The sequence below is a fragment of the Streptoalloteichus hindustanus genome, assembly GCF_900129375.1.
Taxonomy (GTDB): domain Bacteria; phylum Actinomycetota; class Actinomycetes; order Mycobacteriales; family Pseudonocardiaceae; genus Streptoalloteichus; species Streptoalloteichus hindustanus.
Genome location: NZ_FQVN01000004.1, coordinates 172,238 through 286,838, shown reverse-complemented (window position 1 = coordinate 286,838; position 114,601 = coordinate 172,238). Strand labels below are relative to the sequence as shown.

Here is a 114,601-nt window from a genome sequence, read left to right as displayed (position 1 = left end):
GGCTGGGGTGTCAACATGCGTGTTCGAGGCAGAGCGACCGCGCTCGGCGGCGTCCTGCTCGCGGTCGTGCTGGCCGCGTCGGGTTGCGCCACCGGCCAACCCGGGCCCGACAAGCGCCACGAGGCGGGGGGAACCCGGCCGGACGTGAACGCCAGGCCGCGGTCGGCGTTGCGCGACGGAGGCGATCTCCGCATCCCGATCGACGCGTTACCCAGCAACTACAACCCGAAACAGGTCAACGGCGCGCGCACCACCACCTACCAGCTCGCCGAGGCGATCCTGCCCAGCGCCTTCCTCGACGGCGCCGACGGGGTCCCGGTGCTCAACCGGGACTTCTTCGACAGGGCCGAACTCGTCTCCACCGCGCCGCAGGTCATCCGCTACCAGATCGCGGCCAATGCCGTGTGGAGCAACGGAAGGCCGGTCAGCTGGGAGGACCTGCACAGCCACTGGCGCGCGTTGCGCGGCGAGGACGGCCGGTACGAGGTCAACAACCACGTCGGCTACCAGGACGTCGCCAGCGTCGAGCGCGGCGGATCGGACAGGGAGGTCGTGCTGACCCTCGCCCGGCCGTTCGCCGAGTGGCAGGGCCTGTTCCGCCCGCTGGTGCCCAAGGAGCTCACCGAGACCCCCGAGGCGTTCAACCGGTCCTGGCTCGCCGGGCCGACGGTCACCGCCGGCCCCTTCGAGGTCGCCTCGGTCGACGCCACGGCGAAGATCATCACGTTGCGGCGCAACCCGAAGTGGTGGCGGGACCGGCCGCCGCTGGACCGGATCATCTTCCGCGTGCTCGACCCGTCGGCCCGCGCGGACGAACTGGCCAACCGCGGCATCGACATCTACCCGGTCGGCGCGGACCTCGACCTGTTCACCCGGGCCAACACCATCCCCGGCGTGGAGATCCGGCAGGCCACCGAACGGCTGGCGGGGCAGGTGACGTTCAACGGCGGCGAGGGCGCCCTGCTGCGCGACGAGGACCTGCGCAGGGCGGTCGCCCAGGGCATCGACCCGCAGGCGATCACCACCGTGCTGCTGGGCCCCATCGCCCGCGGCGCCAAGGCCGTGGGCAGCCACATCCTGCCGCCGGGACACGCCGGCTACAAGGACAACTCGCGTGTGCTGCCGTTCGACGCGAACGCCGCGCGCACCAAGCTCGACGAGCTCGGCTGGAAGCTCCAGGGCAAGTTCCGCGCCAAGGACGGCCAGCGGCTCGCGCTCCGGTTCGTGGCGCAGGCCAACCCGACCGGGCGCACCGTCTCCGGCCTGATCGTCGACCAGCTCGCGGCGATCGGGGTCGAGGCGAAGGTCGAGTCCGTGCCGGTCGAGAAGTTCTACGACAGCTACCTGTTGCCGGGCAACTTCGACATCATCGCGTTCGAGTGGACCAAGTCGGCGTACCCGATCTCCCACGACCGCCCGGTCTTCCAGGAGCCGGTGGGCGCGAGGTACGGCAACAACTTCGGCCGCATCCACATCCGCGAGCTCGACGGGCTGTACGACCGCGCGGTCGGCGAGCTGGACTCGGCGAAGCGGGACGAGCTCGCCAACGAGATCGACGTACTGGCCTGGCGGCACGCCCACCACCTCCCGCTCTACCCGGGGTCCGGCGCGTACGCGGCGCGCAGGGACCTCGCCAACTACGGCGCCCACGGGCTCGGGCTCTACGGGTTCGCCACCGCGGGATTCCTCAAGTGACCGTCGTCGGTCACGACGAGCGCGCGGTTCCCTTGCCCGACAACGGGTCTCGGGCATGGGCGGGCTGGCGGGCCGGCCGGACCGGGGTCCGGCTCGCCGCCCGCCTGTCGGGGTGGCTCGCGCTGTGCCTGGCCGCGACGTTCCTCACCTACACCCTCGCCTCGCTCAGCTTCGACCCCCTCGCCGAGCTGCGGACGACGCAACCGCCCACCCCCCAGGCCGTTCTCGACGCGCGGGCCGCGGCGCTGGGCCTGGACCGGCCGATCCCGCTGCGGTTCCTGCGCTGGCTGTCCGGGGCGCTCGTCGGCGACTTCGGGATCACCGTGACCGGCAACGACATCTCCGACGAGGTGTGGCGCAGGGCGGGCACCAGCCTGCGCCTGTTCGCCCCCGGCAGCGTGCTGGCCGTGGTCCTGGGCGTCGCCTTCGGCATCTGGGGCGCGTTCCGGGCGCGGCGCGTGTCGGAGCGGCTGTCGATGTTCGGGGCGCTGGTGTTGTTGGCCATCCCCGTCTTCGTCCTCGGCACCGTGCTCAAACTGTTGTGGTTACCGGTCAACAACGCCGCGGGCGCCGAACTCCTCCCCTTCTCCGGGGAGACCACGCCCGGCGCCGACCTCACGGGATGGGCCGCCCTCGGCGACCAGGCCCGACACCTGGTGCTGCCGACCATCACCGTCGCGTTGCCGCAGATCGCCTTCTACAGCCGGTACCAGCGGGCGGCGATGTTGGAGGTCCTGCACAGCGACTTCCTGCGCGCCGCGAGGGCCAGAGGGCTGCGGCGCGGCCAGGCGGTGCTGCGGCACGGCCTGCGGATGGCGTTGATCCCGATGACCGCGTTGGTGGCGTTCAGCTTCGGGCTGCACCTGGCGGGCGGGGTGTTCACGGAGCGGATCTTCGGGTGGCACGGGTTGGGCGACTGGCTGCTGCAGAGCATCCGGGAGCAGGACGCCATGGTGGTGGCCACGACGACCCTGCTGATGGCCGTGCTGGTGGTCGTCGTCGGGTGGATCGCCGACCTGGTCCTGGTGGTGCTCGACCCGAGGGTGCGGAGGGTCCGGCCGTGACGCGAAACCTCCTGCGCGCTCTGTCGGTCCGGGGCCGGCGCACGGCGGCGATCGGCGCGGGGGTGCTCCTCCTGCTCGCCGTCGCGGCGGTCGTCGGCCCCGGCCTGTCCCCCTACGACTACGCGCAACAGGACCTCGGCGCGTACTTCTCGCCGCCGTCGGCAGAACACCCGCTCGGCACCGCGCGACTCGGCGAGGACGTCCTCGCGCAGTGCCTGCGCGGCATGCAGAAGTCCCTGGTGATCGGTCTGCTGGCGGCGGTCGCGTCGACGACGCTCGCGGCGGTGGTCGGCACGCTGGCCGGCTACCTCGGCGGCGCGGTGGACCGGGTGTTGATGGCGCTGGTCGACGTCCTGCTCGTGCTGCCCTCGATCCTGGTCGTGGCGGTGCTCTCCCCCGCGCTGCGCGGCGAGTCCTGGCTGGTGCTCGTGGTGCTCATCGCGGCGTTCGAGTGGATGTTGACCGCGCGGGTCGTGCGCGCCCGCGCGCGCAGTCTGCGCACGGCCGACTTCGTCGCCGCCGCCGAGTACATGGGGGCGTCGGTCCCCCGCGTCGTCTTCCGCCACCTGCTGCCGCAGATGGCCCCGTTGCTGCTGATCGACTGCACGATGAACGTCGCGAAGGCGATCCTGGCCGAGGCCGGGTTGAGCTACTTCGGTTTCGGGGTGCAGCCGCCGGACATCTCGCTGGGCACACTGGTCTCCGTGGGCAGCGCGTCCGCGCTCACCTTCCCCTGGATGTTCCTCGCCCCGGTCGGCTTCCTCGTGGCGACCGTCCTCGGCGTCGGCATGCTCGGCGAGGGCCTGCGCGCCGAACTGGACGAGGAGAGGAAAGCATGAGCGTCGGCCCGCCCCTGCTGGAGATCAGCGGGCTCACCGTCGCCTTCCCGCACCGCGCCGGCCGCGCGGTCGCGGTGGACGACGTCGACCTGACCGTCCACAGTGGAGAGAGTGTGGCGGTCGTCGGCGAGTCCGGGTCCGGCAAGTCGACCATCGCCTACGCGGTGATGGGGCTGCTCCCGGACAGCGCCGAGGTGAGCGGCTCGGTCCGGCTGGCCGGGCGGGAGCTGCTCGGCCTCGACGACCGCGCGCTGTCGGGGATTCGCGGCAACCGGATCGCCATGGTGTACCAGGACCCGCTCGCCGCGCTCACCCCGGTGATCAGCGTGGGCGCGCAGATCGCCGAGGCGGTCACCATCCACCGGCCCGAGGTCGGGCGGCGCGCCGCGTTCGCCAGGGCGGTCGAGTTGTTGGACGTGGTCGGCATCGCCGACGCCGCCCGGCAGGCCACCGCGCTGCCGCACGAGTTCTCCGGCGGGATGCGGCAACGCGCCGCGATCGCCATGGCGATGGCCAACGACCCCGAGCTGATCATCGCCGACGAGCCGACCAGCGCGCTCGACGTGACGATCCAGGCCCAGATCCTCGACCTGCTCGCCGACGTGCGGGCCAGGACCGGCGCCGCGCTGCTGCTGATCACGCACGACCTGGGCGTGGTGGCGCGCGGCTGCGACCGGGTGGGCGTGCTGCACCGGGGCGCACTGGTCGAGCAGGGCGAGGTGGCGACCGTGTTCGACAGACCCGACAGCGACCAGTTGCGCCGTCTGCTCACGGCGGCCCCCTCCGCCCCAGTCAGTCCACAGAGGACGGACGACTCCGCGCGGCGCGAGGTGGTCCTGCGCGTCGACGGGTTGCGGCGGCACTTCCCCGTGGGCTCCGGTTTTCCCCGGCGCTCCCGGCAGGTGCTGCGCGCGGTCGACGGGGTGGACCTGGAGTTGGCCGCCGGCGAGGCCCTGGCCCTGCTCGGGGAGTCCGGCTGCGGCAAGACGACGGTCCTGCGGGAGGTCATCGCTCTGCGCAGGCCGATGGCGGGCGCCGTCGAGCTGCTCGGCCACGATCTGGCCGCCCTGGGCTCGCGCGCCCGCGCCGCGCTGCGCCGGGAGGTCCAGGTGGTGCTCCAGGACCCGTCGGCGTCCCTGAACCCGCGGATGTCGGTCGGTGAGCTGGTCGCCGAGCCGCTGCGCATCCACGGGGTCGGCCGGCGGGACCGCCACGCCCGGGTCGCCGAGCTCCTCGGTCTGGTGGAACTGCCGGCCGACTGCGCGGCGCGACGACCCGAGGAGTTGTCCGGCGGCCAGCGGCAGCGCGTCGCGATCGCCAGGGCGTTGGCGCCCCAACCCCGGGTGGTGCTGCTGGACGAGCCGGTGTCGGCGTTGGACACCGCGCTGCGGGCCGGGATCATGGATCTGTTGAACCGGCTGCGCGACCAGTTCGACCTGGCGTTTCTCATGGTGTCGCACGACATCGCGCTGACCCGCCGGTCCGTGGAGCGGGTGGCCGTGATGTACCTGGGCCGGATCGTGGACACCGGGCCCACGTCCGCGGTGCTCGACGCGCCGCTGCACCCCTACACCCGCGCGCTGGTCGCCGCCACCCCGCTGCTCGACGTCCGCGCCGAGCGCCTCCGTCCACACAGGACACTCACCGGCGAGCTGCCCAGCCCCACCGAACGCCTCGACGGCTGCGCGTTCCGGAGCCGCTGCCCGCTGTTCGCCGAGTTGTCCGGGGGCGACCGGGAGCGGTGCGTCCGCGTGGCACCCGACCTGCTGCCCGTTGGCGGGCAGCAGGTCGCGTGCCACCACGTCGACCAGCTATGACGCCAGGTCCTCGGCCAGGGACGCTCCGCTGATGCGGAACTCCCGAGCGACCGTCGTGATCGCCTGACTCACCTCGTCGCTGCTGCCGCCGCGGAACCGGAACCGGCCACCGACGTGCTCGTAGTAGGCGTCGGCCGCCGGCAGGACCTCGCCCTCGCGGAGCACGACCTCGGCGTAGAGCCCGGGAACCGCGTCCAGCATGGGCGTGGCCCCGTGGACGCGACAGGGCCGCTGGGCCGGGGCGGGCACGATCAGCCAGCCGCCGATCTCCGCGCCGGGCGCTGGTGGCCGCCCGGGCGCGGGGAGGTCGCCGAGCGCGACGCGGAACGCGGCGTCGTTCAGGTCGTAGCCGTGCAGTTCCCGCCACAGGAACGGGATCTCGGCCCCACCGGCCCGCGCGCCGACCTCCAGGAAGCGGAACCCCTCCTCGGTGACGAAGAGCTCCAGGTGGAACACCGTCGGTTTCGTGGTGAGCGCCCGCATCACGCGGGCGGCGAACTCCCCGATGCGGGACCGCTCGCGGTCGTCGTCGACCTCCACGGACCCGAGCGGGGTCCCGGTGCGGAACTCCAGGCACGTGCGCAGGTAGCGGGACACCCGCCAGGTCGTGATCCGCCGCCCGTCGAACACACCGTCCACGTGGTGCACGTCGCCCTGGCTGAACGCCTGCACCAACATCGCACCAGCGGCACCACCGGTGCCCTCAGTGCCACCGACTCCGACGTTAGTGCCGTCGCCGACGTTAGTGCCGTCGCCGTCGCCGTCGGGAAGGTCCCACGGCCCGTGCAGCACCACCACGCCCTCGCTGGCGCTGCTCGACCGCGGTTTGAGCACCACCGGCCAACCGTGTGCGGCGGCGAAGTCCCGGATGTCGTCGATCCCCGTGACCGCGGCGAAAGCGGGAACGTCGACCCCCACCGCGGCCACCACCCGCGACATGGTGAGCTTGTCGCGGAACAGGACCACCTCCTCCGGTGTCGGGCCCGGACATCCCCACTCGGCGCGGAGGTGTGCCGCGACCAGCAGGTCGTCCTCCTTCAACGCCACCACGCCGGCGGGCGCGCCGTGCCGCTCGGCGAGCCCGCGGACCTCGCCCCGCACCGCGGGGAGGTCGTCGGTCGCGGGCACGACGACGACCTCCCCGGCGGTGGACGGCACGGCGTCGAGCCCCACCTCGGTGGTGACGTAGGTGACGACGTGCCGGTCGTGGTCGATGTACCGGGCGTACTCGGCGTACCGGTCCCGCCAACGGTGCAGCACCACGACGTGCGGCCGTGGCCTGCTCACGGCTGGGCGACCTGGTAGAAGCCGCGCCCGTCCAGGTAGTTGACCGCGCGGAAGTCGTCGGCCACGACCTGGGCGACCGGGTGCGCCAGGCCGATCATCATCGGCTCCGTGCAGTCGTCGACGGTCTTCGGCAGCCGCTGCCCCGGCCGCACGCCGATGTGCGCCTGGTGGAAGCTGGGCAGCGCGCGCACCTCGTCCAGCAGCGGGTAGGACTCCAGCACGCCCTCGACGGGCGAGGTCAGGTACGCCATCACCACGTGCTTGTCGACCCGGTGCGGCCGCTGGTACTCGGCGAGGAACCGCTCCGGCTCCAGGTAGGCGGCCACCGTCCACTCCAGTTGCGACTCGCCGCCGGCGAGCTGGGCGTACTGGGCCGCTCCCCCGCCGCACAACCGGATTCCGGCCTCGACCAGGCAGGGTCCGTCCACAGTGGACATGATCTCCAGGTGTGCGGGGCCGTGGCCGACGCCGAGCGCGTCGAGCACCGCGAAGGCGTAGGCCACGAGCTCCGGCACGTCGTCGACCGGCGTCGAGAAGACCCCGCTGTGCCGGTTCACCACGCCGTTGACCGTCATCTTGGCGTACTGCCAGATGTCGGTGACGCGGTGGTGGCCCGCGCAGCTCACGGTGTTGACCGCGAACTCGGTGCCCGTCAGGTACTCCTGCGCGACCACGCCCTCGTTGCGCACGGCGAAGATGTTCGTGCTGCCGGCGACGGCCCGGTAGGCCGCGACCGACTCCTCGGGGGTGTCGCAGAAGGTCACCCCGTCGTTGCCCGCGCTGCGGATCGGCTTGACGACCACCCTCCCGCCGATCTCTGCGTGCCAGGCCCGCAACGCGTCCTCGTCGGTGACGAGCAGTTGGCGCGTGCTGCGCAGACCGGCCGCCCGCAACGTCTCGTTCTGCCGGAACTTGTCGCGCCGGGCCGCGCTGTGCCGGGTTCCGTTGGTGACCAGGCCGAGCGCCTCGCTGAGCTGGTCGGCCAGCTCCACCCCGGTCTCCCCGCCGGTGATGACCACCTCCGGCCGGTGCTTGGCCACCGCGTCGCGGGTCGCGTCGAAATCGCCCTCGTGGACGATGTTGTCGGCGAACAGCGCCAGGTCGGGGTGCCGACCGTAGACCGGGGGCGCCTCGCGCGTGCTCTGCACCCGGACCACGGACACGCCCGCGTCCCGGAACGCCTCGGCCAGCGCCAGCGTCGGCGCGTAGACGTCCACCATGGCAATGGTCCTGCTCATTCAGTTCCCTTCACAGCGACGCACGACCGCCAGCAGCCGGTCGATCTCGTCGGGGGTGTTGTAGGCGTGCAGGCTCACCCGCACCGCCCGGTCCTCGGTGTCCCTGCCCGCCTGGCAGTGGCTGTCGGCGCGGACCATGATCCCCTCGCTGGCCAGCACGAACCCGAGGTCGTCGGACCGCACCTTCCGGTGCCGGAACGTCACGATCCCCTCGCGGCGCTGGACGTCGGAGTCCGCGGTGAGGCTGCGCTGGCAGCCGAGCACGTCGACGTCCTCCAGCCGGTTCAGCCCGTCGGTGAGCCGCACGCCCAACGCCGTCGTCCAGTCGCGGATGTTGTCCAGCCCCGCCGCGTCGAGCCAGTCGAACGCGGCCTCCAGGCTGACGATGGCCGCCGTGTTCGGCGTGCCCGCCCAGCCGCCGAGCGCGAAGCGCGGGCCGCGGGTGTTGCGGGCCCAGACCGCGCCGATGCCCGGCAGCGCCAACATCTTGTGCCCGGAGAACACGACGAAGTCGACGTCGAGCTCGGCCACCGACACCGGCCCGTGCCCCATGCTCTGCGCGGCGTCCAGGCAGATCGGCACATCGGGTCCGACGACGTCCCGGATGCGGTGCACGTTCATGTTGCCGCCGTACACGTGGTGGACGTGGGTCGCGGCCACGAACCGGGTGCGGTCGTTGACGATCCCGGGCAGGGCGCGGTGGTCGTAGTCGCCGGAGGCCGGGTCCACCGGCAACCTCCGCACCGTGATCCGCACGCCCTGCCGGGCCAGCACGTCCCGCACCTCCAGCCAGGGCAGCAGGTTCGCCTGGTGGTCCCCGAAGGGGACGATGATCTCGTCCCCCTCGGTGAGCAGCCCGGCGAGCCAGTCGGTGGCGATCGCGCGCAGCCCGTGGCTGGTGCCGCTCACGAACTCCACTGTGGAGTCCGAGTTGTCGTCGCCGAGCGCCTGTCTGATCCGCTCCCTGGCGGAGGCGACCCTGGCCGTGGTGTTGTTCGCCCACGGGTAGGAGCCCCGCCCGACGTTGGCGTTCGTCGTCGACAGGAACTCGGCGACCGCGTCGAGCACCGCCCCGGGCTTCTGGGCGGTCGCCGCACTGTCCAAATAGGCCAGATCGGGATTCGCCGTCAGGATCGGGAAGTCCGCGCGCACGCCCCGCTGCCACTCGCGCAGCCGCTCCAGCGGCTCCGTGTCAACCATCGTGGTCATGGGTCGCCGACCTCAGTCCCGCACCAGGGGCGCGCCGGCGTCCCGCCACGCGACCACGCCACCGCTGAGGCTGCGCACGTCCTGGTGGCCCATGCGGGTCAGCAGGGCGGCGAACCGCGCGGACTTCTCGCCGACCGGGCAGACCAGCAGCACCGGTTTGCTGGCGCCGAACGGCAGACCGCCGTGCACGAGCTCGGCGAACAGCTCGTCGACGATGTTCACCGAGTCCTCGATGTGCAGGGCCGCGTAGGCGAACGAGCCGCGCAGGTCCACCACCAGCGGTCGGGCCTCGGCGATCCAGCGCCGCGCCTCGGCGACGTCGACGGTGGCGGCCGCCGCGATCTCGGCGTCGGTCAGGGTGTCCACGGAGTTGCCCCGCGCGGGCTGGTTCAGCAGTTCGGGCCGGCGCTGCCGGACGTAGCTCATGTAGCTCTCGACCCGGTCGCACACGATGAACACCGCGTTGCGCCGCTCGGTGAGCGTCTCGTCAATGGTCTTCAGGTAGCGGACGGCGCCGAAGTAGGCCGCGCCGCCAGTGGGCCCGCCGAGCATGCCGCACCGCCGGTTGAGGGTGAGCATCCCGTCGATGGCCTCCTGCGCGGTGACCGACTCGATGGTGTCGTAGGTGCCCGGGTCGAACAGGCCGACCTCGTTGACCTCGTCGATGTTGCGGATGCCGGGGATGAAGTCGGACTTGTGCGCGACGAGGCCGACGATGTCCACCGCCGGGTTGTGCTCGCGCAGCACCCCGGCCACACCCGAGGACGAGCCCGCCGTGCCGACGCAGGCGATGAAGTGGTCCGGGCCGCGGCCGTCCAGGTCCTTGACGATCTCCGGGCCGGTGGAGCCGCGGTGCGCGTCCAGGTTCAGCGGGTTGAAGTACTGGTCGGTGTGCAGGTAGCCGTTGCCCTCCTCGGACAGCATCCGGTACATCCGGGTGAGCGGGTCCTCGGTGTCGGTCGGGTCCAGGCACTCCGTCTGGCCGGGCAGCTCCTCGATCTGCGCGCCGAGCAGCAGCAGGAGGTCCTTGATCTCGGGGACCTTCATCCGGTTCGTCACGCTCTTGAACGGCAGCCCGTGCATGGCGGCGATGACGGCCAGCGCCTTGGCGGTGTTGCCGCTGGAGAGCTCCACGATCATGTCGCCCCGCTCGACGGCGTCGGGCAGCCCGGCCCTGGCCATGTTCCACGCGGGCCGGTCCTTCACCGAGCCGAACGGGTTGAGCATCTCCAGCTTGGCGTACAGGTCGATGTTGCGCAGTCCGTGCACCTCGGGCGCCACCCGGACCAGCGGGGTGTCCCCGATGACGTCGGTGATGCTGTCGTACCTCATGCCCGGCTCCCCTTCGTCGGCCAGTACTCCTCGTCCAGACACCAGCGCCACGTCCCCCCGTCGCGGAACATCGCGACCTTGCGGGCGACCGGCTGCATCAACGCGTGGTCCGCCGCGAAATCCATGAAGTACCCGGCGGTGTTGGCGAACACGAGCAGGTCGCCCGGCGCCGGGCGGTGCGGCAGGAACACCTTCCTGCGGGTGATCAGGTCGTCCTCAAGGCAGAGGTTCCCCGACAGGTAGACCCCGGTGGGCCGCCCGGTCCCCTCGCCGGCCGGGTTCGCCCTGACCAGGATCGGGTCCACCAGGACCGCGTGCTCCTCCAGGCTGATGTCCCGCGAGTTCGCGCCGACCCGGACCAGCGGGTCGCCGGAACTGGTCGTGCGCACCTCCTCGACCAGGGTCAGCGTCAGTCCACACTGGTCGACCAGGGCACGGCCCGGTTCGATGTGCAGGTCGTAGAGGTTCTCCAGCAACAGGGTCGCCAACGACCGTCGCAGGGACGGCGCCTCCCCCGACAACAGCTCGTCCAGGTAGCGTTCGCCCGCCACCGGTCGGTAGCTGGGGTACAGACCCAGCGCGCCGCGCAGCGTGCCCGCCTCCACGCGCAGGCCGTAGCCGTGGTTCTGCCAGGTCAGCGGGGGACGGTTGCCGAGCACCGCGTTGCCCAGCTCGGTGGTGTACCGCTCCCACTCCTCCTGGTCGGCGAGGTAGTTGGCCCCGTAGCCGCCACCGATGTCCACCGCGAACGGGTTGTAGCCGCGTTGTCGGCACTCGCGCATCGCCCGCAGACAGCCCTCAAGCGCGAGTGCCTTCTCCACCAGCCCGATGGTGTCGAGGTGGTAGGACACCCCGAGGAGGTTGAACACGTCGCGGTACTTGTCGACGACGTCGAGCAGATCGGTGATTTCCCGCTCGTGGCAACCGAACCGACTCGGCCGGCTGAGCACGGGGACGCCCCTGGACTCGAAGGCCGACAGGCGCAGCATGACCCGCACCCGGGGAAGCGCGTGCGCGGTCAGCAGTTCGCCGAGCTGGACCAGCTCCTCGCGGGAGTCCGCGTTGACCACCGCGCCGCACCGGGCGGCCAGCCACAGGAACTCGGCGCTCTTCGGTCCGGTGGCCATGATCCGGTCGCCGGAGAACCCGGCGGACAGGGCGTGCCGCAGCTCGGCGAGGGAGGCCACGTCCACCCCGGCCTCGCTCGCCGCCAGCTCGCGCACCAGCGCGCTGGACCGGTTCGCCTTGTGCGCGAAGTAGATGGTCCCGCCGAGGTGGTGTTTTCCGTAGACCTCCCGGTACTTCGCGTAGTTGTCGACGATCTGTCGGGGAACGAGAACGTTGAGCGGCGAGCCGAGCCCACTGACCATGGCCAGGAGAGCGTCCGTTTCCTGGACGATTTCCCCCATGTATTGACTCAGACGCGGCCGCAGATACAGGTCCGCAGACAACCAAGCCCCCATTTCACAAGACATGGTTCGACGCCGCCGCGACAGCCCCAGACCGCGGCGTAGGCCCTGGTCGAAACCCCCAGCAAATGTCAAAGACGCGGCGAATCTAGCACGGCCCGCACTGCCGAGAAGAAAGTTACTCCGATCGCCGCAGCCACTGCGGCAATGGCCTTATTCCACACCACCCTGCCATGCAGACAGCGCCACATATCTATTCGTTGATATTTGGTTCGCTTATGCCGCCGCGCCAACGGCCCGAAGACCGACCCGTGATCGGCTCCGCCTCGCAGCAGTCCCGTCCCAGCGCACGGGGCCACCGCTCCCGCCACGCGTGGGCGTGCCTCACGCGGAAAGAGATCACCGGGGACACACGAACCCGGGCCAGGTCCGACGTGGACCGTCATCGACGGAAAGCGTTCTCCCGCGCGCCGCCCCGAGTCCACTCCCCAGCTCGGCCCGGCCGAGTGATGGCACATCGGTCACCGCGTCAGCTTCGCCGGCGACTGGTTCCCCGGAGATTCTGGACAGATTTTCAGCCTTGCGCAATCGGTACCAAACGGACAACGCGAAGCGGGCGCGGCATCCCTTCTTCGGATGCCGCGCCCGCTGTTGTCGTGGCTCCGGGCTACGGGTGTCTGTTCGCCGGAGCGGTCACGCGTGCCGCGGAGAGGGCCGTTCCCGCTCGCGCTCCACGGTGGGCGGCGAGGCGAGCGGGGCGAAAGCCACGAGGTAGCAGAGGGCGGCCAGCGGAGCGAGATCGAGCGTGATGAGGGGAAGGGCCGAGCCGAGCGCGAAGAGGGCGACGCTCCACCACCGGAGCCGGCCGGCACGCGCCAGCATCACCGTCAGCGCCAGGAGAGCGACCACCCACAGCTGCGGCCCGACGAGGTAGAAGGTGGCTCGCACGCCGGGGAACGACTGGAAGGGCTGAAGAGCAGCGCTCATCTCCGCCCGGTCGGTGGCGACCAGCCCCGCGACGATGTCGGCCGTGAACTGCACCAGCAGCGTCGCCAGGCTGACGAGCGCGGTCACCGAGGCGACCTCGCGCCAGGGGCCGGCCGGCAGCAGACGGCGGATTCCCAGCACCAGCGCGCCGAACATGACGAAGCCGAGGAGGCCGACCACGTGGGCCGTGAACCAGTCCATCCCCGGTCCGTAGTGTCCGTCCATCCGGCCCACGAACCGGATCACGCCGTAGCCGAGGAAGCACAGCGGCCCGGCGGTCAGGGCAAGTCTGCTGATTCGCACGGGACGAGCGTTCCCCGCACAACCGCCCGTCGGCTCCGGGATCTCCCCGAGGGCACCCTGGAGATCGGTCCCCGAGACTTCGCCGCCGGGGGGCGGCAACACCTCGGCACTCTGGCCCACACCGGGCAGGTCGTGGTCAGTCCACTGAGGACTGTTCGAGGTAGGTGTCCTCAGTGGAGTAGTCGAAGTAGTCCACGCCGCTGTACGCGGATGTCATGCGGGGCAGCACTTCACGCCAGTCCCGGTCGGCGGTGGCCCGCACGACCCAGTCGATCTCCTCGGCCAACGCCTGGTCGTACCGGCACGCCGGGCGGTAGCCGAGGTCCCGTGTCGCGCGGTCCGTGCTGAGCACCACCGGGTTCGGGACCGTCCACGGGGTCAGGCCGAGCGGGGCGGGCGCGTGGGCGGGGAGCGGGATCTCGCGGCGGTCGTGGTCCAGGAGGCGGGCCACCGCCCGGCTGATCTCCAGCACGCTCGGCGCCTCCGGGTCGGCGGCGTTGAGGACCCGGTGCTCGGGGTCGGTCGCGGTCAGCCGGACGAGCTCGCCGAGGTTGGCGGTCGCGGTGGTCTGGAACCGGTTCCGGCCGCCGTCGGCGAGCAGGACGTGCGGGCGGCGGTCGAGTGCGCGCTTGACGAAGTGCCACTCCCGGAGATGGGTCGAGTGGGGTCCGTGGATGGCAGCGGGGCGCAACACGGTGACCGGGACGGAGCAGCCGTCGAGCAGGATCTTCTCCACCAACCGTTTGCGGGTGGCATAGGTGTCGGAGCCGGCGGGGACGGTGGGCTGGTCCTCGGTGATGCGGTCGGGGTAGCACGGGAACAGCTCGGGCTCGGTGGCGAACATCGTGCGGCCGGCGTGGTCGACGTAGACGGCGGCGGTGGAGATCACCGTCAGGTGCCCGACGCCCTCCGCGGCCGCGAGGAGCTGACGCGCTTCCGGCTCCGTGTAACAGATGCAGTCCACGAGCAGGTCCCTGCCCGTGGCCAGCCGGCGGAGATCGGCGGTCGGATCCGAGCGGTCGAACGGCACCTGGCGCACTCCGAGTTCCGCCAGCGACCCGGGAAGCCGGCGGCGCCCTCGGGTGGCGAGGACGACGGCCCATCCGTCCCGGACCAGCCGCCGCGCGATCGCGACTCCGGTCTGGCCGGCGCCGCCCAACACCACCGCCTCGCGTCCCACGCCACGACCGTGGCCCGGACGCCGGGCGTCGGACAACCGCCAGGTCGGCACCGCCGCCGCGACGGACATTGCCGAACGGGTGACGTGCGCGGCGCGGGACACCGTGGTTCGGGTGGATGTGCCGCCCGAACAGCACAGGGATCACTGACCGTTCGGGTGCGGCCGGCTCCGCACGCCGCCGTTACTCTCGCGGAAAGGCCCTTCGGCTGCCCACTCTCCGTCGTCGCCCCGGCCGATGTCGCCCGGTTGACGTCGCCCGCCCGATGCCGTGCCGGGACGCCGGACGCCCCGCCCTCTCCGCCGCCCACCGTTGACGAACGACGGGAGGTCCCCATGGTCGCCGACACCGACACCCGGGTCCGGGGCGTGACCGCGGCGAGAACCGTCACGATCACGATCGCGGTCCTGACCCTGGCCTGGCTGGTGGACTACGTGGACCGCGCGATCCTGCCGGTGGCACTGCCCCTCATCGGCGCGGACCTGGGGCTGAGCGCGTCGGCGCAGGGGCTCGTGCTGACGGTGTCCTACGCGGTCTACGCGGCGAGCCAGATCCCGGCCGGGATCATCGCCGACCGCATGGGCAGCGCGCGGACCATGGTCGCCGGGTTGGTGGCGTGGTCGGTCTGCACCGCGGCCACCGGGCTGGTCGCCGGGTTCTGGGGTTTCCTGGGCGCCCGGGTGCTGTTCGCGGTCAGCGTCGCCGCGTTGCCGGCCGCCTCGATGAAGGCGATGGCCGAGCGGGCCGACCCGGACCGGCGGATGACCGCGTACGGCGTCATGTTCTGCACCACCGAGTTCGCCGGCGCGTTGTCGCCGCTGGTGGTGGGGCCGCTGCTGGCGACGCTGGGCTGGCGGCCGAGCTTCCTGCTGGTGGCGGCGGCCGGTGTGGTCACCGCGCCGGTGGTCTGGTGGCTGTTGCCGCCGCCGCGGCCGACCGCGGGCGGGGAACCGGAGAGCGGCAGGGAACCGGAGAGCGGCGGCGAGCGGCTCGGCCTCGCCGGGGCGTGGCGGGTCCTGCGGGTGGGTGTGCTGTGGCGGTTCGCCCTGCTGTTCGGCGGCATCAACATCATCGGGTTCGGCGTCGGCTCCTGGCTGCCCAGCTACCTGGTCGAGGTCCAGCACGTCGGGGTGGGCTGGGCGGGCGTGGCGAGCACCGCCCCCCAGTTCCTGGAGGCGGTGGCGATCATGGTCGGCGGCGTGCTGTTCGACCGGTACTTCCACCACCGGCCGCAGTGGCTGGTGGTGCCCGCGCTGGCGGTGACCGGCCTGCTGATCACGGCCGTCCTGTTCGTCGACGGGGTGGCGCCGTTCCTGGTCCTGGTGACGCTCGCGGTGGGCGTGCGGGGCCTGGCGGTGATGTCCGTCTACGGACTGCCGTTGCGCTCGCTGCCCGCGGAGATCTCCGGGACGGTCAACGGCCTGATCAATTTCGGTGGGCAGGTGTCGGGCGCGGTCGCGCCGCTGGCGATGGGCGTCCTGATCGACGTCCACTCCTACACCGCCGCGTTCGCCTTCCTGTTGTTCGGGGTCGCGGTGTCCGTGGCGGCCGCGTTCTGGATACCCCGGACGCCCGAGGACTTCAGCCGGCGAATCACCGCGCTGACCGCGACCGGTGATTGTGGGAACAACGGGACCGGTGATTGTGCGGGCAAGGGAACGGGACCGGCCGGACGGGGCAACTGACTGGTCCGGGTACGCGCGGGCGCGATGGACCAACATTCGTCCGCTTTTCGGCCTTGCCCTTGCGCACCGCTTTTCACTCTCAGTAATGTCGTTGTCACGCAGTGAATCAAGATCAGGCACGAGCCGTGACCCCGTCGCCGACGGGTCCTCCACCTCCCACCCCCAGGCCCCGTGGAGGCGCGCATGCCGTTCGAGTCCGCGCCGGCGCCGTTCCCGTTCCGCTCCTCCCCCACCCCGCTCGACCTGCCGCCGGACTACGCCCGGCTCCGCCGCCGCGCCCCGGCGAGCCGGGTCCGACTCCCGACCGGGGACACCGCGTGGCTGGTCACCAGCCACGCCGGCGTCCGCGGGGTCCTCACCGACCCCCTCCTCAGCCGCGCCGCCGCCGTCCGCCCCCGGGGCCCGCGCTGCAACGCCGTCGTGCACGAGCCCACCACGCTGGGCGCCATGGACCCGCCCGAGCACACCCGGCTGCGCCGGCTGGTCGCGCCGGCCTTCACGGCCCGGCGGATCGAGCGGCTGCGCCCCGGGGTGGAGCGGCTGGTCCGGCGGCGGGTGGACGCGATCGTCCACAGTGGACCGCCGGCCGACCTGGTCGCGGAGCTCGCCCAGCCGCTGCCCATCACGGTGATCTGCGAGTTGCTCGGCGTCCCCGAGGGCGACCGCGCCGCCTTCCACGCCTGGGCGGAGGTCTTCCTCAGCGCCGGCGGGCACCCGCCGCACGAGGTCCACGCCGCGCGGGCGCGGTTCCAGCGGTACTTCGCCGAGCTGATCGCGGCCCGGCGCGCGCGGGACGGCGACGACCTGCTCCGCGCGCTGGCGGCCGCCCACAGCGACGAGGACCGGCTCAGCCAGGCCGAGTTGGTCAACCTGTGCGTGTCGTTGCTGGTCAACGGGTTCGCGACGACGACGACCCAGATCGTCAACTCGCTGGTCGCGTTGTTCCGGCACCCGGACGAGCTGGCGCGGCTGCGGGCCGATCCCGGCCTGGTCCCCCTCGCGGTGGAGGAGCTGCTCCGGTTCGTGCCGCACCGCAGCGACGGCGGGGCGGTCCGGGTCGCCACCGGGACGGTGGAGCTGTGCGGGGTGGAGATCCCGGCGGGCGACGGCGTGATCCCGGCCGTGAGCGCCGCCAACCACGACCCGGACGTCTTCCCCGCGCCGGACCGCCTCGACGTCGGCCGCGCCCGCAACCCGCACCTGACCTTCGGCCACGGCATCCACCACTGCCTGGGAGTCCACCTCGCCCGACTGGAGCTCACCACCGTGCTCGACGCCCTGGTGCGGCGGCTCCCCCGGCTGCGCCTGGCCGTCGCGGAGCACGAACTGCGTTGGCACACCGACACGTTGCTGCCCTCGCCCGTCCACCTCCCGGTGACGTGGTGAGACATTGTCGACCACGCCCCCGCTCCACGGGAAAAGCTCTTCTGGCGCACGGCGCCGGACCGTTCCCGACCCCAGCGCGACAACAGCGCTTCCGCCGTCGGCAGAAAAGGTGTCGACGGTCGCGTTCACGCGACCAATAAGAGCGCGACGCCAACAAACAGCGATTCGACCCGACGGCCGTGGTTTTCCCTCGAACAGCGGATGTGCCGCCATGCCGGCCCAGGTTCCATGAATTCACCGACCCCGCGCACCGAAATCACGGCGCCCGGTCGGAACACCACCGTTCCGCGGAAGGAGGAAGGGCCCATGGACCACATCGAGACGGTGACCGAGGACGAGCTCCCCGAGTTCGCGCTGCTCGTCGACGTCCCGCCGGCGGACTGACCAACCCGGGCCGGGCCGGACGTCCTGGCCGGCCCGGCCCTCCCCCGCCGGCCCCATGCCGATGACCCCATGCCGATGACCCCGTTCCGATGACCCCGTGCCGATGACCCCGAGGACCACAGGAGCGTGGCGCATGCGGTTGTTCCCCGACGCCGAGGCGGCCCAGCGGGACCGCGCGGCGGTGGCCGGCCTGGTTCGCGGTGTGCTCGACCGGTCCCGGCAACGGCTCGGGATCGTCCACGAGGCCGACGCCCGTTCGGTGACCGACGCGCCGCCGCCGGCTCTGGTGGCGCTGGCGCATGCCGCGCGACGCGCGAAGCCGGAGCAGGCCGAAGCCCTGGGCGCCCGGTGGGCCGAGGCATGGGACCACACCGCCGCCAGCGCCAGCCGCGTGATCGACGCCAACCCGGCGTGGCCGGTCGACCTGCCACCACCCGAGCGGCACCTGGGCGAGAGCGTGGCCAGGGCCAGGGGCCAGCTCCCGGCGGCGCTTCGGTCGTCCGGGCGGGAGATCGACGTCGACGTCGTCGCGTGGGAGCGGAGCGACCGGGACGCGTTCGACGCCGCGGTGGACCTGCTCGCGACGCGGTGGCCGGACATGCTGGCCGAGATCGGCGTGTCGGTCGGCCAGGTCGCGTTGCTCGACGGCTACGGGATCGTCGGGTACACCGACTTCACCTGCCACGGCGCGATCTTCGTGCACCGGGAGCGCCTCCGGGACAGCGCGCGCGACGATCTGCCCGGTCCCGTGCGGTTCGCGGAGAGTCTCGTGCACGAGGCGACACACACCCGCTGCAACGCGGCGGCGACCGGAGAGCTGTTCGTCCGCTCCACTTCGGACGGTGGTCACCGCGTGATGACGCCGCTGCGGCCCGATCCGCGCCCCCTCAACGGGTTGTTCCAACAGCTCGTGGTCGTGGTGCGCTGCGCCTTGCTGCACACGCGTCTGGTTGGTGACCCGAGGGTCCCGGAGGAACCGGTGCGCAACCGGCGCGGCGTGTTGCTGCGCCAGGCGGAGCAGGCGGTCGACACCCTGCGCGCGCACGGCGACGAGCTGACCGACCGCGGCCGGGACCTGGTCGAGGAGTGCGCGTGGACCGCCCAGCAGGAAGTCCAGCGGCCACCGGCGAACGTGGCGCGGTGACGTCGTGCCCCACCCCTCCCACGTCGCCGTGCAGGTGTTCCGCCCGTTCGAGACCGCGTCGCACGTCCTGTTCGCCAGGGCGGCGCTCCGGTCGTCGACCTTCGCGCCGACCTGTGCCGGCGGTGGCGCTCCGGTGGTGATCGGCGCCGCGGCGGGCGCCGACGAGACCAACGTGACGACGCGCGCCAGGGGCGAGCTGGTCGAGCGGGTGAGCAACATCCTCGCCGGCCGCGCGGCCGAGCAGGCGCGCGCCCTCGTCACCACGTTCCGGGCGTTGCGCCGGGCCGGGGCCACGGCGCTGGACCCGGCGGCGTGGCCGACCCACGACCCGTCCGACCACCGCCCGCTGCTGTGGGTGTGGGGTCGGTCGCTGGTCACCGGGCACGAGACCGCCGTGCCGGCGGGCCGTGTCTTCCTGCACCACCGCCCGCCCGCCGGCGCCACGACCACGCCCCGGTGCGGCTCCACCGGCACCGCCGCGAACTCCACAGTGGACAGCGCGGTCCGGCACGCCCTGCTGGAGGTGGTGGAGCGCGATCTGCTGTGGCGCGCCTGGTACTCCGACGAGCTCTCCCCGCTCGTCCTGACCCCGACACCGCTGCCGCCGAGCCTGGCCGGGACCGTGGCCCGCCTGGCGTTGCGCCTCACCGTCCTCGCCTTTCCCGGCCCCGGGGGCACCGCGTGCCTGCTGGCCTGCCTGAGCGACCGCGCCGGCGGGCGGCAGACCTACGGGGCGCGGTGCGTCGCGGTCGACGACGAGGACGCGGTGACGGCGGGCGCCGAAGCCGCCAGCTACGAGGCGCTGATGATCCGGTGGAGCATGACCAGCCCCGTGGCGGCCAGGACCTGGGCGGAGGTTCGCGACCGCCCCCGCCAGGCGCACCGCACGCTGCTGGAACAGGCGCTGTGGACCCATCACCGGCAGGACAGTCTCTCCCACTGGCTGCGGAACGCCTCGGCCGTCCACACCGCGACGGAGCTGGTGGATCGGCTGGCGCCGCACCGGTGGGACCCGCTCCCCCACGCCGTCGCGAAGTTCACCGGAGGCGACGTCGTCGCCGTGGAGACGACATCACGGGAGTTCTGCCCCCGCACCATTCGGGTCGTGCGGGTCGTGGTGCCCGGCGCGCACCAGCTGCCCTCGCCGGGCGGCCACTCGCCCACCAGAAGCCACGAGGTCGTCCCCGCGTCGACTCCTCCGCATCCGTTCGCCTGAACCCGAACCGGGACTACGGGTCCGCTCGGCGGTAGACGGAGACGTGGTAGGAGCTCGCCGCCGTGAACGGGGCACGCGCCCAGCTCCCCCACCGGTGTTCCAACCGCAGGCCCGCGATCCTGGCCATCAGGTCCATCTCGGGCGCGGGGGCGTAGCGGAAGGGCACCCGCACGTGCCGCATCCCCTCGTCAGTGGTGATGAGGTAGTGCGAGACGTACCGCTGCGCGAACCGGTCCACCTCGCGGAGCCACACCACCGGCCGACCGTCCACTGTGGAGGTGATCTGGACCGGCGAGCCGCCGACCTGGGCGCTGTCCGGCACCAGCGCGTCGAGCGCGAACCGCCCATCGGACGTCAGCCGGCGGGCGACGTTCTCGAAGCACCGCACCTGCGCGTCCTGCGACGGCAGCTCGGCGAAGGTGCCGCTTGCCAGGTACACCAGGGAGAACCGGCCGTCCACCGGCACGTCGACCAGATCACCGATGGTCACGGGAACCGCGGCGCCGCCCGGTTTCTCCCGGAGTTTGGCCACCATCGCCCGGGAGCCGTCGACGCCGCGCACGTCGACTCCCCGTTCCCGCAGGGGCAGGGCCACCCGGCCGGTGCCGATGCCCAGCTCCAGCACCGGACCCTCCCCGGCCAGCCCGGCCAGACACTCCACAGTGGACCCTGAATCGACCAGGTGCCGGAACCAGATGTCGTAGAAGTCGGCCACGCCGGACTCGTAGATCCCCACGTTCCCGTTCTCGGACATGCCGTTCAGCCTAGGTTCGCGGCCCGCTTCGACATTCGGCCCAACAGCCGATCAACCTCCGGACCACTCCAACAGACCAGTGCCCACGCCCCGAGTTCGGCGTCTCGTTCCCGCGGGCCTGATTCCGAGTGGGCCGGAGCGACGGGGCGACCGGCGAGGTAGGTGTCCCGGTCGCCCCGCACCCGAATCAACAGCCCAGCTCAACGGCCCAACTCAACGGCCGAGTTGGGCGGTCAGCCACAGCCGGAGGACGGGCAACACGGCCCCGGGCTGCATGGCCGTGGTGTGGTCGAGGCCGTCGAGGACCCGAACGTCCCAGCCCGCGGCCTCCAACTCGGCGCGGTGCCCGGCGACCGCGCCCGCGATGTCCACCGTCACACCTCCCCAGCGCTCGCCGTACGGGATCGTGTCGGCCGAACCCACGAAGCACAGGCGGGGGCAGGAGATCAGCGGCTGCGCGGCGCGGTCGTCGAACTCCTGCAGCGCCTCGTAGAGGGTGACGAACTGGCGGGTCTGCGACTTGGTCATCGTCACCTCCACTGTGGACCAGTCGTACTCGTCGCCGGACTGCGGGGCTTGCTGCGGTTCGCTCGACGCCGACCCGGACATCTCGTGGGTGGCGATGGTGACGCGGAGCATCTCCGCGTACGGGCCGCCGAGCGCCGGGAAGCCGCCCATGGCCAGCGCGGAGAGCCGGTTGGTGCGAACCGCGAGCTGGAGTCCGCTCAGCGCCAGCCACGAGTAGCCGTAGTAGGCGAACCGGTCGGCGCCCGCGGCGTCCGCGACGGCGACCAGGTCGGCGGCGATGTTGTCCGGGGTCAGGGTGTCGGGCTTGGGGTGCGCCAGCACGTGGCCCTCGTAGTCGAAGGCCACGACGCGGAAGTCGTCGCCGAGGCCCCGGACCAGGGAGCGCCCCAGCTCGGGGTCCATGCCCCACTTCCGCATCTCGTCGGCGCGCGAACCCGTCGCGGGGTGCGGGTTGACCGGGAGCAACACGGTGGGGCCGGACCCGTGCACCTCCAGTTCGAGCGGGCTTCCGTCGTGCAACGTCGCCTGGACCATGAGTCTCCTCGCTAACTCTTTAGGCCGTAAAGTGGTGACGACAAAACGGTAGCTTACACCCTAAAGAGTTGTCACCCCTCCCCCGTCCCCGCAGGTCAGAAGGCACGCCGACCGGACGATCGCCAGACCACAGGAGTGCGCGGGCCCGGCACAGACACCGCACAAGGGAGAGCAGTCAGCTCCGACTGGCCAGGACGCGAAGCACCGTGTCGGGGCTGTCCAACCACAACCACTGACCGTCGTCGCGGATCTCCAGGCCGAACCGGTCCGCCTCACTGGTTCCAGTAGGTGTGGGCGCAGACGCGCTCCAACCGCGCGCCAATGACGAGCAGCCCCAACCCGGGGTTGCGCATGCGGTCGAAGTCGACCCCGTTGCACACCGTGGACGAGGTGTCGGCCTGGCGGATCATGTCATCGCAGTCAGAACGGTGACTCCGAGAGGGGCCGGGCTCGTGGATGGGACAGATGCGGGGCCTGCCGTCATCACCGCTGGCGTTGGTGTACGCCGAGGTGCGCACAGTCCCGATCCGCGAGCGGGGAGGGAGAATGGCCGCATGACTGAACGCAAACCACCAGGGGTCACGTTCGAGTCGTGGGTTGACAAGCAGATCAGGGAGGCGGCGGAACGCGGCGAGTTCGACAACCTCCCCGGCGCCGGCAAACCGCTGCCGAACGCGCACCAGCAGTACGACGAGTTGTGGTGGGTCAGGGACAAGGCGCGTCGGGAAGGCCTGCCGACAGACGTCCTCCTCCCCACGTCGCTGCGGCTCCGCAAGGAGATCGAGCAGCTTCGCGAGACGCTGCGGGACCTGCGCTCCGAACAGGTCGCGCGTGCGGTCGTGCGGGACCTGAACGAGCGGATCGTCGCCTGGCTGCGCTCGCCATCCGGCCCCCGGGTGCCAGTCGCCCCGGTGAACGTCGAGACGGCGGTGCGGCAGTGGCGGGAGGACCAGTCCGCGCCGACCGGGCCCCCGGCCGGGGACGCGGTGGTGGACCAGCAACCGCGAGGTCAGGCGCCGCCGGAACCGCGCCGGTGGTGGCGGCGGTTCACGCGCCGGGCCTGACCGGAGTCGTACTCGCGGGGGCGGTGTCGAGGAGGATGGTCGTCATGCCGAAGGCCATGTGGAACAACATCGTTGTCGCCGAGAGCGATGACACCGTCGTCGTCGAGGGCAATCACTACTTCCCGCGCGGCGCGCTTCGTGAGGACCTGCTCCGCGCCTCCAGCACGCACACCTTCTGCCCCTGGAAGGGTGTGGCCTCCTACTACACCTTGGAGGACGGCGCCGAGCGCTCCGAGGACGCGGTCTGGTACTACCCGGAGCCCAAGCCCGAGGCGGAGATGGTGCGCGACCGGGTCGCGTTCTGGAAGGACGTCCAGGTCATCGACTGACCGGATGTGGTGGTGCCGGCCGGCACCACGGTGACCCGGCTGCCCCTCGCCGCGGTGGGGCCGCCCCGGCCGACGTCGACACGAGCCTGGTCGGCCGCGCAAGAGAGTGGACGGATCCGAGACGGATCCGACGCGGTCGACCAGGCCACGCGACAGGCTCGGGAAGCGCGTCCACACAGCCTGGTCGACGAGCCACGGGACGGGCCTTCCGCGGACCGCGCGTCCACTGGGAACAACACGAGGACGAGGAGAGACCGGTGCTGGGACAGCAGAGGACACGGTCGTGGTCAGCCGCCGGACGGGCTTTCGCCGGGCTCTCGGCGGCGGCGGCGCTCGCCGCCGCGCTCCCCGCGCCGGTGGCGAGCGCCCAGGAGCCCGCCGCCGGTCCCACCAACTCCATCACCGACGTGGCCGGGATCGAGGTGGGCCAGCACACCGACCACGCCAACGTCACCGGCACGAGCGTGCTCCTCATGAAGGAGGGCGCGCAGGTCGGCGTCGACGTCCGCGGCGGCATCCCGGGCACGGTCAACACCGACGCGCTCGACCCGGTCACCGCGCAGCCGGCGTTCCACGGCCTGGTCCTGTCCGGTGGGAGCTGAGCCGGGCTGTCGGCCTACGACGGGGTCGTGCAGCACCTGCGGGAGCAGAAGGTCGGGCACGTCTACGCGGAGGGCAAGACGCTGCCCGGCGTCGCCGGGGCGATCATCTACGACCTGGAGCAGGGCGCGGACTTCGCCAAGCGGCTGGAGGTCACGCCGGACCGGAAGTTCGGCTACGAGGCGGCGAAGGCCGCGCGGTCGGGGCCGGTCAGGCAGGGCAGCGTCGGCGCCGGCACCGGAGCGGGGACCGACGGCCCCGGCCTCCGCCTCAAGGGCGGCGTCGGGACCGCGAGCCTGAACCTGGGCAACGGCGTCACGGTGGCCGCGTTCGTCGTGGTCAACTCGTTCGGCAAGGCCTACGACGAGACCCGGGGCTGCGAGCTCTACTCGTTGCACCTGGAGGTCGGGAACGAGTTCGGGAACACGCGCCGACCGCCCGCGGGGTGCCAGGCCACGACGCCGTCGTCGAAGCCGGCCGACAGGCCGAGCGCCGACGTGGACAAGAACACCACGATCGGCGTGGTGGCCACCAACGCGAAGCTGACGGCCCCGCAGGTCCAGAAGCTGGCCCAGGTCGCGCACGGCGGTCTCGCGCGGGCGATCCGGCCGGCGCACACGATGTCCGACGGCGACACGATCTTCGGCGTGAGCACGAAGAAGGGCGCCGAGGTCGGGCCGGCGGACTTCAACAGGCTGTTGGAGGGCGGAGCCAACGCGTTCGGCCGCGCGGTGGCGCACGCCGTGCTGAGCGCGCAGCCGGTGGCCGGCCGTCCCACCTACTGCCAGACCTTCCCGGGGGCCTGCGACGGCTACGCCCCGGCGAGCGCGCCCGCCGACGACGGGGCGCAGCAGCCCGCCCTGGCGGCGCCGGCGGCGCACTCGGGCAGTCCGGGCGGGGGCGGTCCGGGCGGTGCGGGCGGGGACCTGCTGTCCCTGGCGGCGCCGGCGCTGGTGGTCGCCCTCGGGTTCGGCGCCCTGATGTTCCGGCGCCCGCTCCGACGCCTGATGTTCCTCCGGGGCAACCCGGTTCCCCGGATCGACAGGTGGTAGTGAACCCCGAGATGGCAGTGGCTGGTCCGGCACCGTGAAGGCGGGCCGGACCAGCCTGTTCCCATGACGTGAATCTCCCACTGTTCTGCTCGAACACGCTGTGGGAGACAGGCAGTTCACGGAGAGATCAGACAGCGACCGTTCACAGTGGACAACGCGACTCTCCACCCCACCACACTCTTGCGCGACCAGTCCATGTCGGACCAACCAGTGTCCTGTGTGGAGAAACCGCCAGCGGCGACCCGGTCCGCTCGGCTTGACCCTCCCGTAACGTGAGGCCCTACGGTCCTGGGCCATGAAGATCGTTGTTCACGACACGGCGTCGGCCACCCTCGACCTCCTGCGGCGACCGGTGGCGGAGCGGGCCGACGCCCTGCGGGAGATGCTCAGCCCGCTGGAAAGCGCGATGGCCGTGATGGGTGATGTGGACCTGGTCCAGATGCACACCACCATGGGCAGCGGCTTCCGGATCGACCAGGACGACCCCCGGTACGCGTCCGCCCTGCACCAGATGCGGGATGCCGGGGTGTGGCGCCGGATCGAGGAGACCCTGTCCGCCGCCGCGGCGCGGCTCACCGCGGTGCCCGACGCCAGGCACGCCGAGACCGTGCACGTCGTCCTCGTGCTCGGCAACCCCGACGACGACCACCTGACGGTCCGGAGCGAGGGCTACTTCGGGATGGGTGGGTTCCCCGGCGCGATCCAGCTCGTCATGTGGCCCACCGAGACCAGCCTGGAGAAGATCGGTTACTGCGCCGCGCACGAGCTCCACCACAACGTGCGCTACGCGAACGTGGTCTGGAACCCGGCGACCGTCACGGTCGGGGAGCACGTCGTCGCCGAGGGGCTGGCCGAGGCGTTCGTGCGGGAGCTGGCCGGCGAGCAGGCCGTGGGCCCGTGGTCGCAGCGGCTGACCGGCGCGGAGTTGGACCGCGCCTACGACAGGATCACCGCCGACATCGACCTGGCCGGGATGCACAACCTGCTCCCGTACGTGATGGGCGACGCCACCGCCCGGCACATGGGGCAGGAGCCGGTGGGGCTGCCGGACTTCGCCGGGTACGCGGTGGGTCTGCGGATCGTGGACGCCCACCTGGCCGCGACCGGTCTGACCGCGGCGCAGAGCGTGGCCCTGCCGGCGCGCGAGATCCTCCGCAACGCGGGCGTGCCGACCAACGCGTGACCGCGTCCGGCACGACGGCGCCGCGCGAGACGGGGGCGGGGTGGGCGGTGATGACGCCGCCCACCCCACCGCCGTTCTTGCCGAAGATCCGGCGACGACGACTTCCTGGTCCACGTCGCCGTGCAGGACCTGGAACATCAGGGGCAGCGACGACCACCGCTCCCCTGCCGAACCCTGCCGAACCCGGTCGGACCTGGTCGGCGGCGCCGCGCGCGGGTTCACCGGCAGGCGAGGTCAGCGCTGTCGCCGCATTCCGGGCCGCGGCCGCTGGCCGCGTGGTACGTGGTCACCAGGCCCTGGCGGAGGTCCTCGTCCAGGCGCTGGAACGTGGCGCCGTCGATCACCAGGTCGATCACCACGGTCAGCGCGGCCTCGTGCCACCGCCAGACCTCCTCCGGAGCCTGGTGCACCGTCAGGTACGTCCGGGCGGCGTGCAGGAACGCGATCAACGCCAGACCGTCGCCCGTCAGGACAGCGCGGCCCGAGGTGCAGAGCCGGTCGGTGTCGTTGGTCTCGCCGCGCTGCGTGACGAACCGGTGAACCGTCGCGAGGTAGCCGCCCAACACGACCCCAGCACGCGTCATGGCGGAACGGTAGTCCTGCCCGACCCCCGCGTGACACACACCTGAACCTGTGTGGGTGACACGTTCTTCGCCTCTTGGGCGAGACACCGGCCGCCCTCGGGTGACGCCCGAGCCCAGCCCGTGACAGCGGGTCACGGCCGGAGGGCGGCGCAGAGCTGATCGACGTGCTCCCGCGTGACGTGGGGCATGACGACCAGGTGCGCCCGCCCGTTCTCGTTGAGCAGTGTCCACTCGCGCATGACCTCCAGGGAGGGGAGGTCGAACAGGACCACGTTGCCGCCGGGCGCCCGGTTGGGATGCTGGTTGATCTCGGCCAGGCGGCGGACGGCGTAGTCGGTCACCTCCAGGCAGTACCGCACCCGACGCGCCAGGCCCTCCCGCCCGAGCCGGCGCAGGGCGTACCACAGCATGAGCGGCGACAGCGCGTTCCTGCCTCCGCTGAGCGTGTCGTCGGCACTGCCGACCGCCGCCCCGGGTTGCCTGATCATCTCCACGTCGGAGCCGCGCGCGAGCACGACGCCGGCCGGGAACGGCAGGCCGACCATCTTGTGGCCGGTGACCATCACGCTGTCGGCCCCGGCCGGAAAGCCCCAGGGGAAGGGGGGTTGGGCGAAGGCGGCCAGCAGGCCGCCGAACGCCGCGTCGGAGTGGACGAACGCGGTGACGCCCTCCTCGTCCGCGAGTTGGCGGATGGCGGCGACGTCGTCGAGCGCACCGCGCCCGGTCGTGCCCACGGTGGCGATCACGAGCGCGGGTAGGTGCGGGCGGCTGCGCAGCTCACGGCGGAGCGCGTCGGGGTCCATGGCTCCTTCGGCGTTGTTCTCCACTGTCACGTAGGGCATTCGGAGCACACGGGAGATTCTCGGGATCGCGTAGTGCGCCTCCGCCGACGCGTACAACACGGCCTCGGGGTGGCGTTCGCGGCCGACGTAGGCGGCGAAGAGGTTGGCTTCCGTGCCTCCGTGGGTGACATAGCCGAAGGTGGCGTCCGGGTCGCCGCCGGCGAGTTCGGCGAAGAACCGCACGACGGCCTGCTCGAACGGCTTGCTGTCGAGGGTGTAGTCGCTGGCCTCGCCCGGGCTGCCGGCGTTGTTGAGGTGCAGGGCCAGGAAGTCGGCGAGGTGGCGGTAGTCGAAGCCGAGGTTGACCGGGAACCCCACCATGCTCAGCTCCTGGCGTCGGACCCGCTCCGCCAGGTCGCGCAACAGGTCCAGGTCATCGCTCTCGGGAACCTGGTCGGCTCGCTCGGGAATGCGGAGATCCTCCGGGTTCGTGGGCACCGTTCCTCCAGCGGGTTGTGGCCGGCGACCGGGCCGACGCCGTCGTGGCCCGCGCCGACACAGCCGACGCCGACGCCCGCGGGCGCCTGGTCAGCGGGTGTTCTCCGCCAACAGCAACATGCCGTTGGGCAGTGGCGGGTAGGTCACCGACCGCGTCCGGAAACCGCCCTCTCGGAGGGCTTCGGTCCACTGCCGCGCGGTGAACAGGCGTTGGCCCATCAGGGCGTGCACCAGGGTGAACTCCGGAGCCCAGCCGTCGTGGACCGCGTCCGGGTCGGCCGGCGCGACCTCCAGGGTCAGCAGCCGGGCCCCGGTGGGCAGGGCGTCGGCCAGTCGCGTCAGGAACCCGACGAGGACGTCGAGGCCCTGGTGCAGGATCTCGTGCAGGAGCGCGAAGGTGACCACGAGGTCGGTGGTGGCCAGCCCGGGGATCGAGTCCAGGTCGACGGCGTCCTGGCAGCGGATCGTGACCCGTCCGTCCACATCGGACTCCTCGACCTCGCGCCGGGCCCGCTCGCAGGCCTCGAGGCTGATGTCCACGCCGGTGCCGACCGCGCCGAACCTCTGGCACACCCGCAGGAGGAACCGGGCGTTGCCGCAGCCCAGGTCCAGCACGCGGGTGAAGTCGACGTCGGCGAGGATCTCCATGGCCTGCGGGACGAAGTCGATCCGGCCGATCAGCGCGGAGGCGTCGGCGACCCATCGCCCGTCCCGGGTGATGTCGACGCCGAAGAAGGCCCGCCCGGTCAGCAGTTCCGGTAGCTGGGCCAGAACCCGGCCGTAGCCGCCGTGCAACCAGACGAGGTAGCTGGCGTCCCGGTAGACCGAGGAGCCGGCCTCGGTGAGCCGGTAGCGCTGGCCCTCCCCGTCGACCAGGCCGTGGCGGCGCAGGTACTCCAGGCAGGCGAGGACAACGGGACGGCCGCGGGTGTCGGGCACGTCGACGTGCTGTTCGGACGTCGTGCGGTCGGGCGGCCCGATCAGGCCCGCCATGTGCAGGGAGGACAACACGGCGGACGCGGCGTAACCGCGGAACAGCTGGAAGGCGGGACGGTCGCTCATCACTCACCATCTCCGTGCGCTCCAGAAGAAGTCGGGCGGCGTGGTCAGGTCCAGGTGACCACCGTGTTCCGGTCGACGCGCCCGAGCAGGCTGGCCGCGGTCGTGCGGCGCTGGCCGGGCTCGGTCGAGGGCTCGACGGCGTGGATGTGCGAGCCGTTGAAGACGTAGAGGTCCCCCTGCCCCACCTCGATCCACTGGCGCTCGACGCCGTCGAGTTGGTCCACCGGGTAGGGCGCTCCGGTGTGGCGCACGCCCAGCCGAGTCCTGGTTTCCCTGTCCGGCTGGATGTTCCAGTAGACGAGCCGGCCGCCGTCGCCGTTCTCCAGGCAGATGTTCACCGCGCAGACCCGGTGCCGCGCCACCCGCTGGATCTCGAAGTCGTGCTGGCGCGGGTCCGTGCACTGGGACAGGTCCTCGTGGGGTTCCAACGCGTACTCGCCGTGGGCGTGCCAGGAGCGCAGCAACACACGCCCCGCCTGCTGGGGCCCGTGCCGGGCACGGCGCAGCGTCGTGCCCTGTTCACCGAGGACCTGTGCCAGCGCCTGGGTGAAGTGCCGGACCGGGTCGTCGGGGCCGGCGAGGACATCGTCGACGGCGGAGGCTGTCTCGTCCGCCTCGCTGAGGTACTGCTGCGTGGGTTTGCCGTAGTGGTAGGCGCCGATGTAGTAACTGGGCGCCTCGCTGCTGCGGCGGCGACGCCGGGGACTGGCCCAGAACCGCTCGGCCAGCTCCCGGCACACGGGTGGGGCGATCACGCCGCGGAAGATGACGCCGGCGACGGCGCCGTCGAGCACGTCCTTCACCGTCTGCGGATCGAACTCGTCGCGTTCGGCGAAACGGAAGTACCGGGTGTCGCCGGACCAGCCGGTGACGCGGAGTCTGCCGTCCCGCGCCCTGGGCGTCTTCGCCATGTCCTTCTGTCCTTCGGTGCTCTCAGCTCTCAGCTCTCAGCTCTTGAGTTCTCGGCAGGCGCCGCGCGGTGTCGTCGTGACTCGTCGCGCCTGTCCGCTGGGGGGATGCCTCGGGAACGTCCACGGGTGGCACGCGTGTCGGGACGCGCGAGGTTCGGCCGCGAGGAGAACAAGCCGCGACCGCCGATGGGCGACTCGCGCTTCGCTGAACCGCCACGTACCGTCGCTCAGCTCCTCCGTGCGGCATCCGACTGCTGGCGTGCCCCGGTACCCGTCCACCGAAACGAGAACAACCGGAACGGGTGCTTCTGGCCGCGTGGCGCTCCGCCCGCCGCCCACTCCTGCCCGCGCCCGCGCGATCGGCATGGACGGACGCCCACTGTGGACGGATACTCGGTGCGGCACCACACGACGCAAGACCACCCGGGTGCGGCGCGGTGCCCGCGTCTCGCTCCCGGCACCCGGACCGGACGTGAGGAGCCCGGGATGGGACAGGACGTGTGCTGGCGGGACTTCACCGAGTCCGAGTACATCCGGTTCCGACAACGGCTTGAGCAGTCCCTGGTCGTTCTCGCGGCACTGCTGGACCGCGACGGGTTCGGGCAGCCCCACACCACCGTGGGCGCCGAGCTCGAACTGTTCCTCGCCGACGGCGACGCGGCCCCCGCCCCGCACAACGACACCGTGCGGGCGGCGGCAGCGGACGACCGCGTCGGCATGGAGGTCGGCCGCTACAACATGGAACTCAACCTCACCCCCCGCCCCGTCGCCGGCCGTTCGCTGGGGATGATGCGCGCGGAGATGGAGGACCTGCTCCGGCTGGTGTCCGCAGCGGCCTCCGAAGTGGACGCCCGACCCGTGCTGATCAGCATCCTGCCCACGCTCCGGCGTCGGCACCTGCGGCACGAGAACATGACCGAACTGAACCGGTACCAGACGCTGGAGCGCGCCCTGGGCCACCGGCGGACCGACCCGTTCCGCGTCGGCATCACCGGGCAGGACCACTGCGAGTTCTGGTCGCACTCCGTCGCGGTGCAGGCCGCGTGCTGTTCCTGCCAGATCCACCTCAGCGTCGAACCCGCCGAGTTCGTCGCGGTGCACAACGCGCTGCAGCTCGCGATCGCGCCCGTCCTGGCGGCGGCGGGGAACTCCCCCCTGCTGTTCGGACAGCGGCTGTGGCGGGAAACCCGGATCACCCTGCACGAGCAGGCCATCGGCGACCGGGACGGGGCCGCCGTCAAACCGGGGCTGCGTCCCCGGATCGGCTTCGGCCAGGACTGGTTGCGGCACGGCCCCGTGGAGAGCTTCGAGCAGATCGTCCGCTGCCACGACGTCATGCTGCCGAACCTGTCCGAAGAGGACCCTTCCGCGGCTCTGGACGCCGGCCGCACGCCGCGGCTGGCGGAGTTGTGCCTGCACCGCGGCACGGTGTGGCCGTGGCACCGCCCGGTGTACGACCCCGTCGGCTCGGGCCACCTCAGGATCGAGATCAGGCCGCTGCCGGCCGGACCGACCACTGTGGACATGATGGCCAACACCGCGTTCCTGCTCGGTCTGGCCACCCATCTCGCCCACCACGTCGCCGACCTGACCCCGCGGTTTCCCTTCCACTACGCCCAACAGAACTTCTACGCGGCCGCCGCGCACGGGCTGGCCGCGAGACTGCACTGGCCGACGGAGGCGTCGAGCGGAGATCCCACGGTCACCAGCGCCGCGGACCTGGTCCCGCGTCTGCTCCCGCTGGCCGTCAAGGGTCTGCGCACGCTGGGAATCGACTCGGGCGAGTCCGACGAACTGCTGTCCGTCATGGCCGACCGGACCCGGCGGGGGCAGACCGGCGCGCAGTGGCAGGAACGCACCTTCGCCGACCTCGCCGAGCGGATGTCCGTCGAGGCCGCGCTGCGCGAACTGGTGGTCCGCTACATCGATCTGAGCACCAGCGGCCAGCCCGTGCACACCTGGCCCTGAGAGCGACGAACGCGGGGGCGACGAACGTGACCGGCCCGCCGGAGGGAGAAGCACATGCCCCAACACCCCGACATCCCCGGCATGTCGTCTCCCGAGTTGCGAGTTCACGGGCGGACACAACCCTCCGCGATCACCGGGCAGCCGCTCGACTGCGTCATCACCGCCGACAGGCTGTGGGACGGCGACAGCGCGCACCCCACCTCGGACTCCTGGGTCCTCGTCCGCGAGGGACGCGTCGAGTCCGCCGGCACCGGAACCGACATGCCCGACGCGCCGGCGGTCGTCGACCTGCCGGGGCACACGCTCCTGCCCGGTCTGGTCGACTGCCACGTCCACGTGATGGCCGAAACCTTCAACACCTCACCCGTCACCGCCCAGGTGTTGCGGGCGCTTCCCCCGATGCGGATGTTGCTCGCCAACGGGTTCACCACCGTCCGGGACCTGGGCACCGCCGAGCTGGCCGCCACCGTCGACCTCCGCGACGCACAGGAGCAGGACGTGATCCGCGGCCCGCGGATGGTCGTGGCGCCCAACATCATCTCCGCCAGGGGCGGGCACGGCGACAAGATGCCGGTGCTGCGTCGCCGCTACGGCGCGGAGATCGGGACGCTGGCCGACGGCGTCGACGAGATACGGCACCGGGTGCGGGAGCAGGCCAGGGCCGGCGCCGACTGGGTCAAGTTCGCCGCCAGCGGCGGGTTCAGCACCAGCGGCGACGACCCGACCTGGACGGCCTACTCCCAGGAGGAGGTGGACGCGCTGGTCGGCACCGCCCGCGACCTCAACCTGCCCACCACCACGCACGCCTTCGTCGACGAGGCCGTCCGACGCGCCGTCCGGGCCGGAGTGCGCTCCGTCGAGCACGCCAGCCTGTGCGCCCCCTCGATCCTGCCCTTCCTGGAGGAGCACGGGATCTTCCTGGTGCCGACGCTGCACCGCCCGCTGTCCCACCTGACCCGGCTCGACGACGACGACTTCTGGGCCGACAAACCCGACTTCGCCCGCACGCAGTTCCGACAGCACGCCGAACAGATGCGCACCTTCATGAACGCGTTGTCCGACAGCGAGGTCCGGGTGGTCCTCGGCTCGGACGCCAGCGGCGACATGGCGAGCGAGAACTGGCGCGAGTTCACCGCGATGACGAGCATCGGGCTGAGTCCCCTCCGCGTGCTGCGCGCCGCGACGAGCACGGCGTCAGACCTCCTGCGGCGCCCGGAACTGGGCCGGGTACGCCCAGGGTGTGTCGCCGACCTCGTCGCGGTACCAGGTGATCCCTTCCAGGACCTGGAGATCATGGGGCGGGTCGACTTCGTGATGCAGTCAGGCGTGATCCGACGGTTCCCGCAGTGAGGACAGAACGGCGGCGTAGTCCTGATCCCACCCCGACAACGCACACGTTTGCATCTGTTCAGTGACAGCTCTTTGTTCCGCAGCGGAGAGGTCTCCACTCCCACGTCACCCACATCGCTGAAGCTGGAGGTTGAGCGGGTGATGGCCGCGAGGAGGGTTACCCGGGCACCCGTCACGACAGCCACGGCGGGAACAGTGGTGGGTGGATCGGATGACAGAGTTGCTGGCGAAGCACGACCGTTGTCGCATCACGGCGAAGCACGGCGTCTACTACTGGGGGAACAGCCTCGACCTGATGCGGACGATCCCGGACGCGAGCGTGGATCTGCTGCTCTTCTCGCCGCCCTTCGGCGGCCCGGCGGAGATCCCGGAGCGACATCACACCGGGGATTCCTTCGTGCGGTGGTTCCGCCCCTTCTGCGCGGAGTTCGCCCGCATCCTCCGCCCCACGGGTTCCCTCGTCTTCGAGCTGGGCGCCACCTGGCTGACCGACGCGCCGGGGAAGGCCGTGCAGCACGCGGCAGCGATCCACACCCTCGCTGGTTCCGGATGGCGTCTCATCCAGGACTTCTACTGCTATACGCCGCAACCGGTACGCCTCACGCCCGCCTGCCCCGCGCGCGCCGCGGACCTGGTCCTGCCCATCTGGGTCATGTCACGCACGTACGACGTGTACTACGACGCGGCGGCGTTGCGACGGCCGCCCTACGTCGACCACCTGCGTGGCAACCTCCTGGAGTTCGGCGCCGCCGACGAGGCCGACCGGGCCTACGAGCGCGCTCTGGCCGCGACCGGACTCGAGCCGAACCGGCAACGCTGGCCCGTCTCGCTCCCGATGATGTTCGTGGAACTGCTGTCCCGAGCGGGTGACCTCGTCCTCGATCCGTTCGCGGGCACCGGAGCGGCCAGCCTCGCCGCCGAACGGCTGGGCCGGCGGTGGATCGGCATCGAGAGGGACCGCGCCCTGGAGCCCCACGTGCGCGCGATGTTCGCCAGCGTGGGCAACGGAGTCCGGTGACGCGCCGAGGGCAACCCTCGCTGGTGTGCTGGGGCGGTCGGCTGGTTCTGTCGGCGCGGGGCGAACGCCCAGGTCACGCGCGTTTGCTGCTCACTCGTTCGAGGGAAACACGTTTCGAAGGAACGGACCCGGTGCAGCCTCGTGTCAGGAAGCCACCGATTCCAGACGGCGGCGCGGCCCACGCGTGTTTCCAGTCGGAACGCGCGCGATAACGAGGTCCGACGATGCGACCTGTCGACTCTGCCCAGCCGCGTGCCGCGACCGCGCGCACCCGGGACGCGATCGGCTTCCCGGACGCACGGGAGGAGTGGGTCGAGGCGACGGCGGAGTACGGCGAGCACGGGCTGCGCATCCTGGGGCACCCCGTGATGGAGCGCTGGGAGGACCCGTACATGCGCGACCTCGCCGTCGTGGCGACGTCCCGGCGCGGGCGGGTGCTGGAGGTGGGCTTCGGTCTGGGGATCTCCGCGGGCCACATCCAGCGCCAACCGATCGACACCCACGTGGTCATCGAGGCGAACCGCGACGTGTTCGCCGAGCTGTTGGCGTTCGGCGCCACCGCCGAGCACCCCGTTCTCCCGATGCTCGGCTTCTGGCAGGCGATCTGCCCCTGCCTCCGCGACCAGTCCTTCGACGGGATCCTGTTCGACACGTACCCGCTGGCGCGGGAAGAGGTGCACGGCAACCACTTCGCCTTCTTCGCCGAGGCCCACCGCCTCCTGCGACCGGGCGGCGTGCTGACCTACTACTCCGACGAGGCCACCTCCCTGGAGCCACACCGCGGACGGCTCCGGAAGGCGGGCTTCCGGGAGATCGCGTGGCGGCTGTGCCGGGTGAGCCCGCCGCCCGGATGCCTGTACTGGCGAAGCCCCACGATCGTGTCCCCGATCGTCGTCAAGACCTGACGCCCGCCTGGTCGACGGCGCACCCAACCGGTGACCGTCCGAGACCGCTCGTGAGGAACACCCACGTGTTCGGCGACGCGAGTTCCCTGTCCCCCACTCCTGGAGCCGGTGTCCCGCAACTTCGCGTTCCCCCGGACTTGACGCTCAGGAGGGGCGAGATCCTGAGACCGAGCCGGAGCGCCCTCCCGCTCAACTCGGAATGTCCTGTCAGCGAAGCGCCTTCGCCATCACCCGTTCCCTGGTGACGCCGTCGGGCAACAGGTCTCCGAGCTCGTCCGTGTCAACGAAACCACTGCGGCGGTAGAGCGCGACGGCGGGTTCGTTGTCCGGGAACACCGCGAGTTTCAGCGAGGTGGCACCCGACTGCCGCGCCCAGGTCTCGACCGCCACGATCAGCCGGCCCCCGACACCACGACCTCGCGCCTCCGGGCCGACCCACACCGATCTCAGCTCGCACACACCGCCGTCCCCGAGCAGCCCACAGGCCATGCCCACCGCCCGACCGTCCAGCAACGCGACGATGTTGTGGGTCTCGGGCAACTCGAATCGCGCACGCCACCGCGCCTCCCCACCGCTGTGCCAGTCCGCGAGCCGCGACTTGAACGCGTGCGGAGCCTCGCCCAACGCGGCGAGACGGACATCCCGCCACAATGGCCAGTCAGCAGTCGTGAGCACTCGCAGCCGCACCATGCCGGGATTCTGCCGCACTGCTCCAACAGAACGTGGTGAGCCGTCTCGCGGCATCACCAGGACCACTGACGCGCTGCGAGGTCGCCGTTGGTCTGATCGGCTCGTCAGCGAGGGTGGTTGGCCTCTGATATCGAACATCGCCTGCCGTCGGGCGCCGTGTGCTTGGGAAACTTGCCGTTCTTGTTCAGCGTGAGCGCCTTGCGCCCGCAGCACGGGCAGACGTTCTTGCTCCGTGGCCGTCGGCACCTCCGGAGCAGTTGACCGTCGGCGGTGAACTGAGTGGTACCCGACCCGGGACACTCCTTCTGTTCCCTATGGACGAGGACACCATGCGTCGTTTCCGAATAGTGCTTCGGCAGTGTCCTGTCCTTGTTCAGGCTCACTCGTAAGCAGCACTCGTCGCAGTGCACCACGTGTCCCCGTCCCCGTTCAGTTGGCTCCCGCGTGGGCCAGCACTTGGTCCCAGAGGGGCGTCGTCGACGCGTCCCTCACCTACCGATCAAGCAAGAGATCTTGGCTCTTCATAGCCACGACGACCTGCTGGCCGCAATCCCCCACATGTTCTTCTCCAGGGTGGTTACCGGGCGGGTTCTGTCCAATGTCGTGGAAGACTTTCGGGGTGACTCGACCTACCGCTCGGGTGCTTGCCCTGTTGGAGATCCTGCAGTCCGGGGGCACCCGCACCGTCGCCGAGTTGGCTGGGCGGCTCGGCGTGGACGAGCGCACCGTTCGGCGCTATGTCGACCACCTGGTCGACCTGGACGTCCCGGTCCGGTCGGTGCGGGGCCGGTACGGCGGCTACCGGCTCGCGCCGGGCTACCGGATGCCTCCGCTGATGCTCACCGGTGACGAGGCGGTCGCCGTGCTCCTCGGCCTGGTCACCGGCCGACGGGCCGGCCTGGTGACCGCGTCCGTGAGCGCGATGGAGAGCGCCGCCGCCAAGGTGCGCCGCGTGCTGCCCGAGGCGCTCGGCCGCCGGCTGGACGCCCTGCTGGCGACCGCCGACTTCACCGCGCCGGCGCGTTCCGTGTCGACCCCGGAGACGGAGGTGCTGCTGACGCTCGCGGAGGCCGCACGGCACCGCCAGCCCGTCGCCATCAGCTACACCGCCTGGGGCGGGCGGCGCAGCCAACGCGACGTGCACCCGTACGGAATCGTCGCCCACTCCGGGCGCTGGTACGTGACCGGGGCGGACTCGGACAGCGGTGAGGTGCGCACGTTCCGGCTGGACCGGATCGAGGCCGCCACGGCGTTGCCGGGCTCGTTCGAGGTGCCCGCCGGGTTCGACCCCGCCGCCCGCGTGTTGTCCGGGCTCGCCCAGGTGCCCTACGCGCACGAGGTGTCGGTGCGGGTTCGCGGCGCGGTCGAGGAGGTCCGGGGCCTGTTCCCGGCCGGGATCGCCACGGTGGAGGAGATCCCGACTGGGGACGAGGGGTGGGTGCGGGTCCGGTTGCGCGCCGAGCGGCTGGAGCGGGTCCCGTCCGTGCTCGCCTGGCTGGACCGCCCGTTCGTGATCGAGTATCCGGACGCCCTGCGCGACCACGTGCGCGCGCTGGCCCGCCAGCTCGCCACCTGCGCCGACGCCGTGCCGGACCCCACCGGACGCGTGCCGGAGCCGGACTGATCCAACTCCCCGTGGGCGCGCTGCTCGGGCACTGCTCCCGACCGTCCCCGGTGTCGGTCCACAGTGTCAGTCCCCGGTGTCAGTCCACAGTGGAGTCGCACCCGCTCCGCGCCAGGTCACCTCCGACCTCAACGCGGTCAGGGCCGGCCAGGGGCGAGGAGAGCCGAGAGGCCGTGCTCGAAGCGCTCGTCGAAGGACGCGGCGTCGAGGTGCGGGAGCACCCGGAGCAGCGCGGGGTGGCTCGCCGCGGAGACCGCCCGGGTGAGGCGGTCGTCCGGGGACTGGGGCGCGGCCTGCTCCTCCTGGGTCAGTCCGAGGGTGAAGTACGTGACGGCCCAGGCTGTCCACGCCGCCTCGCGCTCGGGCATGTCGCCGTCGAGCAGGGCGCCGACCAGGGCGTTGGCGAAGCGCAGAGTGTGCGGCTCGGGGGTGTAGGTGCCGGTGACCAGCGCGGCCCCGTCGCGGTGCGCGAGCAGCGCTCGGCGGTGGCGACGGGCGAGCTCTCGGGCCCGTTCGTCCCACGCCTCCGGCAGGTCGTCGAGGCGGATCTCGCCGACGACGGCGTCGGCCATCAGCTCCAGCAGCCGGGTTTTGGTCTTGACGTGCCACAGGACCGTGTTCATCCGCACCCCGAGCCGGTCGGCGACCGCGCGGGTGGACACGGCGTCCAGCCCCTTGTCGTTGAGGAGCTCGACGGCGGCGCGCACGACGGTGTCCTGGTCGAGCCGTGCGGCGCGACCCTCGCCCGTCCGCTTCTCGACCCCGGCCTGCTTCTCGGTCTCCGCTTGCTTCTTGGTCACTGACCTAGTTTACTGCCCCGCAGTTGATTTGGTCAGTGACCAAGGAGGAATCGTGGAACAGCAGGTCATCGTGGTCGGCGGCGGTCCGGTCGGGCTCTGGCTGGCGGCCGAGCTCCGACTCGGCGGCGTGCCCGTCACCGTGATCGAGGAGCGACCGGAGCGCGACGAGCGGTCCAAGGCCCTCACCGTCCACCCGCGCACCCTGGAGATCCTGGCCTCGCGCGGGGCGCACCAGCCCTTCCTCGCCGAGGGCACGCCCTTCCCCGGCGGCCACTTCGGCGCGCTCGACGACCGGCTGGACTTCACCCCGCTGGACACCCCGTTCCCGTACACGCTGGCCCTCCCCCAGGCCCGGACGGAGGAGCTGCTCGAAGGCCACGCGCTCGCGCTCGGCGTCGAGGTCCGACGCGGCCACCGCGTCACCGGCCTCGCCGAGGACCCGACGGCGGTGACCGTGCGGGTGGCGGGCCCCGAGGGGCCGTACGAGCTCCGGGCCGCCTACGTCGTCGGCTGCGACGGCACCCGCAGCACGGTGCGCGCGGCGGCGGGGATCGACTTCCCCGGCACCCCGTCCACGGTCCTGGGCTGGCTCGGCGACGTCACCCTCGACACCCCGCCGCCGCCCGGCTTCACCGCCTTCACGCCGGCGGGGCTGCTGATGGTCGTGGCGCTGCCCGGCGGCCTGTTCCGACTGGTCGGCGTCACACCCCAGGACCTGCGCACGGACTGGCCCGGCGACCTGACCCTGGACGAGCTCCGCGCCAGGACCACGGCCATCGCCGGGCGGGACTTCGGCATGCGCGACCCGGTGTGGCTCTCCCGCTTCGGCAACGCCACCCGCCTGGCCGAGCACTACCGCCTCGGGCGGGTCCTGCTCGCCGGGGACGCCGCCCACCAGCACTTCCCGGCCGGCGGCGTGGGGATGAACGTCGGTCTGCAGGACGCGCACAACCTCGGCTGGAAGCTCGCCGCCACCCTGCGCGGCTGGGCGCCCGACGACCTGCTGGACACCTACCAGGCCGAACGCCGTCCCGTCGGCGCGGACCTGGCGGAGGGCAGCCGCGCCCAGGTCGCCCTGATGACCGGCTTCTCCCCGGAGGGGATCGACCTGCGGACGGTGCTCAGCCGCGCGATCGCCACCCAGCCGTCCTTCAACCGGACGCTGGCCGAGCGCCTCACCGGACTCGCCGTCCACTACCCGCCGCGGGACCCGTCGGCCCACCCGCTGACCGGCACCCGGGCGCCGGACCTCGCGTTCGCCGACGCCGGCGACGAGCCCGGCGGCTCCTCCCTGTTCGCCCTGCTGCGCGCGGACGGGTACGTCCTGCTGGACCTGACCGGGAGAGCCGTCAGCCCGCTCAGGGACCTGGCGCGGACGGGGCTCACCGTGCACTCCCGGTCGCTGGCGGAGTCCCGGTCCGACTGGACCGCGGTTCGCGCGGCGTTGGTCCGTCCCGACGGCCACGTCGCATGGGCCGGGACCACACCGGACGACGCCGCGCTGGCCTCGGCCGCGAACAGGGCGCTCACCGCCACCCACCGCGAGCCCTGAGTCCTGAGCCCACGACCGTCCACAGCGGACCAATTCGCCGCTGTCCGGCCGGTGACGCGTAACCGGGGTCGACGGCGGGTGGGCGCCCACCCGCCCGATCACGGCGAGCACGTCTGTCCTGTGCGGACACGTCCACTCTGGACTGTTCGGCACGCCAGCCTCCCAGAGCCGAGCGAAGACGTACGGCCTTGTCATGTCCCCCGGCCCTCACCCCCGACTCGACCGGCATCGCGAACGGCCGGGCGTCACGGGGACAGCCCCCTCGGCCGGGCCGAGATCGACGGCAGGCTCCTGCCAGCGGTCAGGACCAGGCGGGGGCCGCGCCGCTGGGGTGCCCGCCGTCACCCCGCCCGCCGCCGGCCGCCGCCGTCCCCGAATGGGGTATTCCGGCTTTCTGACCGTTTCCGCCGTTCCGGTTGTTTCTCCGCCGCTCGCGACGCGGGGTACGTCACTTTGTGGCGGATCTCGCGCCGTCCGTCAGCCGGTTGGGTGGCCCAGACCGCGCTTTTGTGGGGTCCCTACAACGCAGCGGGCCCGGCATGCGCGGTTCGGCACATTGGTGCGTTCGCCGTTGATCGAGGAGGGTAGAGGGAGGTGCAGGCGACGCTCCGGAACCCGGACGTCGCCTTTTGCGCGCGGGTGCTTGGGAGGCTCAGCCGGTGTTCAGTCGTGTCGCCATCGTCAACCGTGGAGAGGCCGCGATGCGGCTCATCCACGCCGTCCGGGATCTTTCCGCGGAAACCGGGACGCGGATCGAGACGGTCGCCCTCTACACCGACGCCGACCGCGACGCGACCTTCGTCCGCGAGGCCGATCTCGCCTACCCGCTGGGCCCGGCGTCGGCCCGCCCGTACCTCGACCACGCCGTCCTGGAGCGGGCGCTGGTGGAGAGCGGGGCCGACGCCGCGTGGGTCGGCTGGGGGTTCGTCGCCGAGGACCCGGCGTTCGCCGAGCTGTGCGAGAAGATCGGCGTCACCTTCGTCGGGCCGAGCGCGGAGGCCATGCGCCAGCTCGGCGACAAGATCGGCGCGAAGCTGATCGCCGAGGAGGTCGGCGTCCCGGTCGCGCCGTGGAGCCACGGCGAGGTCGCCACCCTGGAGGACGCGCTGCGCGCCGGCGACGAGATCGGCTACCCGCTGATGCTCAAGGCCGCGGCGGGCGGCGGCGGGCGCGGCATCCGGAAGGTCACCTCGGCCGCCGACCTGGCCGAGGCCTACGAGCGCACCCGCCAGGAGGCGCTGCGCGCCTTCGGCTCCGGCGTGGTCTTCCTGGAGCGCCTGGTCACCGGCGCCCGCCACGTCGAGGTCCAGGTCATCGCCGACGGGCAGGGCACGGCGTGGGCGCTGGGCGTCCGCGACTGCTCGGTGCAGCGGCGCAACCAGAAGATCATCGAGGAGTCCGCGTCCCCGGTGCTGGCCCCCGAGCAGATCGCCGAGCTGAAGGCGTCGGCCGAGCGGCTGGCGCTGGCCGTGGACTACCGGGGCGCCGGCACCGTCGAGTTCCTCTACCACCCCGGCGAGAAGCTGTTCGCCTTCCTGGAGGTCAACACCCGGCTCCAGGTCGAGCACCCGATCACCGAGATCACCACCGGCACCGACCTGGTCAAGCTGCAGCTGCACGTGGCCAACGGCGGCCGGCTGGAGGGCGAGCGGCCGGTCGAGAGCGGCCACGCCGTCGAGGCGCGGCTCAACGCCGAGGACCCGGACCGCGACTTCGCCCCGTCGCCGGGCCGCATCGCGCGGCTGGTCCTGCCCGCCGGCCCCGGCATCCGCGTCGACACCGGCGTCAGCGAGGGCGACAGCATCCCGGCCGACTTCGACTCGATGATCGCGAAGATCATCGCCTACGGCCGCGACCGCGACGAGGCGCTGGCCCGGCTGCGCCGCGCGATGGCCGACACCACAGTGATCATCGAGGGCGGCACGACCAACAAGAGCTTCGTGCTCGACCTGCTCGACCAGCCCGAGGTGGTCGACGCGAGCGCCGACACCGGCTGGATCGACCGCGTGCGCGACGAGGGCCGCCTGGTCACCCACCGGCACTCCGCGATCGCCCTGGCCACGGCCGCCATCGAGGCCTACCAGGACGAGGAGGAGGTCAGCCGCCAGCGACTGCTGTCCACCGCGCACGGCGGACGCCCGCAGGTGCGGCACGAGAGCGGCCGGCCGCTGGGGCTGAAGCTGCGCGGCGTCAGCTACCGCGTGAGCGTCGCGCGGGTCGGCCAGCAGCGCTTCCGCGTCGGCGTCTCCGCCGGCGGCGACGTGCGCCCGGCCGACGTCGAGGTCGAGCGGTTCGACGCACACAGCGGCCAGATCGTGGTCAACGGGCAACGGTTCCGGGTGGTGTCGGCCACGCACGGCCCGACCCACCTGGTCGAGGTGGACGGCGTCACGCACCGGATCAGCCGGGACGAGGGCGGCGTCGTCCGCTCCCCCGCGCCCGCGCTGGTCGTGGCGACGCCGTTGGCGGTCGGCGACGAGGTCGAGTCGGGCGCGCCGATCCTGGTGCTCGAAAGCATGAAGATGGAGACGGTGCTGCGCGCGCCGTTCCGCGCCCGCGTCCGCGAGTGCCCGGTGTCGGTGGGCAGCCAGGTCGAGACCGGCGCGCCGCTGATGCGCCTGGAGCCACTGGCCGACGAGGGCGCGGACGGCTCCGGCGAGGACGCCGGCGCCGCCACCGGTGAGACCGTCGAGGTCGACCTGCCCGCCGAGCCGTCCGAGGCGTCCTCGGCCGACCGGGTCGAGCGCGGCCTGCGGGACCTGCGCGGCCTGCTGCTCGGCTTCGACGGCGACGCCGCCGACCGCGAGCACGTGCTGTCGGCCTACCTGGCCGCGCGCGCCGAGCTGGGCGGGCGGCCGCTGGAGGGCGAGCTGGACCTGCTCACCGTGTTCGCCGACCTGGCCGAGCTCAGCCGCAACAAGCCGGGCGGCGAGCTCGACGTCGAGCCGGGCAGCCCGGTGCACAGCCCGCGCGAGTACTTCCACAGCTACCTGCAGAGCCTCGACGTCGAGCGGGCCGGCCTCCCCGAGGGGTTCCAGGCGAAGCTGCGGCAGGTGCTCGGGCACTACGGCGTGGCCGACCTGGACCGGACGCCGGAGCTGGAGGCCGCGGTCTTCCGGATCTTCCTGGCGCAGCAGCGGATGTCGGCCGACGTGCGGGTCGTCACTGAGCTGCTGCGGCAGTGGCTGGCCGGGGCGCCGCCGCTGGAGTCGCTGCGCGAGCGCGTCGGGCTCACCCTGGAGCGCCTGGTCGAGGCCACGCAGGTGCGGTTCCCCGCGGTGTCGGACCTGGCCAGGGGTGTGGTGTTCCGCTGGTTCGCCCAGCCGCTGCTGCGCCGCAACCGCGCCCAGGTCTACGCCGCGGTCCGCGCCGAGCTGCGCCACCTCGACCGCCACCCGGACGCCCCGGACCGCGCGGAGCGGATCCAGGCCATGGTCGCCAGCTCCGAGCCGCTGGTCCGGCTGATCGGCCAGCGGATCGGCCGGCCCGGCCGCGACCACGCCCCGCTGCTGGAGGTGCTGACCCGCCGGTACTACGGCAACCGGGGGCTGACCGGAGTCACCGCGGCCGACGCCGCCGGGTGCCGGTTCGTCACCGCCGAGCACGCCGGCGCGGAGGGGGCGACCCGCGTGGTCACCACCGCCGTCGACATCGCCGCCCTGCCCGAGGCCATCGGCGCGGTCAGCGCGTTCGCCGACGGCGTCGCCGAGGGTGGTCTGGTCGCCGACCTCTACGTGACCTGGGAGGACCAGCCCGACGCCGACGCGATGGCCGTCCGGCTGGCCGAGCTGCTCGCCGAGCGCCCGCTGCCCGCGGCGGTGCGCCGGATCACCACCACCGTCGCCGGCACCAGCGGCGCGGTGATGCACCACCACTTCACCTTCCGGCCCGACGGCGCGGGCTTCGCGGAGGACCGGCTGATCCGCGGCCTGCACCCGCAGATCGCCCAGCGGCTCCAGTTGGAGCGGCTGCGCGAGTTCGACCTCACCCGGCTGCCCTCGACCGACGAGGAGATCTACCTGTTCCGGGCGGTCGCGAAGAGCAACCCGGCCGACGAGCGGCTCGTCGCGATGGCCCAGGTCCGCGACCTGACGCCGCTGCGCGAGGCCGACGGCCGGCTGGTCGCGCTGCCCGCGGTGGAGGACATGGTCAGCGCGTGCGTCGACGCGATCCGCAACATCCAGGCGCAGCGCCCGCAGAACAAGCGGTTCGACACCAACCGGATCATGATGTACGTCTGGCCGTCGACCGAGCTGACCACCGAGGAGCTCGACACGCTGGTCCAGCGCATCCTGCCGACGACGGTGGGCGCCGGGCTGGAGGAGGTCCAGTTCCTGGCCCGCCAGCGCACCGACGCCGGCGAGCTGACCGAGGTCGCCGTGCGGGTCACCCTGGCCCCGGGACACGGCGCGCGCCTGCACATCGGCGAGCCGTCGACCGAACCGGTGCGTCCGCTGGACGACTACGACCAGAAGGTGCTGCGCGCGGCCCGGCGCGGCAACGTCTACCCGTACGAGCTGACGAGCATGCTCGCCGGGCCGGACGGCAGCTTCGTCGAGTACGACCTCGACGACAGCGCGGACGCGTCCTCCACGGGCGCGGGCACCTCGGTCGTCGGCCGGCTCGTGCCGGTGGACCGGCCCAAGGGCAGGAACACCGCCGCGATCGTCGCGGGCGTGGTCACGACGCCGACCGAGCGGCACCCCGAGGGCGTCACCCGGGTGGTGCTGCTCGGCGACCCGACGAAGGCGCTCGGCGCGCTGTCGGAGCCGGAGTGCTCGCGGGTGATCGCCGCGCTCGACCTGGCCGAGCGGATGCGGGTCCCGCTGGAGTGGTTCGCGCTGTCGGCCGGCGCGCGGATCTCGATGTCCTCGGGCACCGAGAACATGGACTGGGTCGCGGCCGCGCTGAAGCGGATCGTCACGTTCACCCAGAGCGGCGGCGAGATCAACATCGTGGTCGCCGGGATCACCGTCGGCGCCCAGCCGTACTGGAACGCCGAGGCGACGATGCTCATGCACACCAGGGGCATCCTGGTGATGACGCCGGACTCGGCGATGGTGCTCACGGGCAAGCAGTCGCTGGACTTCTCCGGCGGTGTGTCGGCCGAGGACAACTTCGGCATCGGCGGCTACGACCGCGTGATGGGCCCCAACGGCCAGGCGCAGTACTGGGCGCCCGACCTGCCGGCCGCCCGCGACGTGCTGATGGCGCACTACGACCACACCTACGTGGCGCCCGGCGAGACCGCGCCGCGGAAGGCGGTCACGAACGACCCGGTCGACCGCGACGTCTCCGCGTTCCCGCACGCGGTCGTCGGCAGCGACTTCACCACGGTCGGCCAGATCTTCTCGGCGGAGCACAACCCGGACCGGAAGAAGCCGTTCGACATCCGCACGGTCATGCGCGCGCTGTCCGACCAGGACCACCCGGTGCTGGAGCGCTGGGCGGGCATGGCCGAGGCCGACACCTCGGTGGTGCAGGACGTGCACATCGGCGGCTGGCCGGTCTGCCTGGTCGGGATCGAGTCACGGGCGGTGCCGCGGCGCGGCTTCCCGCCGGCCGACGGCCCGGACACCTACACCGCGGGCACGCTGTTCCCCCGGTCGTCGAAGAAGGTCGCGCGGGCGATCAACTCGGCGTCGGGCAACCGGCCGCTGGTGGTGCTGGCGAACCTGTCCGGGTTCGACGGCTCGCCGGAGTCGATGCGCAAGCTCCAGCTGGAGTACGGCGCGGAGATCGGCCGGGCGATCGTCAACTTCGACGGCCCGATCGTGTTCTGCGTGATCTCCCGCTACCACGGCGGCGCGTTCGTGGTGTTCTCCAAGGCGCTCAACCCGAACATGACCGTGCTGGCGCTGGAGGGCTCGTTCGCCTCGGTGCTCGGCGGCGCCCCGGCGGCGGCCGTGGTGTTCTCCGGCGAGGTCAACAACCGCACCGTGAACGACCCCCGGGTGGCCAAGCTGCAGGCGCAGGTCTCGGCCGCCAGCGGCGCCGAGCGGGCGGCGCTGACCGCCCAGCTCGCCGAGGTGCAGTCCGCCGTCCGGGCGGAGAAGCTCGGCGAGGTCGCCGCGGAGTTCGACCGGGTGCACAGCATCCAGCGCGCGGTCGAGGTCGGCTCGGTGGACGAGATCATCAGCGTCACCGAGCTGCGGCCCCGGATCATCAAGGCCGTCGAGCAGGGCATGAACCGCTGATCCCCCGCGAAACCGGCCGCACCCCCCGGGGTGCGGCCGGTTTCGCGTCTTTCGCCCGGTATGACTGATCCGGAAAAGCCGCTCCGACAGATCTTCGCCATCATTGTCAGCTCCCTCGCGAAGGTCTCCCCCCTGCTCTGAGCTGGGCGAACGTAGACGTGGCACGGGTCATAAGCGGTTCAGGAACACGTCCCGCGCCGGCCTCTGTTAGATCTGTGAGCGCCACCGGCAGTCGGCTTCGACGAAGTCGTGTTCTCCACTTCCCGGAATGTGACCGCGCACTGGGCACTGGGGTCGGGGACGGGGGGCGAACCAGCACCGCACATCCGTTTCGGGGGAGCTTCCTTGCCCATCGCCCTGCTGGCCCTGGCTGTCGCCGCGTTCGGGATCGGGACGACCGAGTTCGTCATGATGGGCCTGTTGCCCGAGATCGCCAACGACTTCCGGGTGTCGATCCCGGACGCCGGTGGCTACATCTCGCTGTACGCCCTCGGCGTGGTCGTCGGCGCACCGCTGCTGACCATGCTCGGGATGCGCGCGCGGCAGAAGACGATGCTGCTGAGCATGCTGGTGCTCTTCACCGTCGGAAACCTGATCTCGGCCTTCGCCCCGACGCACGAGCTGCTGCTCGGCGCCCGGTTCCTCACCGGACTGCCGCACGGCGTGTTCTTCGGCATCGGCGCGGTGGTGGCCGCGAGCCTGGTCGACCGCGACCGGCGCGCCCAGGCCATCTCCCTGATGTTCATCGGGCTGACCGTGGCCAACGTCGTCGGGGTCCCGGTCGGCACCCTGCTCGGTCAGGCGCTCGGCTGGCGCTGGGCGTTCGGCCTGGTCGCGGTGATCGGCGTGGTCGCGCTCGCCGCGGTGGCGGCCCTGGTGCCCTGGCAGGCCAGGCCCACCGACGTCAGCCTGCGCGGCGAGCTGCGCGCGTTCACCCGCCCGCAGGTCTGGCTGGCGTTCGCGGTCGTGGTGTTCGGCTTCGCGGCGATCTTCTCCTTCTACAGCTACGTCAAGCCGGTGTTCACCGACGTCACCGGCTACACCCCCACCGCGGTGACCGTGCTGTTGGCGGTGTTCGGCGTGGGCATGACCGTCGGCACCGCCGTCGGCGGTCGACTGGCCGACCGCGACCCGATGCGGACGCTGTACGTCTTCCTCGCCGCGCTCGCCGCCAGCCTCGCCCTGTTCGCGTCCACCGCGCACAGCGCGCTGCTGGCCCCGGTCACCGTGTTCCTGATCGGGGCGACCGGGTTCGCGGCGATCCCCAGCATCCAGTCCCGCATCCTCGACCAGGCCAAGGAGGCCCCCGCGCTGGGGTCGGCGAGCATCCAGTCGACCTTCAACATCGCCAACTCGCTGGGCGCCTACCTCGGCGGCCTGGTCATCGCGGCCGGCATGGGACTCACCGCCCCCAGCTGGGTCGGCGCCGCCCTGGCCCTGGTCGGCCTGGCCTTCGCGCTCCTCTCCGGCTGGCTGGAGCGCCGCCCCCGCCGAGAAACCCCCGCACCGCACGACGCCGAGAAGCCCGTCCCGGTCCGCTGACTCCTGGCCGTGGTGCTTGTCGGCCGTGGTGCTTGTCCTGGCTAGGAGGTCGCTCCGCCAGGGCGTCGCCGCCGGACGCGGCGGGGCAGGGCGCCCAGCGCCAGCAACACCACGACCGGCACGCCGTAGAAGATCGCTACCTCCACCGGGGCCGGGAGAACGAGCGCCGAAAGCATCAGTGCCTTCGCCGGCCACGTGATCAGGACAGGGAGCACCAGCACCAGAGCGGCACGGCGGCCGATGCGCGACCGCGCGCCACAGGCTGCCACGGTGCCGACGACCAGGACGACCAGTCTCAGCAACTCGCCCACCGCGTAACGGTCGGCCAGAACTCCCAACACCACGGCCACGACGACCGTCGCGGCCATCGTGGCGACCGCTTTCCCGCCCACCAGTTCACGCCCACGTGTCGGCCCGGGCGACCACGTCAACGCGACCGCGGTGAGCGCACCGAGCAGAACCCAGCCCGCGTCCAGAGCGGTCCACCAGTGTTGGGCGGGGAAGACTGTCGCGAGGAACACGAAGCCGGCCGTACCCAGCCACGCGCCCACGGCGGCGGCGCGGCGCAGCCGTAACAGGCTGAGCACGGCCACGGCCAGCCAGACGCACCACACCGGAGCGTCCGGAATCTGCCCAGTCCACGGCATCTCCGACAGCGCTCCGGCCTGGACCCACCAGCCCAGTTCGTGCAGTCCGGTCGTGGCGCCGGTCAACAGGGCGATCGGCCCCAACAGGCTCACGATCGCCAGCACGTCGCGGGGTTCGATGCCGCCGTCCGCCGCCACCACGCGTCGCAGGTGCAGCCGGGCCGCGCCCCACAGCAGGTCGACGGACTCGCGCCAACCCGGAGCTCTCCGGTCGCCGGCCCCCGCCATGAGGACCCCGAGCATCTCCTCGCCGTTGCGTTCGCGGTGATCGCGCGGGTAGCAGGCCAGCAGTCTGCGGTAGCGCCGCTCCAGCTTGCTCACGCCGTCCCCCCGATGAGTCGTGCTCGTAAGCGTTGCTCTGCCGCACGGGTGTGTGCGCGCAACCTCTTCACCTCAGCCTCCAACCTGGCCGCCCCCTCGTCGGTCAGCCGGTAGTAGCGACGGAGCCGGCCGTCCACGACTTCCTCCCGGTCGACGGCCACCCAGCCGTCCGCCGACAGTCGGTCCAGCGCGGCGTACAGGGTTCCGGCGCGCAGTCTGACGCGGCCGTCGGAGATCGCTTCGACGTCCCGCAGGATGCCGTAGCCGTGCTGCGCCCGAGCGGCCAGCGCCGTGAGGATCAGGAAGGTCGGCTCCCTCAGCGCGCCATTGGTCATGCCACCGGTATATACCGTTGATCAGAGTATGTACAGACGCCGGCGCCAACTCGTCTCGGTACGCGCAGAGGTGGCCCGAGGCAGCTCTCAGGCAGCGGCGGCAGGGACTTCGGAGCGCGGGGAGCCCCGTCGCATCAGGTCGACGTCACCGTCGCCTGGCAACGGGGCTCCGGCCAGACTGGATCACCTACGCCGCGGAGGAGGCGACTCGGTGGCGCGGGAGGCTCAGACGCGGCCCACGACCTTGCGGGGCGTGATCCGGACGATCACGCGCTGCCCCTCTCCCGCGGAGGCGGGGTTGAACTCGGAGTACTTCTTGCCGGTGTACTTCAGCGACAGCTCGTCGATGAGCTCAGGGCCGCCCTCGGTGGTCATGGTGGCCTCGCCGCGGATCTCGGCGTAGGAGTAGGGCTCGTCGAAGGGCTGAACCACCAACGTCGTCCTCGGGTCACGGCGGAGGTTGCGCTCCTTGCGCCGCCCGACGGTGGTGGAGATCAGGATGTCGTCGCCGTCGCGCTTCGCCCACACGGGAGAGGCCTGCGGGCTGCCGTCGGGCTGGATCGTCACCAGGGTCACGAAGGTGGGAGCGTCGAGCAGTTCCTTGAGAGGCTCGGGCAGCGTGGCGGCCATGGGACAACCCTTCTCACGACGTCGAGAGGACAGCGCCTACCGCTCTGATCTTGCCTCAACCCGGCGCCTCGCGCCCGACCCGGAAGCCCGATCCGGTGACACGACGTCCGCCAGGATGCGACCTCCCCGCCGCCGTGACTGGCGCAGACCAACAACTTCCCCGAGCCAAGATCTCGGCTCGCCGCATTCGACGCCAACCTCAGAACCTGTGGCCAGAACACCCGATCCCACAAGGTAAAGTCGCAGGTCAGGAAGTCTCGGCCCCGCGCACGCGGGGGTGGCTCGGCGGCCGTGGTGCGGGTGCTCCGTGAGGTCGGCTCGGCCCCGCGCATGCGGGGGGCTCGACAGATCACCGCATCGCGGTGCACGAGTCAGCAGGCGCGTCTGCGTTGGCCAGGCGGTCGATGATTTCCTCGGCTCGCAGCACCTGGGCGAAGCCCTTGCGGAGGACGGCGAGTTCGGGTTCCTGGCGGGACTCGTCGTCGGTCGCCGTGAGGTCCGCGCCGAACACGACGTGGTATCCGCGTTCGTAGGCTTGGCGGGCGGTGGTGCCGCAGCAGTAGTTGGTGAGCGTTCCGGTGACGATGACCGTGTCCCTGCCGAGGTTGCGCAGGATCGTGTCGAGCGGGGTGTCGTAGAACGCGCCGTAGGAGGGCTTGCGGATCAGGACCTCGTCGTCGCGGTAGCCCATCTGGTCCCAGACCTCGGCGGGTCCCGGGCGACGCCAGTCGGTGTCGCCGTGCGGGAGGTGCCGCAGGGCGTGCGGGCGGTCCAGCCCGTGGTGCGTGTTGTCGAAGATGGTCCAGATCACCGGGATGTCCCGGTCCCGGCAGTGGTCGACCAGGGCCCGCAACCGGGGGGCCATCCGGGTCGCGGCCGGCACCCAGTACGGGCTCCAGCCGGGGCGGACGAACTCGTCCTGCATGTCGATGACCAGCAGCGCTGTCCGGTCGGGGTGGACCGCGAAGGACGCCAGCCCCTGCTCGTAGGCCGCTCGCGCCCGCTCCGTCACCCACGCCTCGGTGTACCGCATCACGTACCTCGATCCGATGTATGTCGATTCGATGTGGGACGGTAGCACCGTGCTGGAACTGGCGATCATGGGTTTTCTGGCGGAGGGGCCGCTGCACGGCTACGAGCTGCGCCGCAGGGTCGCGCGGTTGTCCGGGCACACCAGGCCGGTCAGCGACGGCAGCCTCTACCCGGCGATCAACCGTCTGGCCAGGGCGGGTCTGCTGACGCGGCGCGCCGAGCCGGGCGCTTCGGCCGCCCAGCGCCACGTGCTGAGCCTGACCGAGGACGGCCGCCGGGAGTTGCTGCGCCGGCTGCGGGAACCCGCCGACCAGGACATCACCGACAGCACCCGGTTCTTCACGATCCTGGCGTTTCTCTCCACACTGCCCGACATCGCCGAACAGCACGCCGTGCTGCGCCGTCGGCTGGAGTTCCTGGAGCGGCCGGCCAGCTTCTTCCACGACGGCGACCGCCCGCTGCGCGCGGCCGACGTCGACGATCCCTACCGCCGAGGCATGCTCGTTATCGCCCAGGCCACCAACCGGGCCGAACGCGCCTGGCTCCGCGAGATCCTCGACTGAACGCGCCAGAACGCCCGGCGGGCGTCCTCTGTGGACGGTGGTCCCCCGACGTCAGGACGGCAGATCTTCCCGTCGAGGAAAGGAAATCAGGGCTCTCTGCCCCAGGTCGCCTGTCGTTCCCCGGCACCACGCCCACCACGCCCGGCTCGCCTAGTCCGCGTCCCATCCCAGCGGGGACAGCCGGCCCAGATCCTCGTCCCGCTGCGCGAAGTCCGCGATTCCGGACCGGATGGTGTTGTGGAACGCCAGGATCTGCCCGTTCTGGAAGATCATGGTCTGGATGGCGCGCGTCTCGCCGGCCCTCGGCCCGGCCGGCACCCGCAGCACCGATGTCGTGCGCACCAGGAGGACGTCCGCGCACAGGGGTCGGCTGGCCACCCGCCGGATCGCGATCCGGCTTCCCCGGTAGAGGGTGTCGAGGATCTTCTGGTGTTCCCCGGCGATCACCTGCCGGCCGTGCTGCACCCGCCCCACCACGTCCACGAACTCGGCGTCCTCCGCGAAGTGCGCCGCCCACCCGGCGCCGTCACCGGCGTTCCAGACCCGCTGCAACTCGGCAACCACCTCGTCGACCGTCAGCACCGGCCCAGTATCGGTCCTCCACCCTGATCGAGGAACCCCGTGCGGGACACACGTCGGGCCGGTCACCAGGACCGGCCCGACAGCGTTCCTCAGAAGTCGAAGCGGGGCGCGGACCGGCTCAGCACCGTGGACTTCGCGCTGACCGACCAGACCGCCGACAGCTCGTCGGCGACAGCGGACAGCAGCCGGGGGACGTCCTCGGCCGCGCCGTCGTGCATCGCCTCGCTGACGATGAGCACCGTGCTGGTCGTGTCCCGGACGGCCGACAGACGGCTCTGCCGGTTCGTCCAGCGCCGCGCGTGGGCCCGGTTCTCGGCGTCGGCGAAGACGACCTCACGCGGGTCGGGGTTCTCGGTCTCGCCGGAGAAGGCGAGGTAGCTCTCGTCGCCGTGGGCGTGCCGGACCTCGATGTGGTCGGCGATCTCGGTGACGTCGAGGACCGCGATCGGGGTGGCGAACGCCAGCGAGACCGCGTTGCAGAGGTCGATCAGCGGGTGGATCTCGGGCAGCGACCCCTCCTTGCGGAACCGGCGCAGCAACGACTCCGAGGCGCACCGGTACTGCGTGGGCTTGAGACCCATGCGGGAGAACGCCCGGCGCCAGGCCTGGATCTCCGGCAGCTCCCCCTCGGCGGCCGTCGCGAGCCGCTCCTCTGCCGTCCGGTGGAACGGGGTCAGCCGGTCGCGCACCGAGACGTCGGCGGTGATGCCGTCGGCGACGAGCGCCCCGGGGACCAGCTCGGGGAACTCGCTCCAGATCTCGGTCGAGTGTTGGAAGTACATGGATTCCTCTCGTGGACGGGTCCTCTCGTGGACGGGCCCGGACGGTGGCGTCAGCCCTCGAACGCGAGCCGGGCGGCCAGCCCGAGGAAGGCGACGCCGAAGACCCGTTGCACCACGCTCAGCACGCGCGGGCGGTTGACGACGTAGCTCCGGATCCTCGCCGCGAACCAGCCGTACACCACGAAGACGAGGAACATCGCCAGCATGAAGACGCCGCTCAGCTCCAGCATCCTCGGAAACGCGTTCGACTCGGCGGTGTTGACGAACTGCGGCAGGAAAGCGAAGAAGAAAATGGTCAGCTTCGGGTTCAGGATGTTGAGCAGGATTCCCGAAACGATGACCCTCAACGCCGGGCGGGGCGCGGTGTCGCCCGCCTCCACCGCGAGCGTTTCCTTGTCGCGCAACGCTCCCCACGCCATGTAGACCAGGTAGGCGACACCGAGGTACTTGAGGATCTGGAACGCCAACGCGCTGGTGTGGAGCAGCGCGGCCAGCCCGGTGATCGCCGCGGCCATGTGCGGCACGATGCCCAGCGTGCACCCGACCGCCGCGACGGCGCTGGCCCGGGTTCCCCTGGCCAGCCCGGCCGCCATCGTGTAGAGCACCCCGGGGCCCGGTGTCACGACCACGATCAGGGTCGTCACCAGGAATTCGAGACTCACTGCGCCCTCCCAGCGGGACAGCGGACGAGCGGCGACATCCGGCCCCCAGGCTGTCTGATCACGTCTTCCGCCCGGATCACCCTACTCTTCCCGCGCGCTCGCCGAATCAGAGAACGTCACTCCGGTCGAACGGCGCGGCCACGGTGCCCGGGTGCCGCGAGATCCGGAGCCAGGACCGGCTAACGTCGCCGCCATGTACGTGAAGTTGTGCGGGTTGCGCACCGACGCCGACGTCGCCGCCGCGATCGAGGCGGGCGCCTCCGCCGTCGGGTTCGTGTTCGGGGAGAGCGTGCGTCAGGTCGACCTCGACACCGCCCGGCGGCTGGTGGCGCGGACGCCGCCGCACGTGCTCGCGGTCGGGGTCTTCGGCGGGGTGCCCGTCGACCAGGTGCGGCGGCTCGCCACCGCTTCCGGCGTCGGCGCCGTCCAGCTGCACGGCGACTACCCCCGCGCCGCGTTCGACGACCTCGCCGACCTGCCGGCGACGCTGATCCGCGCGACCGCGCTCACGCCCGAGACCGACGTCCGGGTCGGCGCGTACGGCGAGGAGATGTTGCTGCTGGACTCGCCGGTCGCCGGCTCCGGGCACCAGTGGGATCTCGACCGTCTCGACGGGGCGCGCCCGGAGGGCCGTTGGCTGCTCGCGGGCGGTCTGTCGCCGCGGAACGTGGGCGCGGCCGTCGAGCGCGCGAGGCCGTGGGGTGTGGACGTCTCCAGCGGGATCGAGTCCCGGCGCGGCGTGAAGGACCACGGGCTGATGCGGGAGTTCGTGGCGGCCGCCCGGGAGGCGGCCGGGAGCCCGGCTCGTTAGTCGCCGGCAGCCGGCTCGCTCGCGGGCGCCGGCGCGGGAAGCCTGCGGGTCGCCTGCTCCCCATTCGGTTGGCGCATCAGGCTTTCGCGGACGGGAAACGGGGACATGCGCGAGGGCATGTCCCCGCGGGTGAGCCGGTTGAGGCGCTCACGCGTGAAGAGCCCTTCTCCCCCACCACGACGCGATCCGATGGCGCTTCCGGCGCGAGGATTTCCCTTGCTTCCCACGAGTTTGGGCGCACCCTCACGTCATCGTGGATCTCGATCAGGGCGTCCGTTCCCCACGACAACGAGGCATTCTCCAGTTCCCACGCGATCGCGTCCGCCGCCGCGCGACCGGCGGCTCACCGCGGCGGCTCCTCGGCTCCCGCTCCTGTCGGCTCCGCTACGGGCCACGCCCGGGGGAACGGCACCCGCAGTGCTTCCGCCGCGACCGGCGTGTGCTCGGCAGCGGCGTGCAGTCGCCCGTCGCGCAGGACAATCGCGCCGCTGCGGAGCATCGTGTCGACGAGCTCCGCGGCGAGTGCCTCGGGCGTTCTGCCCAGCAACCGCGCGGCGTCGGTCAGCCACATCCGCGCGTGCAGGTAGGGCTCGACCTCGTCGACGGGCAGGCCGCCGCGGATCATCAGGGCGAACGCGAAGATCCGCCGCGCGCCGTACCAGACCGCCCCAGCCGGATCGTCGACGAGGCGCTGGGCGCGGCGGAGCGCGGTGGCGAACGCCGCGCCGGCGTCAGTGGGGATCGGCCCGTGGGAGGGCAGCACCACGCGCGGGGAGAGGTCGACCAGCCGGTGCAGGGAGGCGAGCGCGGTGGCCGCCGCTTCCGGGCCGTCGAGCGCGGTGTTCACCCATCCCACGTCGTAGTCCGAGAGCGCGTCTCCGACCACCAGCAGCCGCTCCTCCGGCTGCCACAGCGACAGGTGGCCGGGCGTGTGCCCCGGTGTGCGAACGACCTCCCAGTCGGCGTCGCCGAGCCGGAGGAGCTGTCCGTCCACAAGGGACACGTCAACGGTGTAGGCGTTGACCGGCTGGTCGAGGTACTCCGCCAGGCAGCAGCCCGGGTCCCGCCGGGCGATGGCCTCGGCGTCCGGAGCGCTCGCCGCGATCCCCGCGCCCGCCGCCTGCAGCAGCGCGTTCCCTCCCACGTGGTCGGAGTGCCAGTGGGTGTTCACGACCAGCGCGAGATCGCTGGTGCGCGCGCGGACCCACGCGGCGGTTTCCTCGGCGTGGCCGACGAAACCGCTGTCCACGAGGGCGGGCTGGCGCCCGTGCGCCAGAAGGAGGTTCGCGTCGGGGAACGGCCTGCGCTGCCAGGTCAACCAGGCTGGTAACCGGTCGTCGTCGAAAGACATGGATCTCCTTCCGGGCCATCGGGCCGATGGGGCCGTGACGTGCCTGGGCACGAAGCTAGCCGGCGCACACCGTCTCAGGGCGCTCGGGTGACCCGGTCGTCACACAGCCCACGCGGGAAGTGGCTCGCAGAGCTCACGCCAGCGCTTCGGCAGGCCCTCGGCCCCGACGTGCGTGGCGACGATTCCCCCGACGATGGCGCAGGTGGTGTCGATGTCACCGCCGGTGCTCGCCGTGGTCCAGAAGGCTTGCTCGTAGTCGGCGAGGTTGCGGGCCGCCGCCCACAGCGCGTAGGGCACGGTGTCGTGGGCGCTGGTGTTGCGGCCGTTGCCCAACTCGCGCACGGCGATCTCGGCGGACGGCACGTGCGCCAACCCTCTGGCGCACCGGACGCCGTGGTGCACCCGCCCCGGCGGCACGTGCTCCAGGACGCGGTCGAGGAAGTCCCGGGGCTCCGGTGGGTTCGGGTCGGCCGCCAGCGCGGCGGCGACCGCGACGGCGACCGCGCCCGCCACGCCGTCGGGGTGGGTGTGCGTGACTTCGGCGGACAACGCGGCCTGGCGCGCCGCTTCGGCGAGGTCGTCGGCGAACCACGCGCCGAGCGGGGCCACCCGCATCGCCGCCCCGTTGCCCCAGGAGCCCTGGCCGTCGAACAGGTCGGTGGCGAGCTCACGCCACGCGCCGCCCTGCCGGACCAACCGCAGGAGCCGGTTCACTCCCGGGCCGTAGCCGCGGTCGAAGTCGTGGTGCTCGGCGAAACTGGTCGCCAACGCGTCCTGGTCGACGTGGCCGGACCGTGCCAGCACGGCGAAGACCGAGCAGGCCATCTCAGCGTCGTCCGTCCACCGCCACGGGCCGGGTGGAAGGCTCCGCGTCGTCAGGAAGTCGCGGTTGGCGGGAACGAAGAACTGCGAGCCCAGCGCGTCGCCGAGGGCCAGTCCGTGCAGGGAGTTCAACGCACGTGTTCGTCGGTCGGTGGTCATCGCAACCATCCTCGCAGAGCTCCCGGGCGTGGTGGACGAGGAGTTGGACCTGTCGTGCGCGTCACGCCGGTCGTCGGCGTGGGCGAAGCGAAGCCGCCTTCATCCCTGTCACCCCACTCGACCGGGACGTCCACCGAATGCTTCCCTGGTCCTGAGGGCACCGCTGTCGCCAGCGGTCGTCCCGCCCCCGTGGCAGAGAGCCGGATCCGGAAGGACACGAATGCTTGAGGTACGCCAGGCCCACGTCTCCGACCACCGCGCGCTCGTCGAGTGCGTGCAGAGCTGGTGGGGCGACTCGCGCACGCCCGAGGAGGCCCGTGAGCTGTCCCTGCTGCTGCCCAGGCTTTTCCTGCAGTTCTTCTCCAGCACCAGCCTGGTGGTGCGGGACGGCACGGGGATCAGGGCGTTCCTGGTCGGCTTCCACGCCGCCGACAACGAGACCGAGGCCTACATCCACTTCGTGGGCGTGGACCCCCAGCTGCGCGGACAGGGCATCGCCCGGAGGCTCTACGAGGCGTTCTTCCAGCGCGCCGCCGAGGCGGGGCGCCGCGAGGTGCGCGCGATCACCTCCCCGAACAACGCCGGCTCCATCGCGTTCCACCAGGCGTTGGGTTTCACGCTCGAACCGGGCGATCGCGAGGTTGACGGGCTGTCCGTCCACAGTGACTACGACGGTCCCGGGCAGGATCGGGTGTGCTTCCACCGGAGGATCACGTCGGCCGCCGACTCGCCGCTGCGTCCACAGTAGACGCCCGTGCCTCTCCTCAGCGGCTGACCGCGCCCACCACCGCAACCGGTCGACCACCGACCGACACGCCGTCGACGGACACTGTGGACGGTTCCCGCCGTCGGTCTACTCCTCCGCGTGGCAGCGCCCCGAGGTGACCAGTTCCTCGATCAGTTCGGCGAGCCGGTACATCCAGGTGTCCGGGCCGAGGAACATGCGCTGGGAGATCACGAAGCCGGTCCGGTCCGCGGCGTGCTCGGCCGCGGGGCAGCCGTCGTTGCGGTACTGGATGGGGTTGTCGCGGAACATCGGGCGGCGGTACACCGGGTCGAGGTGGCCTTCGTGGGCGGAGACCCCTTCCGCCCGGAGGGCCCGGACGAGCCGGTCGCGCGACAGTCCCTCCGCGTGCTCGTGGTCCAGGCGCAGCGGCACCGAGTACACGCTCCACCGGGTCGTCTCGGCCGGTGGGCGCACCGGGACGACGGCCGGGCCGAGGAGTTCGCGCAGCAGGGCCACGTTGCGCTGACGCCGGTCGATCTCGTCGTCCAGCCGGGGCAGCCGCGCCCGGAGGATCGCCGCCTGGAACGGTGTCAGCCGGGCGTTCGTCGAGATCTCGTGGCACTCCTGCTCGGGCGCGCCCGGCATCCAGAAACCGTGGTGGAACGCGTACATGCGGCCGGCCAGTCGGGCGTCGTCGGTGGCGACCGCTCCGCCCTCGCCGCAGGTGAGCTGCTTCTCGTGGTGGAAGCTGAAGGTGCCCACGTCGCCGACGGTGCCCACCTGGCGACCCCGCCACTGCGAACCGGCCGCCTGCGCGCAGTCCTCGACCAGGAAGAGCGAGTCCCTCGCGCACACGCTGACGACGGCGTCGAGGTTGACGGGCACGCCCGACAGGTGGACGACCAGCACCCCCACAGTCCGGTCCGTCACGCGCTCGGCGATCGAGTCGGGCGAGACCGTGTAGGTCAGGGGGTCGATGTCGGCGAAGACGGGGATGGCGCGCATCCGGACGACCGGCGACACCGTGGCGAAGAAGGTCGACGCCGGGACGATCACCTCGTCCCCCGGCTCGACCCCGAGGGCGGACAGCGCGAGTTCGATGGCGACAGTGCCGTTGGTGACCGCGGTGACGTGGTTGCACCCGAGGTACGCACCGAACTCCCGCTCGAACTGTCCCGCCTCGCCCTCGGACCAGTTGGCGTCCCGACTGCGCGTCCAGACACCGGAGTCGAGAACCCGTTGCAGGGCGGCGGTTTCCGCGTCCGTCGGCGCCGGCCACAGCACCTTCGTCTTCTCCGTGTCGAAGGCCGGCGCGCCACCGTCAACAGCAAGCGTTCGCATGGTCACTCTCCTCTTCGGACTGTGCTTCGGGCCGCGGCCGCGGCGCCGGGACCCGGCCCACCGGCCGAGCGGGTTTCCCGATCTCCGCCGGCCGGCCGCGGTTCCTGGCCCGGAAGCCGTTCAGGGCCTCGGCGAGGCGGTCCAGCGACAGCAGCCGGACCCGGTCGCCGGTGATCCGCCAGTCGGCGGGGTGCAGGCCGAGCGCGTGGCAGACCCACCGCCACTGGTCCTCCGCGTCGGTCCGGTTCCCGCGCACCTTCAGCGTGAACTCGAAGTCCCGGGACAGAGCGTCCTCGAAGAGGTGCGCGTTGGCCGGGGACAGCCGCGCCGAGAACCAGGCGGCCGCCAGCAAACCCGAGTAGTCGGGGGACCTGATCTGGTCGGTGACGGTGCGCGAGAAGAAGTTCTCGTAGCCGTTCTTCCGGTTGTAGGGGTCCACGTCGGCGGCCACCCGCAGCAGCCACCGGCGCGGAGATCCCTCGGCTCGGGTGCGCAGCGGGCCGATCGTGCCGACCTCCGGCACGAACTCGTCACCGCGCCACCCACCGCGCACGCAGCTCAGCCGCTCGCCGATGTCCACGTCCTCGCCCAGCCGGCGGTCCGGTGTGTAGCCGCCCATCACGGCGAAGGCCTCGGCGGACACCGCGGAGTTCCAGCCGCTCGTGACCACCCTGTTCCAGGTGAAGTCGTACCGCGGATTGCGGTGCGGCCGCAACGACTCCCGGGCGAGGTACGCCTCGGTGAAGTTCCAGGACCTCCGCAACGCGACCAGCAGGTCGTTCTCGCACATGACCCAGGGGCAGCGGTCCTGCTGGCCCCGCACGCCGTCCAGCTCGGGACGGGCGTCCAGCACCGCGACCTGGATGGCCAACTGGCGCGGATCGAGCCAGACGGTGTCGGCGTCCTCCAGGGCGAAGTACACCGGCTCCGGGTAGTTCTCGCGCGCCAGCAGGCGCGCGATCGTGATGTCCGCGCCGAGCCTGCGGACCAGGGTCAGCGGGTACGGCTCGTCGACGTCGAGCTCCACGTCGACGAAGTGGAAGTCGTCGGCCCGTTCGCCCGCCGCCGCGCGGAACTCCGCGAAGACGGCGGCGGAGTCGTCGGGCCGCTCTCCGGCCAGGCGGTTGTTGACGACCAGAACGTCGAAGAAGCGCGGCGGAAGCGGTGTGCGGTCCAGGGCGCGCTGGTTGGCGTAGACGTCGAGGAACTGGCGCAGGTACCCGGCTTCGAAGCGGGCGGGGACCTGCACGGAGATCCGGCACCGCGGGTCGATGGCGGGCAGGGCGTCGGCCAGCGCGCGGACCCGATCCCGGTGCGCCGTGGGCAGTGCGTCGAAGTACTGGCGGAGGCGCGCGCGTTCGCGACGGGCCGACCGGTGGATGGCGGAGCCGTCCGGCTGGACCAGCCCCCGGGACGTGCGGCGGTAGGGCGCGCTTCCCGCGAGCGGGCCGAGGTTCTCCAGGTGCGCGGTCATGGAAAGGGGCATCAGCACCACCTTGGTGTTCGGCGTAATGCCGGAAAACTGTCCGTACCCCGCGAGCCGAATTGACGCTAGCAACGCGGTGTGGACGCAGCAAGGGAACGACCAGCTCCGCGTGCCCATTCCACCCGTGCCGCTGAAACCCGTCCGGGGTATTGCTCAGCACCGCACCCGGCCACCGCCGGCACCTGCCCCGGTAGGGCCGGGACCAGCGAGGAGTGTTGGCGTTGCTGGGAAAGCCGACTCCCAGTACGGTCCGGGACCACAACACCCTGGCACGGCACCAATCCCCACTCCGCGCAGCGCCGCTCGTCCACGCCAGTTCCGTTCCCGCCTCGGCCGGTTCCTCGTCAGGTGAGTGCTGGAAATGACGTCGCCCGGCCGCCCGCGGTGGTTCGACAACGCCGGCGGCCCTGTGCGCGACAACAGCGGAGGTCACGTCGTGAGTCAGCTCCCGGAACAGCTCCCGGAACAGTTTCCGGAACACATCCCGGACGCGGCGCCGGTCGGTGTGGGCGTGGTCGGCGCGGGCATGATCAGCCGGTCCTACGCGCGGCACCTCGGGCGACATCCCGAAGTCCGGCTCCTGGCCTGCGCGGACATCGATCCCGAACGCGCCGCGGCGTTGGCCGCGCTGGTTCCCGGCATGCGCGTGGGCGAGGTCGACGCCCTGCTCGCCGACCCCGAGGTCGAGATCCTGCTCAACCTCACCCGTCCCCGGGACCACGTGGCGGTGGGGCTGCGCGCCCTGGCGACGGGTTGCCACGTGTACAGCGAGAAACCACTCGCCGTCGACCGCGCGGAGGCCCGGCGGCTGGTCACCGCCGCGAACGCGTCCCGGGTGCGCCTGGCCAGCGCGCCCGACACGTTCCTCTCTCCCGCGTTCCAGGAGTGCCGGCGAGCGATCGACGCGGGGCTGATCGGCCGCCCGGTCAGCGTGACCGCGGAAACCCTGTGCGCCGGCCCGGAATGGTGGCACCCCGACCCGGCCTTCTTCTACCACCGGGGCGGCGGGCCGCTGTTCGACATGGGCCCCTACCACCTCACCGCGCTGGTGGCGGTGCTCGGCGCGGTCACCGGTGTGTGCGCGAGCGCCACCAGGACGTGGCCACACAGGACAGTCACCAGCGAACCCCGCGCGGGCCAGGTCATCGACGTCGAGGTGCTGACGCACCTGTGTGCGGTGCTGGAGTTCGCCGGTGGTGTCATCGGCACGCTGACGACGTCGTTCGACGTGGCGACCGAGCGGTCCCGGCTGGAGATCCACGGCAGCGAGGGCACGCTGCGGTGTCCGGACCCCAGCGGGTACGACGGCCCAGTGCTGTTGCGGGCCCGGGGCGCCACCGAGTGGACCGAGCTGGCCGGACCGAGCTCCACCGGCTCACGGCCTCCGGTGCGACGCGGCGCCGGCGTGGTCGACCTGGCCCGGGCCCTGCGCGCCGGGACCGACCACCGCGCCAACGGCGATCTCGCCTTCCACGTCGTGGACGTCATGCAATCGATCCTGGAGTCCGCTCGGGACGGCCGACGGGTTCCGGTGGTCAGCGACTGCCGCCGGCCCGAACCGTTGGCGGACCCGGAACCGGCTTCCGCGGGCCAGGTCTGTCCTTAGTGGACAGTGCGGGCGTCCTTCAGCGGGCAGTACGAGCGTCAGACCGCCCTGCGGTCACGCACCCGACACCGCGCCACGAAGACCGAGTGAATGTCCACATAGGACAAAGGTGGTCAGCCGCACGAGTCGCCGAGCAGCTCGGAGGTCTGCGCCACCTGGATGGCCCGCACGTAGCCGAGGGAGGCGTCGAGCGCGTCCGCCCGCCACGCCGTGCGCTGCTGCGGCGAACAGTCGCCGGCGAGCGCGACCGTCGCGTCGACGATCTCCCTCGCCGTCTCCTCGGTCAGCCCGTCGGTGACGACCAGCCGGCGCACCGGCGTGACCGTGGCCAGCCCCTCGATCATCTGGCTGGGCCTGGCGCCGTCGTCGAGAACCAGCAACACCGGCTTGTGCATGGCCGAGGCCCACCCCAGTTCCAGGCAGACGCCACCGGAGGGCGGCGTGCCGAGGTAGGCGCACACCACATCGGCCGTCTGCATGGCGCGGAAGTCGCTGGGCACGCACGTCTCGGGCGGCAGCCACCCCTGGCCCCAGCGCTCGTTGTGGTGCGCGCTGAACACCGGCAGACCCAGGTTGAGGAACGTCTGACGCAGGGCGGTGAGCCCCCGACGCGCGCGGGAGTCGACCACGCCGTCCGCGGACAGCCACTGGGCGAAGGGTGCCGCGAGGAACACCCGGAAGTCTTGGTGCATCTTTCCTCCTGGTCGCCGCGACCGGCGTGCCGCTAGCCCACGTCGAGCCCGCGCAGCCAGTCGTCGCGTTCGGTCAGTGCGTAGTAGGTGCTCAGGGAGAGGCAGCCGGACAGTGCGAACTCGGCCGGGCGCTTGGGGTAGTTCCGCAGGATGTACTCCGCGGCGTCAGCCGCGTTGAATGCCCGCACGGCCAACGGCAGGGCCTCGCGCTCGCCCGGCGTGAGGGGCCGCACCCGCTGGTAGGCGGTGAGCAGCTCGCGCATCGCCGGCAGGTCGAACCAGTCGCGCTCCCCCTTGGCCCAGTTGGTCAGCAGGGAGGCGATGTCGAAGACGAAGGGGCCGGCGTAGGACTCGTCGAAGTCGATCAGCGCCGCGATGGACTGGCCGTGGTTGGCGTCCGCGGGGTGGACCAGGATGTTGTCCGGCGCGAAGTCGTGGTGGATCGCCCCGGACGGCAGTGCCCGCTCCCGCAGCTCCGCCAGGTCGTCGAGCAGGCCGCGCAGGTGCTCGACGAGCCGGTCGGCGCCGGCCTTGCCGCCCAGGACCGCGTCGGTTTCCAGCGCCCGCAGCAAAGCCCGGATCCGGCCCCGGTCGGACCGGGAGCGCTCGACGCCGAAGGAGCAGCCGGCCGTCACCAGGTGCAGGCGGGCCGCCAGATCCGCGATCTGGGCGCCGCTCTCGCTCCGTCGGGGGTCGATCGGGACGCCCGCGACGAAGTCGAACAGCACCGCGTGGACGCCCGACTCGACGACCCGGCGCCGGCCGGTGGCGGTGCGCACGATCCGGGGTGTGGGAAATCCGTGGTTCACCAGGTGGTCGATGAGGTCGAGTTCGAAGTCGATCTCGTGCGCCGCCGTGACCTGATAGCACCGCAACACGTGGCGCGGCTCGGGATCACCCACGAGAAAAGTCAGATTGTCCGCGCCCTGACTCGCCGCACTCGCCATTTCTCCGGAGAATCCGTAGTGCGCCAGGATGTTGTCCAGCACATCGTTCGCCATCACTTGGCGGACACTAGCAACAAACACGGCGCGGCCGTCCGTCGACGCCGTCATCGGGCGGCGGACACCGTCAGAAGCGGTCCCTTGTCGGTGTAGCGCCCGCTCTGCTCCGCCAGCGCGAAGGCCTCCTGCTCGTGCTCGCGGACCCACCGCCACACCTTGAGCACGGCCTGCCCGCTCACCACGCCGTCCTCCGCGGTCATCGACGGGCCCACCTCCAGGTCCACCACCCTGGCCAGCTCGCGGTCGGCGACCGGGAAGCTCGCCGGCAGGGAGGGCCCGAGGCGTTCCCGCAGCCAGGCGATGGTGTGCAGCGCGGCGTGCGGCGGCTTCGCCGAGACGTTCTCCCACTCGATCGCCCGCACGACCCAGTCCCGGATCGGCGCGAACCGCTCGGGCAGGAGCACGACCTTGCGGAAGTACGAGTGGTAGAGGGTGTCCGGCACCGGCGCGGGCTCCAGCTCGGTGCCCCGCAGGACGGCGTCGTAGCTGTCGGACACCGCGCGCCGGACGACGACCAGCTCGTCCAGCTCCTCGACGCCCTGGATCCCGATGATCGCGTTCAGCTCCGGCATGACGTACGAGAACCCCATGACCCGGTGCGTGAACCAGCCGTTGTCCTTGCCCTTGTTGGCCACCCGGCGGATCTGCCTGGCCAGCTCGTCGTCGTCGGTGATCAGCATGCCGCCCTCGCCGCAGTTGATGTGCTTGCGGGGCGCGCCGAAGCTGAAGCAGCCCACGGTCCCGTTCGTGCCCATCGGCCGGTCGCGGAACCGGGCGCCGTGGCTCTGGCAGGCGTCCTCGATGACCAACAGCCCGTGCCGGTCCGCGAACTCGGTGAGCCGGTCGATGTCGCTCGGGTAGCCGTACATGTGCACCGGGAGGATCGCCTTCGTGCGCGGGGTCACCAGCGACTCGGCCGCGTCGAGGTCGATCTCGAAGCTCTCCGGGAGGCAGTCGACCAGCACCGGGACGCCGTTCTGCTGCAGGACCACCGTCGCGGCGGTGAAGAAGCAGCTCGTGGGGATCAGGACCTCGTCGCCGGGACCGATCCCGCACGCGGTGACCGCGGTGTGCAGGGCGCAGGTGCCGGAACTGACGGCGACGGCGTTGCGGACGCCGTGGTACTCGGCGAACCGCCGCTCGAACTCCGCGCACCAGGGGCCACCGTAGAAGTCGCTGAGCGCGCCGCTGGCCAGCAACTCGTCGATCCTCCTGCGCGTGTCCTCGGTCGGGACGAAGCGCGGCACGATCTTCCGCTCCCGCACCGGCTCTCCGCCAAGAATCGCCAAAGTGTCCATGCGCCACAAACCTCTTCCGCGACCGGGTTGCCCTGGAAATTTCTCTTCGCGGAACCGCCACGGCGAAGTGGGCTCCGCGCACTCGTAAGGAACGTGAGCGTCAAGGAAGTGGAACCAAAGTTTGAGGTGGGCCCACCGGACTGTCAAGATTCCGCGCCAGGAGAGGCGGGTGAACAATGACGGGAACGCGCGGCCCGGAAAGCTTGACACGTTCGCGGCGGCCGCTCGGCGGCGGCCGATATCTGTGGCTGATTCTGTGGGAGCGGCCGTGGCTGGTGGCCGGCACGGCGATCACCTCGACGCTGTGGGCGCTGCCGGGCGCCCTGCTGCCGCTGGTGATCGGGCACGGGGTGGGCGCGATCGACGCGCGGAGCTGGCGGGGGATCTGGCTGTGGGCGCTGGTCGCCGCCGGGCTGGGCGTGGCGCAGTCCGCCTTCAGCGCGGTCTCCGACTTCCTCGCCACCGGTCTGCGCCTGCACGGCGTCCGCCGCACCCAGCAACTGGTGACGGCCCAGCTGGCGCGGGCGGGCACCGCCGTCCGCGACGCCACCACCGTCGGCGAGGTCGTGACCGTCACCTCCTCGGACCTGGAGTACATCGGCAACGGCTTCACGGTGCTCGGACGCGTGATCGGCACGGCGGTCGGGTTCGTGGTGGTCGCCGTGGCGCTGCTGGGCAGCTCGCCCGTGCTCGGCGGGGTCGCGCTGGTCGGCGTGCCGCTGGCGGTGCTGGGGATCAAGCCGCTGTTCACGCCGCTGCAGCGGCGCACGGCCGCGCAGCGGGAGCGCTTCGCCGAGGCCAGCGCGCTCGGCGCGGACATCGTCTCCGGCCTGCGCATCCTGCGGGGCATCGGCGGCGAGCAGCGGTTCCTGCGCCGTTTCCGCGCGGCCAGCCAACGGGTGCGGGAGTCGGGCCGGCCCATCGCTCGCAGCGAGGGCGTGCTGTCCGCCGCCAACGTGGCCCTGCCGGGGCTGGTCACGGTGGTCATCGTCTGGTGGGGGGCGCGGCTGGCCCTCGACGGCACCCTCGACGTGGGCGAACTGGTGGCGTTCTACGCCGCGTCGGCCTACCTGGTGGTGCCGGTGACCACGATGACCGAGGCGGCGGACGCCCTCTCCGGCGGTCTGGTGTCGGCGCACAGGGTCCTCGCCGTCCTCGCCGTCCCACCGACCCGCTCCGACCCGCCGCACCCGGTGCCGCTTCCCGACGGCCCGCTGTCGCTGGTGGACACCGAGTCGGGGGTGCGGGTGGAACCGGGACTGCTGACGGTGATCGACGCCGGCGAGGCGGGAGCGCCGCTGGCCGACCGGCTGGCCGGGTTCGCCGACACCGCGCCCGGGGAGGACGTCCTGGTCGGCGGCGTGCCGGTGCGACAGGTCGCACTCGCCGAGCTGCGCAGGCGCGTCGTGTGCGCCCACCACAGCGACATCTGGTTCTCCGGCGTGTTGCGCGAGCAACTGACACCGGCACACCCCAGTTTGATGAGCGTGAGCGCGGCGGTGTTCGCCGCGGACGCCGACGACATCGTCAACGCGCTGCCGGCCGGCCTCGACGAGACGCTGGGCGAACGCGGGTGGGAACTGTCCGGCGGGCAACGACAACGGCTCAACCTGGCCCGCGCGCTGGCCACCGACGCCGACGTGCTGCTGCTCGACGAACCGACCTCCGCCGTGGACGCGCACACCGAGTCGCGAATCGCCGAACGGGTCGCGGAGCTGCGACGCGGGCGCACCACCGTGGTCTTCAGCCAGAGTCCACTGTGGACACGCTGGGCCGACCGGGCGCTGAGCCTCAGGGCGGCGGTATGACCGGCCTCCCCCTCGCCACCCCCCGCGACGTGCGCCGCTGGGCCGTGACCACCGTGCGCGGGCGAAAAAAGGAGTTCGGCCTGGTGCTCGGGCTGTTCTGCCTGGCGACGACGATCGGGCTCGCCCGGCCCCAACTGCTCGGCGCGATGGTCGACGGGATCGACGGCGGCACCACCGTCGCCACCATCGACCTGTTGGCCGGGATGTTCGTCACCGTGCTGCTGCTGCAGGCTCTCGCGCGCGGAGCCGCCAGAGTCCGGTGCCGCCTCTTCAGCGAGGCGGTGCTCGCCGACACCCGCGAGCGGTTCGTGGCCAACGCGCTGCGGCTCAGCCTGGAGACGGCCGAGACGGCGGGCACCGGCGACCTGCTCAGCCGCGCCACCAAGGACGTCTCCCGGCTCAACCAGGCGATCCGCCACGCCGTCCCCGAACTCCTGATCGCCGTGATCACGGTGCTGCTCACCGCGGTGGCCATGGTCGTCACCGCACCGCTGCTCAGCCTGGCACTGCTCGTCCCGGTCCCGCTGCTGGTCGCGGCCAACCGCTGGTACCAGCGACGCGTGCCCGACGCCGTGCTCGGCGCGCTGGGCTCGTGGGCAGCGGTGCAGGCCGCCGTGCACGAGACCGTGGTCGGCGCGCGCACCGCGGAGGCGTTGTCGCTCAACCAACGTCGGCAGGCCGCGACGGACGCGCTGCTGCACGAAGCCGTGCGCCGGGAACAACTGTTCCGGCGGTTGCGGCTGACCTGGCTGCTGTCCCTGGACGTCTGCTACCTCCTGCCGATCGCGGTGATGCTGCCGCTCGGCGGGCTCGCCTACGGGCTGGGCTGGGCCGGGCTGGGCACGATCGCCACCGTGCTCGCCTACCAGCAGGCCATGATCACGCCGCTGAACGACGCCCTGCTGTGGCTGCAGGAACTGCAGGTGGCCGCGGCGGCACTGCGCCGCGTGCTCGGGGTGCACCCGCGACCCGCCGCGGCCCGAACCACCCCGGTGGCAGCGAAATCCCCAGCGGGCAAGGAGATCACGGTGACCGGAGTGCGCTTCGGCTACCGCGACGGACACGAGGTGCTGCACGGGATCGACCTGACGATCCCGTGCGGGCAGCGCCTGGCGATCGTCGGCCCCTCCGGCGCGGGCAAGTCCACGCTCGGCCGGCTGCTCGCGGGCATCGCCACGCCCACCGCCGGCTCGGTGGCCATCGGCGGAGCCGAGATCTCCCACCTGCCCGAGGACGTCCGACGCGGGGAAGTCCTGCTGCTCACCCAGGAACACCACGTGTTCGCCGGAACGCTGCGGGACAACCTGGCACTGCCCGCCCAACCGGCCGGCGGCGACTGGACCGACGCGGAGATCCTCGACGCCCTGGCCGCCGTCGGCGCCCGGGAGTGGGCCGCGGCCCTCCCCGACGGGCTGGACACCCCACTCGGCTCCGGCGGACATCCCGTGCCCGCCGCGAAAGCCCAGCAGATGGCGCTGGCGCGCGTGGTGCTGGCCGACCCCCACACCCTGGTGCTCGACGAGGCGACCTCCTTGCTGGACGCCACCTCCGCGCGCGAGCTGGAACGGTCGCTGACCCGGGTGCTCGCCGGCCGCACCGTCATCGCCATCGCGCACCGGCTCCACACGGCGGCGGTCTCCCACCGGGTCGCGGTGCTCGTCAACGGCCGCATCGCCGAACTCGGCAGCCACACCGAGCTGCTGACCGCGGGCGGCCCCTACGCCCAACTCGTGTGCACGGCTTCCTGACGTACCTCACCGCAGGACTCCGTCGCACCCTCCTGTGCTCGGCCCGCATCGGGTCGCTGGCGGGCCGCGGCCACCCGGCGACGTTCCAGCTCCACGGCGAAGGTGCGCCATCGCTCGGCGCAGTTCCGCGCCGCCTCGGCCACCGCGTCCACGCAGTGCGCGGGCACGCTCTCGATGAGCCGGTCCCAGTCCTCGATACCGATCGCGCTGGCGCCCAGGAGACGCAGCACCGCTCGCCCCTGCTCGTTGTACCGCAACGAAGGATCGTTCTTGAGGACGTCCAGGTCGGGTCCCCGCCGCACGGGCGGCCGGGCGACCGGCCCCGGAACCCGACGACCACCCGCCTCGCGATGGCCCTGCTCACCGCTGCGCGGCAGCGGCACCGCGTCCTGACCGAGCCGGAGGCGCTCCCGCACGTCCTTCGCGGTCGCGACGGCGATCCCGGCCCGCTGCGCGATCTCCCGCAACGACGCCCCCGGGTTCTCCGCGATCAACTCCGCGGCCGCCCTCCTGCCCGGCGCCGGGTCCAGCGGCCGCACCCGCCCGTCCCGTCCGGTCCTGCTGTTCAACCGGGGCAGCGCGTCAGTTGAACGCCGGCGCAACGCCGCCACCGCCTTGCTCCCCAGACCGGTGACCGACGCGATCGCGCGATCCGACCACTGCGGATGCGACACCAGGATGCGGCTCGCCGCGTTGACCCGGTCCGACCGCGACAGCGGCAGACCGTGCGACGCGTTCAGCCGGACAGCGAGCGCGAACGCGTCCTCGTTGGTCCCCTGGAAGAACCGCACCTGGATGTGCGAATCACCCCTCAACGCCGAGGCGCGCAACCGGTGCATGCCGTCAATCACCCGCAAAGTGCCCTGCTGCACGACGATCGGGGGAAACGGGCTGTCCGAGTCCGCGAGGCGCCGCACGTGCTCCGGGTCCACGCCCCCGGTTCTCGGCGAATCGGCCGGAACCAACGAGCTGATCGGGACACTCTCCACGTTCGTGCCGGCGCCGCTCTCGCCGCGCCGCGCCCCCTGACCCGCCACCTGCTCCCCAGTTTCTCGTCTCGTCGCAGGGGCAGTCCCGGCCCCCGACCGAACCCGCATCTGGCGTCCCTCCGGTGTCAACCCGTCCGCCGGCCCCTGCTCCTCACCGAGGCGAGCGGCACACCACCGGTCACCTCCCACCTCAGCCCCCCACCCTGGACTCGCCCCCAGGACCCCTACCACCCCCCTTCACCCCAAGAAGTGACCGCATTCCACGAAAAGAGCACCCCCACCACCCCAGCTCCCCCACCCAGTCACGCCAGCGGCCCCCTCACCACTGCGCCCACCCCGCCACAGCCCCCAGCCGAAGGCTGAAACGACAGAGTGGTCCCCCGCACACAGAGGCGAGACGGTTTGGAGCGTTCCCCGCACGCGGGGACGAGACGCCAAGCTGCGCGACGCCCTGGTCGCCGCCGGGGAGCTATCCCCGCACGCGGGGACGAGACCTCCTTCAGTGCTCGCCGAGGCGCTCGGCGAGCGAGCTATCCCCGCACGCGGGGACGAGACGAGACGCAGGCCGTCCGTATCTCCCACGTCTCGAGAGCTATCCCCGCACGCGGGGACGAGACGTCAAACGGGTCTATCTGCTGGGCGACAACGGGGAGCTATCCCCGCACGCGCGGGGACGACAGGTCGAACGCGAGGGGAATGGTGTAGTCGGCCGAGCTATCCCCGCATGGGGGGACGACACTTGTTGACTTGGGGTTTTATTGGTGAAGACGCCCCGAAAATACCAGTCCGTCGACGTCCGCGAGATGCCAGCGGTCTCGGCCAGCGGTGCGGACCGCCCAACCCTGCTCGTTCTCCGCTGGCTCCACCAGCACCGCCTGTCCATCACCGATTCGGCTGGCCAGCAGGTCCCAGAGCCGATCGCGGACGCGCTGGCTCGGGTTACCCACGAACACCCCGGCGTTGACCTCCACCATCCACCTGGTCAGGTGTCCGCGTAGTCCCTCGGGCGCGGCGATGAGCACGATGACGGTGGTCATGGCTGCCTCGCGCCGTCATCGGGAGCGTCGAACTCCGGGCCGACCACCGCGATGTGCCGCTCCCCCATCCCGGGATCGACCAGCGACATAGCGTTATCGGTTGGCAGGCTGGACCAGTTGTCTCCACCAGGGGCCCCACCCAACCTCCTCATCCCACAGCCCGTTCAGGGGGTCGAGCTCCTCACCCTCCCTTCCTCAGGTGTCGGCAACGCTTTCGCATCACAGTGTTCGTGCCCAGAAGCAGGTTCTCCGCGATGCCATCTCGCAAGGAGGTCCGGGCTTCGCGATCCTTGACGAGTCTCCTGGCGGTGAGGTCGAACGGGGAATGGTGTAGTCAACCTTGTACAGAGCGGCTGTCCATGACGAACGAGGTGGCCGACCGGTGGGAAGCCAAGCCCCGGGCTGGCACAAGCCGACGATGACGACCTGACAGATGCCGTAGAGGACGCCTGGTCCCCGACAGCAACCTGTTCAGGTCGTCACCGGCCGCAAAGGGATCACCGGCGCGGACCCACAGCCACTCCAGGGGATACCGGTGCGGGAGTGCTCTTGGCAGGACTTGCGCGCCCGGGCACCTTCCTTGCCACGTAGATGCGTCTGAACAGCTCGGAGACGTCGCGCGTCCCGTACAGCGAGGCGAGGGTTGGCGGCGACTGACCAGCCAGGCCTGGCGATTCAGCAGTCCGGCGCCGCGACTGGGTCCCAATCCCGAGGCGTACAGCCGGACGCCCTGTTCGCCGACCCAGCACACGGCTGTGCCGGAGTCGCCGAGCAGATTGACCGCACCGTGGGTGATACGAGTGCCGGGACCGAGCAGCATGACGGCGATCAACGCGGCGGGCACCCGCACCGTCTCTCGCTTGTTGATCAGGACGACCGCGTTCTCGTCCCGGTCGATGTGACTGCGTTCCACGTAAATGCTCGAAACGCGGTCAACCAGGCGGTGCAGGTCGAGCGGGTCGGCCTTCCACCAGATGTCAGCCACGTGCGCCCCCGTTTCCCGTCACCGTGTTCGTCAGCGGGGCGAGGGTGAGCAGCCCACAGCCGTAGGCCTTGCCCGGCCCGATGCCCGTGAGCAGCCGTTCGGTGAGCAGTTCTGGGTCGGTGACGCGAAGTCGGCCCTGGAAGGTGGCGGTGGACAACACCACGGGAGGTTTCCCGTCTCGCTTGCTGAACGAGCGGCGTTCGCGCGCGATGATGCGCACGTCCCTCGGGGTCTGGCCAAGAACGTCGTCCGTGTCAGCCTGGTGCGTGGGCTGCTGGCCGAGGTCGACAGCGGGTGCGGCTGTGGTGGCTTCGGGCACCTCGAACCCCCACTTGTCCGTCCTGGTCAGAAACCACCTCAGCTGCATCGCCGCGGTGCGGTGGCCGAGGCGATACGACCGGCTCCGCTCGGTGTCGCTGTCCTCTGCCTGATGGGCTGTGAGTTTGTTTGGGGTCATGGTGTTCTGCACGGGATTGGCGGTCAGGCGGAAGGCGAACTCCTGCCCGGTCCGCAGCCGTGTCAGCAGCCGGTTGTAGTCGGCGATCACGAAGTGCTCGCCGTCGGCCTCGGGCCACCCGGCCTGCTCGACGAGGTGGTTCCAGTCCGGACGGGACTGGGTGAGGACCACCAGGTGCGGGCGGCGCGGATCATCGGCGTCCAGGCGCCACAGGCTGCGTTCGGTGGTGGGGTGGTCGGGAATCGCGTTGACCACGGCGGCGTGCAGGACGCGGGGACTGGCCAGCATGGAGCGGCTGGCCTTCCGCAGCGGGTTGATCCTGATTCGGGAGAGGTAGGGCATGTGCTTACCAGCCGAGGAGGGCGAAGGGGTCATGGCCGGAGTCGACGTCCGGTTCGGTGTCGGTGCCGCTGCCGGTGGCCATGGTCGGCACCGACAACCACGTGTGCTGGACTCGGCGGGAGGTGAAGGACCTGGCGCGGGGGTCGAAGGTGCTTGGCACGTCGTAGACCAGGTCTTCGCGCGCCTTCGAGTCATCGTCCGCATCCCGGTCGTTGCCCGATTCCTGGACGTCCAGCACAGCACTCAGGTCCACGCGACGACGGCCGCGCCGCTGAGCCCGTTCGGGGACCTGCCAGGGTTCGTTCGCCAGCACGGTCTCCAGTGACCCGTCCCGCAGGCCCAGGCTCAACGGCTGGGTGGGAACGCAGCTTCGACGCCCCAACGCCAGGGGGAACGCCGGTCGGCGGACAGCGCTGTCGAGGCGCTCCAGAAGGTCCCGGGGGCCGGCCAGACCAGCGACGAACACCGCGTCCTCCAGGTAGAAGCGGGTCGTGACATGGGTGAACTTGGGCGGCGACGTGAGTTTCTGCACTCCCTTGGCCGACACTCCGGCCTGGGGAAGCGGACCCCCTCGGTAGTCGCTCACGGTGTGGTAGTCGCGGAGCAGTCGTCCAGGCTGGTCGACGCGCACGCCGAGCCGCAGGTCGGTCAGGTCCGCGATCGGCTCGCCTCGGGCGCGTCCCTCAGCGGCGGCCAGCAGCCCGACGATCCCGGACTTGGTGGGTTCGGGTCGGGTGTCACGCCGGTTGAACGCGCTGCGGTCGCCCCAGGACTGCAACGGCCCCGCCAGGCGAAGGAGCAGGACAGCCTGCCCCTCATCACTGGGGGTGCCGGGACTGGGGGTCGCCATCAGGCGTGCTCCCCGAACCCGGCGAGGTGCGCGTCCAGTTCGGTGAGCAGTTCGGCGAAGGTTCGCGCCGGCCCGAACGCCTCGGCGAGCTCGGCGGCGAGCTCCTCGTCCCCGAAGCTGTGGCAGAGGCCCTGGTGCAGGGGCTGGTCTCCCCAGTTGCGCACAGCGGTGCGCTGTTCGCGGGCGAGACGTCGAGCCGAGGCGGCCGCGATGCCCTGGTTCGCGGGTACGGGGTTCTCGAACGCCGAGACCAGGTTCACCGGCTGGTCCGCCCGCACGCTGATCGCGACGAGGTGGGGCAGAGTCCGGTGGGCGAACGCGTTGCCGTGCCCCGTGGGCATGGACCGGGCGAACGACTCGACGAACAGGCCGGCCGCGCGGCGGGCGGCGTCCACGTCCCCGAGGTTGTCGACGAGCTGGTGCAGCCCCACGGTGGCGTAGCGGTACAGGGTGGCCGAGTTGAAGCCGACCGTGCCGATCATGCCGGCCCCGGGCTCCTCCTTCTCGTTCTCGTCGTCCACCGCGGTGAAGTAGTCGAACTCCAGCTCGGTGGCGTGGGTGGACAGGGCATGGGCGACCTGCGTGGCGGCGTCGACGTTGAGCGCGGGGACGTCAGCGACCATTCGCCCGAACAACGCCACATCCACCGGATGCCCCTTGCCCAACGTGTCCGCGATCGGCAGCTTCTTGAGTTCGCTCTTCAGCGCCGACTCGTCGAGGACGGCCAGTTCCTCGGCTCGCGACGCGACGAGGTCTGCCAACGCCGAGAGCTGGCGCCGCCCGTAGAACAGCAGGTAGGCGGTGTCACCCTCCTTCTTCCCCGGCTTGATTCCCAGGGTGGACACCACTTCCGCCGCCAGCCTGCCCGCCGTCTCGGGGTCCACGGCAGTGGTGTGCTCGACCACCGCCGAACTCAACTTGCTGACGATCCTCTTGGTCCGAACGCCCAAGTCCTCCTTGGACAGTCCGCTCTCGTGCTCGTCGAAGAACTTCCGCGTCGCCCTCTTCCATGCCTGCGAGGACACTCGGGAGCGACGCACCCCACCGAAGTACGCCTCCTTGGGATTCCCTTGGTCGTCCCGGTTCAGGTTGGCCGGGGGAACGGTCTGCAGGATGTGGACGTCCAGGTAACGACGCTGGGCCATCAGATCTCCGTGGTCGACGTGGCGGCAGTGACCGCCGAAACGAAAAGAATCACCGAAACACCTTGGCAGGCAACAACTTTGCTCATCACGCAGGGAAGGTCGGCGCGGGAAGCGGAAGGCGCTGCTCAGGATTCGACGGACTGGGCGTCAGCGGTGGACGGGGAACTCCAGTCGAAGTAGGCAAGCCCCCAGCGCCGTCGTACTCGTTGGCGCCCATCAGCGTGATGCCAGTCAAGGACGTCCTTCAGCAGCAGGTCGTAGTCGAGCGGGATGCCCTGGGACCGGAGTTGATCGACCAGACCACGCAACCGATATGCGAACGAGGAAACACTGGTCGCGTTCACGGTCGCGGTGACTCGCCGGTCGAGAGCTTCCTCAGCGAACCTCCCGCTCTGCCGCAAGCGCCGCAGCGCTCGTCCCACGCTCAGACCCGGCTTGTGCATCGGAGAATCTTGGCCTTGCTGGTGCAGCCCGAACAGGGCCAGTGCCACGTGCTCGGCAGCCTGTTCCGCCGAGACCTCACCCCTGCGGGCGGCATGGTCGTCGATGGGCGAGGTGTAGAACGGCACCACCGCGAACACCGTGCCCGCTGGTCGGCCGAGTCCTGACCGCAACACCGCCAGATCCTCACCTGGGGGCCTCTGTTCGTCTTCGCGCGGCGGCCTCTGTTTGCCTTCGCCCTGCGGCCTCCGTTTGAGCCGACGCCACTTCCCGTCAGCGCCGATGAACCGTGTCCAGTAGCGCGAGGGAGTCTTCTCGCTCATGCTTCCTCGGTTTTCGTGGTCTTTTCGCCGTCCCGCTCGCGACTTTTCCTGGCGGCGGCAGCACGCGGCAGGATGCGATCAAGTTGCCGCCAGAAGCCCGCCTCCGCAGTAGCGAGGCGGTAGCTGCGCTGTTCCCGGTCGCTCTGGATCGTATGACCGAGGAACGCACTGCCGGGAACCGATTCCATCAGCCGCTCGGCGACCTGCACGGTCGCCGAGCGAGCCTTCTGCTCCCATGCCAGATGCCCACGCTCAACCAGGTCAAAGTCCTCACCGGCGGCGCGGAGCCCGACCAACAGCCGCCGGACCAGGTCGTCAAGGGCGTGCAGGACCACCTCACCTGGCCGTTGTCCCTTGTCCCACGGGACCGGCTCACTCCCGAGCGCACGACGCAGGTCAGCGGAGAGGTTGTTGACCGTGTTGGCCAGGCCCTCGGCTTGGGAAACGACTTCCAGGATGGTCGCCCTGGCCAACGAGCCGTGACTCAGGGCCGCCAGCGGCAGCGGGATGGAGTCCGAGATCACATCCTCAACAACAGCGGACTGGTTGCCATAGACGACTCCGCTGACCTCGATCTGCAGCGGGTAGTCCAAAGGCATCTTCTTTCGTCGTGCGTTGATCTCGATGAGCAGATCGCTGGTCGCGTATCCGGCGGCCTTCAGTTTCGCTTCACGCTTTTCTCGGCTCACCGCCAGCAGGGCGTCCAACCCGCGCCATACAGCCTTGCCCGGTTGATGCCGCCGGGGCCTGCGCGGTGGCAGTGGTTGTCGCTGTTTGCCCTGCTTGGTCTTCCCGCCCACACTCCCAGTGGCTTCCAGGATCCACGCTGTGTGCGGCTCGATGTCGGGCACCTGCGTCATCCGGTCGCCCGCCGCGATGATCACCCGGGACACCCGCACACCATCGTCGGTTTGCTCAGGGATCAACCGAATCCGCCGTGACTGCCACGTCCACAGGTCCAAAAGACCTGTGGCATCACGGGACTGCCAGGCAGGGAGAGCAACGGAGCGAGTTTCCTCCACCCTGCCACTGGTGCTTCGCCGCGTCCACTGAGGACTATCAGTGGCGGGGAGCGCCGGCCCGCTGGGTATGTTCAGCAGCAGCGTGTCGTAGAGGGTACGGCCGACCGGCATGACGAAGCCGATCTGGCCGAGCGGGCCGGTGGGATTTCCGGTCGTTTTCCCCGCTTTGACGTTCCGATCGCCCACTGCCCCGGTCTTGATCGCGGCAGTGTCCCAGCAGTGCGCGTGGATCAACCATCGGGCTGCCTGCGCGGGAGTCAACTCCAGAGGGTCGGCGTCGGAACGGGAGGAGAACAGGGGAACGTTGTTGCCCGTCGGCGCTGTCACCACCAGCGACGCCGTCCCTTTCGTCTCACCGCTGACGGCCTCCAGGTTCGCGACCTGGGCGAAGGGGTTGACGTCGTCGAACAGTTCGAAGAGATGGCGGTGCTTGTCGAGATAGCGTCCCAATTGGTCACGCTGGCCCTGCGTGAACCTCCCCTGCTGGAAGAGTGGCGCCCAGGCGGTTGGGTCGTGCGGACGCCCTAACGCGGCAAGCAGGACCGGCAGCAGGACCTGCCGAAACAGTGCAGGCTTCTGCGTGGGAAAGTCCACGACAAGGTCACGGAACTTGTGTGCGTCGAGCAGGAGATCCCGTAGCGAGTGCTCCTCCACCTTTGTCCCTTCGCAGGGGTAGGCGAGCAGCCACGGGTCGTCCACTAAGTTGACCATATGCCCCTCGGGACGAACTGGCTTTGTATCTGACGACAGAGAGTATCAGCTCATTGCTCTGGGTCAACAACGGGGTATGTTGAGGTGCCCTGCGCCGCTGAAGTGGCCGCCGACCGGCGGGGATGTGCCTTGGCTGTGTATGTGCCGGGTCAGGGTTTCCAGGTTGGCCCCGCATACGCGGGGAAGGCTTCGGGGGTGACACATCCCACCACCCACGAAACCGCCCCGCCCCCTACCGGCCGGCGGTAGTTGGTTCCTCCACCAGTCCAAGTTTCTTGTCGTAGCGCAAGGTTGTGCCGTTGGGCAGACAGAAGGGCTGCCCGTCGACCTCGGCGCGGCCAGCCTGGTCCAACACCAGCGCCAGGCTGTGCCGCAGCCAGGGATGGCCGTACCACCCGGCAAGAGGCCGCAGCTGGCTGGGGGCGACGGCGGTGAACTTCGACGGCAGACGCACTGTCGCGCCAAGAACCTCGTCAAGCAGGTCTGGAGCGACATCTCCGTTCTGTGTCAACGGCCGGCTAGCCAACGTACGGTAGCGGTCCCCGTCTCGCCTCACCAGGATCACCTCGACGCTGGGCTCGCCGTCGCGAACCACAGCCTCCATGTCCCTCTCCGTCCCCGCGCTGGACGGCCCAGAGGAATGGAGCCCCGCCAGAGTGCGGCTCTCGTGCTCTCCCAACCGGGTCAACAGGAAAGCGTCAGCTTTGCTGGCGCGGTCGCGCTGCCGTTGTTCCCACTCCTCCCACGCCGCCTGCTCGACATCCCGCCATGCCTCCGGCACCACTTGCCGCGCGGGCTCGTAGACGCAAGCCACCAAGTCCGGCACCTGACTGGGGATCGCCCAGCTGTTCCCAGTCTTCGCACTGTCCTCAGTGGACACCGTGGCGGCCTGGAGGACTTGGGCGGCCGAGCGCATCAACAGGTACCGCCCGTAGATCACCTCGCTGGCGGGCAGGATGTTCGGCGCTTTCCCCGCACCAGGGTCGAATCCCGTGATCACCACGCGCGGACGGTCCACACCTGCCGGACGAATGACGTTGTCGTGGCGGTGCAGCCTACCGATCCGCTGCAGCAGCAAGTCGATGGTCGTCAGATCAGTGACCAGCAGGTCGGCATCCACGTCGAAGGACTGCTCAGCGAGTTGGGTGGCGACCAGGACGAAGCGCTGCGGCCGCTGGACGCTCTCCTCGTCCGTGTCGTCACGAGCAGCACCGAGCATCGTCAGACAGCGCTCAGTGCGGTCGGCCCGCTCCTGGGAGATGAGGCGGGCGTGCAGAAGATCCACGTCCTCCCCGAACCACGCTGGCTGACGCAACAGCTCGTAGAGCGACTGAGCGCGGGCGACGGTGTTGCGGATGACGAGCGCGCACCCACCCTGCCCGAGGCGCTGCCTGAGCAGTTCCGCGACGGCGACGTCAGCGGCGTGTTGGGCCTGGCGCCGTTGCTCGCGGCTCGCCCTGGCGTCGGGAATGGACTCGGCGAGCACCTCCACCTCGACCTGGAGATCAGCCCGCCAGGACGACGTGTCGCTCGTCCTGACCACCGGCTCCTGGCTGTTCGTGTCGAGCCACGCGGTCGTCACGCAGGGATAGCCCACGGTCTGGATGGGAGCTTCGAGCGCGAACTCCTCACGCGAGGCCGCTCCGGCCAGGTACGCCTCGACAAGCTGCTGGCGTTGCCGAGGTGGCAGGGTCGCCGACAGCAGCACGACCGGCACGCGAGCCTGTCCCAGCCACCACAGCCCTTCGGCCAGGAACCTCGACATGTAGACGTCGGCGGCGTGGACCTCGTCCAGCACCACGACCTTGCCCGCCAGCCCGGCCATTCGCAGCATCACGTGCTTGGTGCGCGTCGCCGTCATCAGCAACTGGTCGATAGTTCCGACTACGAACGGGCACAGCAGTCCGCGTTTGGCGCCCAGAAACCACTCGGCCGGAACCTGCCGTTCCCGCTGCCCGGAACCTGGGGATGACGGCAACCCGTAGGCGTCATCCTCGTCAGCCATCCCGAACTCGTCCACACCGCCGAACCGCTCCTCGGCCTCATCCGGGGAGGACTCCAGCAGCCGCCGCCACTCCTTGTTGAACTTGCGCTTGCCGTGCAGCAACGCCACCTGCGAGGGCAGCTCCGGACCGACCTTCCCCAGCCACTGACGCACCTGGCTGAAGATCGGGTCGCTGGTGGCCTGGGTCGGCATCCCCACGAAGACGCCGTCCGCACCGAACCGGGCAGCCAGGATCTCGGCGGCGGCCAGTGCGGCCTTGGTCTTGCCCTCGCCCATCGGCGCCTCGACCACCACCAGACCGGGCTCCGCCATCGTCCGGGCAACTTCGATCACGAGACTCTGCGACGGTCGCGGCGATTGGCCAAAGCGTTCCTCGAATGCCTCCGGTCCGGGCTCAGCCCGAGCCCCCCATCCACGGCGCAGTCCCAGGTCAGCCCACGCCCGCTCGGCTCGTTCCCGAGCCCCCTCGATGCTCACCCTCGCGAGATCGTCAATGCCCTTGAAGTGCCTCTCGTCGCTGGCGATCCAGTCCGCCATCACGACCAGGCCACTCAGGTGCAACTGCGTCGCCCGCGAAGGCACCAGCACGGGTTGCACCGCGTTCAGATCAGCGAATCCCAGTTCGCGGGTGAAGAACTCGATCACCGCAGCCTGAACCCGGCGCCAGTCGCTGTTCCCCCGCAGTTGCCCCTTGGCCCTGCTCGGCTCCGGTAACTCCCCCTCGGCAGGAATCAGGCCGTGGTGGCCCGCCACCAGCGGCCAGACCCATGCCACATGGCCTGCATGCCACCCCGCCTGTTCCAAAGCCTCTTCTAACAGGCAACCGCCTGCCAGATCGTGTCGCCAGCGATTCCGTGCCGCCGTCGGCTCATGCCAGGTCAGACCAGCCTTGTTGACAGCCTGTGCCCCTTCGGGCCACAGACGCTGGTGAGCCGGGGTGGCTTTCCCGCAGTCGTGAATTCCACACAGCCACGCGAACAGTGCCCTGCCGCGCCCTGGCCCGCCTGCCACTTCATCCAACAACTCACGTGTTGCCGGCGCGAGGTAGTGATCCCAGAGCACCTCCCCCACGGCGGCTGTGTCCAGCAGGTGCGACATCAGCAGATTCATCACACCGCCAGCCCGCTCCTTCGACTTCCCCCACAGAACACCCAGCCACCGCACGATCTGGGGGTCGTCACCCACACCGAACCGCACCCAACCTCCTCGGCCTCAGCGGTACCCGACGTGAGAGCGTAGGACGTGACACCGACAGACTCGGGCGAACAGGACAAGCCAACAGGAAGCCCGTGATGGCACCGAACCCAGCCAAGCAGCCCACCCCGAACAGCATGTTCCGAAAGCAAATGGTCAAAACGACCGACCAAGCCCGGTAAAGCCCCAGGTCAGCAAGTGTCGGCCCCGCGCGAGCGGGGATAGCTCCGCGTCCCAGGTCTTTTCCGACGCCTCGTCCGCGTCGGCCCCGCGCGAGCGGGGATAGCTCGGGTCGGGTCATGGCCGTCGGCGGGCCCGTCGTGTCGGCCCCGCGCGAGCGGGGATAGCTCCCCCGAGGTCGCCAGCACCGCGTACGCCCGGGTGTCGGCCCCGCGCGAGCGGGGATAGCTCCGCCAGCAGCTCCAACGCCGCGTCCCCGTAGCTGTCGGCCCCGCGCGAGCGGGGATAGCTCCGTCGTCGCCTGTAGCGCATCCCGGGCGTGGGGCGTCGGCCCCGCGCGAGCGGGGATAGCTCCCGGGTCGCCGGGGTGGTGGCCGGTGGTGGGTGGTCGGCTCCGCGCGAGCGGGGATAGCTCCACCTCGCACGCCGCGTACGCCTCGGCCTGGTAGTCGGCCCCGCGCGAGCGGGGGTGGGTCGGTCAGATGGGTGGCGGTAGTTCGCTGTTGCTGGTCAGGAGGGTGCTGGACGGCAGTGAGTGGGAATGACTATCGTTGCCGATAGTTGTTTCTTGGGGTGAGGGGTTTCTGCGTGCGCACCATCGTTGGTGTCCTGGCGGCCGTGTTGGTCACGGCCGCGTGCTCATCGCCGCTGCCTGCCGCAAGCACCGGGAGGTCGGGGGAGCCGTCCATTGACCGTTCTGCGCCGCCGTTGGCCGCTGCCAGCAGCATTACGGATCCGCATGGGCGCAAGATCTCGTTGCCGAAACCGCCGGAGCGGATCGTGTGTTTGAGCGGGCTGTGCGATGACATGGTCGTGGAACTGGGCATGACCCCGGTGGGCACGAGCAGTCCGGCTCTGATCAGCCACCCCGCGCTGCTGGGTCAGGGTGGGAGCGCGGTTCCGGTGGTTCAGGGCAGCTTCGGCAGCGAGGACGTCGAGAGCATCGCCCGGCTCAGGCCGGACCTGGTGGTCGGGCTGAGCGGGGTGCACGAGCCGCTGGCCACGGCGATCGAGAAGTTCGCGCCGTTGTGGCTGACCGAACCGAAGAACTGGCAGGAGTCCGTGGGGTACCTGCGCGGCCTCGGTGCCCTGACCGGGCGGGTGGAGCAGGCGGTGCGGGCCGAGCGCGAATTCCGGGGCAAGCTCGCCGATGCGGTGGCCAGGACTCGGCAGACCGGGCAGGCCCGGCGCACGGTGGTGCTGATGTACGGCAGCGTGGACTCCATCGGCGTGGACACCGCGGACTCCCTCAAGGGTGACCTGCTCAAGCAGCTCTTCAGCTATCCCTTCCCCGCCAAGGGAAGTGACGTGTCGACGGCCAGCAACTACAGCGTTGAGGAGTTGCTGGCGCGCAAGCCCGACGTGGTCTTCGTGTACTCGTTGCTGTTCTCCGACAAGGACAGGACGCTCAGCGCGCAGCTCGCCGACAACCCGGTGTGGCGGCAGGTTCCGGCGGTGACCGGCAACCGGGTGCACGAGATGCACGCCAAACTGTGGGGTTCGGGTCGGGGCACGCGGAGCCTGTCGGCCGTCATCGACCAGGCTCTGGAGAAGGTTCCCTCGGCATGAGGGGCCTGGCGTGGCTGGGGTTCGTGATTGCCGCCGCGCTGGTGGTGGCCGCGTACCTCTGTTTCGGCGAGCCGTTCGTCGGGGTCAACCGGCTGCTGGTGGCCGAGGGCGTGGAACGGGTGGTGGTCGTCGAGTTGCGGGCGCCGCGTCTGGTGCTCGCCGCGTTCGCCGGGGCGGCCCTCGGGGTCGCCGGGTTGCTGTTGCAGGAAACCTTGCGCAACCCGCTCGCCGTGCCGGAGTTGCTCGGGGTTTCTTCCGGCGCGGCGGCGGCTGTTTCGGCCTGTGTGGTGTTCGGGATCGCTGTGCCCGGGGCTCCGCTGGTTCCGGCGTTGGTGGGGGCGGTGGTCGGCGGATCGCTGACGTTGTTGGCCGCGCGCGGAGTGGTGGGGCCGGCTGCGGTTCTGTTGGTCGGAGCCGCGGTGAGCGCCGCGACGCAGGCGTTGATGCTCACCGGAATGTCCCTTTCGGACTCACGGGAGCAGGGTGTGCTGGTTCGGTACCTGCTCGGGTCGTTGACCGGGACGACGTGGAACACCGTGGGGCAGACTGTGCCGGGCATGCTGATCGCGTTGCCGCTGGCGTTTCTCGCGTTGCCCGCGGTGGGTTTGCTGCGCCTCGGGGAGGACAACGCCTCGGTTCTGGGGCTGCGGGCCGGTGGTGCCCGGGTCGGTGTTCTCGCGGTGGCGTGTGTGTTGGTCGCCGCCGTGGTGGGGCCGTGCGGCCCGATCGCGTGGGTGGGTTTCCTCGCTCCGCGACTGGCGCGTGCGGCCCGGCCGAATGGGGAGCCGCTCGTGTGGTTCGTCTGGTGCGCGGGCACCGGCGCCCTGCTCGTGGTGGTGGCGGATCTGTTGGCCCGCACCGTGCTCTACCCGATCGAGCTCCCCGTGGGCGGTCTGACGGCGGCGGTCGCCGTCACCGTGGGAGCCCTGTTGCACGCCAGACGTCGCGGGCTTCGCGAGGCGCTGGCATGAGATGGCTGGTTCTGGCGGCGGGGCTGGTGGCGGCGGGGTTCGTGGTGTCCGGGCTGGTGCCCGGGGAGCAGGTGGACGAGCGGATCGTGCTGGAGTTGCGGTTGCCCCGGGTGTTGGTCGGGCTGGGCGCCGGGGCCTGCCTCGGGATCGCGGGCGCTGTCATGCAGGCGGTGTTGCGGAATCCTTTGGCAGCGCCCGAAGCCACGGGGGTCGGGTCCGGGGCCGTGTTGGGTGCGGTGGTGGTGACGGTGTTCGGTGGGGCCGCCACCAGCCCGGTGGGCGTGATCGCGACCGCGGTGCTCGGCGGGGTTGTGGGTGGAGGAGTGCTGTGGGTGATCGCCGCCAGGGCCGGGAGCGATCCGGTTCGGCTGGCGGTGGTCGGCGTGCTGGTCTCCGCGGTGCTGGCCGGGCTCACGTTGGTGTTGCTGACCGCCCGGCCGCAGTTGGCCGGGTCGATGACCCGGTGGCTCGTCGGTTCGCTGAACGGTCGCACGTGGGAGCACTGGGCGGCGTTGTGGCCGTGTCTGCTGGCCGTGGCGGTCGCGGCGGTGCTGCTCGCCCCGGTGCTGGAGGTGCTCGCGGTCGACGACGATCACGCGCGGGTGGTTGGCCTGGCCGTCGGGCCGTGGCGGAGCGCGGTGTTGTTGCTCGCGGTGATGGCGACGGCCGCGGCGGTCGCCACGACCGGGGCGTTGGCGTTCGTCGGGCTGCTGGCTCCCCACGCCGCCCGGAGTTGGGTGGGTGCTGACCCGCGCGTCGCGGTGCCGGTGTCGGCGGTGTTCGGCGCGGGCACCGTGACGGCCGCGGATTCCCTGGCCCAGGCCGTTCCCGGGGTGCCGACCGGTGCCGTGACGGCGTTGTTGGGGGCGTGTGTGCTGGTCATGGTGGCTCGGCGTACTTCGGGAGGTGTGGCGTGATCGAGGCGAAGGGCGTCGAGGTCCACTTTGGACAGCGCGTGGTGTTGCGGGGTGTGGACCTGGAGGTGGCCGAGGGGGAATGGGTCGCTCTGGTGGGGCGGAACGGGTGTGGGAAGACCACGTTGCTCCGGGTGCTCGCCGGGCTGCGGCGAGCGACCGGTTCTGTCCACATTGGTGGGACGCCGCTGGAGTCCTTGTCGCGCAGGGAGATCGCGCGCCGGGTGGCGGTGTTGCCGCAGGCCATGCCCGCTGTGCCGGCGTTGACTGTCCGCCAGTTGGTCAGGCAGGGGCGGTACGCCGTGCGCGGTCCGCTGGGCATGCTCGGCGGCGGTGAGGACGCCGCGGTGCGCAACGCTTTGCGCGTGACCGGCACCGACGCGTACGCGGACGCGCAGGTCGACCGGTTGTCCGGTGGTGAGCGGCAACGGGTCCGGCTGGCGCTGGCGTTGGCCCAGGCGGCCCCGGTGCTGCTGCTGGACGAGCCGACCACCTACCTCGACGTCCGCCACCAGTTGGAGGTTCTGGAGCTGGTGGAACGCCTCCGCGGCGAACTCGGCCTCACGGTGGTGACCGTGCTGCACGACCTCGCGCAGGCGGCCCGCTATGCCGACCGGGTCGTGGCGCTGCGCGAGGGCGTCATCCACGCCGACGGCCGGGCGGCTGACGTGGTCGACACCGCGCTGCTGAGCGATGTCTTCGGGGTGCGGGGCCGGGTGTGGCGGGACGAGGTCACCGGGCGACCGCTGTGCGTGTACGACTCGGTCGAGTAGCCTCTGCCCGCAGTGTTGGCGTGATCCAGGCGGCCAGAACACCGCTCGCCAGCACTCCCACACCGGCGGCAAGACCGGCACGAGGGCCGAACGCGCTCATCGCGCCCGCGAGCGCGGCGCCCAGCGGCTGACCCAATCCCCACGCCAGCATGCGGCACGTGGTGTTCACCCGGGACTGCAACTCGTCGGGAATGACCTGCTGCCGGTAGGTGATCGCGTTGAGGACGACGGTGGAGTGCGCGGCGCCCCACGCCGCCGCCGAGAACAACGCCAGCATCCAGTGTGTTGACAGCGCGACGAGGCATCCGCAGAGCAGCGAGGTGGGCAACGCCGCGAGTGCCAGCCGGGCCGCGCCGAGCCGTTCGCTGAGTCGTGGCACCAGTTTCGCCGCCGCCACGCCGCCAGCGCCCCAACATCCGAACAGGACGGCCAGCCTGGCGTCGCCGGACGTCCGGATGCCGAGGGTCTGGTCGGCCCACGGCACCAGCATCGCCACCCAGGCCCCGCTCGCGGCCGAGTGAGTGGTGCCGACCAACGTGAGCACGCGGACAATCCGGTTGCGCCACAGGAAATCCAGCCCGGAGCGGATGTCGCGCCGCACCTGTGGCGTGCCGTGGCCGATGGAGAGCGGTCGGGTGATCGCGCGGATCAGCAGCGCGGAGCCCACGGCGGTGAGGGCGTTCAGGGCGATCAACGGCGCCGGCGCGACCACCGCGACCACGAGTCCGACCAGTGGCGGGACGACGAGTTCGGTGACGGTCGTGCTGCCGTAGAGGGTGGAGTAGGCGGTGGTGAGACGCTCCTTGCCCACCAACGTGGGCAGTGCGCCGAAGTTGGCGGCGTCGAAGAACACGAAGACGGTCTGCACGCCGAACCCGACCAGCAGCACGTGCGTCGCGCTCAGCGCCTCCACCGCCCAGGCGACCGGAACGCTGACCAGCAACAGCGCGGCGACCAGGTCGAGCCGGACCATCAGCGCGCGCCGGTCCACCCGGTCCGCGACCGCGCCCGCCACCAGGCCGAAGACCAGGTAGGGCACGGCTTCCGCGGCGGCCACCGCCGATGTCCACGACGCCGAGCCGGTGAGCTGGTAGACCAGCACCGGCAGGGCCACCACCGACACCAGGCTGCCCGCCACCGAGAGGACGCGTGCGGCCAGGTACCGGCGGAAGTCCCCCATCGTTCCCGTCACGCCCGTGACCCTAACCGGGAACGATTACCATCACCAAGCTAACGGGCCCGGCCGCCAGGAGCCGGCACCCCCGGTGTCAGCCCGTCGTCGGGGGCCGCGACTCGATCTCGTGCTGCTCCCGCAGCTCGGCGTAGTCCTCCTCGTCCAGGTCCTCCTCCGGGGTCAGGGCGACGGACCACGGAACGGGGCACGGCGACTCGTGCTCCGGGTCCGGGCACAGCAGGGCCGTGATCCGCTCGACGATCCGCGTCGCCTCCTCCTCGGTCGCGTACAGGCCCAGCCTGACTTCCCAGACCGCTTTCTCGGACATCGGGGCCAACTCCCTCTCCTGGGCCGCCTCGCCGGAGCCCTCCGGGCCGCCGAGAAACCCGGCGACCCGGAGGGCCGGTGTCGAGGTCAGCCCTTGATGACCTTGCAGTGACGCTTGTAGTGGCCGCGCGGCACCTTCCGGTCGGCGTCCTTCTTGGCGGCGGCCACCGCGGCCGGGCGGGTCTTCCCGCTGCCGGTGCCCTCAACCTTGCCAACGGTGTGCCCGCCGTGCTTCACGAGGTCACACCGCACCGTCACCGTGTACCGGGCGGCGACGTCCTGGTCGGCGGCGGCGGACACCACCGGCGCCGTGATCTCGGCGGGCGCCGCCATGGCCGCCGGCGCGAGCAGCATCCCCACGGCGAGCGCGGACGCCGTCACACCGATCGCGAGGCGCTTCGGACTGATGAGCCCAACGAGGCGCATGCTTCTCCCCTGTCTGTGACGAACGAGCTCGTCTTCCCTTGGCAGGCCGGTTCCGCACAAGCACAACGCGCCGCCGTGGGGGTGGACCCGCCAGCGGATCAGGCGGCGTTGCTCTGCTCCCCCACGTCAGAAGCCTGTCGTCCCCAGAGACCGATCCCGGCCCATCAGCGATCCTCACCGTGCCGGCCGCGGCGGACATCGGCCAAGGGGCCAGAAAGTCACCTCGACCAACGGCGGGAGCCAATCGGAGCAAGCACCGGTCAACCGCTCTCAGATGTCCTTTATGGACAGTGATCGAGGTGTGCTCGGATCGATGCTCTCTTCGTGTGCCCCGCACCGCTCGAACGAGTGACGACACGGGGAACCCCTGGTTCACCGGAACGAGGGGGGATAGATCTACGGGACATCGGTTTCCGTCCGCTGTGGACACGGCGACGCCGGTCGTCGTGGAGCGGGGAGAACCAGAGGAGGAGCACGCATGCGCCGTCGAACCATGGTGTTACCAGCCGTTCTCGGTCTGCTGGCCGCCGCGTTCCTGACCCCGTCGGCCTCGGCGGCCGAGGTGAAGTTCGAGATCGTCAACCGCGGGAGCGGCCACTGCCTCGACCACGACGCGGGCGGCAGCGCCTACGGGAAGCAGTGCACCACCGACATGGAGAACCGCTACCAGCGGTGGCGGGTGCTGTCGCGGGGCAACGGGGAGGTCTCCCTGCAGGGACTGGCCACCGGGCGGTGTCTGGAGTTCGAGCCGGGCAGCACCCGCGTCCGCACGAACCCCTGCTCGGACCAGAACACCGCGCAGCGGTGGCGGGTGCGCGACACCGGCGGTCGAGGTCAGTACATCCTTGACGCGAAGGAGGGCCGGTGCCTCGACCACATCAAGCGGAGCCTGCTCCGCTCGGCGTGCACCGACCAGCAGGGCGTCAGCCTCTGGGTGTTCAAACCGCGCTGATCGACGAAGTGGTTCCCGGTGCGGGAAGTCGGGGGCGGCGCACGGCGACCGGAACGGCAACCGCCCCCGACGTCGGGCGTTGACGAGCGCGGGAACCCGCACGGACGCGGGGTTCGCGGCGACGGACGGTCAGGCCGGGGCACCGGGCTCCGCCAGGGGCACGGGATCGTCGTTCAGCCGGATCAGTCCCGCCTCAGTTGGCCGGAATCCGCAGGAGCCGAAATAGAAGTCGCGGAGGTGCTCCTCGAAGTCCACGTGGAGCCAGGTGCAGCCCGCCTCCCGGGCGGCGTTCGCCGCGTGGCGCACGAGTTCCGTGCCGATCCCCCGGTGCTGGTGGTCGGGCCGCACCTTGGTGTCGAGCAGGAACGCGTGGGCGCCGCCGTCCCACGCGACGTTGACGAAGCCGACCAGGGACGTGTCGACCAGGGACGTGTCGACCAGCCGGGCGGTGACCCAGCCGAGGCTGTGCCGGCTGACCCTGTCCCACCACCCCGGTTCCGCCTGGCCGCCGTGGGAAAGCGTCAACCCGACCAGCTCGGCGTCACCGCAGTCGCCGCGCCAGCGATAATCGATCCTCATCTCGCGATCATCGCACCAGGCGCGGGGGACGTTCCGGAAAGGCGGCCCGATGGCGACCTGGCCGGGCTGAACCGAGCCGGCCCACCACCGGCGCGAGCAGCAACCGTCCTCAGTGGACAGTTTCGGGCAGTTCGGCCGGCACCACCGTCCCCACCGGCAGCCCTCGACCCACCCAGACGAACTGCTTTGTGGCGCTGGGGAAATCGTCGAACACCGCACGAGTCCGCTGTTCGGGTTCACCGGTGCTCCGCGGTGGGTGGGCGCGGGCCGCCCCAGGTTCGGGACAGGGCGTCCCGAACCAGGTTCCGGTGCGGGATCGCCCAGTCCACCGCCTGCGGGGAGATCCGCCAGCGGTAGGGACGCCGGTGCCGCCTGGTCGGTGGCAGCGGCACCCACGACCCCGTCCCCCACACCCGCGTCCCGGGCACCGGGCGGAGCGGGCCGCCGGAGGTGACCAGGAGCAGCCAGCTGTGGTGGGAGGTCACCGCGATCGGCCCCACGACGCCGGAGTTCCGCAGGGCCGGGATGACGCGTTCGCCCTCGCCGGCGGGGATCTCCACCGCGTCGATCCCCCGCCCGCAGGCCAACAGGATCGGGTGGGCGGCACGGGTCCAGAGCTCCCGCGCCTGGGACGCGGTCACTCCGGGCGGGCTTCCGCACGGCTGCGCGACCGGCAGGCAGTCCGGGTCGCCGGGCACCACCGACCAGCCCTGGGCGGCGTAGGAGACGGCGGCGTCCCGCAGTGCCGCCGCGCCTCGGCGCGACTGGCGCGACCAGCCCATCCCGCCCGACCCGCCCGACCCGCCCGACCTGTCCGACCTGTCCGACCTGGAGTTCATCCGAGATCCCGGTGGATCGCGCGGCCGGCGGTCCGGCCGGAGAAGACGCAGCCACCGAGGAAGACGCCTTCCAACGCGTTGTACCCGTGCATCCCTCCCCCGCCGAACCCGGCCGTCTCGCCGGCCGCGTACAGGCCGTCGAAGAGCGTCCCGTCCGGGCGTACCGCCTGCGCGTCGAGGGTGGTCTGGATCCCGCCCAGCGTCTTGCGGGTGAGCACGTGCAGGCGGACGGCGACCAGCGGGCCGTGGGCGGGGTCGAGCAGGCGGTGCGGCGTGGCGGTCCGCGTGATCCTCTCGGGCAGGTACGCGCGCACGTTGCGCAGCGACATCAGGTGCATGTCCTTGGAGTAGTCGTTGCGGAGCTGGCGGTCGCGCGCCACCACCTCGTGCTCCACGCGCGCGTAGTCCAGCGGCGCTTCGGGCGTGCGGGCGTTCATCGCCCGGACCAACCCGGCCAGGTTCCCGTGCATCAGGACGTCCTCGCCGCGTTCGAGGAACGCGCGCACCGGCGCCATCAGGCTCTTCTTGAGGCGCAGCAACACCAGCGCGGGGTTCTTGCCGGTCAGGTCGGGGTTCTGGTCGGAGCCCGACAGTTCGAACTCCTTGTCCACCATCGCGCGCGTCATGATCAGCCACGAGTGGGAGTGGCCGGACAACGCGATGTGCCGCAACGTCAGCAGGGCGGTGTGCCCCGGGAACAGCGGCGGGGGCAGCCGCCGACCGCTGGCGTCCAGCCACAGCGGCGACGGGCCGGGCAGGAGGTGGACCCCGTGCCGGGGCCAGACCGGCGTGTGGTGCTTCAGGGCGTCGGGGTAGTGCCACATCCGGTCCAGGTTGACCACCGAGGCGCCGGCGCGGTCGCTGATCCGCAGCATGCGCCCGTCGACGTGCGCCGGCACTCCGCTGAGCATCGCGGCCGGAGCCGGGCCCATGCGGTCGGTCGGCCAGTGGGCGCGCACCATCTCGTGGTTGCCGCCCATGCCGCCGGAGGTGACCAGGACCGCCTGCGCCCGCAGCTCGAACGCGCCGACCTCCTCCCGCGAGGAGGGCACGCCGCGGGGTTCGCGGGAGGGGACCAGCACCGCGCCGCGGACGCCGACCGCGGCCCCGCCCTCGACGACGATCTCGTCGACCCGGTGCCGGTGCCGGAAGGTCACCAACCCGCGCTCGGCGGCGGCCAGCACCGGGTCGCGGAAGATCCGGACGAGCTCGGGTCCCGTGCCCCAGGTGAAGTGGAACCGGGGGACGGAGTTGCCGGGGCCGGTCGCGGTGCCCACGCCCCGCTCGGGCCAGCCGACGATGGGCGTCAGGCACAGCCCGCGCCCGGTGAGGTAGCGGCGTTTCTCCCCGGCGGCGAAGTCCACGTAGGCCTCGGCCCACTCGCGGGCCCACCGGTCCTCGCGGGCGCGGTCGAACCCGGCCGAGGCCAGCCAGTCGGACAGCGCCAGCTCGTGCGAGTCCCTGACGCCCACCCGCCGCTGTTCGGGGGTGTTGACCAGGAACAGGCCGCCCTCGGACCAGTACGCCTGGCCGCCGAGGTTGGCCTCGTTCTCCTGCTCGACGACGATCACCCGCCGGCCGGCCCTGGTCAGCTCGTACGTCGCGACCAGACCGGCGAGGCCGGCGCCCACGACGATGACGTCCGCGTCGTCACTCATCGCCGGCACCTCCCCCGGCCGCGCCGGCGATGGCGTCGGCGAGGAAGGGGCGGAGGGACTTGAGGAGTTCTCCGGGGGACTCCAGCGGCAGCAGGTGGCCGCTGCACGGGACCAGCCGCAACCGTCCTCGGCGCAACCGCCGGCGGGCGGCGATTCCCTGCCAGAAGGGCACCAGCCGGTCGTGGACGCCCCAGGCGACCAGGACCGGCATCGGCAGTTCCCGTAATCGGCCGAGGAGCACGTCCTTCTGTCCGAGCAGTCCCACGGCGGAGCGCTGCGAGCGCAGGGTGGTGGCCAGCGCTCCCGGTGTGGAGACCGCGTGGGTCTGGCTGGACCACCACGGCGGGGTGATGCGCCAGGGCCGGACGGCGCCGAACACCGCCGCCGAGGTGACGAGCAGCGTGGGGCCGAAGGGGAGGACCGGGATCAGCCACCGCGTCAGGTCCCCGAGGGGGGTGACGGACTGCGCCACCATCGCCGGGCTGACGGCGCGGCCCATGCCGGAGGAGCTGACCAGCGCCAGGGCCGGCACGTGGCCCGGTCGGCGCAGAGCGGCGTGGACGCTCACCCCGCCGCCGAGCGAGTGCCCGACGAGCGCGGGGCGCCGCAGGTTGAGGGTCCTGGCGAACTTCCACACGAACGCGGCGAGCGACGGCGGGGAGGCGTCCGAGATCGGTCTGGTGTAGCCGTAGCCGGGCAGGTCCAGGGCGATGGCGCGGTAGTCGCGGGCGAGGTCCCTGAGGACGTCGTACCACGACTCGGAGACACTGCCCTCGCCGTGGATCAGCAGGACGGGATGCCCGTGGCCGGCTTGCAGGTAGCGGGTCGGTGTGCCGTCCACAGTGGTCCAGTGTTCTTCCACTGCCCGCTCCCGCACGGCGGTGGACGCGTTCATCGAGGTCTCCCGTCTCCGGTCATCTGGCGGCGCGGAGGCCGCGGGAGGTGCGGCACGGGCGCCTGCGCGCTGGTCGCGCGACGGACCAGGTGAGTCAACAGCCGGGACGGTAGGTGTGGGTGGTGTGGTGTTGGCAGGCGTGGGGGGCGACACCGGGAGCGTGGACGCCCGGTGGTGTGCGCGCCTGCTCACAGGGCGGTTCCGCGGGCACCGGAAGCGAACGGCCGGCGCGGAATTCGCGTTGATATGCCCTCTCGCCGGTGACGCGGTCGGACGGTACCTTGTCGAGATCGCGCAGCGGACAAGTGAGTGGCTTCTGAACTGGGATTTCGCACCGCGTGTCGGGGGCGGCGGTGTGGTTGGGGCGGTGGCGTGGTTGGCCGGCCGAGCGGGCTGAAGGGCGGGTCGAGTTCCGCCGTCGACTGACCGGGCCGGCATCCCGACGGCCTAGCCCGCCCGTTCACGCCGGGGAGCCCGAACGGGCTGTTTCCGACACGAGTGGTGAGAAACACCGCATGTTCACCCCATCGGCTGCTATCCACCACCCTCGTTGCTGCACTTAGCATAAGTTTTACCTCACGCGGAATCGCGTTCTCGCCATTGGCGCAAGCGGTGAAGAAAAGGGGAGTTGGCTTGGCATGACGAGAACGGCCAAAGGCTTGTTCATTCTCCGGGAGGCCGGTGAACGACCGCGGACCTCGACGTCGGCGGGACCGTTCGCGGTCGAGGCGATCGGCTCGCGGGTGGTCGCCACCGTCACCCACCAGGAGCGCGCTGGCCCGCTCCCCCGCGTTGACCTGCGCTCTGGCGGGGTGGGCCGCGTTCTCGTGGCGCGCCCCCCGCTGGGCGGTTCTCTTGCCAGAGGATTGCGACACGGTCCGACGCCGGAGCGCGCGAGAGGACGAGTCGACGGAGGAGAGGCGACCTGCGCCGAGGACGTCAACCGAGGACCGAATGGCACGCCGGACGGATCTTGGAATAAGATTCCCTCCCTGACCCCCGCGGTGAAGACCGGGGAGGCCGACGCCGGCCCGGGAATGTTCCCCCACGACAGCGGAATGACGCGCGCACACGAGACGAACGAACCACGGAAATGCGCTTCCCCCCGATTGGCCAGCGTGAGAGGTGACGGACAGGCGACGAGTGCGGCCGTGCCCGAGGAGAACGACGAAGAGGCGGTGCGCGCCGCGCGCCACCTCCGATCCGCCTTGTTCCTCACGCGGCCCGTCAAGCGCGGTGGTAGACCTTCACCTCATCCAAGAAACGTCATCTGACGAAACGTGGGACAGCGGGCGCCGCCCGGTCCCCCGCGTCGCCACCTGGTGCCCGACCCCGGGCACGGAGCGGGACGCCCCGGCACACCGCGGACTCCACCGGCGGCGGCCAGGTTTCCCGACGGGCGCGAAGGAGGCAGGAGGCTATGGACGTGCGATCGCGTGCTGGTCGACAGCCGAACGAACGGCTGCGCGCCGTGATGGAGGAGGCGGGGTGCTCCAACACCGGGCTGGCCCGCCGGGTCAACGTCTGCGGCGCCGAGCACGGACTCCACCTGCGCTACGACAAGACGTCGGTGGCCCGCTGGCTCCGGGGGCAGCAGCCGCGCGGCCGCGCGCCCGTGATCATCGCCCAGGCGCTGGGGCGCAAGCTGGGCCGGATGGTGACCGTCGAGGAGATCGGCATGACGTCGGGCCAGGGCGCCGCGCCGACGGTGGGCCTGCGGTTCGAGCCGACCGTGCCGGGCGCGCTCCGGCAGGCGCGCGCCCTGTGGCGCGGCGACGCCCACCGCACCGGCGCGCTGACCGGGGAGAGGCTCTCGACGTCGGTGCTGGTCCAGCCCAGCCGCGACTGGTTGATCGCCGGTCCGGACGCCGTCGTCGCCGGCCACGGTCCGGCCGCCGTGCGCACGGCGGACCTCGCGGTGCTCCGCGCGACGACCGCCTCGCTCGCCGAGCTGGACCACCGCTTCGGCAGCGGGCGGCTGCGTCCCGTCGTCGTCCACTACCTCGACAGCGTCGTCTCCGGGCTCGTCGCCGGCTCCTACGGGGAGGCCAGCGGGCGGCAGTTGCTCGGCGCGGTGGCCCGGCTCACCGAGCTCGCCGGGTACATGGCCGTCGACACCGGGCAGCCCGGCCTGGCGCAGCGCTACTACATCCAGGCACTGCGCCTGGCGCAGGCGGCGGACGACCGCGGACTGGGCGGCTACGTGCTGGCGTCCGGGATGAGCCGGGTGGCGCTCCAGCTCGGCAGCCCGCAGGAAGCCGTCCAGCTCGCCCGCGCGGCGCAGGAGGGAACGCGGGCGCGCAGCACCCCCACCGTGGCGGCGGCCTGCCACGCCGCGGAAGCCCGCGGCCACGCGCTGCTGGGCGACGCGCGTGCCTGTCAGCAGGCCATCGGGAAGGCGGTCGCGGTGCTGGAGCACGGCGATCCCGACAGCCACCCCGGCAGCGGACTCGGCAGCGGTCTCGACGGGGAGCCGGACTGGGCCGGCCACGTCGACCACGCCTACCTGGCGGAGGAGCTGGCCCGCTGCTCAGCGGACCTCCAACAGCGCGACACCGCCGCGCGGTGGGCCCAGGAAGCCCTCCGGGGCTGCCCGCCGGACCGGGCGCGGCGGCGTGCGCTCCGGCTGTTGCTCGTGGCCTCGACGCAACTGCGCTTGGGGGAGGTCGACCTGAGCTGCGGCACCGCGGCCCAGGCCGTGGAGGTGCTCGGCGGACTGCACTCCGCGCAGTGCGCCAGCGACCTCGCCGACTTCTGCGGCCGGCTGGAGGCACAGGGGCGTCGGGAGGAAGCCCGGGCGCTCCTCGCCGAGCCGGACCGAAACTGTTCTCCGGACTGATCCCGGACTGATCCCGGACTGATCCCGGGCCCGGTTTCGGGCCTGGTTTCGGGCCCGGTTTCGGGCCTGGTTCCGGGCTGCCCCGGGCCTGGGCGTGGACCCTCGTTGGCCGCGGCCACGCGGGTCCCGGTCGCGGCCGCCCCACCCTGGCGCTGGTCGGGCGCGCCGGGAAACGCCGACGGACTCAGGGAACCCAGCGGGCCCTGTCCGGCCGGTTGACGGACAGGCGCACCATTCCCGGCGGGACGTCGAGCCTGCCGGTGAACACCTCGATCAGGACCAGCCGGTCGGTGGTGGCCACGGCACGGGCGAGCGCGCTGTCCAGTGCGGCGCGGGTGCGGGCCGTCAGCACCAGCGGGTCCGCCACGCCCAGGGCGGCCGGCAGGTCGGCCCAGCGCCACCGGGCGATGTCGTTGTACACGGCGTTCACGCCGTGGGTGATCCGCTCGATGGTGTAGCCGTCGTTGTTCACCAGGACCACGATCGGCTTGAGGTGGTGGCGGCCGATGGTGCCCAGTTCCTGGACGGTGAGCTGGGCCGCGCCGTCGCCGATGAGCAGCAGCCCGCGCCGGGCGGGGTCGGCGAGTTGCGCTCCCAGCAGCGAGGGGAGGGTGTAGCCGATCGAGGCCCACAGCGTCTGCGCGACGAACCGGGCGCCGCTCGGGAAGCGGCGGTCGACGATGCCCATGAGCGCGGTGCCGTCGTCGGCGAACACGGTGTGGTTGGGCCGGACGGCGTTGCCCACCGCCTTCCACAGGTAGGACTGGGTCAGGGGGAGCCTCGGTCCGCACACCGTTCGGCTGACGCAGGTGGCGGCCTCCTCGGCCCTGGCCAGGGAATCCGCCGCGCGCCGCGCCAGCGCGGCCAGCCCGCGCGGCGCGGGGACGGCAGCCGACGCCGGAGTCGGGGTCGGGGTCCGGGTCGCAGCGTCTTCGCCGACCAGCTCGGTCAGCACGTCCAGCGCCGCGGCCAGTGGCACGCCGGGGAAGGCGGCGCCGTCCACTCTGGCGGTGGTCGGCCCGAGATCGATGCCCTCCTCGGGGTCGAACTCGTGGGTGAACTTGCCGGTGTTGAGGTCGGTGAGGAGCACGCCCGCGCGGATCAACAGGTCGGCCCCGTCGATCGTGGCCCGGACCTTCGCCTCGCTCATGCCCCCGGCGTACACCCCGAGGAACCCGGGCGTGCTCTCGTCCACGACGGTCTTGCCGGCCATCAGGGTCGCGTGCGGGAAGGAGCTGGCGGCCAGCAGGGCGGCCAACTCCTCGCGGGCGTGGAACCGGTCCACCAGGAAGTCGGCCAGGACCGCGACGTCGTCCGCCGCGGCGAGCCGGGCGCGGGCCGCGGCGCGGAAGGCCTCCAGGTTGTCCTGGTCGGCGGCCTTCGGGTCGGGCACGTCCAGCGACCGGTGCGGGACGGCGGGGCCCAGCGCGACATCGCGGGGCACCCGCAGGTATCCGGGTCGGCGCTCCCGCAGGCAGGTGATCAGCACCCGGTCGATCTCCGCCAGGGCGTCGTGGGGGCGCAGCACGGCGTCGGCGCACACCACCTGCCGTTGTGCGCGGGCGAACCGGTCGAAGTCCCCGTCCCCGAGCGTGTGGTGGACCACGGCACCGGCCCGCTCGGTGGCCTGTGTGGGGCCGACGGCGATGTGGAGCAACGGGACGCGCTCGGCGTAGGCGCCCGCCACCCCGTTGATCGCGTTCAGCTCCCCCACCCCGAACGGGGTCAGGAGCGCCCCGAAGCCGTTGGTGCGCCCGTAGCCGTCCGCGGCGTAGGCCGCGCCGAGTTCGTTCGCCGTCCCGATCCACCGCACGCGCGGGTGGGCGAGCACGCGGTCGAGCACCTGGAGGCTGTAGTCGGCGGCCACGCCGAACAGGTGTCGCACCCCCAGGGCGCTCAAGCGGTTCAGGAGGTGGTCCATCACCGTGATGTGCGGTCCTAACGGGCTGGTTTCCATGTCTGCCTTCCTTCTTCGGTGGGCGACTTCCCCACGCTAGGCACGGCCCCGGTGTTGGTGGCAGGCGTGCGCTGGCGGCATCGGAGGTGCGCGGACGACCTGTTGTGCGCGCCTGTTCCTCGGGAGCGGTCGTGCGCGTGCTGGATGCCGAACACTCCCGAAGCCTCGACGGAAAGCCCGTCTCATGTGGTGGCAGGCGCTCGGTTCGCGACATGGCGTGGAACGCCGGCTTGCCTGACGGCACGGCAGACCGTGCCATGCGGTGGAGTCGACCAGAGGCCTGGCCCCCGCCCGACGCGCACCGCGTGCGCACCCGTGGTGAGCGGAATGCCTTCCGCAGCACCGTCAATCGGTGCACACACCACATGAGACAGCCGAGTCGCGTTGCCGGAACGGCGTTGGGTGCCATGCTGTCCGGCCATGGGAGGGAAGTTGGCACGGCGTCTGGTACCTGATCCGCTCTGGAAACTGGCCGCACCGCTGATCCCCGGGTTCACCGCACGACCGCAGGGTGGCGGCACCGTGCCGCTCGACGGCCGCGACGTCTTCGCCGCCGTCGTGTTCGTGGTGACCAGCGGTTGCGCCTGGCGCCGCCTGCCGTCCTCCTTCGCGGTCTCACCCGCGACCGCGCACCGCCGCTTCGCCGCGTGGACGAAGGCGGGGGTGTGGGGGCGGCTGCGGCAGGTGCTGCTGGAGAACCCCGACCTCGGCGACGACCGGGACTGGGCGGTGGCGGTCGTCGACGCCGCGATGTCCCGGGGACAGCACTCCCCCGCCCGCCACCACGGGAGGCGCGCCGACGACCGCGCTGGTGGCGTCACGGACGTGAGCCCGGCGGAGCCGGCCACCGGCACCGGGGAGGCCGCGCCGCCGGCCGCCTGACCCGCGCCGCGGTACCGCTGCCGGAGAACGAACCAGCGTCCTCTCCTGGTTGCCGGTCCGGTGGCGGTGGTCGCCGCGTCACATCCCGATGAGCCCGGGTTCCCTGGCGGTGGTCCCGCCACTGGGGTGTCTGCTCAGGTGGACGACGTCGAGCCGGCCCCGTGCGTACTGGTCCTGGATGCCCCGCTTGTCGTACTTGCCCACCGAGTTCTTCGGCACCGAGCTCAGGACCGTCCACCGCTCGGGCACCATCCACGACTCGATCCGCCGGGCGAGGAAGTCGCGCAGGTCCGCCGGCTCGGCGCCGCTGCCCGGGCGCAGGGACACGGCGGCCAGGGGCCGCTCGCCCCAGCGGTCGTCGGGCACGGCGACCACGGCCGCCTCGACCACCGCCGGGTGCTCGGCGAGCGCGTTCTCCAGCTCCACGCTGGAGATGAACTCGCCACCGGACTTGATGACGTCCTTCGCCCGGTCGGTGAGGGTCAGGTAGCCGTCCGGGGAGATCCGCCCGACATCCCCGGTCCGCAACCACCCGTCGGGGGTGAAGTCCGCCTCCGGTTTCCGCTGCGGTGCGTCCACCCCGCCGTGGTAGGCGCTGGTGACGCAGGGACCGCGCACCTGCAACTCGCCCGTGGCCACACCGTTGTTGGGCACGATCACGCCGTCGTCGTCCACGAGCCGGAACCGGATCGACGCCGGGAACTGGCCCTGGCTGATCCGGTAGGACCACTCCTCCTCGCTGTCCACTCGCCGGGGTGGCAGGGCCGTGGTCGTCAGCGACGAGGTCTCGGTCATCCCCCAGGCGTGCACGAGTTCGATGGAGTGGCGGTCGCGGTAGGCGGCCATGAGGGCCGGCGGGCAGGCGGAGCCGCCGACGAGCCCCCGGCGCAGGCTCGACGTGTCGTAGGGGCGGGCGTCCAGCTCCGCCAGCAGGCCGGTCCAGACGGTGGGGACCGCGGCGGCCGCCGTCGGCCGGCCCAGCTCGATCATGTGGGCGAGCGGGACGGGCTGGAGGTACCGGTCGGCCAGCAGCAGGTCGGCGCCGGTGAGGAACGCGGTGTGCGGGATGTTCCACGCGTTGACGTGGAACATCGGGGCGATCGGGAAGATCGTCTCGCGGTGGGTCAGGTCGAAGCGGTTCGGCGCCGCCACCTGGAGGCAGTGCAGGTACGTCGACCGGTGGCTGTAGACGATGCCCTTGGGGTTCCCGGTGGTGCCGGAGGTGTAGCAGATCGTCGCGGCGGTGTGCTCGTCGAGCTCCTCCTCCCACGGGTAGTCGACGGGCTGGTCGGCGATCAGCTCCTCGTAGTCGTGCACCTCGCCGGTGAACCCCGCCAGGGCCGCGCGTCCGCCGCGGCCGGCGACGACGATGTGCCGCACGGTGTCCGGCAGGTGGGGCAGCACGGTGGCCAGGGTCCCGGTCAGGCCGGCGTCCACGACGATCACCTCGTCGCCGGCGTGCCGAATGGTGTAGATCAGTTGGGCGGCCGGCATGCGCAGGTTGTGGGTGTGCAGGACGGCGCCCATCGCGGGAACCGTGAGGAACAGTTCGAGGTGTCGGGCGTTGTTCCACATGAAGGTGCCGACGACGCTCTGCTCGCTCTCCGGCCGGGTGCCGGTGCGCACCCCCAGCCGGGTGCGCAACGCGTGTGCCAGACGGGCGGTGCGCTCGCCCACCTCGGCGTAGGACCTGCGGTCGAAGCTCCGCCCGTTCCACGTGGACACGGTGGAGGCGCCCTGGACCGTGGCGCCGTGCCGCAGGACGCGGACGAGGGTGAGCGGGATGTCCGGCATGGTGCTGTACATGACGACCCCTCCGTTCGAGTCTCGCTGGTGCGTCGGATCGTGGGCACCCGGAGATCCGTTGCGCCGAAAGGTAGGTGGCGCGTGAGCTCGTTGTCGCCTCCCGGAACGGTCTCGTGTGGCCGGGGCGCGCGGGGCTCTCCGTGGGTCTTCCCGATCCCGGAAAACCCTGCCGTTCCCGGCGTTTTCCTGGCCGGGCCGCGAACTCCGCACCGACATCGCGCGTGGTGGAGGGAAAGGCGCGTCGCGAACGCACACCTCGGCGGATTTCCCCTTGTCGTGGTTGGTATCCCGCGTCGTTCCACGTGAGATCCGCGCCGATTGTCGCGTTCGGTGGTGTGGGCGGGCCCCGAACGCTCTCCGCGCCTCCGCCACGCGCCCTCTGCGCACCCGGCGGCTGACCGGCGCGACGGACTCCCAACACGCCTGCCGACACCATTGCGCCCGCCGCTACTTTCCTTCCACGGAAAGCGAAAAGCCGCCGGATATCCGTTCACGGTCCGCCGTCCCGCCACGGCGACCGCGCGTCCCGTGCGCGCCGGGGCGGAGCATCCGGGGGTCACGACGGCGAGGGCCGGCCGGGTGGCCGGCCCGGCAAGGAGTGGCGACCGGTGAGTCCGCGTGGCAGCGAACCGCACCTCCACGACGACCGCCTTCCGGGCCCTGTCCCGGAAAGCTGGGCCTCGGGTAGCTGGGCCTCGGAAAGCTGGTGCGCGAGGGTGGTGCGCCAGTCCCTCCTCGGAATCCGCGAGCTGGCCCCGACGGCCGACTGGGGCCCGGACCCCGATGACCAACGGTTCGGCGACCCCGCCTGGAGTTCCGTCCCCGGCTACCGGTTCGTGCTCCAGGTCTACCTGACCTGGCGCCGGCTGGTCCTGGCCGGCGCCGAGGCGCCCTACCTGCCGGCCCGACGCCGCCAGCAGGTCCAGTTCCTCGCCCAGGTCCTCACCGAGGCCCTGGCCCCCACGAACGTCCTCCCCGGCAACCCCGCCGCGCTGCGCCGCGCCCTGGACACCCGCGGCACGAGCCTGGTCCGCGGAGCGGGCAACCTCCTGGACGACCTGGCCCGCCGCCGGGGACGCCCCGCCAAGATCGCGCCCGGCTCCTACCGCCTCGGCGAGAACCTGGCGGCCACTCCCGGCCGGGTCGTGCACCGCGACGACCTGGTGGAGGTGCTCCAGTACGAGCCGCAGACCGCCGAGGTGCACCAGGTCCCCCTGCTGCTCGTCCCGGCGTGGGTGAACAAGTTCTACATCTACGACCTGGCCCCCGGCCGCAGTCTCGTCGAGTGGGCGGTCCGCGCGGGCTTCACGGTGTTCGCCATCAGCCAGCGCGACCCGACGCCGGACCAGACCGACCTGGGACTGGACGAGTACCTGTCGCGGGTTCCGCTGCGCGCGCTGGACGTCGTCCGGGAGATCACCGGCTCGGAACGGGCCCACCTGGTCGGGGTGTGCGCCGGCGGGTTGCTCGCCGCGATCACCGCCGCCTGGCTCACGGCGGGCGGCGAGCCGGGGGTCGCCTCGCTGACCCTGCTGATGTCCGCCCTCGACCACACACCCCCCGACGGCGGCGACCAGCCGATGGCGGAGGAGATCGCGTTCCTGACCCGTGCCCTGTCCAGGGGCGACGGCCTGGTCGACGGCGGGCGGATCGGTGTCCTGTTCGACCTGCTGCGGTCCAGGGACACCGTCTGGCAGCCCCTCGTCGCCGGCTGGCTGCTGGGCGAGCGGCCGAAGCCCTTCGACATCTGGGCGTGGAGCGAGGACGGCATCGACGTGCCCCGCGTCCTGTTCGAACAGACCCTGCGCATCGCGGCGGACAACGCGCTGGCCCGCGGCCGGCTCCGGGTCGGGGGAAGACCCGTCGACCTGTCCGCCGTCGCGCAGGACGCCTTCGTGGTGGCCGGCCTCCGGGACCACATCGCCCCCTGGGAAACGGTGTACCGCAGCGCCCGGTTGCTCGGCGGCGACGTGGCGTTCCACCTGGTGCCCTCCGGGCACGTGGGCGGCATCGTCAACCCGCCGCGTCCGCAGGCGGACTACCGGATCTGCGCGGACGGGCTGCCCCCCGACCCCCGGGTCTGGTCGGCCCGCGCCACACCCCGGCACGAGTCCTGGTGGGTGGCGTGGTCGCGGTGGCTCGCGCCCCGCTCGGGTCCGCGCGTTCCCCGCCGCGCGACGGGCAGCGCCCGCCACCCCGCCGGCGCCCCCGCACCCGGGGAGTACGCGCGGTCACGGTGAGGACGCGGCCAGACACGGAGAGGGCGCGCTGAGGCGTCGAACGCCGGTGGGCGAACCGAAGCGACCACCGGCCCACCGCCACTACCCGACGCGGCCGGCATTCCCGGTACTCGTCACATCGAAAACCAATCCTCGCAAAGGAGAACCAGCATGAGTTCGTTCGACCGCGCCACGCCGCACGCCGTCCTCGGCTCGGATTCCTTCGAGCACGAGCAGGTCGTGCTGTGCCACGACCCGTCCACGGGTTTGAAAGCCGTCATCGCCATCCACTCCACCGCCCTGGGGCCAGCACTGGGCGGCGCCCGCTTCCACGCGTACGCCAGCGACGAGGAGGCCGTCGCGGACGCGCTCAGCCTGTCGCGCGGCATGTCGTACAAGAACGCGATGGCCGGGCTCGACCTCGGCGGCGGCAAGGCCGTCATCGTCGGAGACCCGGCCCGGGCCAAGTCCGAGGCGCTGCTGCTGGCGTTCGGCCGGTTCGTGGCCTCCCTCGGCGGCCGGTACCTGACGGGCTGCGACGTGGGCACGGACGAGGCGGACATGGACGTGGTGGCCCGCGTGTGCCGGTGGACGACCTGCTCCCGGACCGCCGGCGGCACGGGCGACCCGTCGGGCGCGACCGCCCTCGGCGTGTTCCAGGGGATGCGGGCGGCGGCCCACCACCGCTGGGGGACCTCGTCGCTCCGAGGTCGTACGATCGGGGTCGCCGGAGTGGGGAAGGTCGGTCACCTGCTCGTGGAGCACCTCGTCCACGACGGGGCGAGGGTGGTGGTCACCGACGTGCGAGCGGAGGCGGTGCGCCGCGTCGTGGACACGTTCCCCGAGGTCACCGTCGTGGCGGACACCGAGGCGCTGATCAGGGTCGAGGGGCTGGACGTCTACGCCCCCTGCGCGCTGGGCGGCGCGCTGGACGACGCCGTCGCGCCCGTGGTCACCGCCGAGGTGGTGTGCGGCGCCGCCAACAACCAGTTGGCCCGTCCTGACGTGGAGCAACAGCTCGCGGAGCGCGGAGTTCTCTACGTCCCCGACTACGTCGTGAACGCCGGCGGCGCGATCGCGGCCACCAGGGTGCTGACCGGAGACTCGCCGCAACAGTGCGCCGCCAAGGTGGAGCGGATCTTCGACACCACGCTGGCGGTGCTGGAGCGCGCCAACGCGGAGGGCGTTCTTCCTGGCGCGGCCGCCGACCGGATCGCCGAACAACGCATCGCCGGCGCGGCGAACGCGCGCGCGGAGGAGCGGGCCTCGCGGGCGGGGTAGCCCGACCACGGTGTCCACAGTGGACATCCCGGGTCGCCCACCCGAGTCGGACTCCGGCGGTCTCGGCGGCGCGGTCGCCGAGGCGGCAGGATGGCGTCGACGCCGATACCGAACACCGTTTTCGGCGAATGTCGCGCCCCAATTTCCGAAAATCCTTCGAGTGATTACTCGACACGATCGTGTGTAACTCTTCCTGACTCACTTGGTGGGGTGATCGTCCCTGGTTGATCTTGGCGGGCGTGGGTACCGATGACACGAATCACTCGTTGACGGATGGCATGGGGCGGCGGTCCTTCCTCACCGCGACGGCGGGGGTGACCGCGGCGGCGGTGGCGGGGGTCGGGGTCCGACCGGGGCAGGGCTGGGCGGCATCGCCGGCGCCGGCCAGGGACCCCCAGCGATGGGAGGAATGCCTGCGGCTGGCCCGCGAGCTGTTACTGGTCGGGCCCCGGGGCGAGGACCTCAAGCTGGAGTACCTGAAGGTGCTCATCGACGAGGGGCTGACCAAGACCACCCGGCCGAAGAAGGTGCTCGTCGTGGGCGCCGGGATCTCCGGCCTGGTCACCGGGATGCTGCTCAAGCAGGCCGGGCACCACGTCACCATCATCGAGGCGAACGCCAACCGGATCGGCGGCCGGATCAAGACCTTCCGGAAGGGTCCGGAGTGGACCGGCCGGCCGCCGTTCTTCGCCGACCACCAGCAGTACGCCGAGGCGGGGGCCATGCGGCTGCCGGACTTCCACCCGCTGGCGCTGGCACTGGTCGACAAGCTCGGGCTCAAGCGCCGCCTGTTCTACAACGTCGACATCAAGCCGGGCACCGGCAACGAGAAGGCCCCGGTGCCGCCGGTGGTCTACCGGTCCTTCACCGGCGCCGAATGGCGTCGCGGCCCCCAGCACACCGACTTCCGCCCCCCGACCGCGGCGTCCCGCACCTGGATCCACACCAACGGCAGCAAGGTGCGCCGCGCCGACTACGCCACGCGCCCGTCGGACATCAACTCCGGCTTCGGGCTCTCCGGCAACGACCTCGCCCTGACCGCGGGCCGGCTGCTCGACACGGCGCTGGACCCCGTCCGCGACTACTTCTCGGTGCGGAGCGCGAACGGCGAGCGGGTCAACAAGCCCGTGCCGGAGTGGATCGAGGGCTGGGCCCGCGTGCTCTACGACTTCGACGGCTACTCGATGGAGCGCTTCCTCACCGAGCAGGCCAAGCTGTCCACCGGTGTCGTGGACCTCATCGGGACGCTGGAGAACCTCACCTCCCGCCTGCCCCTGTCGTTCATCCACAGCTTCCTGACGCGCAGCCTGGTGAGCGCGTCGGCGACCTACTGGGAGATCGAGGGCGGAACCGCGAACCTGCCCTACGCGCTGCTTCCCCTGGTGAAGAACGAGGTTCGCATGAACCGCAGGATGACGCGGCTGGAGTACTGGGACCCGCGACGGGACTGCTCCGGCTGCGCCCACGTCGGCGCGAACGGGCCGAAGGTGTGGATCGAGACCGTCAGCGAGACCGGCGGAGACGACGCCAGCTCCGGCAAACCCGGGGAGCGCGAGGTGTTCACCGGCGACGTCGCGATCATCACCGTCCCGTTCCCGGTGCTCCGCCACGTCGAGGTCACCCCCGGGTTCTCCTACGGCAAACGCCGGGCCGTGGCCGAGCTGCACTACGACTCGGCGACCAAGGTGCTGCTGGAGTTCAACCGCCGCTGGTGGGAGTTCACCGAGCAGGACTGGCACCGCGAGCTCAACGCGATCAAACCCGGTCTGTACGAGCACTACCGCTCGCAGGAGAAGGCCGAGGCGACCGGGACCGTCGGCGGCGGTTCGGTGACCGACGGCCCCAACCGGTTCCTGTACTTCCCCTCGCACCCGGTCCAGGGCAGCCGCGGCGGCGTGGTGCTGGCCAGCTACAGCTGGGCCGACGACGCCAACCGCTGGGACTCCCTCGACGACGCCGACCGCAGCGCCTCGGCGATGCGCGGCCTCCAGGCGGTCTACGGCAGGCGGGTCGAGGCGTTCTTCACCGGCCACGCCCCGACCCAGAGCTGGCTGCGCAACCGCTACGCCGGCGGCGAGGCCGCCGTGTTCACCCCGCGGCAGCTCACCGAGCTGCAGTCCTCGATCCCCACGCCCGAGGGGCCGGTCTTCTTCGCCGGCGACCACATCTCCCTGAAGCACGCCTGGATCGAGGGCTCCCTGGAGACCGCCGTCCGCGCCGCCCTCGACGTCAACAACCTCACCTGACCGTCCCCGCCGCACCGCACTGTCCAGTGTGGACTTCTCGGTGCGGTCTCCTTGCTCGCGGGTTCCGGCAGAAGGGCGCACCCGCCCGACGCACCCGCCCGCAGGAGTGCCGGTTCGCCCCGGTCGAGACGACCGGGGCGAACCGGCACGTCAGGTCATCCGGAGTAGGTGCCCCGGTACTCCACGGGGCCCTCACCCGGGAACTGCGCCGATCCGTGGAACCTGTTGCCGTTGTCGAAGAAGGTCACACTGCCGTTGCCCGCCTCGCCGCTCCACGTGACCGTGGTTCCCGCCGCCGGCCTGGCGCCGCTCCCCACCACCTCGCCGCGGTTGCGGATGTTGATCTCCAGCGGCTGGTCCTGCTGCCAGCCGCCGCCCCCGGTGTGGATCTCGGTGTCGTACGTGGCCATTCCACTCTCCCTCAACCAGTTGGCCCTCGACCAGGTGGCCCTCGGCCAGATGGACATCACACCGGTGACCCGGTCGCGGTCACCCACTTCCGCTCGGCCACCGGCTTCACCCATCGTCACGGTCGGGATTGACGTGCCAACACCCCTGCCCCTCAACGTCAACTCATCGTGTACACACATCCGTGTCGTTCTTGACACACAGGAACGTGTTCTGCACCAACGGTGTCCACTGTGGACAATGATGCCTCGGGGTGAACGGGCGGCGAACACCGCGTTCTTCCCGATGCCCGTTGGCCAGGCTGGCCATCGCGTGAAGGACCGTCGCGCCCCGCCCCGGGGGCGGTGGGCAGGGCGCGACGGTCCTGGCGGCTCAGCTCGTCAGCGGACGAACTTCCACGTCACCTGGATGACGCCCCGGCTGGGGTCGGCCAGTCGCGCGAACGCCGGCTTGCTGAGGTCGATGTGGGTTCTGTCGCAGGAGGGACACTTGTCCCTGACCGGCACTCTGATCGTCCGGCCCTGGAAGGACACCTCGACCGAGACGCCCTTGCACAGCGGGTCGTTGTTCGGGTTCGGGCTCGTCCAGTACGACGCCGGCACGGCGACGAGCATCTCGGTGTTGGCGTTGATCCGGGTTCCGCAGGCGCCGTAGCCCGCGTTGTCGTAGTAGGTGGCCTTGCCGCCGATCGGGTTGGCGAACGGAACGGCGGCGCCGGCGGCGCCGGTGATCGTCAGGGGCAGGGCCACCACGGCGGCCAGCACGGGCAGGGACTTGCCGATCTTGCTCATGTTTGCGTCACCTTCGATGTGCTCGTTGAATGCGTTGAACAGCAACGGAGATCTGGTCATCGGGGCGCGAGGTCCCGTGGAGAAGGTCGCTCCTACCTGCTGGCGCGGTGGAAGACGACGTTGAACCCGCTGCACTTGCGGCACTGCCGCACCAGCTGGTTGCCCGGCTCCCGGTCGTGCCCGGACCACGCGTACGCCCTGGGACAGCGGGACGCCAGGGCCCGGCTGTAGTCGGTCGGGGCGTCGCGGTTGGGGTTCGTGCACAGCATCGGCCGACCGTCCGGCCACCGGGTCAGGTTCTGCGGCGGGCAGTACGGCAGGAGGTTCTGGGCGCAGCCGAGGGACTGGCACTCCGGCGACCCGGGCGGGGCCGACCAGTCGCGCGGCTCGATGGTGATCGGCAACGAGAACGCGTTGACGTAGCTGACGTTGTACCAGGGCGCGAGCGGGTCGTGCCTGGCGAAGTTGAACTCGGCCAGGCTCGCCGGCTGCTCCCCGTGCGTGCAGCGGTCCGGCATCGGGCCGCAGTCCGCGACGCGGCAGCGGAAGGTGCTGCCCGGCGCGCCGTCGCAGTCCTGCCGGGCGAAGAACTTGCCCCGCCAGTGGTGCGGCGCGGACGACTCCGGGATGGTGATCGTGGCGGACTGCCCCGGTTGCAGGGTCGGCAGCCCGGTGAGGTTGCGGGAACCGTCGGCGTTGACCCCGCTGCCGATCCAGATCTTCTCGCCAGTCCGGTTGACGAAGGTGATGGTGTGGTTGGCGGCCGCAGCGGTCTCGGCGGCGTCGACGGTGTTGTCAGTATTGGCGGTATTGGTATTGGCGGTATTGGTGGTGTTGGCGGCGGACGCGCTGGGCGCCCACAGCGTCGCCGCGACGGCGATCACGGCGAACAGCGCGTACAGGAACTTGCGCATTGCTCCTCTTCCGGGTTCAGGTCAGCGGGCGGCGCGGTACGCGACCCCGGACGCGTTGGGCGTGGAACCGGAGTAGAGGCCGGTGGGGCTGGTCGCGGTGGACAACGTGAACCAGGCGTAGCGCTCCACGAAGTGCAGGCCCTGCAACATGGCGGTCGAGTTCCGCACGAAGTCGGCCTGCTCGCGCGGGTTCGGGTACCGCGGCGTCGGCCTGGTGAAGTCGATCAGGCCGTACTCGGTGAGCCAGATGGGCTTGCGGTACCGGTCGTACACCGCCTGGAGGTAACCGCGCAGGTGCCCGACGGCGGCGCTGGAGAAGTCGCTGCCGTACCAGTGCAACGGGATGAAGTCGACCCGGTGGCCGCGTGCGGCGGCGCCGCTCATGAACCGGTCGAGCCAGCCGCCGGGGCGGTCCCCGCCGAACGCGACGGCGGGAGCGCTCAGCCGCATCCCGGTGCCCTGCAGGCGCGGCCACAGGTCCAGGGCCCGTTCCACGGACATGTTCGCCTGTCCGGCCAGGTCGGGCTCGTTGAAGGCCAGCAACGTCCTGCCGGACGCTTTGGCCCGGTTCAGCTCGGTGTCCGTCACCGAGCCCGGACCCCAGATCATCGGGACGAACTCGACGCCCGGCGCGGAGACGCCCCGGTTGTCCGATGCCCACGTGTAGAACCAACCCGCGCGGACGTCCCTGAGGGCGGCGTTGGCGCCCGGGACGTTCGCCGCGCTGACGCCCTTCTTGGTGTGGACGACGGCCGAGGCGGACGAGGTTGTCGCGCCGAGCAGCGCCAGCACGGCCAGGACGAGCGTCACGAGCAGGCGTGGTCGTCGCATGTGGTCTCCTCTCTGCGCAGTGGGGAAAGGACCGGCACGGGGCTGGGTGTCCCCGCGCGCGCTCGACGAGCGAGCCGGTCAGGGCCAGCGTGGTGACGGCCGCACGGGCGAACAGCGACGGCGCAGCGCCATTCGGCGTCATTCGGCGTCATTCGGTGATGTCGCCGGCTCGCGTCGTCGCGAGCGCCGGTGTCCCGTCGCTGATCGCGTGGACGGGGATCACTGGAGCTGGAGCTGGACCTGCCGTGGTTCACCCGGTGAAGCCAGGGAGAAGGTAGATCTCCCGCCCACGGCGTGGCCGACCGAGGGGGAAACCCCTCGGCAGGACTACGTGAGGGTTTTCCCCATGCGCAGCAGGAAGAGCGCTGGTGTGGTGTAGGGTCCCGCGAACTTCCTGCGGCCATACGACTTCTTGACCACCGCGATACCCCGCACGCGCCAGCGGTTCCGCTGCCGGACAGGCGAGGGGCGAGCGTCCTGTCCGTCTACTGTGGACTACCGAGGAGAAGTCAGACCTTGGTTCCGGCGCACGAACCGTCTACTCCTGCCGTGGGTACTCGCCGGTCAGGATGGCCGTCGCCAGTTCGACTCGTGAGCGGTAGCCGGTGCGGTGGAAGAGCCGGGTGAGCCTGCCCTCCACGCTCTTCTCGGTGGTGCGCAGGACAGCGGCCAGCTCGCGGTTGGTCAACCCTTCCGAGACCAGGGTCGCGAGCAGGCGTTCGTTCTCCGTCACCGTCGCGGCGCGGCCGGGCACCGGGATCGCGCGCTCGCGCATGAGGTGGCGCAGCCGGGCCCGGGGCAGCAACGCGTCGAGCTGGCCGTAGAGGCCGTAGGCCTCCTGCAGCAACCGGGTGTCGCCCCGGCCGTGCACGGCCACGAGCTCCAGCGTCTCCGCGAGCTCCCACGGCTGGTTCCGGTACCGCACGAGCCGCACCACCTCGTCGCCGGAGTCCTTGTGCGCGACCACCCGGGCGAGCAGGTGGTTGCGGTGGACCCGGCCGAGGTCCAGCCGCCGCGCGAGGTGGCCCAGCCGTGACGCGATCTCGGGCGCCCGCGCCGGGGTCAGCAGGAGCAGGCGCAGCCAGAGCTCGTCGGTGGCGAGGACGAGCCCGAGCCGCGCCGCGACCTCCAGGCCCTGTTCCAGCAGGCGGCGTGCCCGGTCGGGCGCGCCGAGCACGCGGTCCAGCTCGGCCTCCGCCATGCTCATCACGTGCGGGAGGCAGTCCTGCTCCGCGCGACCCTGGTCGATCACCGCACGGGCACGGGTGAGCTGGGCCCGCGCGGCGAGGATCTTCGCCATCTCCTGGCGCACGGCCGTGTGCGCGGGGACGTGACCGGCGGGCGCCCGGGTGGCCAACGCCAGCCGCGCGGCGGCCAACGCCTCGTCCCAGCGACCCGCCCGCGCTCCCAGCGCGATGTCCACAGTGGACCGTTCGTGCGGTGGGGTCCCGTGCTCGGCGTACAACCGGTCGATGCGGTCGATCTCGCCTGTCGCGGCCAGGGTCCACGCGACCGCGGACAGCAGGCCCGGGCGGTGGCGGGGATCGCGGAACAGCGGCAGCAGCCCCGGATCGGTGGCGATCCGTTCGCACTCGGCCATCCGCCCGGTCAGGAGCGCCGCGCCCATCAGGAAGAGCTCGCCGTAGGTCGTGGTGGCGTCGTCGGCCGAGGCCCAGATCGACCTGGTGTCGCTCAGCAGCCGGTACGCCTCGTCCCACCGGCCCGTCAGGCACAACGCGATCGCCCGCGCGGTGGTCGCGCCGGCAGGCCCGCCGGGTGGCGCCTGCCAGCCGTGCTCCGCGATGTCCCGCAACGCCGCGCGGTCTCCGGTGGCGGCGAGTCCGACGAGGTAGATCACCAGTGTTTCCTGGGCCGCCGTGGCCGGGACGAGGTCGACGCACTCGCGGAGCACCTGTTCCGCGCTTTCCTTCGCAGCGGCGAAATCCTGGTGGGAGGCACATGTCGCGGCCTGGAGGAGCAGCGCGGTGGCACGACGCGAAGGTTCGGCGACGCGTCGCGCCGCCGCGCGCAGCCAGCGCCGCGCGTGGTGGTAGTCCTGGCGCATCGCGGCGGACCCGGCGGCGAGGAGTTCATCGCCCGCGCGAGCGCTGTCGACGAGGTCGGCCGCGTCGACCAGGCGCTCCGGCAGGTAGGTGGGATCGGCGCAGGTCGCGGTGCCGGACCACAACGCCGTGACGGCCACAGTGGACAGTTCCCGCCTTTCCCAGGGCCCGAGCCGTTCCCGCAGGCACGACGCCAGCAGCGGCGTTCGGAAGCGCCACGCGCCTCCGCCGCGCGTGAGGTACGGCGCCAGCCGGTCGAGTGCCGCCCGCAGCGCGTCCGGCGACAGCCCCACCGCCTCCGCCACCAGTCCCTCCGCCGCCGGTCCCAACGGGTGCAGCACGGCCAGGGCCTTCAGCACGGCCCAGTCGGGGTCGCCGACCAGTCTCAACGCCCGCAGCACGGGGTGGTCCGGGGGCGGAGCGGGTGGTTGGCCGGCGGGCACCAGGTAGGCGGTGCGGTCGACGATCCGCAGGGTTCCGGCCGCGCGGTGGCCGTCCACCGCGAGCCGCAGGAGCGCGGGGCGTCCCCGGCTGCCGAGGTGCAGGGTGTCCACCAGCTCCGGAACCGGGTTCGCCTGCAACAGGTCGGTCAGCACGCGTTCGGTCTCGGCGCGGCGCAGCGGCCGCAGTGGCACCACGGTGCGCGGGACAGCCGCCAGCTCCGCGTGGCGCCGTTGGAGGGGCGTGCGGTAGGTCGCCACGACCGCCACCCGCAGCCGGGAAAGCGTGGTCAGCGCCTCCTGGTCGGCGCGGTCCAGGTCGTCGAGGAGGAGCACCGACGGCGGGGCGAGCGCCAGCGCCGCGGTCACCCTGGCCACCAGGTTCCGGTCTGCGCGCAGCACGGGGACGTGCGCCGTAGCGAGGCCCATCTCCTCCAGCGTGTCGCGCACCTCGGCCAGGACCGCGCCGCGCCCGACCCCGGCTGCCCCGGTGATCAGGACGGGAGCCGGACGTTCCGCCGTGGCCGCCCGCACCACCTGGAGGACGACGTCGCGCCGGCCGACGAGCCGCGATGCGGCGCTGGTCATCCGCGCACCCCGGGGATGCGGCCGTCGAGGCTCGCCGCGGCCAACTCCACCCGCGAGCGACACCCCGTCCACGCGAACAGCCTGGTCAGGTGGTGCTCGACGGTTTTCTCGCTGACGCGCAGGGCACTGGCGATCTGGCGGTTGGTCTGCCCTTCCCTGATCAGCTCGACGATCTGACGGTCCATAGTGGACAGAGCTGTGGGACCTGTCTCCCGCACCGCCGGGACTCCGAACTCGCGGAGCAGCGCGTTCACCCGCGCGGGCAGCAGAAACTCCGTCCCGCCCTGGTGGCTGATCGACCGCAGCTCCGCGATCACGTTCCGGGAGTCGTCGCAGAACCGCGCCAGGATCTGGCACGCCCACAGCAGGTCCGGCCGGTGCCCGCGCTGGCGCACCACGTCGACGCCCTCGGCGGCGCTGGCCAGGTCGCCGTGCAGCAGACCGCGCCCCAGGAGGACTGTCTGGCGGGTGAGCCGAGTGCCGTCCCGTCGGTACAGGTCCTCGGCGTCGGCCATCAGCGCCTCGGCCATGTCCCGGTTTCCCAGGCGCAGCGCGATTTGCAACGCCTGTAACAGCAAGCGTTCCCTGCCCCACCGCGCTCCCTCGGTCCGGGCGAGCCGCAGCGTGCTCCAGGCCAGGTCGAGCGCGGCGGCGTGTTCCCCTCGTCGACCCAGCACCGCACACTCCACTGTGGACCGAACCAGGGAGTAGCGGATGTCCTGACCCGCCTTGGACAGCCACGCCTCCGCGTCCCGCCACTCGCCCCGCGTCGCGTGGATCGCGGCCGCGACCAGCCGCGCCATGTGGTGCGGTGGGCTCGTGCCGGCGCCGTGCGACTCCAGTTGCCGCACCGCCCGCAGGGCCGCCGTCCAGTCGGCGGCGGCGTAGCCGCGCACCACCTCCTGGTAGAGGCGCGGCGGGCTGTTCCGCGCGCTGCGGTACCGCTGGCCGAGCACGATTTCCAGAACGGTCGCCACATCTCCTCCCCCACCGGCTTCGACCAGGTCGTCGAACCGTTCTGCGGCACGCCCGTTGCGCACCGCGCGCAACGCCTGCGCGCATTCCCGGGGCTCGACTCGCAAAGCGTGGTAGATCGCGGTGAGCTCGGCGGTCGACACCAGCCGTTCGACGTCGTCGGCCCGTGGTGGCAACGGAGTCCACGACGGGAGCCGCCCCAGCCACCAGGCAGCCAGCCGGGACGGTGGCTCGTCCGCCAACGCGGGCACGGGGTCGGCGCCGTTCAGCTCGGCCAGCATGCCCGCGGCGGCGAGGTCCCACCGCCGCGCGCGGTCCGCCCCGGCGGCCTCCTCGTCGAACACCTCGCGCAACAGGTCGTACTGGCCGGTCCGCGCCACGAGCGGCAGCAGGTCGGTCCGCGCCCCCAGCCGCCGCGCCGAGGCCGACCACCGGGCGGCCCGCTCCGGCTCCCGCCGCTCGGCCTCGGCCACCTGCTCCACCAGCCACCCGGCGAGCGCGCCGCCGTCGGCCACGGCCGGCGCGGCGGCCGCGACGTGGTCGGCGAGCGCGGCCCGGTCGACGGGAAGCCCGCGCCGCAGCCCGTCGAGCAGATGCCGGCCGACCAGCCAGTGGACCGCGCGGGCCGCGTCCGGCCCGGCCTGCTCCACCACGGTGGCCGCGAGCGCCGCGCAACAGCAGCTCAGCCGGCCTTCCCTGTCCGCCACGAGAACACCGCACTCCACGAGGGCGTCGACGGCACGCCCGGCCGCGGCCAGGTCGCCGCCGGCGAACACCGACAGGTCGGCCAGGTCCACACCACCGAGGACTGCGGCCGCTTCGAGCACCGTCCGAGCGGGATCACCCACCCTGGCGGCACACCGCACCAGGTGGTGCTCCGGAGGGAGTCCGATCGGCACTTCGAGATGCGCCAGGCAGAGCCGGTCCCGCACCGGCACAAGACGACCGACCTCGGTCAGTCGGCCCACCAGCGCGAGCACGGTGCCGGGATTGCCGAACCAGGACCCGAGCGCGCTCCGCAGAGCGTCCACCGCCGCCTCGTCCAGCCCAGCATCGTTGCGCAGCAGCGCGACAACGTCGTCGTCGCCCAGCGGCGGGAGATCCACCACCTCGTCGGCGATCTCGGGCAGCTCCACGTCGTCGTCCAGGCACGTGGCCACCACCAGGCATCCGGGCTGCCGGCACGCCAACAACGCGTCCGCCGGCACGGCCGGATCATCGGCCACGAGCACGGTTCGCGGGACGACCTGCGTCGACGGCCTGCCCACAGGCGCCGGCGCGACGCGCAGGCCCTCGGCCCGCCACATCGCCGTGGCGGCGCGCAGCACCTCGGAGCGCCCGCTGCCTGGCAGGCCGCGCACGACGAGGAGCCGTCCTCGCCACCCCATCCCGAGAGCGGCGCGGCGCAGCGAGTCCATGTGCGCGCGTCTGCCGCGTGGGTGCGACCCGTCCCAACCCCGCACGCCGCTCCCTGGCCCGTCCGTTGTCCGACCCCGATCCAGAACCGGTGCCCCACAACAACATCGCGGCCTCGTCGCGCGGTGGTGCGTCGCGAAGGAAGTCAGACAGCTCTTCTCGGCCCGCTGTCGCCCGAATTGTCGGGTCTCACCCGTTGTGCCTCATGCCTTCGGTCCCATGCCGGCGAACAGGGCTTCGAGCACGCGGTCGATGTAGTTGTGCGTCAACGGCTCCTCGCTGATCAGCAGCCGGAAGTACAGCGGGCCCACCAGGAGCTCCGACGCCAGGTCCAGGTCGAACCCGGGTGAGAGCTGCCCCTGGTCCCGGGCGGCCCTGAGCCGGGCCGTGGTCTTCTCCGCCTGCGCCCTGACGAAGCGTTCGTTGAGCGCGGCGGCGACCTCGGGACTGTGCTGCGCCTCCCCGAGCACGGCCCGGTACAGCGGGCCCCACGGTGGCCGGCCCACCAGATCGACGACCGCGACCATCTGCTCGCGCAGGTCGGCCACGATGTCGCCGGTGTCGCGGTAGTCCAGTCGCGGCTCGTTCACGGTGAGGATCGAGTCGAGGAACAGGACGCCCTTCGACGGCCAGCGGCGGTAGACCGTGTGCTTGCCGACCCCGGCGCGGGCCGCGACCGCCTCGATGCTGAGCCGGGCGTAGCCGACCTCCCCGGCCAGTTCGAGCGCGGCCCGCATGATCGCCTCGGTGCGGTCGGCGGGTCGGGTGACGCGGCGGACGGCCATGCCGGCGACTCTAGTGGGACGGCACGTGCCGTTCGCCAGGGCTGTTGAACGGGGCCCTTGGACGGGTGCCGTTCGCCACGTGCCGTTTGACAAGGGCATTCGGGCCGCACAGACTGCGCACGGTCGATCAAGCGGCACGGCACGTGCCGTTCTCAGGCGACGGGGCCGGCGCGGGACAGCGCCCAACCCCGACCGCGCCCAGCCACAGGAGAACTCCGCAGGACATGAGACGTCATCGGGACCACCACCGACGCCCGCCCGTTCCGCCGTCCCGGGCGGGACAGCGTTGAGCGCGGCGACGACCGAGCCCGCGCTCCAGCTCACCGGCCTGGTCAAGGAGTTCGACGACCGGCTCGTGGTGGACCACGTCGACCTGACGGTGCCCCAGGGCGCGTTCCTGGGGCTGGTCGGGCAGAACGGCGCGGGCAAGACCACCACCCTGTCGATGGCGGTCGGCCTGTTGCGGCCGGACGGCGGCCGGGCCCGGATCCTCGGCGTCGACGTGTGGGGCGAGCCCGAGCGGGCCGGGGAGCTGGTGGGAGTGCTGCCCGACGGCCTGGCCCTGCCGGAGCGGTTGACCGGCCGGGAGGTGCTGACCTACCTGGGGTTGGTCCGCGGGCTGCCGCCCGCCGTGGTGGCCGAGCGCGCCGAGGAGCTGCTCGCCGTGTTGGAGCTGGAGCGGGCGGGCCGCACGCTGGTGATCGACTACTCCACCGGCATGCGCAAGAAGATCGGCCTGGCCATGGCGTTGCTGCACGCGCCCCGCCTGCTGGTGCTGGACGAGCCGCTGGAGGCCGTCGACCCGGTGTCGGCCGCGACGATCAAGTCGATCCTGCGCGGGTTCGTGGCCGGCGGCGGGTCGGTCGTGCTGTCCAGCCACGTGATGGCGCTCGTGGAGCAGCTCTGCGGGCACGTCGCGGTGATCGACCGGGGCCGGGTGGTGGCGGCGGGGACGCTGGCGGAGGTCACCGCGGGGCGCGCGCTGGAGGACCGGTTCGTGGAGCTGGTCGGCGCGCGCGAGGACCGGGACCGGGGGCTGACGTGGCTGTCGCGCTGACCATGGTGCGGATGAAGGTCGCCATCATCCGCCACTCGATGACCGGGGCCAGGGCGGGGCTGGTTACCACGGGCGGGCTGCTCGGCGTGGCGCTGGCGGTGGGCACCTCCGCGCTGGCGTTCGTCGACGCGGACCTGCTCGCCACCGCCTACGCGGTGTGGCTGCTCGGGTGGGTCCTCGGCCCCCTCCTCGCCGGCGGCGGCGACCAGACGATCCGGCCGGAGTTCTTCGCGCTGCT

General features: G+C 71.6%; 92 protein-coding genes, 1 pseudogene and 1 CRISPR repeat array (1 of these 94 only partly in view). Of the genes and pseudogenes, 39 read left to right on the top strand and 54 right to left on the bottom strand.

Annotated elements, in window-relative coordinates; translation table 11 throughout:
* Positions 1–15: 15 nt before the first annotated feature.
* The 4 genes from BUE43_RS14095 to BUE43_RS14080 are packed head-to-tail and all read left to right on the top strand — an operon-like array spanning position 16 to position 5,415.
* Positions 16–1,695, top strand: a complete 1,680-nt coding sequence (locus tag BUE43_RS14095; RefSeq protein ID WP_073483190.1) for an ABC transporter family substrate-binding protein — start codon at positions 16–18, stop codon at positions 1,693–1,695.
* On the top strand, positions 1,692–2,759 hold the full coding sequence (locus BUE43_RS14090) for an ABC transporter permease (RefSeq protein ID WP_234995718.1): 1,068 nt from the start codon (positions 1,692–1,694) through the stop codon (positions 2,757–2,759). Before BUE43_RS14095 ends, BUE43_RS14090 begins: the two co-directional genes overlap by 4 nt.
* Positions 2,756–3,598 carry an ABC transporter permease gene (locus tag BUE43_RS14085; RefSeq protein ID WP_200797507.1) on the top strand — a complete coding sequence of 281 codons (843 nt, stop codon included), beginning with the start codon at positions 2,756–2,758 and terminating at the stop codon, positions 3,596–3,598. Before BUE43_RS14090 ends, BUE43_RS14085 begins: the two co-directional genes overlap by 4 nt.
* Positions 3,595–5,415, top strand: a complete 1,821-nt coding sequence (locus tag BUE43_RS14080; RefSeq protein ID WP_083959677.1) for a dipeptide ABC transporter ATP-binding protein — start codon at positions 3,595–3,597, stop codon at positions 5,413–5,415. Before BUE43_RS14085 ends, BUE43_RS14080 begins: the two co-directional genes overlap by 4 nt.
* On the opposite strand, the gene BUE43_RS14075 is transcribed toward BUE43_RS14080, so the two are convergent.
* From BUE43_RS14075 to BUE43_RS14045, 7 genes are all read right to left on the bottom strand, one after another.
* On the bottom strand, positions 5,410–6,702 hold the full coding sequence (locus BUE43_RS14075; RefSeq protein WP_073483189.1) for an ATP-grasp domain-containing protein: 1,293 nt from the start codon (positions 6,700–6,702) through the stop codon (positions 5,410–5,412). The genes BUE43_RS14080 and BUE43_RS14075 overlap by 6 nt on opposite strands.
* Positions 6,699–7,940, bottom strand: a complete 1,242-nt coding sequence (locus BUE43_RS14070; protein WP_073483187.1) for an ATP-grasp domain-containing protein — start codon at positions 7,938–7,940, stop codon at positions 6,699–6,701. The genes BUE43_RS14075 and BUE43_RS14070 overlap by 4 nt, the downstream gene beginning before the upstream one ends.
* Positions 7,941–9,149 carry an aminotransferase class V-fold PLP-dependent enzyme gene (locus BUE43_RS14065; protein ID WP_073483184.1) on the bottom strand — a complete coding sequence of 403 codons (1,209 nt, stop codon included), beginning with the start codon at positions 9,147–9,149 and terminating at the stop codon, positions 7,941–7,943.
* 12 nt (positions 9,150–9,161) lie between these two features.
* Positions 9,162–10,481, bottom strand: a complete 1,320-nt coding sequence (locus tag BUE43_RS14060; RefSeq protein ID WP_073483182.1) for a pyridoxal-phosphate dependent enzyme — start codon at positions 10,479–10,481, stop codon at positions 9,162–9,164.
* A complete protein-coding gene (locus BUE43_RS14055; RefSeq protein WP_200797506.1) occupies positions 10,478–11,890 on the bottom strand; it encodes a Y4yA family PLP-dependent enzyme in 1,413 nt (470 codons plus the stop codon). The genes BUE43_RS14060 and BUE43_RS14055 overlap by 4 nt, the downstream gene beginning before the upstream one ends.
* 693 nt (positions 11,891–12,583) lie before the next feature.
* Entirely contained in the window at positions 12,584–13,180 is a 597-nt protein-coding gene (locus tag BUE43_RS14050; protein ID WP_073483178.1) for a hypothetical protein, read from the bottom strand.
* A gap of 136 nt (positions 13,181–13,316) precedes the next feature.
* Positions 13,317–14,360, bottom strand: a complete 1,044-nt coding sequence (locus tag BUE43_RS14045) for an NAD-dependent epimerase/dehydratase family protein (protein ID WP_159447734.1) — start codon at positions 14,358–14,360, stop codon at positions 13,317–13,319.
* 333 nt (positions 14,361–14,693) lie between these two features.
* Here BUE43_RS14045 and BUE43_RS14040 point away from each other — a divergent pair, with 333 nt between their 5' ends.
* The 5 genes from BUE43_RS14040 to BUE43_RS14025 all read left to right on the top strand — a co-directional run bounded on the left by BUE43_RS14040 (position 14,694) and on the right by BUE43_RS14025 (position 20,173).
* Entirely contained in the window at positions 14,694–16,043 is a 1,350-nt protein-coding gene (locus BUE43_RS14040; RefSeq protein WP_073483176.1) for an MFS transporter, read from the top strand.
* A gap of 183 nt (positions 16,044–16,226) precedes the next feature.
* Positions 16,227–17,429, top strand: coding sequence for a cytochrome P450 (locus BUE43_RS14035; RefSeq protein ID WP_073483174.1), 1,203 nt, complete (start codon positions 16,227–16,229; stop codon positions 17,427–17,429).
* Positions 17,430–17,657: 228 nt separating this feature from the next.
* Positions 17,658–17,813 carry a hypothetical protein gene (locus BUE43_RS34190; protein WP_159447733.1) on the top strand — a complete coding sequence of 52 codons (156 nt, stop codon included), beginning with the start codon at positions 17,658–17,660 and terminating at the stop codon, positions 17,811–17,813.
* Positions 17,814–17,946: 133 nt separating this feature from the next.
* Positions 17,947–18,957 carry an aKG-HExxH-type peptide beta-hydroxylase gene (locus BUE43_RS14030; RefSeq protein WP_073483173.1) on the top strand — a complete coding sequence of 337 codons (1,011 nt, stop codon included), beginning with the start codon at positions 17,947–17,949 and terminating at the stop codon, positions 18,955–18,957.
* Positions 18,958–18,961: 4 nt separating this feature from the next.
* Positions 18,962–20,173 (top strand): YcaO-like family protein, encoded by a 1,212-nt coding sequence (locus BUE43_RS14025; protein ID WP_073483171.1) that lies wholly within the window; start codon positions 18,962–18,964, stop codon positions 20,171–20,173.
* 13 nt (positions 20,174–20,186) lie between these two features.
* Here the strand turns inward: BUE43_RS14025 and BUE43_RS14020 are convergent, their stop codons facing one another.
* From BUE43_RS14020 to BUE43_RS34185, 3 genes are all read right to left on the bottom strand, one after another.
* Complete coding sequence (locus tag BUE43_RS14020) at positions 20,187–20,927, bottom strand: class I SAM-dependent DNA methyltransferase (protein WP_073483170.1); 741 nt, start codon at positions 20,925–20,927, stop codon at positions 20,187–20,189.
* Positions 20,928–21,140: 213 nt separating this feature from the next.
* Complete coding sequence (locus BUE43_RS14015) at positions 21,141–21,989, bottom strand: alpha/beta fold hydrolase (protein ID WP_073483168.1); 849 nt, start codon at positions 21,987–21,989, stop codon at positions 21,141–21,143.
* Positions 21,990–22,261: 272 nt separating this feature from the next.
* A complete protein-coding gene (locus BUE43_RS34185) occupies positions 22,262–22,399 on the bottom strand; it encodes a hypothetical protein (RefSeq protein WP_159447732.1) in 138 nt (45 codons plus the stop codon).
* Positions 22,400–22,543: 144 nt separating this feature from the next.
* On the opposite strand from BUE43_RS34185, the gene BUE43_RS14010 reads away from it, so the two are divergent.
* The 4 genes and pseudogenes from BUE43_RS14010 (at position 22,544) to BUE43_RS13990 (ending at position 26,217) form a co-directional block, all read left to right on the top strand.
* Positions 22,544–23,053: a DnaJ family domain-containing protein gene (locus tag BUE43_RS14010; RefSeq protein ID WP_073483166.1), complete on the top strand. Its 510-nt coding sequence runs from the start codon at positions 22,544–22,546 to the stop codon at positions 23,051–23,053.
* Between the two features lie 44 nt (positions 23,054–23,097).
* Positions 23,098–23,382, top strand: coding sequence for a DUF427 domain-containing protein (locus tag BUE43_RS14005; protein ID WP_073483831.1), 285 nt, complete (start codon positions 23,098–23,100; stop codon positions 23,380–23,382).
* A gap of 257 nt (positions 23,383–23,639) precedes the next feature.
* Positions 23,640–25,034 (top strand): annotated as a pseudogene (locus tag BUE43_RS13995) (P1 family peptidase).
* A 295-nt stretch (positions 25,035–25,329) separates the two neighbouring features.
* Positions 25,330–26,217 (top strand): DUF2268 domain-containing putative Zn-dependent protease, encoded by an 888-nt coding sequence (locus BUE43_RS13990; RefSeq protein ID WP_073483161.1) that lies wholly within the window; start codon positions 25,330–25,332, stop codon positions 26,215–26,217.
* Between the two features lie 218 nt (positions 26,218–26,435).
* Here the strand turns inward: BUE43_RS13990 and BUE43_RS13985 are convergent, their stop codons facing one another.
* The 4 genes from BUE43_RS13985 to BUE43_RS13970 form a co-directional block, all read right to left on the bottom strand.
* Positions 26,436–26,801 carry a hypothetical protein gene (locus BUE43_RS13985; protein WP_143174158.1) on the bottom strand — a complete coding sequence of 122 codons (366 nt, stop codon included), beginning with the start codon at positions 26,799–26,801 and terminating at the stop codon, positions 26,436–26,438.
* Positions 26,802–26,932: 131 nt separating this feature from the next.
* Positions 26,933–28,081, bottom strand: coding sequence for a histidine decarboxylase (locus BUE43_RS13980; RefSeq protein ID WP_073483157.1), 1,149 nt, complete (start codon positions 28,079–28,081; stop codon positions 26,933–26,935).
* Positions 28,082–28,171: 90 nt separating this feature from the next.
* A complete protein-coding gene (locus tag BUE43_RS13975) occupies positions 28,172–29,143 on the bottom strand; it encodes an SAM-dependent methyltransferase (protein ID WP_073483156.1) in 972 nt (323 codons plus the stop codon).
* Positions 29,144–29,187: 44 nt separating this feature from the next.
* Positions 29,188–30,054: a 2OG-Fe(II)-dependent halogenase WelO5 family protein gene (locus BUE43_RS13970; protein ID WP_073483153.1), complete on the bottom strand. Its 867-nt coding sequence runs from the start codon at positions 30,052–30,054 to the stop codon at positions 29,188–29,190.
* Positions 30,055–30,540: 486 nt separating this feature from the next.
* On the opposite strand from BUE43_RS13970, the gene BUE43_RS13965 reads away from it, so the two are divergent.
* The 4 genes from BUE43_RS13965 to BUE43_RS13950 all read left to right on the top strand — a co-directional run bounded on the left by BUE43_RS13965 (position 30,541) and on the right by BUE43_RS13950 (position 35,295).
* The gene (locus BUE43_RS13965) at positions 30,541–32,022 is read left to right on the top strand and encodes a glutamate-cysteine ligase family protein (protein ID WP_073483150.1); all 1,482 of its coding nucleotides are present in this window, start codon (positions 30,541–30,543) and stop codon (positions 32,020–32,022) included.
* A gap of 54 nt (positions 32,023–32,076) precedes the next feature.
* Positions 32,077–33,372 (top strand): metal-dependent hydrolase family protein, encoded by a 1,296-nt coding sequence (locus tag BUE43_RS13960; RefSeq protein WP_143174157.1) that lies wholly within the window; start codon positions 32,077–32,079, stop codon positions 33,370–33,372.
* A gap of 211 nt (positions 33,373–33,583) precedes the next feature.
* Positions 33,584–34,390, top strand: a complete 807-nt coding sequence (locus BUE43_RS13955; protein ID WP_073483148.1) for a DNA-methyltransferase — start codon at positions 33,584–33,586, stop codon at positions 34,388–34,390.
* Positions 34,391–34,614: 224 nt separating this feature from the next.
* Positions 34,615–35,295 (top strand): class I SAM-dependent methyltransferase, encoded by a 681-nt coding sequence (locus BUE43_RS13950; RefSeq protein ID WP_073483145.1) that lies wholly within the window; start codon positions 34,615–34,617, stop codon positions 35,293–35,295.
* A gap of 207 nt (positions 35,296–35,502) precedes the next feature.
* Here the strand turns inward: BUE43_RS13950 and BUE43_RS13945 are convergent, their stop codons facing one another.
* Positions 35,503–35,985: a GNAT family N-acetyltransferase gene (locus tag BUE43_RS13945; protein WP_073483143.1), complete on the bottom strand. Its 483-nt coding sequence runs from the start codon at positions 35,983–35,985 to the stop codon at positions 35,503–35,505.
* A gap of 619 nt (positions 35,986–36,604) precedes the next feature.
* On the opposite strand from BUE43_RS13945, the gene BUE43_RS13940 reads away from it, so the two are divergent.
* Positions 36,605–37,609, top strand: coding sequence for a helix-turn-helix transcriptional regulator (locus BUE43_RS13940; protein ID WP_073483140.1), 1,005 nt, complete (start codon positions 36,605–36,607; stop codon positions 37,607–37,609).
* Between the two features lie 137 nt (positions 37,610–37,746).
* Here BUE43_RS13940 and BUE43_RS13935 read toward each other — a convergent pair whose 3' ends face one another.
* Complete coding sequence (locus tag BUE43_RS13935) at positions 37,747–38,409, bottom strand: TetR/AcrR family transcriptional regulator C-terminal domain-containing protein (RefSeq protein WP_083959672.1); 663 nt, start codon at positions 38,407–38,409, stop codon at positions 37,747–37,749.
* A 52-nt stretch (positions 38,410–38,461) separates the two neighbouring features.
* Here BUE43_RS13935 and BUE43_RS13930 point away from each other — a divergent pair, with 52 nt between their 5' ends.
* The 3 genes from BUE43_RS13930 to BUE43_RS13920 all read left to right on the top strand — a co-directional run bounded on the left by BUE43_RS13930 (position 38,462) and on the right by BUE43_RS13920 (position 47,700).
* The gene (locus BUE43_RS13930) at positions 38,462–39,961 is read left to right on the top strand and encodes an FAD-dependent monooxygenase (RefSeq protein ID WP_083959671.1); all 1,500 of its coding nucleotides are present in this window, start codon (positions 38,462–38,464) and stop codon (positions 39,959–39,961) included.
* Positions 39,962–40,620: 659 nt separating this feature from the next.
* On the top strand, positions 40,621–46,158 hold the full coding sequence (locus tag BUE43_RS13925; protein ID WP_073483138.1) for an ATP-binding protein: 5,538 nt from the start codon (positions 40,621–40,623) through the stop codon (positions 46,156–46,158).
* Positions 46,159–46,503: 345 nt separating this feature from the next.
* Positions 46,504–47,700, top strand: coding sequence for an MFS transporter (locus tag BUE43_RS13920; protein ID WP_073483135.1), 1,197 nt, complete (start codon positions 46,504–46,506; stop codon positions 47,698–47,700).
* A gap of 41 nt (positions 47,701–47,741) precedes the next feature.
* On the opposite strand, the gene BUE43_RS13915 is transcribed toward BUE43_RS13920, so the two are convergent.
* The 4 genes from BUE43_RS13915 to BUE43_RS13900 form a co-directional block, all read right to left on the bottom strand.
* Positions 47,742–48,668, bottom strand: coding sequence for a hypothetical protein (locus BUE43_RS13915; RefSeq protein WP_073483133.1), 927 nt, complete (start codon positions 48,666–48,668; stop codon positions 47,742–47,744).
* Positions 48,665–49,003 carry a PadR family transcriptional regulator gene (locus BUE43_RS13910; protein WP_073483130.1) on the bottom strand — a complete coding sequence of 113 codons (339 nt, stop codon included), beginning with the start codon at positions 49,001–49,003 and terminating at the stop codon, positions 48,665–48,667. The genes BUE43_RS13915 and BUE43_RS13910 overlap by 4 nt, the downstream gene beginning before the upstream one ends.
* 225 nt (positions 49,004–49,228) lie before the next feature.
* Positions 49,229–49,633: a PPOX class F420-dependent oxidoreductase gene (locus BUE43_RS13905; RefSeq protein ID WP_073483127.1), complete on the bottom strand. Its 405-nt coding sequence runs from the start codon at positions 49,631–49,633 to the stop codon at positions 49,229–49,231.
* A 349-nt stretch (positions 49,634–49,982) separates the two neighbouring features.
* Positions 49,983–50,666 carry a cysteine hydrolase family protein gene (locus BUE43_RS13900; protein ID WP_073483125.1) on the bottom strand — a complete coding sequence of 228 codons (684 nt, stop codon included), beginning with the start codon at positions 50,664–50,666 and terminating at the stop codon, positions 49,983–49,985.
* A 16-nt stretch (positions 50,667–50,682) separates the two neighbouring features.
* Here BUE43_RS13900 and BUE43_RS13895 point away from each other — a divergent pair, with 16 nt between their 5' ends.
* Positions 50,683–51,228, top strand: a complete 546-nt coding sequence (locus tag BUE43_RS13895) for a PadR family transcriptional regulator (RefSeq protein WP_234995717.1) — start codon at positions 50,683–50,685, stop codon at positions 51,226–51,228.
* Positions 51,229–51,378: 150 nt separating this feature from the next.
* On the opposite strand, the gene BUE43_RS13890 is transcribed toward BUE43_RS13895, so the two are convergent.
* The 3 genes from BUE43_RS13890 to BUE43_RS13880 form a co-directional block, all read right to left on the bottom strand.
* Entirely contained in the window at positions 51,379–51,810 is a 432-nt protein-coding gene (locus BUE43_RS13890; RefSeq protein ID WP_327083447.1) for an SgcJ/EcaC family oxidoreductase, read from the bottom strand.
* Positions 51,811–51,899: 89 nt separating this feature from the next.
* Entirely contained in the window at positions 51,900–52,592 is a 693-nt protein-coding gene (locus BUE43_RS13885) for a B3/B4 domain-containing protein (RefSeq protein WP_073483121.1), read from the bottom strand.
* A 50-nt stretch (positions 52,593–52,642) separates the two neighbouring features.
* Positions 52,643–53,254, bottom strand: a complete 612-nt coding sequence (locus tag BUE43_RS13880) for a LysE family translocator (protein ID WP_073483119.1) — start codon at positions 53,252–53,254, stop codon at positions 52,643–52,645.
* A gap of 193 nt (positions 53,255–53,447) precedes the next feature.
* Between BUE43_RS13880 and BUE43_RS13875 the strand changes: the two genes are divergently transcribed.
* Complete coding sequence (locus BUE43_RS13875) at positions 53,448–54,065, top strand: phosphoribosylanthranilate isomerase (RefSeq protein ID WP_073483117.1); 618 nt, start codon at positions 53,448–53,450, stop codon at positions 54,063–54,065.
* 343 nt (positions 54,066–54,408) lie between these two features.
* On the opposite strand, the gene BUE43_RS13870 is transcribed toward BUE43_RS13875, so the two are convergent.
* Together BUE43_RS13870 and BUE43_RS13865 are read right to left on the bottom strand one after the other, a co-directional pair.
* On the bottom strand, positions 54,409–55,416 hold the full coding sequence (locus tag BUE43_RS13870; RefSeq protein ID WP_073483114.1) for an MBL fold metallo-hydrolase: 1,008 nt from the start codon (positions 55,414–55,416) through the stop codon (positions 54,409–54,411).
* A 99-nt stretch (positions 55,417–55,515) separates the two neighbouring features.
* Positions 55,516–56,397, bottom strand: coding sequence for an ADP-ribosylglycohydrolase family protein (locus tag BUE43_RS13865; RefSeq protein ID WP_143174156.1), 882 nt, complete (start codon positions 56,395–56,397; stop codon positions 55,516–55,518).
* A gap of 220 nt (positions 56,398–56,617) precedes the next feature.
* On the opposite strand from BUE43_RS13865, the gene BUE43_RS13860 reads away from it, so the two are divergent.
* The gene (locus BUE43_RS13860; RefSeq protein WP_073483110.1) at positions 56,618–57,145 is read left to right on the top strand and encodes a GNAT family N-acetyltransferase; all 528 of its coding nucleotides are present in this window, start codon (positions 56,618–56,620) and stop codon (positions 57,143–57,145) included.
* A gap of 105 nt (positions 57,146–57,250) precedes the next feature.
* Here the strand turns inward: BUE43_RS13860 and BUE43_RS13855 are convergent, their stop codons facing one another.
* Both BUE43_RS13855 and BUE43_RS13850 read right to left on the bottom strand, forming a co-directional pair.
* A complete protein-coding gene (locus BUE43_RS13855) occupies positions 57,251–58,465 on the bottom strand; it encodes a DegT/DnrJ/EryC1/StrS family aminotransferase (RefSeq protein WP_073483108.1) in 1,215 nt (404 codons plus the stop codon).
* Positions 58,446–59,951 carry a glycosyltransferase family 2 protein gene (locus BUE43_RS13850; RefSeq protein ID WP_143174155.1) on the bottom strand — a complete coding sequence of 502 codons (1,506 nt, stop codon included), beginning with the start codon at positions 59,949–59,951 and terminating at the stop codon, positions 58,446–58,448. The genes BUE43_RS13855 and BUE43_RS13850 overlap by 20 nt, the downstream gene beginning before the upstream one ends.
* Positions 59,952–60,387: 436 nt before the next feature.
* On the opposite strand from BUE43_RS13850, the gene BUE43_RS13845 reads away from it, so the two are divergent.
* Entirely contained in the window at positions 60,388–61,557 is a 1,170-nt protein-coding gene (locus tag BUE43_RS13845) for a Gfo/Idh/MocA family protein (RefSeq protein WP_200797505.1), read from the top strand.
* A gap of 113 nt (positions 61,558–61,670) precedes the next feature.
* Here the strand turns inward: BUE43_RS13845 and BUE43_RS13840 are convergent, their stop codons facing one another.
* The 3 genes from BUE43_RS13840 to BUE43_RS13830 are packed head-to-tail and all read right to left on the bottom strand — an operon-like array spanning position 61,671 to position 64,551.
* The gene (locus BUE43_RS13840) at positions 61,671–62,249 is read right to left on the bottom strand and encodes a nucleoside 2-deoxyribosyltransferase (protein ID WP_073483104.1); all 579 of its coding nucleotides are present in this window, start codon (positions 62,247–62,249) and stop codon (positions 61,671–61,673) included.
* 32 nt (positions 62,250–62,281) lie between these two features.
* Entirely contained in the window at positions 62,282–63,250 is a 969-nt protein-coding gene (locus tag BUE43_RS13835) for a phosphotransferase (RefSeq protein WP_234995747.1), read from the bottom strand.
* A 50-nt stretch (positions 63,251–63,300) separates the two neighbouring features.
* Complete coding sequence (locus BUE43_RS13830) at positions 63,301–64,551, bottom strand: DegT/DnrJ/EryC1/StrS family aminotransferase (protein ID WP_083959668.1); 1,251 nt, start codon at positions 64,549–64,551, stop codon at positions 63,301–63,303.
* A 176-nt stretch (positions 64,552–64,727) separates the two neighbouring features.
* Between BUE43_RS13830 and BUE43_RS13825 the strand changes: the two genes are divergently transcribed.
* Together BUE43_RS13825 and BUE43_RS13820 are read left to right on the top strand one after the other, a co-directional pair.
* Positions 64,728–66,359 (top strand): ABC transporter transmembrane domain-containing protein, encoded by a 1,632-nt coding sequence (locus tag BUE43_RS13825; RefSeq protein WP_073483097.1) that lies wholly within the window; start codon positions 64,728–64,730, stop codon positions 66,357–66,359.
* On the top strand, positions 66,356–68,107 hold the full coding sequence (locus tag BUE43_RS13820) for an ABC transporter ATP-binding protein (protein WP_073483095.1): 1,752 nt from the start codon (positions 66,356–66,358) through the stop codon (positions 68,105–68,107). The genes BUE43_RS13825 and BUE43_RS13820 overlap by 4 nt, the downstream gene beginning before the upstream one ends.
* Here the strand turns inward: BUE43_RS13820 and BUE43_RS13815 are convergent.
* The 8 genes from BUE43_RS13815 to BUE43_RS13775 form a co-directional block, all read right to left on the bottom strand.
* Positions 68,077–69,039, bottom strand: a complete 963-nt coding sequence (locus BUE43_RS13815; RefSeq protein WP_234995716.1) for a streptomycin biosynthesis protein — start codon at positions 69,037–69,039, stop codon at positions 68,077–68,079. The genes BUE43_RS13820 and BUE43_RS13815 overlap by 31 nt on opposite strands.
* A gap of 812 nt (positions 69,040–69,851) precedes the next feature.
* Positions 69,852–70,133 carry a type I-E CRISPR-associated endoribonuclease Cas2e gene (cas2e, locus tag BUE43_RS13810; RefSeq protein WP_073483091.1) on the bottom strand — a complete coding sequence of 94 codons (282 nt, stop codon included), beginning with the start codon at positions 70,131–70,133 and terminating at the stop codon, positions 69,852–69,854.
* Between the two features lie 977 nt (positions 70,134–71,110).
* Complete coding sequence (cas6e, locus tag BUE43_RS13800; RefSeq protein WP_234995715.1) at positions 71,111–71,950, bottom strand: type I-E CRISPR-associated protein Cas6/Cse3/CasE; 840 nt, start codon at positions 71,948–71,950, stop codon at positions 71,111–71,113.
* A complete protein-coding gene (gene cas5e, locus BUE43_RS13795; RefSeq protein ID WP_073483088.1) occupies positions 71,922–72,767 on the bottom strand; it encodes a type I-E CRISPR-associated protein Cas5/CasD in 846 nt (281 codons plus the stop codon). The genes cas6e and cas5e overlap by 29 nt, the downstream gene beginning before the upstream one ends.
* Positions 72,767–73,912, bottom strand: a complete 1,146-nt coding sequence (gene cas7e, locus BUE43_RS13790; RefSeq protein WP_073483086.1) for a type I-E CRISPR-associated protein Cas7/Cse4/CasC — start codon at positions 73,910–73,912, stop codon at positions 72,767–72,769. Before cas7e ends, cas5e begins: the two co-directional genes overlap by 1 nt.
* 125 nt (positions 73,913–74,037) lie before the next feature.
* On the bottom strand, positions 74,038–74,676 hold the full coding sequence (gene casB / locus BUE43_RS13785) for a type I-E CRISPR-associated protein Cse2/CasB (protein WP_073483084.1): 639 nt from the start codon (positions 74,674–74,676) through the stop codon (positions 74,038–74,040).
* Positions 74,673–76,397: a type I-E CRISPR-associated protein Cse1/CasA gene (gene casA, locus BUE43_RS13780; protein ID WP_200797504.1), complete on the bottom strand. Its 1,725-nt coding sequence runs from the start codon at positions 76,395–76,397 to the stop codon at positions 74,673–74,675. Before casA ends, casB begins: the two co-directional genes overlap by 4 nt.
* A 244-nt stretch (positions 76,398–76,641) precedes the next feature.
* Entirely contained in the window at positions 76,642–79,611 is a 2,970-nt protein-coding gene (locus BUE43_RS13775; protein ID WP_073483080.1) for a CRISPR-associated helicase/endonuclease Cas3, read from the bottom strand.
* 197 nt (positions 79,612–79,808) lie between these two features.
* A CRISPR array of direct repeats spans positions 79,809–80,264; the repeat unit is 28 nt; unit sequence GTCGGCCCCGCGCGAGCGGGGATAGCTC.
* A 97-nt stretch (positions 80,265–80,361) separates the two neighbouring features.
* Here BUE43_RS13775 and BUE43_RS13770 point away from each other — a divergent pair.
* Genes BUE43_RS13770 through BUE43_RS13755 form a run of 4 tightly spaced genes read left to right on the top strand, consistent with a single transcriptional unit; the run spans position 80,362 to position 84,015 of the window.
* Positions 80,362–81,357 carry an ABC transporter substrate-binding protein gene (locus tag BUE43_RS13770; RefSeq protein WP_327083446.1) on the top strand — a complete coding sequence of 332 codons (996 nt, stop codon included), beginning with the start codon at positions 80,362–80,364 and terminating at the stop codon, positions 81,355–81,357.
* Positions 81,354–82,328 (top strand): iron chelate uptake ABC transporter family permease subunit, encoded by a 975-nt coding sequence (locus tag BUE43_RS13765; RefSeq protein WP_073483078.1) that lies wholly within the window; start codon positions 81,354–81,356, stop codon positions 82,326–82,328. The genes BUE43_RS13770 and BUE43_RS13765 overlap by 4 nt, the downstream gene beginning before the upstream one ends.
* Entirely contained in the window at positions 82,325–83,245 is a 921-nt protein-coding gene (locus BUE43_RS13760; protein WP_073483077.1) for a FecCD family ABC transporter permease, read from the top strand. Before BUE43_RS13765 ends, BUE43_RS13760 begins: the two co-directional genes overlap by 4 nt.
* Positions 83,242–84,015 (top strand): ABC transporter ATP-binding protein, encoded by a 774-nt coding sequence (locus BUE43_RS13755; protein WP_073483076.1) that lies wholly within the window; start codon positions 83,242–83,244, stop codon positions 84,013–84,015. The genes BUE43_RS13760 and BUE43_RS13755 overlap by 4 nt, the downstream gene beginning before the upstream one ends.
* Here BUE43_RS13755 and BUE43_RS13750 read toward each other — a convergent pair.
* The 3 genes from BUE43_RS13750 to BUE43_RS13740 all read right to left on the bottom strand — a co-directional run bounded on the left by BUE43_RS13750 (position 83,975) and on the right by BUE43_RS13740 (position 85,942).
* Entirely contained in the window at positions 83,975–85,207 is a 1,233-nt protein-coding gene (locus tag BUE43_RS13750) for an MFS transporter (protein WP_234995713.1), read from the bottom strand. The two genes, BUE43_RS13755 and BUE43_RS13750, sit on opposite strands and share 41 nt — an antisense overlap.
* Positions 85,208–85,283: 76 nt before the next feature.
* On the bottom strand, positions 85,284–85,517 hold the full coding sequence (locus BUE43_RS13745) for a hypothetical protein (RefSeq protein WP_073483072.1): 234 nt from the start codon (positions 85,515–85,517) through the stop codon (positions 85,284–85,286).
* An 86-nt stretch (positions 85,518–85,603) separates the two neighbouring features.
* A complete protein-coding gene (locus BUE43_RS13740) occupies positions 85,604–85,942 on the bottom strand; it encodes a hypothetical protein (protein WP_073483070.1) in 339 nt (112 codons plus the stop codon).
* A gap of 478 nt (positions 85,943–86,420) precedes the next feature.
* Here BUE43_RS13740 and BUE43_RS13735 point away from each other — a divergent pair, with 478 nt between their 5' ends.
* Positions 86,421–86,894 (top strand): RICIN domain-containing protein, encoded by a 474-nt coding sequence (locus BUE43_RS13735; RefSeq protein ID WP_083959666.1) that lies wholly within the window; start codon positions 86,421–86,423, stop codon positions 86,892–86,894.
* A 129-nt stretch (positions 86,895–87,023) separates the two neighbouring features.
* Here BUE43_RS13735 and BUE43_RS13730 read toward each other — a convergent pair whose 3' ends face one another.
* The 4 genes from BUE43_RS13730 to BUE43_RS13715 all read right to left on the bottom strand — a co-directional run bounded on the left by BUE43_RS13730 (position 87,024) and on the right by BUE43_RS13715 (position 90,865).
* Positions 87,024–87,473 carry a GNAT family N-acetyltransferase gene (locus BUE43_RS13730; protein WP_073483066.1) on the bottom strand — a complete coding sequence of 150 codons (450 nt, stop codon included), beginning with the start codon at positions 87,471–87,473 and terminating at the stop codon, positions 87,024–87,026.
* A 236-nt stretch (positions 87,474–87,709) separates the two neighbouring features.
* Complete coding sequence (locus BUE43_RS13725; RefSeq protein WP_143174154.1) at positions 87,710–88,312, bottom strand: bifunctional DNA primase/polymerase; 603 nt, start codon at positions 88,310–88,312, stop codon at positions 87,710–87,712.
* A complete protein-coding gene (locus tag BUE43_RS13720) occupies positions 88,309–89,970 on the bottom strand; it encodes an FAD-binding dehydrogenase (protein WP_073483062.1) in 1,662 nt (553 codons plus the stop codon). The genes BUE43_RS13725 and BUE43_RS13720 overlap by 4 nt, the downstream gene beginning before the upstream one ends.
* The gene (locus BUE43_RS13715; protein WP_073483060.1) at positions 89,963–90,865 is read right to left on the bottom strand and encodes an alpha/beta fold hydrolase; all 903 of its coding nucleotides are present in this window, start codon (positions 90,863–90,865) and stop codon (positions 89,963–89,965) included. The genes BUE43_RS13720 and BUE43_RS13715 overlap by 8 nt, the downstream gene beginning before the upstream one ends.
* A 1,420-nt stretch (positions 90,866–92,285) precedes the next feature.
* Here BUE43_RS13715 and BUE43_RS13710 point away from each other — a divergent pair.
* Complete coding sequence (locus BUE43_RS13710; RefSeq protein ID WP_200797503.1) at positions 92,286–93,704, top strand: NsdA family TPR-like regulatory protein; 1,419 nt, start codon at positions 92,286–92,288, stop codon at positions 93,702–93,704.
* 184 nt (positions 93,705–93,888) lie between these two features.
* Here BUE43_RS13710 and BUE43_RS13705 read toward each other — a convergent pair whose 3' ends face one another.
* Positions 93,889–95,661, bottom strand: coding sequence for an alpha-keto acid decarboxylase family protein (locus BUE43_RS13705; RefSeq protein ID WP_073483055.1), 1,773 nt, complete (start codon positions 95,659–95,661; stop codon positions 93,889–93,891).
* Between the two features lie 420 nt (positions 95,662–96,081).
* On the opposite strand from BUE43_RS13705, the gene BUE43_RS13700 reads away from it, so the two are divergent.
* Positions 96,082–96,543, top strand: coding sequence for a transposase (locus BUE43_RS13700; RefSeq protein WP_073483053.1), 462 nt, complete (start codon positions 96,082–96,084; stop codon positions 96,541–96,543).
* Positions 96,544–96,621: 78 nt separating this feature from the next.
* Here BUE43_RS13700 and BUE43_RS13695 read toward each other — a convergent pair whose 3' ends face one another.
* Complete coding sequence (locus BUE43_RS13695) at positions 96,622–98,349, bottom strand: long-chain-fatty-acid--CoA ligase (RefSeq protein WP_073483050.1); 1,728 nt, start codon at positions 98,347–98,349, stop codon at positions 96,622–96,624.
* A 716-nt stretch (positions 98,350–99,065) separates the two neighbouring features.
* Here BUE43_RS13695 and BUE43_RS13690 point away from each other — a divergent pair.
* The 3 genes from BUE43_RS13690 to BUE43_RS13680 all read left to right on the top strand — a co-directional run bounded on the left by BUE43_RS13690 (position 99,066) and on the right by BUE43_RS13680 (position 104,095).
* Positions 99,066–100,589: a PHA/PHB synthase family protein gene (locus BUE43_RS13690; RefSeq protein ID WP_073483047.1), complete on the top strand. Its 1,524-nt coding sequence runs from the start codon at positions 99,066–99,068 to the stop codon at positions 100,587–100,589.
* Between the two features lie 150 nt (positions 100,590–100,739).
* A complete protein-coding gene (locus BUE43_RS13685) occupies positions 100,740–101,849 on the top strand; it encodes a Glu/Leu/Phe/Val dehydrogenase dimerization domain-containing protein (RefSeq protein ID WP_073483045.1) in 1,110 nt (369 codons plus the stop codon).
* Between the two features lie 266 nt (positions 101,850–102,115).
* Positions 102,116–104,095 (top strand): flavin monoamine oxidase family protein, encoded by a 1,980-nt coding sequence (locus BUE43_RS13680; protein WP_234995712.1) that lies wholly within the window; start codon positions 102,116–102,118, stop codon positions 104,093–104,095.
* Positions 104,096–104,250: 155 nt separating this feature from the next.
* Here the strand turns inward: BUE43_RS13680 and BUE43_RS13675 are convergent, their stop codons facing one another.
* The 7 genes from BUE43_RS13675 to BUE43_RS13645 form a co-directional block, all read right to left on the bottom strand.
* Positions 104,251–104,505 (bottom strand): hypothetical protein, encoded by a 255-nt coding sequence (locus BUE43_RS13675; RefSeq protein WP_073483815.1) that lies wholly within the window; start codon positions 104,503–104,505, stop codon positions 104,251–104,253.
* A 378-nt stretch (positions 104,506–104,883) separates the two neighbouring features.
* Positions 104,884–105,294: a cysteine/serine endopeptidase inhibitor gene (locus tag BUE43_RS13670; RefSeq protein WP_073483043.1), complete on the bottom strand. Its 411-nt coding sequence runs from the start codon at positions 105,292–105,294 to the stop codon at positions 104,884–104,886.
* 92 nt (positions 105,295–105,386) lie between these two features.
* Positions 105,387–106,208, bottom strand: a complete 822-nt coding sequence (locus tag BUE43_RS13665) for a thaumatin family protein (protein ID WP_073483041.1) — start codon at positions 106,206–106,208, stop codon at positions 105,387–105,389.
* A gap of 21 nt (positions 106,209–106,229) precedes the next feature.
* Entirely contained in the window at positions 106,230–107,039 is an 810-nt protein-coding gene (locus BUE43_RS13660; protein WP_073483039.1) for a glycoside hydrolase family protein, read from the bottom strand.
* A gap of 538 nt (positions 107,040–107,577) precedes the next feature.
* A complete protein-coding gene (locus tag BUE43_RS13655) occupies positions 107,578–110,130 on the bottom strand; it encodes a helix-turn-helix domain-containing protein (RefSeq protein WP_073483037.1) in 2,553 nt (850 codons plus the stop codon).
* A complete protein-coding gene (locus BUE43_RS34700; protein WP_200797502.1) occupies positions 110,127–112,523 on the bottom strand; it encodes a helix-turn-helix transcriptional regulator in 2,397 nt (798 codons plus the stop codon). Before BUE43_RS34700 ends, BUE43_RS13655 begins: the two co-directional genes overlap by 4 nt.
* Before the next feature lie 201 nt (positions 112,524–112,724).
* Positions 112,725–113,306, bottom strand: coding sequence for a TetR/AcrR family transcriptional regulator (locus BUE43_RS13645; protein WP_073483033.1), 582 nt, complete (start codon positions 113,304–113,306; stop codon positions 112,725–112,727).
* Positions 113,307–113,592: 286 nt separating this feature from the next.
* On the opposite strand from BUE43_RS13645, the gene BUE43_RS13640 reads away from it, so the two are divergent.
* Positions 113,593–114,363 carry an ABC transporter ATP-binding protein gene (locus tag BUE43_RS13640; protein WP_073483030.1) on the top strand — a complete coding sequence of 257 codons (771 nt, stop codon included), beginning with the start codon at positions 113,593–113,595 and terminating at the stop codon, positions 114,361–114,363.
* Positions 114,348–114,601: the beginning of a hypothetical protein gene (locus BUE43_RS13635; protein WP_073483028.1), read on the top strand. Its footprint extends 1,546 nt past the window's final position; 254 of the gene's 1,800 nt are visible here — the first part of the coding sequence; it begins with the start codon at positions 114,348–114,350; its stop codon lies beyond the right edge, outside the window. Before BUE43_RS13640 ends, BUE43_RS13635 begins: the two co-directional genes overlap by 16 nt.

What these genes read in the sequence shown, in the direction of transcription:
- BUE43_RS13960 (WP_143174157.1), top strand. Translation starts at nt 32,077, where the DNA reads ATGCCCCAACACCCCGACATCCCCGGCATGTCGTCTCCCGAGTTGCGA.
- BUE43_RS13860 (WP_073483110.1), top strand. Translation starts at nt 56,618, where the DNA reads ATGCTTGAGGTACGCCAGGCCCACGTCTCCGACCACCGCGCGCTCGTC.
- BUE43_RS14060 (WP_073483182.1), bottom strand. Translation starts at nt 10,481, where the DNA reads ATGAGGTACGACAGCATCACCGACGTCATCGGGGACACCCCGCTGGTC.
- BUE43_RS13895 (WP_234995717.1), top strand. Translation starts at nt 50,683, where the DNA reads ATGTATGTCGATTCGATGTGGGACGGTAGCACCGTGCTGGAACTGGCG.
- BUE43_RS13970 (WP_073483153.1), bottom strand. Translation starts at nt 30,054, where the DNA reads ATGGCGAAGACGCCCAGGGCGCGGGACGGCAGACTCCGCGTCACCGGC.
- BUE43_RS13830 (WP_083959668.1), bottom strand. Translation starts at nt 64,551, where the DNA reads ATGGACACTTTGGCGATTCTTGGCGGAGAGCCGGTGCGGGAGCGGAAG.
- BUE43_RS14005 (WP_073483831.1), top strand. Translation starts at nt 23,098, where the DNA reads ATGCCGAAGGCCATGTGGAACAACATCGTTGTCGCCGAGAGCGATGAC.
- BUE43_RS13975 (WP_073483156.1), bottom strand. Translation starts at nt 29,143, where the DNA reads ATGAGCGACCGTCCCGCCTTCCAGCTGTTCCGCGGTTACGCCGCGTCC.
- BUE43_RS13745 (WP_073483072.1), bottom strand. Translation starts at nt 85,517, where the DNA reads ATGTCCGAGAAAGCGGTCTGGGAAGTCAGGCTGGGCCTGTACGCGACC.
- BUE43_RS13965 (WP_073483150.1), top strand. Translation starts at nt 30,541, where the DNA reads ATGGGACAGGACGTGTGCTGGCGGGACTTCACCGAGTCCGAGTACATC.
- BUE43_RS13670 (WP_073483043.1), bottom strand. Translation starts at nt 105,294, where the DNA reads ATGAGCAAGATCGGCAAGTCCCTGCCCGTGCTGGCCGCCGTGGTGGCC.
- BUE43_RS13645 (WP_073483033.1), bottom strand. Translation starts at nt 113,306, where the DNA reads ATGGCCGTCCGCCGCGTCACCCGACCCGCCGACCGCACCGAGGCGATC.
- BUE43_RS13700 (WP_073483053.1), top strand. Translation starts at nt 96,082, where the DNA reads ATGGGAGGGAAGTTGGCACGGCGTCTGGTACCTGATCCGCTCTGGAAA.
- BUE43_RS13705 (WP_073483055.1), bottom strand. Translation starts at nt 95,661, where the DNA reads ATGGAAACCAGCCCGTTAGGACCGCACATCACGGTGATGGACCACCTC.
- BUE43_RS13740 (WP_073483070.1), bottom strand. Translation starts at nt 85,942, where the DNA reads ATGCGCCTCGTTGGGCTCATCAGTCCGAAGCGCCTCGCGATCGGTGTG.
- BUE43_RS13990 (WP_073483161.1), top strand. Translation starts at nt 25,330, where the DNA reads ATGAAGATCGTTGTTCACGACACGGCGTCGGCCACCCTCGACCTCCTG.
- BUE43_RS13825 (WP_073483097.1), top strand. Translation starts at nt 64,728, where the DNA reads ATGACGGGAACGCGCGGCCCGGAAAGCTTGACACGTTCGCGGCGGCCG.
- BUE43_RS14070 (WP_073483187.1), bottom strand. Translation starts at nt 7,940, where the DNA reads ATGAGCAGGACCATTGCCATGGTGGACGTCTACGCGCCGACGCTGGCG.
- BUE43_RS13735 (WP_083959666.1), top strand. Translation starts at nt 86,421, where the DNA reads ATGCGCCGTCGAACCATGGTGTTACCAGCCGTTCTCGGTCTGCTGGCC.
- BUE43_RS14055 (WP_200797506.1), bottom strand. Translation starts at nt 11,890, where the DNA reads ATGGGGGAAATCGTCCAGGAAACGGACGCTCTCCTGGCCATGGTCAGT.
- BUE43_RS13760 (WP_073483077.1), top strand. Translation starts at nt 82,325, where the DNA reads ATGAGATGGCTGGTTCTGGCGGCGGGGCTGGTGGCGGCGGGGTTCGTG.
- BUE43_RS13910 (WP_073483130.1), bottom strand. Translation starts at nt 49,003, where the DNA reads ATGACCAATGGCGCGCTGAGGGAGCCGACCTTCCTGATCCTCACGGCG.
- BUE43_RS34700 (WP_200797502.1), bottom strand. Translation starts at nt 112,523, where the DNA reads ATGGACTCGCTGCGCCGCGCCGCTCTCGGGATGGGGTGGCGAGGACGG.
- BUE43_RS14020 (WP_073483170.1), bottom strand. Translation starts at nt 20,927, where the DNA reads ATGTCCGAGAACGGGAACGTGGGGATCTACGAGTCCGGCGTGGCCGAC.
- BUE43_RS13660 (WP_073483039.1), bottom strand. Translation starts at nt 107,039, where the DNA reads ATGCGACGACCACGCCTGCTCGTGACGCTCGTCCTGGCCGTGCTGGCG.
- BUE43_RS13905 (WP_073483127.1), bottom strand. Translation starts at nt 49,633, where the DNA reads ATGGCCGCCACGCTGCCCGAGCCTCTCAAGGAACTGCTCGACGCTCCC.
- BUE43_RS13835 (WP_234995747.1), bottom strand. Translation starts at nt 63,250, where the DNA reads ATGGCGAACGATGTGCTGGACAACATCCTGGCGCACTACGGATTCTCC.
- BUE43_RS13870 (WP_073483114.1), bottom strand. Translation starts at nt 55,416, where the DNA reads ATGTCTTTCGACGACGACCGGTTACCAGCCTGGTTGACCTGGCAGCGC.
- cas2e (WP_073483091.1), bottom strand. Translation starts at nt 70,133, where the DNA reads ATGACCACCGTCATCGTGCTCATCGCCGCGCCCGAGGGACTACGCGGA.
- BUE43_RS13715 (WP_073483060.1), bottom strand. Translation starts at nt 90,865, where the DNA reads ATGAACGCGTCCACCGCCGTGCGGGAGCGGGCAGTGGAAGAACACTGG.
- BUE43_RS13765 (WP_073483078.1), top strand. Translation starts at nt 81,354, where the DNA reads ATGAGGGGCCTGGCGTGGCTGGGGTTCGTGATTGCCGCCGCGCTGGTG.
- BUE43_RS14095 (WP_073483190.1), top strand. Translation starts at nt 16, where the DNA reads ATGCGTGTTCGAGGCAGAGCGACCGCGCTCGGCGGCGTCCTGCTCGCG.
- BUE43_RS13820 (WP_073483095.1), top strand. Translation starts at nt 66,356, where the DNA reads ATGACCGGCCTCCCCCTCGCCACCCCCCGCGACGTGCGCCGCTGGGCC.
- BUE43_RS34185 (WP_159447732.1), bottom strand. Translation starts at nt 22,399, where the DNA reads ATGATCCGCCAGGCCGACACCTCGTCCACGGTGTGCAACGGGGTCGAC.
- BUE43_RS14010 (WP_073483166.1), top strand. Translation starts at nt 22,544, where the DNA reads ATGACTGAACGCAAACCACCAGGGGTCACGTTCGAGTCGTGGGTTGAC.
- BUE43_RS13955 (WP_073483148.1), top strand. Translation starts at nt 33,584, where the DNA reads ATGACAGAGTTGCTGGCGAAGCACGACCGTTGTCGCATCACGGCGAAG.
- BUE43_RS13720 (WP_073483062.1), bottom strand. Translation starts at nt 89,970, where the DNA reads ATGAGTGACGACGCGGACGTCATCGTCGTGGGCGCCGGCCTCGCCGGT.
- BUE43_RS13875 (WP_073483117.1), top strand. Translation starts at nt 53,448, where the DNA reads ATGTACGTGAAGTTGTGCGGGTTGCGCACCGACGCCGACGTCGCCGCC.
- BUE43_RS13950 (WP_073483145.1), top strand. Translation starts at nt 34,615, where the DNA reads ATGCGACCTGTCGACTCTGCCCAGCCGCGTGCCGCGACCGCGCGCACC.
- BUE43_RS13655 (WP_073483037.1), bottom strand. Translation starts at nt 110,130, where the DNA reads ATGACCAGCGCCGCATCGCGGCTCGTCGGCCGGCGCGACGTCGTCCTC.
- BUE43_RS34190 (WP_159447733.1), top strand. Translation starts at nt 17,658, where the DNA reads ATGAATTCACCGACCCCGCGCACCGAAATCACGGCGCCCGGTCGGAAC.
- BUE43_RS13840 (WP_073483104.1), bottom strand. Translation starts at nt 62,249, where the DNA reads ATGCACCAAGACTTCCGGGTGTTCCTCGCGGCACCCTTCGCCCAGTGG.
- BUE43_RS14040 (WP_073483176.1), top strand. Translation starts at nt 14,694, where the DNA reads ATGGTCGCCGACACCGACACCCGGGTCCGGGGCGTGACCGCGGCGAGA.
- BUE43_RS13985 (WP_143174158.1), bottom strand. Translation starts at nt 26,801, where the DNA reads ATGACGCGTGCTGGGGTCGTGTTGGGCGGCTACCTCGCGACGGTTCAC.
- BUE43_RS14030 (WP_073483173.1), top strand. Translation starts at nt 17,947, where the DNA reads ATGCGGTTGTTCCCCGACGCCGAGGCGGCCCAGCGGGACCGCGCGGCG.
- casB (WP_073483084.1), bottom strand. Translation starts at nt 74,676, where the DNA reads ATGAGCGAGAAGACTCCCTCGCGCTACTGGACACGGTTCATCGGCGCT.
- BUE43_RS13900 (WP_073483125.1), bottom strand. Translation starts at nt 50,666, where the DNA reads ATGCGGTACACCGAGGCGTGGGTGACGGAGCGGGCGCGAGCGGCCTAC.
- BUE43_RS14080 (WP_083959677.1), top strand. Translation starts at nt 3,595, where the DNA reads ATGAGCGTCGGCCCGCCCCTGCTGGAGATCAGCGGGCTCACCGTCGCC.
- BUE43_RS13850 (WP_143174155.1), bottom strand. Translation starts at nt 59,951, where the DNA reads ATGCCCCTTTCCATGACCGCGCACCTGGAGAACCTCGGCCCGCTCGCG.
- BUE43_RS13710 (WP_200797503.1), top strand. Translation starts at nt 92,286, where the DNA reads ATGGACGTGCGATCGCGTGCTGGTCGACAGCCGAACGAACGGCTGCGC.
- BUE43_RS13675 (WP_073483815.1), bottom strand. Translation starts at nt 104,505, where the DNA reads ATGGCCACGTACGACACCGAGATCCACACCGGGGGCGGCGGCTGGCAG.
- BUE43_RS13725 (WP_143174154.1), bottom strand. Translation starts at nt 88,312, where the DNA reads ATGAACTCCAGGTCGGACAGGTCGGACAGGTCGGGCGGGTCGGGCGGG.
- cas7e (WP_073483086.1), bottom strand. Translation starts at nt 73,912, where the DNA reads ATGGCCCAGCGTCGTTACCTGGACGTCCACATCCTGCAGACCGTTCCC.
- BUE43_RS14035 (WP_073483174.1), top strand. Translation starts at nt 16,227, where the DNA reads ATGCCGTTCGAGTCCGCGCCGGCGCCGTTCCCGTTCCGCTCCTCCCCC.
- cas6e (WP_234995715.1), bottom strand. Translation starts at nt 71,950, where the DNA reads ATGACCCCTTCGCCCTCCTCGGCTGGTAAGCACATGCCCTACCTCTCC.
- cas5e (WP_073483088.1), bottom strand. Translation starts at nt 72,767, where the DNA reads ATGGCGACCCCCAGTCCCGGCACCCCCAGTGATGAGGGGCAGGCTGTC.
- BUE43_RS14065 (WP_073483184.1), bottom strand. Translation starts at nt 9,149, where the DNA reads ATGACCACGATGGTTGACACGGAGCCGCTGGAGCGGCTGCGCGAGTGG.
- BUE43_RS13885 (WP_073483121.1), bottom strand. Translation starts at nt 52,592, where the DNA reads ATGTACTTCCAACACTCGACCGAGATCTGGAGCGAGTTCCCCGAGCTG.
- BUE43_RS13685 (WP_073483045.1), top strand. Translation starts at nt 100,740, where the DNA reads ATGAGTTCGTTCGACCGCGCCACGCCGCACGCCGTCCTCGGCTCGGAT.
- BUE43_RS13665 (WP_073483041.1), bottom strand. Translation starts at nt 106,208, where the DNA reads ATGCGCAAGTTCCTGTACGCGCTGTTCGCCGTGATCGCCGTCGCGGCG.
- BUE43_RS13695 (WP_073483050.1), bottom strand. Translation starts at nt 98,349, where the DNA reads ATGTACAGCACCATGCCGGACATCCCGCTCACCCTCGTCCGCGTCCTG.
- BUE43_RS13730 (WP_073483066.1), bottom strand. Translation starts at nt 87,473, where the DNA reads ATGAGGATCGATTATCGCTGGCGCGGCGACTGCGGTGACGCCGAGCTG.
- BUE43_RS13945 (WP_073483143.1), bottom strand. Translation starts at nt 35,985, where the DNA reads ATGGTGCGGCTGCGAGTGCTCACGACTGCTGACTGGCCATTGTGGCGG.
- BUE43_RS13865 (WP_143174156.1), bottom strand. Translation starts at nt 56,397, where the DNA reads ATGACCACCGACCGACGAACACGTGCGTTGAACTCCCTGCACGGACTG.
- BUE43_RS13855 (WP_073483108.1), bottom strand. Translation starts at nt 58,465, where the DNA reads ATGCGAACGCTTGCTGTTGACGGTGGCGCGCCGGCCTTCGACACGGAG.
- BUE43_RS14015 (WP_073483168.1), bottom strand. Translation starts at nt 21,989, where the DNA reads ATGGTCCAGGCGACGTTGCACGACGGAAGCCCGCTCGAACTGGAGGTG.